The 112,731-nt window shown below is 68.5% G+C and carries 113 protein-coding genes and 1 pseudogene (2 of these 114 only partly in view); 56 read left to right on the forward strand and 58 right to left on the reverse strand.

Annotated features, from left to right (window positions below; translation table 11 throughout):
- Positions 1–438, reverse strand: partial view of an ABC transporter substrate-binding protein gene (locus tag FHU38_RS03105; protein WP_167175437.1) — the 5' end (the start) only. 588 nt of this gene lie to the left of the window's left edge; the window shows 438 of its 1,026 coding nt (coding positions 1–438); its start codon is at positions 436–438; the stop codon falls past the left edge of the window.
- Between the two features lie 567 nt (positions 439–1,005).
- On the opposite strand from FHU38_RS03105, the gene FHU38_RS03110 reads away from it, so the two are divergent.
- From FHU38_RS03110 to FHU38_RS03135, 6 genes are all read left to right on the forward strand, one after another.
- Entirely contained in the window at positions 1,006–3,975 is a 2,970-nt protein-coding gene (locus FHU38_RS03110; RefSeq protein ID WP_313886651.1) for a sensor histidine kinase, read from the forward strand.
- A 3-nt stretch (positions 3,976–3,978) separates the two neighbouring features.
- Positions 3,979–4,437 (forward strand): roadblock/LC7 domain-containing protein, encoded by a 459-nt coding sequence (locus FHU38_RS03115; RefSeq protein ID WP_167166299.1) that lies wholly within the window; start codon positions 3,979–3,981, stop codon positions 4,435–4,437.
- Between the two features lie 75 nt (positions 4,438–4,512).
- Entirely contained in the window at positions 4,513–5,277 is a 765-nt protein-coding gene (locus FHU38_RS03120) for a DUF742 domain-containing protein (RefSeq protein WP_167166301.1), read from the forward strand.
- On the forward strand, positions 5,258–5,866 hold the full coding sequence (locus FHU38_RS03125; protein ID WP_167166303.1) for a GTP-binding protein: 609 nt from the start codon (positions 5,258–5,260) through the stop codon (positions 5,864–5,866). The genes FHU38_RS03120 and FHU38_RS03125 overlap by 20 nt, the downstream gene beginning before the upstream one ends.
- Before the next feature lie 145 nt (positions 5,867–6,011).
- A complete protein-coding gene (locus FHU38_RS03130; protein ID WP_167166305.1) occupies positions 6,012–6,431 on the forward strand; it encodes a roadblock/LC7 domain-containing protein in 420 nt (139 codons plus the stop codon).
- Positions 6,424–6,918, forward strand: coding sequence for a DUF742 domain-containing protein (locus FHU38_RS03135; protein ID WP_167166307.1), 495 nt, complete (start codon positions 6,424–6,426; stop codon positions 6,916–6,918). The genes FHU38_RS03130 and FHU38_RS03135 overlap by 8 nt, the downstream gene beginning before the upstream one ends.
- A gap of 66 nt (positions 6,919–6,984) precedes the next feature.
- Here FHU38_RS03135 and FHU38_RS03140 read toward each other — a convergent pair whose 3' ends face one another.
- Positions 6,985–9,225 (reverse strand): helicase-associated domain-containing protein, encoded by a 2,241-nt coding sequence (locus FHU38_RS03140; protein ID WP_167166310.1) that lies wholly within the window; start codon positions 9,223–9,225, stop codon positions 6,985–6,987.
- A 64-nt stretch (positions 9,226–9,289) separates the two neighbouring features.
- Here FHU38_RS03140 and FHU38_RS03145 point away from each other — a divergent pair, with 64 nt between their 5' ends.
- From FHU38_RS03145 to FHU38_RS03160, 4 genes are all read left to right on the forward strand, one after another.
- The gene (locus FHU38_RS03145) at positions 9,290–9,493 is read left to right on the forward strand and encodes a hypothetical protein (RefSeq protein ID WP_208415903.1); all 204 of its coding nucleotides are present in this window, start codon (positions 9,290–9,292) and stop codon (positions 9,491–9,493) included.
- A gap of 95 nt (positions 9,494–9,588) precedes the next feature.
- Positions 9,589–10,992: an NAD-dependent malic enzyme gene (locus FHU38_RS03150; protein WP_167166314.1), complete on the forward strand. Its 1,404-nt coding sequence runs from the start codon at positions 9,589–9,591 to the stop codon at positions 10,990–10,992.
- Between the two features lie 34 nt (positions 10,993–11,026).
- Positions 11,027–11,506, forward strand: a complete 480-nt coding sequence (gene moaC / locus FHU38_RS03155; protein WP_167175440.1) for a cyclic pyranopterin monophosphate synthase MoaC — start codon at positions 11,027–11,029, stop codon at positions 11,504–11,506.
- Positions 11,503–12,465 carry a molybdenum cofactor biosynthesis protein MoaE gene (locus FHU38_RS03160; protein ID WP_167166316.1) on the forward strand — a complete coding sequence of 321 codons (963 nt, stop codon included), beginning with the start codon at positions 11,503–11,505 and terminating at the stop codon, positions 12,463–12,465. Before moaC ends, FHU38_RS03160 begins: the two co-directional genes overlap by 4 nt.
- 258 nt (positions 12,466–12,723) lie before the next feature.
- Here FHU38_RS03160 and FHU38_RS03165 read toward each other — a convergent pair whose 3' ends face one another.
- The 4 genes from FHU38_RS03165 to moaA all read right to left on the reverse strand — a co-directional run bounded on the left by FHU38_RS03165 (position 12,724) and on the right by moaA (position 16,132).
- On the reverse strand, positions 12,724–13,374 hold the full coding sequence (locus tag FHU38_RS03165) for a LysM peptidoglycan-binding domain-containing protein (protein ID WP_167166319.1): 651 nt from the start codon (positions 13,372–13,374) through the stop codon (positions 12,724–12,726).
- Between the two features lie 416 nt (positions 13,375–13,790).
- Positions 13,791–14,654 carry a phosphatidylinositol-specific phospholipase C/glycerophosphodiester phosphodiesterase family protein gene (locus FHU38_RS03170; RefSeq protein WP_167166321.1) on the reverse strand — a complete coding sequence of 288 codons (864 nt, stop codon included), beginning with the start codon at positions 14,652–14,654 and terminating at the stop codon, positions 13,791–13,793.
- A 105-nt stretch (positions 14,655–14,759) separates the two neighbouring features.
- On the reverse strand, positions 14,760–15,065 hold the full coding sequence (locus FHU38_RS03175; RefSeq protein ID WP_167166323.1) for a MoaD/ThiS family protein: 306 nt from the start codon (positions 15,063–15,065) through the stop codon (positions 14,760–14,762).
- 2 nt (positions 15,066–15,067) lie between these two features.
- Positions 15,068–16,132 carry a GTP 3',8-cyclase MoaA gene (gene moaA, locus FHU38_RS03180; RefSeq protein WP_167166325.1) on the reverse strand — a complete coding sequence of 355 codons (1,065 nt, stop codon included), beginning with the start codon at positions 16,130–16,132 and terminating at the stop codon, positions 15,068–15,070.
- A 105-nt stretch (positions 16,133–16,237) separates the two neighbouring features.
- Here moaA and FHU38_RS03185 point away from each other — a divergent pair, with 105 nt between their 5' ends.
- Genes FHU38_RS03185 through FHU38_RS03210 form a run of 6 tightly spaced genes read left to right on the forward strand, consistent with a single transcriptional unit; the run spans position 16,238 to position 20,959 of the window.
- The gene (locus FHU38_RS03185) at positions 16,238–16,642 is read left to right on the forward strand and encodes a TOBE domain-containing protein (protein WP_167166327.1); all 405 of its coding nucleotides are present in this window, start codon (positions 16,238–16,240) and stop codon (positions 16,640–16,642) included.
- Positions 16,639–17,397, forward strand: a complete 759-nt coding sequence (gene modA / locus FHU38_RS03190) for a molybdate ABC transporter substrate-binding protein (protein WP_167166329.1) — start codon at positions 16,639–16,641, stop codon at positions 17,395–17,397. The genes FHU38_RS03185 and modA overlap by 4 nt, the downstream gene beginning before the upstream one ends.
- A 40-nt stretch (positions 17,398–17,437) precedes the next feature.
- On the forward strand, positions 17,438–18,214 hold the full coding sequence (locus FHU38_RS03195; protein WP_167175443.1) for an ABC transporter permease: 777 nt from the start codon (positions 17,438–17,440) through the stop codon (positions 18,212–18,214).
- Positions 18,211–19,290 carry a sulfate/molybdate ABC transporter ATP-binding protein gene (locus FHU38_RS03200; RefSeq protein ID WP_167166331.1) on the forward strand — a complete coding sequence of 360 codons (1,080 nt, stop codon included), beginning with the start codon at positions 18,211–18,213 and terminating at the stop codon, positions 19,288–19,290. The genes FHU38_RS03195 and FHU38_RS03200 overlap by 4 nt, the downstream gene beginning before the upstream one ends.
- 18 nt (positions 19,291–19,308) lie before the next feature.
- The gene (locus tag FHU38_RS03205) at positions 19,309–20,103 is read left to right on the forward strand and encodes an HAD-IIA family hydrolase (RefSeq protein ID WP_167166333.1); all 795 of its coding nucleotides are present in this window, start codon (positions 19,309–19,311) and stop codon (positions 20,101–20,103) included.
- 22 nt (positions 20,104–20,125) lie between these two features.
- A complete protein-coding gene (locus FHU38_RS03210) occupies positions 20,126–20,959 on the forward strand; it encodes a metallophosphoesterase (RefSeq protein ID WP_167166336.1) in 834 nt (277 codons plus the stop codon).
- Between the two features lie 7 nt (positions 20,960–20,966).
- Here FHU38_RS03210 and FHU38_RS03215 read toward each other — a convergent pair whose 3' ends face one another.
- Entirely contained in the window at positions 20,967–21,344 is a 378-nt protein-coding gene (locus FHU38_RS03215; protein ID WP_167166338.1) for a YccF domain-containing protein, read from the reverse strand.
- A gap of 231 nt (positions 21,345–21,575) precedes the next feature.
- Here FHU38_RS03215 and FHU38_RS03220 point away from each other — a divergent pair, with 231 nt between their 5' ends.
- Complete coding sequence (locus tag FHU38_RS03220) at positions 21,576–23,228, forward strand: AMP-binding protein (protein WP_167166339.1); 1,653 nt, start codon at positions 21,576–21,578, stop codon at positions 23,226–23,228.
- 57 nt (positions 23,229–23,285) lie between these two features.
- Here FHU38_RS03220 and FHU38_RS03225 read toward each other — a convergent pair whose 3' ends face one another.
- The 4 genes from FHU38_RS03225 to FHU38_RS03240 form a co-directional block, all read right to left on the reverse strand.
- Complete coding sequence (locus FHU38_RS03225) at positions 23,286–24,833, reverse strand: alkaline phosphatase D family protein (RefSeq protein WP_167166341.1); 1,548 nt, start codon at positions 24,831–24,833, stop codon at positions 23,286–23,288.
- A 112-nt stretch (positions 24,834–24,945) separates the two neighbouring features.
- The gene (locus tag FHU38_RS03230; protein ID WP_167166343.1) at positions 24,946–25,992 is read right to left on the reverse strand and encodes an NAD-binding protein; all 1,047 of its coding nucleotides are present in this window, start codon (positions 25,990–25,992) and stop codon (positions 24,946–24,948) included.
- Positions 25,993–26,094: 102 nt separating this feature from the next.
- The gene (locus FHU38_RS03235; protein WP_167166345.1) at positions 26,095–27,063 is read right to left on the reverse strand and encodes a R2-like ligand-binding oxidase; all 969 of its coding nucleotides are present in this window, start codon (positions 27,061–27,063) and stop codon (positions 26,095–26,097) included.
- Positions 27,064–27,080: 17 nt separating this feature from the next.
- Entirely contained in the window at positions 27,081–27,677 is a 597-nt protein-coding gene (locus tag FHU38_RS03240) for a TetR/AcrR family transcriptional regulator (protein WP_208415534.1), read from the reverse strand.
- 75 nt (positions 27,678–27,752) lie between these two features.
- Here FHU38_RS03240 and FHU38_RS03245 point away from each other — a divergent pair, with 75 nt between their 5' ends.
- A complete protein-coding gene (locus FHU38_RS03245; RefSeq protein ID WP_167166349.1) occupies positions 27,753–28,382 on the forward strand; it encodes an HAD family hydrolase in 630 nt (209 codons plus the stop codon).
- On the opposite strand, the gene FHU38_RS03250 is transcribed toward FHU38_RS03245, so the two are convergent.
- The gene (locus tag FHU38_RS03250; protein ID WP_167166351.1) at positions 28,348–28,581 is read right to left on the reverse strand and encodes a hypothetical protein; all 234 of its coding nucleotides are present in this window, start codon (positions 28,579–28,581) and stop codon (positions 28,348–28,350) included. The two genes, FHU38_RS03245 and FHU38_RS03250, sit on opposite strands and share 35 nt — an antisense overlap.
- 155 nt (positions 28,582–28,736) lie before the next feature.
- On the opposite strand from FHU38_RS03250, the gene FHU38_RS03255 reads away from it, so the two are divergent.
- Positions 28,737–29,123, forward strand: coding sequence for a cold-shock protein (locus FHU38_RS03255; protein WP_040926747.1), 387 nt, complete (start codon positions 28,737–28,739; stop codon positions 29,121–29,123).
- 20 nt (positions 29,124–29,143) lie between these two features.
- On the opposite strand, the gene FHU38_RS03260 is transcribed toward FHU38_RS03255, so the two are convergent.
- Genes FHU38_RS03260 through FHU38_RS03270 form a run of 3 tightly spaced genes read right to left on the reverse strand, consistent with a single transcriptional unit; the run spans position 29,144 to position 32,252 of the window.
- Positions 29,144–29,647, reverse strand: coding sequence for a DUF2771 family protein (locus FHU38_RS03260; RefSeq protein WP_167166353.1), 504 nt, complete (start codon positions 29,645–29,647; stop codon positions 29,144–29,146).
- Between the two features lie 10 nt (positions 29,648–29,657).
- A complete protein-coding gene (locus FHU38_RS03265; protein WP_167166355.1) occupies positions 29,658–31,385 on the reverse strand; it encodes an MFS transporter in 1,728 nt (575 codons plus the stop codon).
- A 42-nt stretch (positions 31,386–31,427) separates the two neighbouring features.
- Positions 31,428–32,252 carry a glutaminyl-peptide cyclotransferase gene (locus FHU38_RS03270; RefSeq protein ID WP_313886652.1) on the reverse strand — a complete coding sequence of 275 codons (825 nt, stop codon included), beginning with the start codon at positions 32,250–32,252 and terminating at the stop codon, positions 31,428–31,430.
- A gap of 63 nt (positions 32,253–32,315) precedes the next feature.
- On the opposite strand from FHU38_RS03270, the gene FHU38_RS03275 reads away from it, so the two are divergent.
- Together FHU38_RS03275 and FHU38_RS03280 are read left to right on the forward strand one after the other, a co-directional pair.
- Positions 32,316–33,077, forward strand: coding sequence for a DUF3027 domain-containing protein (locus FHU38_RS03275; RefSeq protein ID WP_167166357.1), 762 nt, complete (start codon positions 32,316–32,318; stop codon positions 33,075–33,077).
- A gap of 64 nt (positions 33,078–33,141) precedes the next feature.
- Positions 33,142–35,859: a sacsin N-terminal ATP-binding-like domain-containing protein gene (locus FHU38_RS03280; RefSeq protein ID WP_313886653.1), complete on the forward strand. Its 2,718-nt coding sequence runs from the start codon at positions 33,142–33,144 to the stop codon at positions 35,857–35,859.
- A gap of 11 nt (positions 35,860–35,870) precedes the next feature.
- Here the strand turns inward: FHU38_RS03280 and FHU38_RS03285 are convergent, their stop codons facing one another.
- Positions 35,871–36,143: a DUF2530 domain-containing protein gene (locus FHU38_RS03285; RefSeq protein WP_167166359.1), complete on the reverse strand. Its 273-nt coding sequence runs from the start codon at positions 36,141–36,143 to the stop codon at positions 35,871–35,873.
- Between the two features lie 55 nt (positions 36,144–36,198).
- On the opposite strand from FHU38_RS03285, the gene FHU38_RS03290 reads away from it, so the two are divergent.
- Positions 36,199–37,668 carry an NCS2 family permease gene (locus FHU38_RS03290; RefSeq protein WP_167166361.1) on the forward strand — a complete coding sequence of 490 codons (1,470 nt, stop codon included), beginning with the start codon at positions 36,199–36,201 and terminating at the stop codon, positions 37,666–37,668.
- Between the two features lie 41 nt (positions 37,669–37,709).
- Here the strand turns inward: FHU38_RS03290 and FHU38_RS03295 are convergent, their stop codons facing one another.
- A complete protein-coding gene (locus tag FHU38_RS03295) occupies positions 37,710–38,426 on the reverse strand; it encodes an ArsR/SmtB family transcription factor (RefSeq protein ID WP_167166363.1) in 717 nt (238 codons plus the stop codon).
- A gap of 66 nt (positions 38,427–38,492) precedes the next feature.
- On the opposite strand from FHU38_RS03295, the gene FHU38_RS03300 reads away from it, so the two are divergent.
- Genes FHU38_RS03300 through FHU38_RS03315 form a run of 4 tightly spaced genes read left to right on the forward strand, consistent with a single transcriptional unit; the run spans position 38,493 to position 41,774 of the window.
- Positions 38,493–39,194 (forward strand): hypothetical protein, encoded by a 702-nt coding sequence (locus FHU38_RS03300; RefSeq protein ID WP_167166365.1) that lies wholly within the window; start codon positions 38,493–38,495, stop codon positions 39,192–39,194.
- Complete coding sequence (locus FHU38_RS03305; RefSeq protein ID WP_167166367.1) at positions 39,191–39,979, forward strand: isocitrate lyase/PEP mutase family protein; 789 nt, start codon at positions 39,191–39,193, stop codon at positions 39,977–39,979. The genes FHU38_RS03300 and FHU38_RS03305 overlap by 4 nt, the downstream gene beginning before the upstream one ends.
- Positions 39,980–39,983: 4 nt before the next feature.
- On the forward strand, positions 39,984–40,418 hold the full coding sequence (locus FHU38_RS03310) for a MarR family winged helix-turn-helix transcriptional regulator (RefSeq protein ID WP_167166369.1): 435 nt from the start codon (positions 39,984–39,986) through the stop codon (positions 40,416–40,418).
- A gap of 33 nt (positions 40,419–40,451) precedes the next feature.
- Positions 40,452–41,774 (forward strand): MFS transporter, encoded by a 1,323-nt coding sequence (locus tag FHU38_RS03315; protein WP_167166371.1) that lies wholly within the window; start codon positions 40,452–40,454, stop codon positions 41,772–41,774.
- A 102-nt stretch (positions 41,775–41,876) separates the two neighbouring features.
- Here FHU38_RS03315 and FHU38_RS03320 read toward each other — a convergent pair whose 3' ends face one another.
- The 4 genes from FHU38_RS03320 to FHU38_RS03335 form a co-directional block, all read right to left on the reverse strand.
- Positions 41,877–42,500: a superoxide dismutase gene (locus tag FHU38_RS03320; RefSeq protein ID WP_167166373.1), complete on the reverse strand. Its 624-nt coding sequence runs from the start codon at positions 42,498–42,500 to the stop codon at positions 41,877–41,879.
- A 148-nt stretch (positions 42,501–42,648) separates the two neighbouring features.
- Positions 42,649–43,305, reverse strand: a complete 657-nt coding sequence (locus FHU38_RS03325) for a biliverdin-producing heme oxygenase (RefSeq protein ID WP_167166375.1) — start codon at positions 43,303–43,305, stop codon at positions 42,649–42,651.
- A 69-nt stretch (positions 43,306–43,374) separates the two neighbouring features.
- Positions 43,375–43,983 carry a TetR/AcrR family transcriptional regulator gene (locus tag FHU38_RS03330; protein WP_167166377.1) on the reverse strand — a complete coding sequence of 203 codons (609 nt, stop codon included), beginning with the start codon at positions 43,981–43,983 and terminating at the stop codon, positions 43,375–43,377.
- 28 nt (positions 43,984–44,011) lie between these two features.
- On the reverse strand, positions 44,012–45,508 hold the full coding sequence (locus tag FHU38_RS03335; RefSeq protein WP_167166379.1) for a glutamate-cysteine ligase family protein: 1,497 nt from the start codon (positions 45,506–45,508) through the stop codon (positions 44,012–44,014).
- Between the two features lie 233 nt (positions 45,509–45,741).
- On the opposite strand from FHU38_RS03335, the gene FHU38_RS03340 reads away from it, so the two are divergent.
- The 4 genes from FHU38_RS03340 to FHU38_RS03355 all read left to right on the forward strand — a co-directional run bounded on the left by FHU38_RS03340 (position 45,742) and on the right by FHU38_RS03355 (position 50,642).
- Positions 45,742–46,611 (forward strand): TrmH family RNA methyltransferase, encoded by an 870-nt coding sequence (locus FHU38_RS03340; protein WP_208415535.1) that lies wholly within the window; start codon positions 45,742–45,744, stop codon positions 46,609–46,611.
- On the forward strand, positions 46,589–47,191 hold the full coding sequence (locus FHU38_RS03345) for a DUF2537 domain-containing protein (protein ID WP_208415536.1): 603 nt from the start codon (positions 46,589–46,591) through the stop codon (positions 47,189–47,191). Before FHU38_RS03340 ends, FHU38_RS03345 begins: the two co-directional genes overlap by 23 nt.
- A 260-nt stretch (positions 47,192–47,451) precedes the next feature.
- Positions 47,452–48,399: an NAD-dependent epimerase/dehydratase family protein gene (locus tag FHU38_RS03350; protein WP_167166383.1), complete on the forward strand. Its 948-nt coding sequence runs from the start codon at positions 47,452–47,454 to the stop codon at positions 48,397–48,399.
- Positions 48,396–50,642, forward strand: coding sequence for a glycosyltransferase family 2 protein (locus FHU38_RS03355; RefSeq protein ID WP_167166385.1), 2,247 nt, complete (start codon positions 48,396–48,398; stop codon positions 50,640–50,642). The genes FHU38_RS03350 and FHU38_RS03355 overlap by 4 nt, the downstream gene beginning before the upstream one ends.
- Here the strand turns inward: FHU38_RS03355 and FHU38_RS03360 are convergent.
- On the reverse strand, positions 50,563–51,084 hold the full coding sequence (locus tag FHU38_RS03360; protein ID WP_167166387.1) for a GtrA family protein: 522 nt from the start codon (positions 51,082–51,084) through the stop codon (positions 50,563–50,565). The genes FHU38_RS03355 and FHU38_RS03360 overlap by 80 nt on opposite strands.
- A 145-nt stretch (positions 51,085–51,229) precedes the next feature.
- On the opposite strand from FHU38_RS03360, the gene FHU38_RS03365 reads away from it, so the two are divergent.
- Positions 51,230–52,381, forward strand: a complete 1,152-nt coding sequence (locus FHU38_RS03365; RefSeq protein ID WP_167166389.1) for an NAD-dependent epimerase/dehydratase family protein — start codon at positions 51,230–51,232, stop codon at positions 52,379–52,381.
- Between the two features lie 73 nt (positions 52,382–52,454).
- Here the strand turns inward: FHU38_RS03365 and sepH are convergent, their stop codons facing one another.
- The 3 genes from sepH to FHU38_RS03380 all read right to left on the reverse strand — a co-directional run bounded on the left by sepH (position 52,455) and on the right by FHU38_RS03380 (position 56,040).
- Positions 52,455–53,354 (reverse strand): septation protein SepH, encoded by a 900-nt coding sequence (gene sepH, locus FHU38_RS03370; RefSeq protein WP_167166390.1) that lies wholly within the window; start codon positions 53,352–53,354, stop codon positions 52,455–52,457.
- Positions 53,355–53,547: 193 nt separating this feature from the next.
- Positions 53,548–54,678, reverse strand: coding sequence for a phosphoserine transaminase (gene serC, locus FHU38_RS03375; protein WP_167166392.1), 1,131 nt, complete (start codon positions 54,676–54,678; stop codon positions 53,548–53,550).
- Between the two features lie 12 nt (positions 54,679–54,690).
- On the reverse strand, positions 54,691–56,040 hold the full coding sequence (locus FHU38_RS03380; RefSeq protein ID WP_167166395.1) for a serine hydrolase domain-containing protein: 1,350 nt from the start codon (positions 56,038–56,040) through the stop codon (positions 54,691–54,693).
- A 79-nt stretch (positions 56,041–56,119) separates the two neighbouring features.
- Between FHU38_RS03380 and FHU38_RS03385 the strand changes: the two genes are divergently transcribed.
- Together FHU38_RS03385 and FHU38_RS03390 are read left to right on the forward strand one after the other, a co-directional pair.
- Positions 56,120–57,838, forward strand: a complete 1,719-nt coding sequence (locus tag FHU38_RS03385) for an SDR family oxidoreductase (RefSeq protein WP_167166396.1) — start codon at positions 56,120–56,122, stop codon at positions 57,836–57,838.
- Between the two features lie 20 nt (positions 57,839–57,858).
- Positions 57,859–58,530: a TetR/AcrR family transcriptional regulator gene (locus tag FHU38_RS03390; RefSeq protein ID WP_167175458.1), complete on the forward strand. Its 672-nt coding sequence runs from the start codon at positions 57,859–57,861 to the stop codon at positions 58,528–58,530.
- On the opposite strand, the gene FHU38_RS03395 is transcribed toward FHU38_RS03390, so the two are convergent.
- Positions 58,461–59,603: a citrate synthase 2 gene (locus tag FHU38_RS03395; RefSeq protein ID WP_167175456.1), complete on the reverse strand. Its 1,143-nt coding sequence runs from the start codon at positions 59,601–59,603 to the stop codon at positions 58,461–58,463. The genes FHU38_RS03390 and FHU38_RS03395 overlap by 70 nt on opposite strands.
- 405 nt (positions 59,604–60,008) lie before the next feature.
- On the opposite strand from FHU38_RS03395, the gene pdxH reads away from it, so the two are divergent.
- Genes pdxH through FHU38_RS03410 form a run of 3 tightly spaced genes read left to right on the forward strand, consistent with a single transcriptional unit; the run spans position 60,009 to position 63,042 of the window.
- Positions 60,009–60,710: a pyridoxamine 5'-phosphate oxidase gene (gene pdxH / locus FHU38_RS03400; RefSeq protein ID WP_390623226.1), complete on the forward strand. Its 702-nt coding sequence runs from the start codon at positions 60,009–60,011 to the stop codon at positions 60,708–60,710.
- A gap of 56 nt (positions 60,711–60,766) precedes the next feature.
- A complete protein-coding gene (locus FHU38_RS03405) occupies positions 60,767–62,086 on the forward strand; it encodes an MFS transporter (protein WP_167166399.1) in 1,320 nt (439 codons plus the stop codon).
- A 38-nt stretch (positions 62,087–62,124) separates the two neighbouring features.
- A complete protein-coding gene (locus FHU38_RS03410; protein ID WP_167166401.1) occupies positions 62,125–63,042 on the forward strand; it encodes an aldose 1-epimerase family protein in 918 nt (305 codons plus the stop codon).
- A gap of 36 nt (positions 63,043–63,078) precedes the next feature.
- Here the strand turns inward: FHU38_RS03410 and FHU38_RS03415 are convergent, their stop codons facing one another.
- Positions 63,079–64,230, reverse strand: a complete 1,152-nt coding sequence (locus FHU38_RS03415; RefSeq protein ID WP_167166403.1) for an acyl-CoA dehydrogenase family protein — start codon at positions 64,228–64,230, stop codon at positions 63,079–63,081.
- Between the two features lie 64 nt (positions 64,231–64,294).
- On the opposite strand from FHU38_RS03415, the gene FHU38_RS03420 reads away from it, so the two are divergent.
- The 3 genes from FHU38_RS03420 to FHU38_RS03430 all read left to right on the forward strand — a co-directional run bounded on the left by FHU38_RS03420 (position 64,295) and on the right by FHU38_RS03430 (position 67,296).
- Positions 64,295–64,888, forward strand: a complete 594-nt coding sequence (locus FHU38_RS03420; RefSeq protein ID WP_167166405.1) for a TetR/AcrR family transcriptional regulator — start codon at positions 64,295–64,297, stop codon at positions 64,886–64,888.
- Positions 64,889–64,898: 10 nt separating this feature from the next.
- The gene (locus FHU38_RS03425; RefSeq protein ID WP_167166407.1) at positions 64,899–65,816 is read left to right on the forward strand and encodes a carbohydrate kinase family protein; all 918 of its coding nucleotides are present in this window, start codon (positions 64,899–64,901) and stop codon (positions 65,814–65,816) included.
- A gap of 166 nt (positions 65,817–65,982) precedes the next feature.
- Positions 65,983–67,296: a citrate synthase gene (locus tag FHU38_RS03430; RefSeq protein WP_167166409.1), complete on the forward strand. Its 1,314-nt coding sequence runs from the start codon at positions 65,983–65,985 to the stop codon at positions 67,294–67,296.
- A gap of 75 nt (positions 67,297–67,371) precedes the next feature.
- Here the strand turns inward: FHU38_RS03430 and FHU38_RS03435 are convergent, their stop codons facing one another.
- From FHU38_RS03435 to FHU38_RS03460, 6 genes are all read right to left on the reverse strand, one after another.
- Entirely contained in the window at positions 67,372–67,722 is a 351-nt protein-coding gene (locus tag FHU38_RS03435) for a hypothetical protein (RefSeq protein ID WP_167166411.1), read from the reverse strand.
- Between the two features lie 462 nt (positions 67,723–68,184).
- Positions 68,185–69,066 carry a phosphotransferase family protein gene (locus FHU38_RS03440; protein ID WP_167166413.1) on the reverse strand — a complete coding sequence of 294 codons (882 nt, stop codon included), beginning with the start codon at positions 69,064–69,066 and terminating at the stop codon, positions 68,185–68,187.
- A gap of 447 nt (positions 69,067–69,513) precedes the next feature.
- Positions 69,514–70,707, reverse strand: coding sequence for an ABC transporter permease (locus FHU38_RS03445; protein ID WP_167166415.1), 1,194 nt, complete (start codon positions 70,705–70,707; stop codon positions 69,514–69,516).
- Positions 70,704–71,621 carry an ABC transporter ATP-binding protein gene (locus FHU38_RS03450; RefSeq protein WP_167166417.1) on the reverse strand — a complete coding sequence of 306 codons (918 nt, stop codon included), beginning with the start codon at positions 71,619–71,621 and terminating at the stop codon, positions 70,704–70,706. Before FHU38_RS03450 ends, FHU38_RS03445 begins: the two co-directional genes overlap by 4 nt.
- A gap of 41 nt (positions 71,622–71,662) precedes the next feature.
- Complete coding sequence (locus FHU38_RS03455; RefSeq protein ID WP_167166419.1) at positions 71,663–73,216, reverse strand: glycerol-3-phosphate dehydrogenase/oxidase; 1,554 nt, start codon at positions 73,214–73,216, stop codon at positions 71,663–71,665.
- Positions 73,213–73,854, reverse strand: coding sequence for a TetR/AcrR family transcriptional regulator (locus FHU38_RS03460; RefSeq protein WP_167166420.1), 642 nt, complete (start codon positions 73,852–73,854; stop codon positions 73,213–73,215). The genes FHU38_RS03455 and FHU38_RS03460 overlap by 4 nt, the downstream gene beginning before the upstream one ends.
- Before the next feature lie 16 nt (positions 73,855–73,870).
- On the opposite strand from FHU38_RS03460, the gene FHU38_RS03465 reads away from it, so the two are divergent.
- Entirely contained in the window at positions 73,871–75,484 is a 1,614-nt protein-coding gene (locus FHU38_RS03465; RefSeq protein ID WP_167166422.1) for an FAD-binding oxidoreductase, read from the forward strand.
- Here the strand turns inward: FHU38_RS03465 and FHU38_RS03470 are convergent.
- From FHU38_RS03470 to FHU38_RS03490, 5 genes are all read right to left on the reverse strand, one after another.
- A complete protein-coding gene (locus FHU38_RS03470; protein WP_167166424.1) occupies positions 75,459–76,088 on the reverse strand; it encodes a gamma-glutamylcyclotransferase family protein in 630 nt (209 codons plus the stop codon). The two genes, FHU38_RS03465 and FHU38_RS03470, sit on opposite strands and share 26 nt — an antisense overlap.
- 17 nt (positions 76,089–76,105) lie before the next feature.
- Positions 76,106–77,206 (reverse strand): S-(hydroxymethyl)mycothiol dehydrogenase, encoded by a 1,101-nt coding sequence (locus FHU38_RS03475; RefSeq protein WP_167166426.1) that lies wholly within the window; start codon positions 77,204–77,206, stop codon positions 76,106–76,108.
- 124 nt (positions 77,207–77,330) lie between these two features.
- Positions 77,331–78,362 (reverse strand): peptidase C39 family protein, encoded by a 1,032-nt coding sequence (locus tag FHU38_RS03480; protein WP_313886654.1) that lies wholly within the window; start codon positions 78,360–78,362, stop codon positions 77,331–77,333.
- A gap of 121 nt (positions 78,363–78,483) precedes the next feature.
- Complete coding sequence (locus tag FHU38_RS03485; protein ID WP_167166428.1) at positions 78,484–78,882, reverse strand: PaaI family thioesterase; 399 nt, start codon at positions 78,880–78,882, stop codon at positions 78,484–78,486.
- A 64-nt stretch (positions 78,883–78,946) separates the two neighbouring features.
- A complete protein-coding gene (locus FHU38_RS03490) occupies positions 78,947–80,569 on the reverse strand; it encodes a long-chain fatty acid--CoA ligase (RefSeq protein ID WP_167166430.1) in 1,623 nt (540 codons plus the stop codon).
- A gap of 316 nt (positions 80,570–80,885) precedes the next feature.
- On the opposite strand from FHU38_RS03490, the gene mihF reads away from it, so the two are divergent.
- Positions 80,886–81,197, forward strand: coding sequence for an integration host factor, actinobacterial type (mihF, locus tag FHU38_RS03495; protein WP_009156260.1), 312 nt, complete (start codon positions 80,886–80,888; stop codon positions 81,195–81,197).
- 31 nt (positions 81,198–81,228) lie between these two features.
- Here the strand turns inward: mihF and FHU38_RS03500 are convergent, their stop codons facing one another.
- Positions 81,229–82,410 carry an isochorismate synthase gene (locus tag FHU38_RS03500; RefSeq protein ID WP_313886655.1) on the reverse strand — a complete coding sequence of 394 codons (1,182 nt, stop codon included), beginning with the start codon at positions 82,408–82,410 and terminating at the stop codon, positions 81,229–81,231.
- 52 nt (positions 82,411–82,462) lie between these two features.
- The gene (locus tag FHU38_RS03505) at positions 82,463–83,176 is read right to left on the reverse strand and encodes a 4'-phosphopantetheinyl transferase family protein (protein WP_167166432.1); all 714 of its coding nucleotides are present in this window, start codon (positions 83,174–83,176) and stop codon (positions 82,463–82,465) included.
- A 106-nt stretch (positions 83,177–83,282) separates the two neighbouring features.
- Here FHU38_RS03505 and FHU38_RS03510 point away from each other — a divergent pair, with 106 nt between their 5' ends.
- Positions 83,283–84,452 (forward strand): acyl-CoA dehydrogenase family protein, encoded by a 1,170-nt coding sequence (locus FHU38_RS03510; RefSeq protein ID WP_167166434.1) that lies wholly within the window; start codon positions 83,283–83,285, stop codon positions 84,450–84,452.
- Between the two features lie 96 nt (positions 84,453–84,548).
- Here FHU38_RS03510 and FHU38_RS03515 read toward each other — a convergent pair whose 3' ends face one another.
- Genes FHU38_RS03515 through FHU38_RS03530 form a run of 4 tightly spaced genes read right to left on the reverse strand, consistent with a single transcriptional unit; the run spans position 84,549 to position 87,739 of the window.
- Entirely contained in the window at positions 84,549–84,884 is a 336-nt protein-coding gene (locus FHU38_RS03515) for a hypothetical protein (protein WP_009156256.1), read from the reverse strand.
- Positions 84,877–85,485 (reverse strand): TetR/AcrR family transcriptional regulator, encoded by a 609-nt coding sequence (locus FHU38_RS03520; protein WP_167166436.1) that lies wholly within the window; start codon positions 85,483–85,485, stop codon positions 84,877–84,879. Before FHU38_RS03520 ends, FHU38_RS03515 begins: the two co-directional genes overlap by 8 nt.
- Positions 85,476–86,999: an AMP-binding protein gene (locus tag FHU38_RS03525; RefSeq protein ID WP_167166438.1), complete on the reverse strand. Its 1,524-nt coding sequence runs from the start codon at positions 86,997–86,999 to the stop codon at positions 85,476–85,478. The genes FHU38_RS03520 and FHU38_RS03525 overlap by 10 nt, the downstream gene beginning before the upstream one ends.
- Positions 86,996–87,739 (reverse strand): enoyl-CoA hydratase/isomerase family protein, encoded by a 744-nt coding sequence (locus FHU38_RS03530; RefSeq protein WP_167166440.1) that lies wholly within the window; start codon positions 87,737–87,739, stop codon positions 86,996–86,998. The genes FHU38_RS03525 and FHU38_RS03530 overlap by 4 nt, the downstream gene beginning before the upstream one ends.
- Positions 87,740–87,786: 47 nt before the next feature.
- On the opposite strand from FHU38_RS03530, the gene FHU38_RS03535 reads away from it, so the two are divergent.
- Both FHU38_RS03535 and FHU38_RS03540 read left to right on the forward strand, forming a co-directional pair.
- Entirely contained in the window at positions 87,787–88,218 is a 432-nt protein-coding gene (locus FHU38_RS03535) for a GNAT family N-acetyltransferase (RefSeq protein ID WP_167166443.1), read from the forward strand.
- 74 nt (positions 88,219–88,292) lie between these two features.
- Complete coding sequence (locus FHU38_RS03540) at positions 88,293–88,976, forward strand: metal-dependent transcriptional regulator (RefSeq protein ID WP_167166445.1); 684 nt, start codon at positions 88,293–88,295, stop codon at positions 88,974–88,976.
- 30 nt (positions 88,977–89,006) lie between these two features.
- On the opposite strand, the gene FHU38_RS03545 is transcribed toward FHU38_RS03540, so the two are convergent.
- The 3 genes from FHU38_RS03545 to FHU38_RS03555 all read right to left on the reverse strand — a co-directional run bounded on the left by FHU38_RS03545 (position 89,007) and on the right by FHU38_RS03555 (position 91,048).
- Positions 89,007–89,276 carry a hypothetical protein gene (locus FHU38_RS03545; protein WP_167165463.1) on the reverse strand — a complete coding sequence of 90 codons (270 nt, stop codon included), beginning with the start codon at positions 89,274–89,276 and terminating at the stop codon, positions 89,007–89,009.
- Positions 89,277–89,392: 116 nt separating this feature from the next.
- Complete coding sequence (locus tag FHU38_RS03550) at positions 89,393–90,517, reverse strand: sulfotransferase family protein (protein WP_167166447.1); 1,125 nt, start codon at positions 90,515–90,517, stop codon at positions 89,393–89,395.
- A gap of 60 nt (positions 90,518–90,577) precedes the next feature.
- Positions 90,578–91,048, reverse strand: a complete 471-nt coding sequence (locus tag FHU38_RS03555; RefSeq protein ID WP_167166449.1) for a nuclear transport factor 2 family protein — start codon at positions 91,046–91,048, stop codon at positions 90,578–90,580.
- A gap of 109 nt (positions 91,049–91,157) precedes the next feature.
- Between FHU38_RS03555 and FHU38_RS03560 the strand changes: the two genes are divergently transcribed.
- Complete coding sequence (locus tag FHU38_RS03560) at positions 91,158–91,904, forward strand: 3'(2'),5'-bisphosphate nucleotidase CysQ (RefSeq protein ID WP_167166451.1); 747 nt, start codon at positions 91,158–91,160, stop codon at positions 91,902–91,904.
- 76 nt (positions 91,905–91,980) lie between these two features.
- Here FHU38_RS03560 and FHU38_RS26910 read toward each other — a convergent pair whose 3' ends face one another.
- On the reverse strand, positions 91,981–92,304 hold the full coding sequence (locus FHU38_RS26910) for a hypothetical protein (protein WP_208415538.1): 324 nt from the start codon (positions 92,302–92,304) through the stop codon (positions 91,981–91,983).
- 368 nt (positions 92,305–92,672) lie between these two features.
- Here FHU38_RS26910 and FHU38_RS03570 point away from each other — a divergent pair, with 368 nt between their 5' ends.
- Positions 92,673–93,293 (forward strand): DedA family protein, encoded by a 621-nt coding sequence (locus FHU38_RS03570; RefSeq protein WP_167166453.1) that lies wholly within the window; start codon positions 92,673–92,675, stop codon positions 93,291–93,293.
- Here FHU38_RS03570 and recQ read toward each other — a convergent pair.
- Together recQ and FHU38_RS27115 are read right to left on the reverse strand one after the other, a co-directional pair.
- Positions 93,283–95,112 carry a DNA helicase RecQ gene (recQ, locus tag FHU38_RS03575; RefSeq protein WP_167166455.1) on the reverse strand — a complete coding sequence of 610 codons (1,830 nt, stop codon included), beginning with the start codon at positions 95,110–95,112 and terminating at the stop codon, positions 93,283–93,285. The genes FHU38_RS03570 and recQ overlap by 11 nt on opposite strands.
- A 327-nt stretch (positions 95,113–95,439) precedes the next feature.
- Complete coding sequence (locus FHU38_RS27115) at positions 95,440–95,769, reverse strand: hypothetical protein (protein WP_243852187.1); 330 nt, start codon at positions 95,767–95,769, stop codon at positions 95,440–95,442.
- A 19-nt stretch (positions 95,770–95,788) separates the two neighbouring features.
- On the opposite strand from FHU38_RS27115, the gene FHU38_RS27120 reads away from it, so the two are divergent.
- The 4 genes from FHU38_RS27120 (at position 95,789) to FHU38_RS03595 (ending at position 98,708) form a co-directional block, all read left to right on the forward strand.
- Entirely contained in the window at positions 95,789–96,205 is a 417-nt protein-coding gene (locus FHU38_RS27120) for a hypothetical protein (protein WP_243852188.1), read from the forward strand.
- Between the two features lie 5 nt (positions 96,206–96,210).
- The gene (locus FHU38_RS03585) at positions 96,211–96,819 is read left to right on the forward strand and encodes a class F sortase (protein ID WP_167166457.1); all 609 of its coding nucleotides are present in this window, start codon (positions 96,211–96,213) and stop codon (positions 96,817–96,819) included.
- Positions 96,820–96,933: 114 nt separating this feature from the next.
- Complete coding sequence (locus FHU38_RS03590; RefSeq protein WP_167166459.1) at positions 96,934–97,551, forward strand: TetR/AcrR family transcriptional regulator; 618 nt, start codon at positions 96,934–96,936, stop codon at positions 97,549–97,551.
- Complete coding sequence (locus FHU38_RS03595) at positions 97,548–98,708, forward strand: FAD-dependent oxidoreductase (protein ID WP_167166461.1); 1,161 nt, start codon at positions 97,548–97,550, stop codon at positions 98,706–98,708. Before FHU38_RS03590 ends, FHU38_RS03595 begins: the two co-directional genes overlap by 4 nt.
- 23 nt (positions 98,709–98,731) lie before the next feature.
- Here FHU38_RS03595 and FHU38_RS03600 read toward each other — a convergent pair whose 3' ends face one another.
- Complete coding sequence (locus tag FHU38_RS03600) at positions 98,732–99,553, reverse strand: SAM-dependent methyltransferase (protein ID WP_167166463.1); 822 nt, start codon at positions 99,551–99,553, stop codon at positions 98,732–98,734.
- A gap of 163 nt (positions 99,554–99,716) precedes the next feature.
- On the opposite strand from FHU38_RS03600, the gene FHU38_RS03605 reads away from it, so the two are divergent.
- The 4 genes and pseudogenes from FHU38_RS03605 (at position 99,717) to FHU38_RS03620 (ending at position 102,860) form a co-directional block, all read left to right on the forward strand.
- Positions 99,717–99,998, forward strand: coding sequence for a metal-sensitive transcriptional regulator (locus FHU38_RS03605; protein WP_167166465.1), 282 nt, complete (start codon positions 99,717–99,719; stop codon positions 99,996–99,998).
- A gap of 29 nt (positions 99,999–100,027) precedes the next feature.
- Complete coding sequence (locus FHU38_RS03610) at positions 100,028–100,234, forward strand: heavy-metal-associated domain-containing protein (protein WP_167166467.1); 207 nt, start codon at positions 100,028–100,030, stop codon at positions 100,232–100,234.
- Between the two features lie 17 nt (positions 100,235–100,251).
- A pseudogene (locus FHU38_RS03615) lies at positions 100,252–100,521 on the forward strand (hypothetical protein); the annotation flags it as partial.
- Positions 100,522–100,580: 59 nt separating this feature from the next.
- Positions 100,581–102,860: a heavy metal translocating P-type ATPase gene (locus tag FHU38_RS03620; RefSeq protein ID WP_167166470.1), complete on the forward strand. Its 2,280-nt coding sequence runs from the start codon at positions 100,581–100,583 to the stop codon at positions 102,858–102,860.
- Between the two features lie 61 nt (positions 102,861–102,921).
- On the opposite strand, the gene FHU38_RS03625 is transcribed toward FHU38_RS03620, so the two are convergent.
- Positions 102,922–103,344 carry a hypothetical protein gene (locus FHU38_RS03625; protein WP_167166472.1) on the reverse strand — a complete coding sequence of 141 codons (423 nt, stop codon included), beginning with the start codon at positions 103,342–103,344 and terminating at the stop codon, positions 102,922–102,924.
- Between the two features lie 224 nt (positions 103,345–103,568).
- Here FHU38_RS03625 and FHU38_RS03630 point away from each other — a divergent pair, with 224 nt between their 5' ends.
- Positions 103,569–103,994, forward strand: a complete 426-nt coding sequence (locus tag FHU38_RS03630) for a DUF6292 family protein (RefSeq protein ID WP_167166474.1) — start codon at positions 103,569–103,571, stop codon at positions 103,992–103,994.
- Positions 103,995–104,023: 29 nt separating this feature from the next.
- Here the strand turns inward: FHU38_RS03630 and FHU38_RS03635 are convergent, their stop codons facing one another.
- The 5 genes from FHU38_RS03635 to FHU38_RS03655 form a co-directional block, all read right to left on the reverse strand.
- Entirely contained in the window at positions 104,024–105,133 is a 1,110-nt protein-coding gene (locus tag FHU38_RS03635) for a M23 family metallopeptidase (RefSeq protein ID WP_167166476.1), read from the reverse strand.
- 370 nt (positions 105,134–105,503) lie between these two features.
- A complete protein-coding gene (locus tag FHU38_RS03640) occupies positions 105,504–105,668 on the reverse strand; it encodes a hypothetical protein (RefSeq protein ID WP_167166478.1) in 165 nt (54 codons plus the stop codon).
- Positions 105,669–105,967: 299 nt separating this feature from the next.
- Entirely contained in the window at positions 105,968–108,616 is a 2,649-nt protein-coding gene (locus FHU38_RS03645; RefSeq protein WP_167166480.1) for a multicopper oxidase domain-containing protein, read from the reverse strand.
- The gene (locus FHU38_RS03650) at positions 108,613–109,716 is read right to left on the reverse strand and encodes a hypothetical protein (RefSeq protein ID WP_167166482.1); all 1,104 of its coding nucleotides are present in this window, start codon (positions 109,714–109,716) and stop codon (positions 108,613–108,615) included. Before FHU38_RS03650 ends, FHU38_RS03645 begins: the two co-directional genes overlap by 4 nt.
- Positions 109,709–110,425 carry a helix-turn-helix transcriptional regulator gene (locus FHU38_RS03655; protein ID WP_313886656.1) on the reverse strand — a complete coding sequence of 239 codons (717 nt, stop codon included), beginning with the start codon at positions 110,423–110,425 and terminating at the stop codon, positions 109,709–109,711. Before FHU38_RS03655 ends, FHU38_RS03650 begins: the two co-directional genes overlap by 8 nt.
- 108 nt (positions 110,426–110,533) lie before the next feature.
- Here FHU38_RS03655 and FHU38_RS03660 point away from each other — a divergent pair, with 108 nt between their 5' ends.
- Positions 110,534–111,322, forward strand: coding sequence for a DUF2249 domain-containing protein (locus FHU38_RS03660; RefSeq protein ID WP_167166484.1), 789 nt, complete (start codon positions 110,534–110,536; stop codon positions 111,320–111,322).
- A gap of 217 nt (positions 111,323–111,539) precedes the next feature.
- Here FHU38_RS03660 and FHU38_RS03665 read toward each other — a convergent pair whose 3' ends face one another.
- On the reverse strand, positions 111,540–112,731 hold the 3' portion of the coding sequence (locus tag FHU38_RS03665) for a bifunctional diguanylate cyclase/phosphodiesterase (protein WP_167166486.1). It continues 980 nt past the right edge of the window; 1,192 of the gene's 2,172 nt are visible here — the last part of the coding sequence; its start codon lies beyond the right edge, outside the window — the gene reads right to left on this strand; it ends in the stop codon at positions 111,540–111,542.

A 112,731-nucleotide genomic window follows, 5' to 3' on the forward strand; every position in this document is an offset into this window, starting at 1 on the left:
CATGGTGACGAGCTGGATCGCGTCCGGAGTGGTGGAAACGGCGTCGGCGACGAACTTGATGTCGGCGGCACCCTTGCTCTGCGCCACGAGGAACGGGACGTAGCTGGAGAAGGTGATGTCGGCGTCGCCACCGATCAGTTTCGTCAGCGCGGCCTGGCCACTCGCGGCCTGGTCGATCTTGACGTTGAGGCCCTCTTCCTTGAAATATCCGTTCTTCACGGCCAGGTGCAGTGGTGCGACATCGATGGCTGGCAGTGTCGCGATCGTGATGTTCGACTTCTCTACCGAACCGTTACCTCCGGATTCGGAGGATTCGTCAGAGCCACCGAGCAGTCCGCACCCGCTGACCGAAGCCAGCAGACCGATTGTCGCAACCACCGTGGCCAGCCTCGCGCGTCTGCGCGGTCGTCGTGCGGTGGTGGTGCCGTGTCGAAGCAATGCCACTCCTCAGGTATGAGGCGATGAGCCGGTGTCTTGTGTGGGTAAGGCCAACTGAGCGAAAGACACCCCGACAACTCAGCGAGCCACGGCTACTGTAGAGATCCAGCGCGGTCATCACAATGCGTGCCGGAACCGAGCCGATCGGTACTCTATGGCCCACGATCGGGTGGAACATAGTGTGGCGAAATTAACTGTAGGTTTACTTCTGCCCTGTAGAACGTGCCTTGACGGCGAACTTGTGCACTCAGGTTTGCTGTCAGTTGACCATCGAGGGTTACATCGAACGGTGGTCTTCGCTACCTTCTGTGTCTCCCGCGCGAAACGAACCTCCGAAGTGTGACGAAAGAGTGACTAAGTGTTGGAGTCGACCTCTACGATGTCGACGCTTCGGTGTGAGTCATCCACCAGACGTGGGTTGACCAGTGTGGTGGCCTGACGCGATGCTTCCGCTGCTTGACCTCCAATGGGGTGACAGGGGGCTATGGCGAATGCGCGGAAAGTAACGAAGTGCTCGGCCAGGATGCCGGGGTCGGATCCGGCTCGGAGAACGATGGTGGTAGAGCGGTGCCGAACAGTGAGACCGCGGCCGTAGGTGGGCCGGGTGCTGCCCAGGAACAGGCGGGCTCTAAACAGCCGACGGAACCGGGCGGGTCCCGGTGGAGACTGCGAAACTGGCCGCTGCGGTCGAAGCTGGCCGTCGTGCTGATCATTCCGCTGGTCACGGCCCTGACCTTCGGCGGATTGCGCGCCGTTGGCGAGCTCAACAGCGCGAAGGAGTTCCAGCGAACAGCCGATCAGTTCGACGTGGCCGCCAGGGTTACGGCCGTGGTGCAACAACTCCAGGGCGAGCGCACCCTCGCGGTCGCGAGGATGGCCAACGGGTCGGCGGACCGGGCGGCGCTGGACGCGCAGATCACGAAGGTCGACGCCGCGGTACAGGACCTGCGTGCGGCGGTGACCGACCTGGAGTTTCCCGACGAGGCCACCGAGCAGAACTACGACCAGGCGCTGCAACGCCTCACCGCTCTCGACCCGCTACGCGCCAAGATCAACAATACGGCGTTTCCCGACCTCGCCGCCTTCGTCACCTACACCTCGATCCTGAGCGATCTGCTGCAGCTCGGCCGCGAGGTGAACCTGGCGGTGACCGACAGGGAACTGCTCCGCCGTGGCACGACGGTGCAGGCCCTTGGCGAGGCCAAGGAGTTCGTGGCCAGGCAGAACGCCGCACTGCAGATCGCGGCGGGACGCGACGTCTTTCCCGCGGACCTGCTGGAACGCACGTTCGCCGCGCAGGCGAGCGCGCAGGCCGCCATCGACTCCTTCAACGCCAACGCCACGTTGGACGAGCAGCAGCTCTATGCCGACCGGGTGTCCGGCGCGGAGGTGGACAACCGGGAACGCATCGTCGCCACCGCGTTCGCCCGTGCGTCCTCGAGTGAGGACCTGGACATCGACGTCGGACGGCTCACCGCGGACGGCAGGGCGACCACCGACATGATGCGGCAGGTGGAGAGCACGCTGCTGGACCGGCTGCGTGCGCAGGCGTCCGCGCTGGCCGGTGACGCGACCGACGCCGCCTGGGTGTTCTTCGCGCTCGTCGTCGCCGCGCTCGTCGCCACGGTCGTGCTGATGCTGGTGATCGCTCGCGCCCTCATCAAGCCGCTACGCCAGCTGCGCTCCAGCGCGCTCGAGGTCGCCTACGTGCGGCTGCCGGAGACCGTGCGTCGCATCCTCGCCGACCCGAACCCCATCGAGGCTTCGCGCAACGCGGTGGACCCGGTGCCGGTGAACAGCCGCGAGGAGATCGGCGAGGTCGCGAGGTCGTTCGACGTGGTCCACGAGCGCGCCATCAGGATGGCCGCCGAGCAGGCCCTGCTGCGCGAGAACGTCAACGGTATCTTCGTCAACCTGTCCCGGCGCAGCCAGCGCCTCGTGGAACGCCAGCTCGGAGTGATCGACCGGCTGGAAGCCGACGAGCAGGATCCCGACCAGCTCGCCAGCCTGTTCGAGCTGGACCACCTCGCCACCCGGTTGCGGCGTAACGGTGAGAGCCTGCTCGTGCTTTCCGGCGCGGGACTGACGAAGTCGGTGTCCAAACCAGTGCCGGCGGCCGACGTCATCGGCGCGGCCGTCTCGGAGATCGAGCAGTACGCGCGCGTCGAGGTGGGTTCGGTGCCCGACGTAGCCGTGCAGGGCCGGGCGGTGCACGACCTGGTGCACCTGCTCGCCGAGTTGCTCGACAACGCGACCTACTTCTCCGAACCGGAAACCAAGATCAGCGTGCGCGCGGTGGTTACGAGGCGGCACGCGCTGGCCGTGCAAATCACCGACCGCGGCGTCGGTATGAACGAGGAGCAACTGGACGAGGCCAACGTGCGGCTCGCCGACCCTCCAGACCTCGACGTCTCCGTGACAAGGCGGATGGGCCTCTACGTGGTGGCACGCCTCGCGAAGCGGCACGGGATCGAAGTGCGGCTGCGGGAGAACGAGGACATCGAGGGCGGTGTCATCGCGCGGGTGGTCGTGCCGACCGAGCTGTTGACCAGCGCGCCGCACACGGTGCAGGCGCTGCCGCGAGCATCGGTTCCCGAGCAGCGCTCGGAACTGTCGTCGCCTTCGATCCCGTTCCCCAGCGCGGACCCGGAGGAGACGACGATGCTGCCCCCGACGCCTCCCGCGCCCTCCCCGCCTTCCGCACCCAAGCCCGTGCCCGACGAGAACGGCCTGACGCCGCTGGACAAGCCCATCAGCCTCGACGACTTGGTGGCAGGGCCCGGCAAGGCGGCGGGACCGTTCGTCAGTCATGAGCCTGCGCCGCAACCCCCGCCTTCCCGCACGGACGAACCGCAGTGGCCGTCGGAATCGCCCGATTCCGCGCAGGGCGTGGCCGGTGGTCAGGCGAACCCGCTGCCGAAGCGAGAACCGCACAGCACGCCGATGTCCTCGCAGGCATACCGGCACGAGTCGACCGGCGAGCAAGCCGAGGCCGACGAGGGCAGCGCGCTGGACGACGATGTGCCGACCAGAAGGCTGCCGATCTACCAGTCGGTGCTTTCGCGCTGGTTCAGCGAGGAGGCCGCCGACGACGCGGCCGCGGTGGAATCCGAACAGGACGATCGGGAGGCCGTCGATATCGACCCCGGGTCCGAACAGGACCGGTCGGAGCCGGTGGCAGCGGCGGCCGACAGCGGTTGGCGCAGCGTATCGGACAGCGGTTGGCAAGCAGCGCACGCGCTGCTGGAGTCGAAGGACGAGGAGATGACCCCGGCCGGGCTGCCCAAGCGGGTACCCAACGCATACTTGGTCCCGGGCTCGGTGCTTCCGAGCAGGGGAGACGGGTTCACCGACGCGACGGTGGGCGAACCTGGCCAGGTTGCCATCGCCAGGTCGGCGGAGGCGGCACGCAACCGAATGCGGAGTTTTCAGCGTGGTTACCAAAGCGGGCGTCACGCGCTCAAGGAGCCGTCGGACCAAGGCGAGCAGTTCGACGAGGCGGGGGCAGGCCCCCGTCACAACGGGGCGAAGGAGTAAGAGTTGACACGGGCGGGTTCAGCGCAGTCGGGTGTCCCCAAGCAAGGCAACTCGGCGCAGAAGGGGAGCTTCGCTTGGCTCATCAGCGACTTCGTGCACCGCGTGCCCGGCGCGGCACATGCTGTCGTCGTCTCCGCCGACGGCCTGCTGCTCGCGTCGTCACGCGGGCTGCCGAAGGACAGGGCTGATCAGCTCGCCGCGGTGGCGTCGGGCCTGACAAGCCTGGCCCGCGGCGCGGCACAGGTCTTCGAGGGCGGCACGGTCGCCCAGACCGTGGTGGAGATGGCCAACGGCTTCCTGTTCCTGATGTCGGTGTCCGACGGTTCGTGCCTTGCCGTGCTCGGTGCGCCGGACAGCGACATCGGCCTTGTCGTGTACGAGATGACACTGCTCGTGGACCGGGTGGGCCAGCAGATGACCCCGGAGTTGCGCGCGCAGCTACAGGGCTCGACGCGGCGGTAACCGCACGGCCATGAGTGGACCGATGGAGTTTTCGGCATAGACGCAGTTCGGTGAACAAACACTGAGGAGAACCCCGTGAATTCCGGGCACTCACGTGGTGACCGTCGGCTCGACAGGGACCGCGCGGCCGGGCGAAGGCGTGGCGATCCGAGCGCCACCCCTCGTCGTGGCCGCGACGACAGCGACTGGCGGCTACGGCGGGTGGACGACTCGCTGCCGGGGCGGCGGCTGGACGACTCGGCCGAATGGCTGCGGCCCGCGGACATCGGTTCGCAAGGTCCAGCCGAGTTCGATGTCACGGAATATCGTCAGCAGTTGCTGAGCGGGCCGGGAGCCGAGCTGTACGGCATGGGTGGCGGCGGGATGATCGAACCTCCTCAGGAGGCGGTGGGGTTCTCCCCGTTTCGCGATCCGGCGGTGGACCCTGGGCCCTCCTCTCAGGAGCTCACCCCGTCTCCCGTGCCGAGGCAGGCGGACGTCGAGCCCGAGTCGCCTGCCGAGACGTCAGGACTGGTCCGTCCCTATTTCCGCACGAAGGGCAGGACGAAACCGGACTACGATCTCGCGATCGAGGCGCTGATCTCCACCAGCGAGCGGGGCAGGCGGTTGGAGAAGGTGCGCGTGCCGGAGCACAGGTCCATCTGCGGGCTGTGCCTCGACACGCGGTCGGTCGCGGAGGTGGCCGCGCTGCTTCGGCTGCCGCTCGGTGTAGTCAGGGTCCTTGTCGGTGACGTAGCCGGTCTCGGGCTCGTGCTCATTCATTCCGCGTCGTCCATGGTGGGAGACCGGCCCAGTATCGAGTTCATGGAAAGGGTGCTCAGTGGGCTTCGGAGAATTTGACGCGTCCGCGAACACGCCGGCGACGTCAGGCCCGACTCAGTCGGCGAAGATCGTGGTCGCCGGTGGCTTCGGGGTAGGCAAGACCACGCTGGTGGGCGCGGTATCCGAAATCGATCCGCTGACGACCGAGGCGTCGATGACGGAGGCCAGCGTTTCGGTGGACGACCTTTCGTCGACACCGAACAAGGTCACCACCACCGTCGCGATGGACTTCGGCAGGATCACGCTGGACTCCGACCTGGTGCTGTACATCTTCGGCACGCCGGGGCAGCACCGGTTCTGGTTCATGTGGGATGACCTCGCGCTCGGTGCGATCGGCGCGGTCGTGCTCGTGGACACCCGTAGGTTGGCGGACGCGTTCCCGTCCATCGACTTCTTCGAGAATCGCAAGCTGCCCTACATCGTGGCGATCAACTGCTTCGACCGGTTGCTGCACCATCAGATCGAGGACGTGCGGCACGCGCTGACGATCTCGCCGTCCGTTCCGATCATGGCGTGTGACGCGAGGGAGCGGGAGTCGGCGAAACAGGTGCTGATCTCGGTGGTGCAACACGCGATCTCGCACGATTCGGCATTACAGGTGGGCTGAGCCGCCCAGGTTCCTCGGGTGCGCCGCACCGGCACTCGGAGTGATTCACCCGAGCGAATGAGGCTTGTGCCCTCGACAGGTTTGACCTGGCTAATAGTCTTGCCGCTGGGTGAGGGCGAAACCGGGCGGTAGGCGAGGAGGGACAGTGACAGCTTCGGCGCAGCGCGGCGGTTTCGGCTGGCTGATCACCGATTTCGTGCGAAGGGTGCCGGGTGCCGCGCACGCCGTGGTGGTGTCGGCGGACGGTCTGCTCCTCGCGGGTTCGGATGGGTTGCCGAGGGAGCGGGCGGAGCAACTGTCCGCGGTCGCCTCCGGGCTGGTTTCGCTCACATTGGGTGCTTCGCGGTGCTTCGAGGGCGGTACTGTCCATCAAACCGTTGTCGAGATGGAGCGTGGCTACCTGTTTCTCATGTCGATCAGCGATGGTTCGTGTCTGGCCGTGCTCGCCGCACCGGCGGCGGACATCGGCACGGTCGCGTACGAGATGACGCTGCTTGTCGACCGGGTGGGCCAGCAGTTGACTCCGGAGCTGCGTGCTCAGTTACAGGGCGGTGTTCGTGGATAGAACAGTGGACGAGTGGGAGGCCCTGAATAAGGGAACGGGCCGCGAGTCGTTCGACTCGCCGAGCAGGTTCGACCTCGGCAGCGTCCGGCACGTTGCCCAGTTGACCAAACGCGTCCGCGCGCAACCCCCGCCCCCGCCCAGGTTCACTCACCGGTCGCTGGTTCGGCCCTACGCACGCACCGGCGGGCGAACCCGGCCCGCGAAGGAACTGGCGTTGGAGGCCTTGGTCGCCACCACCGAGCGCGGCCGGTGGTACCACGGGGTCAGCTCACCTGAGCAGCGCTTCATCTGTGACCTGTGTGTGAAGGTGCACTCGATCGCCGAGATCGCCGCCTTCGCGGGACTGCCACTCGGCGTGGTGAAGGTGATCGTGGACGACCTCGCCAATTCTGGGGCCGTGCAGGTCCAGCAGCCGGGCTTCGTGTTGTCCGACGCCTCCTCGCACGACTTCATGACGAGGATTCTGGAAGGTCTGCGCTCGCTGTAACCCGCGAGTCCCCCGCTGTCGTCCGCGAGTTCTGCGTTCCCGACGTATCCGGGGTTGCCTACGGGGTCAGTCCTCCACCAGTGCCGCCGAGGTGATGCGGTGCAGCGGGTAGCGCTCGTTGTCGGAACCTTCGAGAATGCCGCCGCCGACCCGCACCGGCGTGATCACCCGCTGTGCCGCCGTGCCGTGCGAGTCGACGAAGCCGATCCACACCTCCCGCTGTTCGCGCGTGGCCCTGGTCAGCAGGGCCAGCGTCGCCGAGGTGTCCGCCCCACCGCCGCCGGGCAGGCGCACCACCGTGCCCCTGCGGCTGCGTGCCGCCTTGTCTCCCGCCCGGATGTGGGCGATGACGGCGTTCAGTTGCTCCGCGCTGATGCCGGTGGACTCGACGGCGCCGCGTCGCGCGGGTCGAGCCCGTACTGCGGTCCGCCTGCCGCTTGGCCGCAGGTCGACGATCCGGCCGTCCGGTCCTTCGGCCGCGGGCGCGAAGCCCGCCCCACGCAGACCCTCCAGCACCTCCGCGAGCGGGTACGGGCTCACCAGCACCGTGGGAGCGATCTTGCGAAGCTCGTAGTCACCGGCCACGCCGCTGCCGAGAACCTCCGCGATCAGCACCTCGTCGTCACAGCGAAGAAACGAGGCGGCCGCGCCGCCGCGAAGCCTGCCGTGCCTGCGAGCCACGTCGTCGATCAGGTACGAAAGCGATTGCGGCACCGGGGTGGCCGAACGGGTGCGGAAAAGCTCGTGCAGCTCCGCCGCCGTGCGCCCACTGTCCAGTGCCCGCCGCACGGAAGCCTCGCTGACCCGGTACATCGTCGCGTGGCCTGCCGACTCCACGTCGGCGACCGCCGCGATCTCCGTTGCCAGTTCCGGTTCCAGCGGGCCGGGTGCCACCACCGTGAGGTCGGCCTGCACGAGTACGTGATCCACCGGCTTCGGCATCGCCTCCGCCATGGCCGAGGCCGCCGCGTGCTGCTCGCCAGCCAGCAGTTCCGTGGTGGCAGCGGGTATCGAGCCCAGCGCGACCACCCCGATGGCGGTGGCTTCGGCCATAGCCCAGCGCACCATCTCGTCGCGCAGCCTGCCGCCCCACCTGGGAGCCCGCCACGCGAGCAGAGCCACGAGCGCTTCCACGTCGTCGACCCCGGCTCCCTCGGGCAGTTCCGAAAGGGTCTGGAGGACGCGGCGGCGAGCCGTGGGCGCCTGCGGTCGGCGCAACTCCTCCGACAGCGGCGCCAGCGCCTTGCCCCTGGGGTCCCTTGTGCCTGCCAGGCCGGGCAACCGGGGCAGGTCCAGCCAGGCACGAGCGATGGTGAGCCAGCGACCGGCGGGCGGTGCCGCCAACCACGAGTCGGCCAGTGTCGTCGGCAGCCATTCGGCGGTGGCCTCGTCACTCACCGCGGCCAGCCCGGCACCGACGGCCAACTCCACCAACAGCGCGGCCCTGCCCTCGTCAACCTCGAGTTCCTTGGCGACGCGTTTGAGCTCTCGCGTCCCGAGCCCGCCCGCTTTCAGTACGGGCGAGGGCTGCTGTGACCACAGCGTCAGCAGTGACTCCAGGTGGCGAACGAACTCCATCGCCTCACCGGCCGCGGCCCGGTCCACCGTGGAACGCTCGCGCCTGGTGACGGGCAGTCGGGGTGCTTCGAGCTTGCCGTCCTCGATCACCCTGCCGCCGCGCAGCGCGATGCCCACTTCCCTCGGCAACTCGACGGTCGCCTCGTCCCTGCGCAGCAGCAACCCGCGCGCCAGCAGCCGCCGCACCGGGGTGGCGGCCGAGGCACCGGCCGGCTCCTCGGCCGCGTCCCTGGTTCGGCCGATGGGTGGGCCCTTGGCGAGTATGTCGAGCAGCGCTCGCTCGTCCTCGCCAAGTTCCGCGAGCGTGCCGGGCAGGTCCGCTGCGGACAGGTTCAGGCAGGAAGTACCCAGTCCTGCGGGGAACGGACCGAAGACCTCGCGTGCGGCGGGCGGGACACGGAATCCCTCGTCGTCGCCCCAGACGAGCGCGAGCGCGCGCAGCCGGTCGAGCTGAACCGCGATGTCCTGGCCCGCGAGTTCGGCGATGTGGGCGACGTGCACCGGTTCGGTGTCGGCTCCTGCCACCAGCAGTGTTTCCAGCACCGCCAGCGTGGCGGTGTCGAGCCGCTCGCACGCGCGCGCGATCGAGCCCGCCGTGCTCGCGCGGGTGGCGAGCACGGCGGAGTCGGCAGGCGGGGGCGTCGCGAGGTCGCGCCTTGCGCACAGCAGGTTGGTCAGCATGTCGTCGGATGCCGAACACAGCCAGTCCGCGAGAGAGGTGGCGGCCATCGTGACCACGATATCTCCCGTTCGAGGCCATCGGGCACACTGTGCTCAGTGGTTGGTTGAGCGGATGGAGGACGACGTGGCGAAGTTGGATGACCGCAAGCGCAAGCGGATCGACCCCACCTGGCCCGAGGTACCCGTGGGCGAGCACCCGGTTTCCGAGCTCGCCGCCGACCGGCAGGGTGCGCTCTCGCCGTTCGGCGACGTGACTTTTCCGCTGGATTCCGTGCCGTACGAGCACCCGCACACCGAGATCAACAAGTCCGCATAGTTACTGGTCAGTCACCATCCTGGCCGTCGGCCCCTGCACCAGGGGAGCTAGTGTTCTCCCCTATAGCGCAGAGTTTTTGATGCGGGGGTAGTTCCATGCCGGTTCCCGGGCCCGGTTACTCGATCACCGTGCGACTGGAAGCCCCGCCTTCGGCAAGCGCCGCGGGTGATCTGACCAGCGCCGTGGGTCGGGTCGGCGGCGTGCTCACCGCGTTCGACGTCGTCGAGTCGCACTCCGATGTCATCGTGGTGGACATCACGGCCAATGTGTTGTCGGCCGATCACGCTGAGGACATCACCAAGGCGCTCGACACGCTGGCGGGTGTTCGGGTGCGCAAGGTGTCCGACCGCACGTTCCTGATGCACCTCGGCGGCAAGTTGGAGGTGACCCCTAAGGTCGCGCTGCGTAACCGCGACGACCTGTCGCGTGCCTACACGCCCGGCGTCGCGCGGGTGTGCCAGGCGATCGCCGCGAACCCGGACGACGCGCGCAGGCTCACCATCAAACGCAACACGGTCGCCGTGGTCACCGACGGTTCGGCCGTGCTCGGCCTCGGCAACATCGGCCCGGCCGCGGCCTTGCCGGTGATGGAGGGCAAGGCCGCGCTGTTCAAGAAGTTCGCGGGCGTCGACGCCTGGCCGGTGTGCCTGGACACACAGGACCCCGACGAGATCATCCGCATCGTTCGCGCGCTTGCCCCTGTCTACGCGGGAATCAACCTGGAGGACATCGCCGCGCCACGGTGTTTCGAGATCGAGGCACGGCTGCGGGAGCAGTTGGACATCCCGGTGTTCCACGACGATCAGCACGGCACGGCGATCGTGGTGGTGGCAGCTCTGCGCAACGCCCTGCGCGTGATCGGCAAACCGATCGAGAAGTGCCGGATCGTCGTCAGTGGTGTCGGCGCCGCCGGTTCGGCGATCATCCGGCTGTTGTTGCGTAAGTCACCCGCCGACATCGTCGCCGTCGACATCGAAGGGGCCGTGCACGGCGCTAGGCATCACCTCGACGACAACTTGCGCTGGGTGGCCGAGAACACCAACAGGGAAGCCTTCTCAGGCACGCTGCACGAGGCGCTGGTAGGTGCGGATGTGTTCATCGGCGTATCGGCCCCCAACCTGCTCGGTGCCGAGCATGTCGCGACGATGGCCGACGACGCCGTGGTTTTCGCGCTGGCCAACCCCGACCCGGAGATCGACCCGCTTGAAGCGCAGCGGCACGCCGCCGTCGTGGCGACCGGGCGTAGCGACTATCCGAACCAGATCAACAACGTGCTGGCTTTCCCAGGTTTCTTCCGGGGACTGCTCGACGCGCAGGCGCACCAGATCGACGACGAGATGCTGCTGGCGGCGGCCAATGCCATCGCGGACGTCGTCGATGATCGGCTCAACGCGTCCTTCATTGTGCCGAGCGTGTTCGACTCAGCGGTGGCGCCCGCCGTCGCTGAGGCGGTCAGGGCCGCCGCTCGTGGGGAAGAAGAAGTAGCCTCGGCATCGTGAGTGAGCAAGTGAGCATGAATGAGCATGAATGAGCATGAATGAGCTCAGCCACGTCGACGAGACGGGCACAGCCCGCATGGTCGACGTCTCCGGCAAGGACGTGACCGCGCGCACGGCGGTGGCCAGTGGCAGGGTGCGTACCACCACCGAGGTGGTCCGGTTGTTGTCGTCGAACGGGCTGCCCAAGGGTGACGCCCTGGCTACCGCGCGCATCGCGGGAGTGCTCGGCGCCAAACGCACGCCTGAGCTGATCCCGCTGTGTCACCAGATCGCGTTGACCAAGGTGGACGTGGACTTCCAACTCGACACCGACAGCGTGCGCATCGAGGCCACGGCTCGAACCAGCGACCGCACGGGTGTGGAGATGGAGGCGCTGACCGCCGTCGCGGTGGCCGGACTGACGCTGCACGACATGATCAAGGCGGTCGATCCCGCCGCCTCGCTCGACGAGGTGCGGCTGGAGCGCAAGGCCGGCGGCAAGACCGGGACCTGGCATCGGGAGGAGCACCGATGAAGCGCACCGCGAGAGTGATCGTGGCCTCGAATCGCGCAGCCAACGGCGTCTACGCCGACCAGACCGGCCCCATCATCACCAGGTGGCTCGCCGAACGTTCCTACGAGGTGCCCGAGCCGGTCGTGGTGCCCGACGGTGAGCCGGTGGCGCAGGCGCTGAGGGAAAGTCTCTCCGACGAGGTCGACGTCGTGATCACTACGGGTGGCACCGGGATCTCACCGACCGACCGCACTCCCGAGGCAACAGCCCAGTTGCTGGACTACGAGCTTCCCGGGCTTGCCGACGCGGTAAGGGCAGCGGGGCAGGACAAGGTGGCGACCGCGATCCTGTCGCGAGGGATGGCCGGTGTCGCGGGGCGGACGCTGATCGTGAACCTGCCGGGCTCGCGGGGCGGTGTGAATGACGGGCTGGAGGTGCTTGCCGGAGTGCTCGACCATGCTGTCGATCAGATCGCGGGCGGGGACCATCCGAGGACCGGTGCCGGCACTCAACAGGAGAACGGCAACCAGCAGGAGAACGGGCAGCTCACGCCGACGGCTCGGGTAGCGCTCGCGCAGGTGACCGAGTCGGAGCTGTCGGTGGAGGAGCACGCCCAGCTCGTGCGTGAGGTGGGCGCGGGTGCCGTGGTGACCTTCGGCGGTGTTGTTCGCGACCACGACGACGGTCGGTCGGTGACCTCCTTGTACTACGAGGGACACCCGACCGCGGGCGAGGTGCTTGCCAGGGTCGTTTCGGAGGTTGTGGGGCGAAGGAGCGGCCTGCGGGCGGTGGCGGTCAGCCACCGGCTGGGGGCTTTGGAGATCGGCGACGTGGCGCTTGCCTGCGCTGTCGCCGCCGAGCACAGGGCCGAGGCCTTCGCGACCTGTGCCGAGTTGGTGGACGAGGTCAAGGCGCGGCTTCCAGTGTGGAAGCACCAGCACTTCGCCGACGGCACCGACGAATGGGTCAACTCGCCCTGAGCTGTATCTCTGGATGGCCCACCGACGCCGTCGGTCACATGGCCTTTCGGCGGGGCCCGCACTGTCTCGTCGCATGGTGGGTTCGGCCGACGGTTCGCCAAGGCCGCCAATCCGCGCCGAGAGTGGTCTTCTTGTTGTCAAGGGACGGGATGAGGGGTCCCACCGCCCGGGGGACGCGGTGGGACCCCTCCCGCGCCCGCCGATCAGCGATCGGCGGGCATCGGTGCCGTTGTCGACACCCTCAGACCTTCGGGGAGGTCACTTGGTGGCGATCTTCTGGCCGACCACGATGAAGTCGGGGTTGGAGATGAAGCCCTCGTTGAGCTCGACGAGCTTCATGTAGCCACCCGCGACGTTGTGCTCGCTGGCGATCTTCGACAGCGTGTCGCCCGCGACCACGGTGTAGTCGCCGTTGGGGTTCGACTCGGCCACGCTCGGTGCGGGTGCCGGGGCGGGAGCCGGAGCCGGAGCCGGGGCCTGCGGCGCGGGGGCCGCGGTCTCGACCGAGGAGGTGCTTTCGGCACCGCCGGTGTTACTGCTCTCGTAGCTGGCGGTGGAGCCTGCCTTGGCGCCACAGACTGGCCAGGCACCGATGCCCTGGCCCTGCAGGACGTTCTCCGCGACGCGGATCTGCTCCGCACGGGACGCCTCGTGTGGCATGCCGCTGCCGCCGTACGCCTGCCAGGTGCTCAGCTTGAACTGGAGTCCGCCGTAGTAACCGTTACCGGTGTTGATGCTCCAGTCGCCACCGCTCTCGCACTGTGCGATGGCGTCCCAGTTGACGCTATCGGCCTGCGCGGGGGTCGCAGCGATAGCCAGCGGGGCGCCGACAGCGAGGCCCGCAACAGCCACGCGAGCCATGTTTCGGGACGCAGCGGAAGGTTTACGGTGCTTGCCTCGATAAGCCATTTCGACTCGGTCTCATCTTCCGCGCCTGTCGAGTGGCGAGGCAGACCCGAAGGTCTGACCGACCTTGTTGGCCGGTTGACATCGCCGTGCCGGCGGACGTCTCCTCTCGTCCCAGTCCGGAAGTTTTCTTTCGCTCGGGGTTATGGTTCGGGATCCCGCCGGACTGGGCTCGGCGCAACGGAATCCCGTCTTGCTTGGTCGGTCGGGGCCAACCGAGAAGCGACGGTACGTAACGACGAGCTGTATCGGAAATCCTTGGAACCGTGAGCTAAGTCACAGTAACGGCACGCAACCTTCGACGATCATGATGTTTTCGCAGGTAGAAGCCTCGTTATCGAGCCGTATCCGAGTCGAGACTTTTCACTCAAAGTGAGGCATGGGTCACGTCAGTTGTAGCGCCTTTGCTCCGTTCGTGACTACTTCGCGGCCGTCAGAAAAGCCGCGAGACCGGCAAGATCATCCGTGTTGATGTGATCAACACCGGCCGCCAGCAACTCCTCCCACACCGCCGTCCGCGCCGGGGTGTCGTCGTCCGGGGTAGCCCAGAACCGCACCCGCTGCCCGGCCGCGTGCGCCTGCTCGACGAGCTCGCGCAGCCGAGCGCGTTCCTGGGCAGGGAAACGGCCCTCGCCGGTCCAGGAGAACAGCTTGGTCCAGTTGTCCGACACCAGCGGTGTCAGGCCCGCGTCGGAGCCGGGGCCGAGGTCGGTCCGGTCGGCGATGCGGCCGTCGTAGAACGCCAGTCGATGCCGCTGCGCGCTGAGCACCGCCCTGGGCCGGTTGCCGGAAAGCACCACCGTCACGGCGTGTCGGCGCACCTTACCCGCGTCGTAGGAGGTGAACATGAACGAGTACCGGGGATCGCGCAGCCGTCGCTCCAGCGCGGCGTAGGTGGTGATCGCGTCGCTCTTGATGTCCACGAGCAGCTGGAAGTCGATCTTGCGCCGGTACACCTTGCCGTGGTTGTCCACCACCCGCTCGCGCAGCGGTTCCAGGTAGAGCGACTCCAGCGTCCGTTCCGGCGTCAGGTCCTCAGGGTCGTGGCCGACCAGCAACTGGTCGCCGACCAGGTAGACGTCGGCCTCGACGCTGGTGAAGCCCTGGTCGAGCGCGTCGAACAGCGGGCGGGAGTGCTCGTAGTCGTTGTGCGCGTGCGCCTGCGCGAGCGGGCGGACGCTGCGGTCGCCGGGGCGAGCGTGTGCCGCCGCGGGCGCGCTGAGTAGCGTCAACAGGGTCAGGGCCGACAGCGCAGCCGCGAGCATGCGACGGGAGAGCGACATGCGGCTCAGCCTGCGCGGGCCAGTGGGCCGCCAGGTGAACGGCTCTTCTCGGCAGGGTCACGAAATGACGAAAATCACTCGCAACCGCTGCGGATCATCGGCGGGTCAGCCCCCGGCGAAGGGTGGCAGCACGTCCAACTCCGCACCGTCGGGGAGCTGCCGGGTGACATCGCGCACCGCCATGCCGTCGAGCAGGAAGCTCGCGGCATCGAGGATGCGAGAAAGCTCACCCGGATGCATCGCTCGCAACTGATCGACGGCCTCGCCAACCGAAGCGCCAGGTGGTAGCCGCACGAGTTCGGAATCCACCCCGCTTGCCGCCCGTGCGGACGCGAAGTACCGCACGAGCACGGTGGTGGCGTGCTGCTCCCCCTCGTCGAGCGAGGTCGGCCCTGAAGTCGCCGAGCTCACGGTCAGCCTCCGATCGCGCTCATCGGCCGGATCGGCTGCGCGAACCCGGCCTCGTTGATCTCATGACCAGCGAGTTTGCCCCACATGGTGGCTCGCCAGGTGTTGGCGATGTCCTCGTCGCTGGCGCCACCACGCAGCAGCAGCCGCAGGTCGGTCTCGTCGGTACTGAACAGGCAGGAACGGATCGCCCCGTCGGCTGTGAGCCTGGTCCGCTCGCAGGCGGCGCAGAACGGCCTGCTCACCGACGGGATCACGCCCACCTCGTGCGGCCCGCCGTCGACCAGCCAGCGTTCCGCGGGCGCCCCTCCTCGCTCGGCCGGACTCGGGGTCAGCGTGAACTCGGTGCCGAGCAGTTCCAGGATCTCGTCGGCCGTGATCATCTCCTTGCGGTTCCAGCCGTGTTGGGCATCCAGTGGCATCTGCTCGATGAACCGCAGGTGGTAGCCGTTTTCGAGGGCGAACCGCAGTAGCGAGGGCGCCTCGTGTTCGTTGACACCCCGCAGCAACACCGCATTGATCTTCACCGGGTCAAGGCCCGCTTCCCGCGCGGCCGCGAGCGCGTCCAGCACGTGCCGCAGGCGGTCCCTTCTGGTGATGTGTTCGAACGTCTTCGGGTCGATGGAGTCGAGCGAGACGTTGATCCGGTCCAGTCCCGCGTCGGCGAAAGCTTTGGCGCGCTTGGCGAAGCCGATGCCGTTCGTGGTCATGGACAGCCGCGGACGCGGCCGGAGCGCGGCGATCCTCGCCACGAGGTCCTCCAGCCGGGGCCGCAGCAGCGGCTCCCCTCCGGTGAGCCGGATGTCTGTGATGCCGAGGTCGCGCACGGCGATCGTCATCAGCCGGACCAGTTCGTCGTCGCTGAGTACCTGCTCACCGGGCATCCACTCCAGCCCTTCGGCAGGCATGCAGTAGGTACACCGCAGGTTGCACTTGTCGGTGAGGGATACCCGAAGGTCCGTCGCGACGCGCCCGAACGTGTCGATGAGCGCGGGATTGTCCGGTCGTGGCTTGTCCGTCACCTGCTGTGCGCCGGGCACCCTGGGGATGCCGAGGTTTACCTCCGTCACCCAGCCCAGCCTAGTGCGCCGATCCGGCCAGGTGTGAGCTTGCTTTCACGACGATCGGGACCGTAAGCCTGGTTAATCCGCATGTGCGGCGATATATTGCTATGTGTGCCGCAGTTTCGGTTCTCGGAAGCCGCCCGCCTGCTCGGTGTCAGCGACGACACAGTCCGGCGCTGGGTGCGGGCCGGAGAACTCGCCGCGGGCGAGGACGCCGCGAGGCGCAAGGTTGTCGAAGGCGCCGAGCTCGCGGCCTTCGCGCGCAGGCTCGCCGGTGAGACACCGGACCCCACCGGAGTGCGCCGCTCGGCGCGCAACCGCTTCGTCGGGCTGGTCACCGATGTCGTCACCGACAAGGTCATGGCCAAGGTGGAACTGCAATGCGGCCCTAACCGGATCGTGTCGCTGATGAGCACCGAGGCGGCCACCGAACTGGGGCTGCAGCCGGGCGTGCTGGCGGTGGCCGTGGTGAAGGCCACGCAGGTCATCATCGAGACCGTCGGAGGTGACCAGTGAGGAGATCGTCGGGCCGGGGGCTGATCGCGCTGCTCGTCGCCGGGCTCACGGCAGCGGCGTGCACGACGCCCTCGGAGGACGGTTCGGCCACCCTCACCGTGTTCGCGGCGGCCTCGCTCACCGAACCCTTCGCCGCGCTGGAACGCCGCTTCGAAGACACCCACCCCGGCGTGGACGTACTACTGAACCTCGACGGGTCTCCCACGCTGGCTCAGCAGATCATCGAGGGCGCGCCGGTCGACGTGTTCGCCTCCGCCGACGAGGCGACGATGCGACAGGTGGTGAGCGCGGGAGCGGTCGAGGGTCGTCCCGCCACGTTCGCCACCAACACGCTGACGATCGCCGTCGCGCCAGGCAACCCGCACCGCATCCGGGGACTGGCCGACCTCGCCGAGCCCGGCCTCACGGTGGTCGTATGCGCGCCCAGGGTTCCGTGCGGGGCGGCGACAGAGCGGGTGCAGCGAGCGGCAGGGGTCGAACTCACGCCCGCGAGTGAGGAGCAGAACGTGAAAGCGGTGCTCGCGAAGGTCGAGGCGGGTGTCGCCGACGCGGGACTGGTGTACAAGACGGACGTTACCGCGCGGAGGCGGGTGGAGGCCGTGCCCTTTCCCGAGTCGCGGCAGGCGGTCAACACCTATCCCATCGCGACCCTCGCCGGCGCGCCGCGACCAGGACTCGCGCGCGAGTTCACCGAACTCGTGCTCGGCGAGGTCGGCAGCCGCGAGTTGAGTGAGGCGGGCTTTGGCACGCCCTGACCGGGCAGCGCGCGGCCGCGGCCGCTCCCGAACGGCCGGTGTGCCGTTGGTGTTGTGGGTCCCTGCCTCCCTGGCTCTGGCGCTCGTCGTACTGCCGGTCGTCGGGTTGCTCGTGCGTACCGACTACGCCAACCTGCCCGAACTGCTGACGTCGCCGTCGGCCAGCAACGCGTTGCGACTGTCCTTGCTCACCGCCGGACTGTCCACTGTGGCCTGTGTGGTGCTGGGAGTGCCGCTTGCGGTGGTGCTTGCCCGCTACCGCGGGCGCGCGGTACGCGTGCTGCGGGCCGTTGTGCTGTTGCCGCTGGTGCTGCCGCCCGTCGTCGGCGGTCTCGCGCTGCTCTACCTGCTTGGCCGCAACGGCTTTCTCGGCTACCTGCTCGACGTCACCGCGGGCGTGCGGGTGCCACTGACCACCGCCGCCGTGGTCGTCGCGCAGACCTTCGTGGCGATGCCGTTCCTCGTGGTGAGCCTTGAGGGGGCGCTGCGTGGCGCCGGTGATCGCTACGAGCGTGTCGCCGCCACGCTCGGCGCGGGCCCGTGGACGGTGTTTCGCAGGGTCACCGTCCCGCTGTTGCTGCCCGCGCTGGGTTCCGGCGCGGTACTCAGCTTCGCCAGGGCGCTCGGTGAGTTCGGGGCGACGATCACGTTCGCGGGCAGCCTGGAAGGCGTGACCCGCACCCTGCCGCTCGAGGTGTACAACCAGGCGCAGACCGATGTCGACAGTGCCGTGGCACTCGCGCTGCTGCTGGTGGTGGTGGCCGTCGTGGTGATCGTGCTCGCGCGGCCTCGTGCGCTGGAAGGGGTGCGGGCGTGACACTGCACGCCGAGCTGGAGGCCAGCCGGGGCGCGTTCACGCTGTCGGTGGCCTTCGACGTGCCACGCGACTCCGTGCTGGCGGTACTCGGACCCAACGGGTCGGGCAAGTCCACGCTGCTCGGCTGCCTCGCCGGGCTGGTGGTGCCCGATCGCGCCACGGTGACTCTCGGAGAGCGCACTCTCGACGGGCACGGCCACGCGGTGCCGCCGCACCGGCGTGGTGTCGGCCTGCTCGCGCAGGAGGCGCTGCTGTTCCCGCACCTGAGCGTCACCGACAACGTCGCCTTCGCGCCGCGCTCGCGTGGCGCGTCCCGAGCGGACGCACGTGCCACCGCTCACCGCTGGCTGAGCGAGGTGGACGCCGCCGAACTCGCCGACCGCAAACCCCACCAACTCTCCGGGGGGCAGGCTCAGCGGGTGGCCATCGCACGCGCGTTGGCCGGACAACCGGAGTTGTTGCTGCTCGACGAGCCACTCGCGGCGCTCGACGTCGATGCCGCGCCAGCCATCCGCGCTCTGTTGCGGCGAGTGCTGCGCGATCGCGGCCACCGCAGAGCCACCGTGCTCGTGACCCATGACCCGCTCGACGCGCTGACGCTTTCCGACTCCGTCGTGGTGCTCTCGGCCGGGCGGATCGTGGAGCGCGGTCCCACGCGCGAGGTGCTGGCCGCGCCGAGGACGGCGTTCACCGCGCGAATCGCGGGGCTGAATCTCGTGGCGGGCACCGCAACCACAGGCGGTGAGAGCGTGCGCACCTCGGCAGGTCAACTGGTGACCGGCGTGCCGTCGATCGAGGTGGCCACAGGGGAACCCGCCGTCGCGGTGTTCACCCCGGGGTCGGTGGCGGTACACCCCGCTGGTTCGACCGTCAGCGGTAGCCCGAGGAACGTAATCGACGCCGTGATCTCGGCGCTTGAGCCGCACGGCCCGGTGGTGCGGCTGCGCACCACCGAGGGGATCAGCGCGGACCTGACCCCTTCCTCGGTGGCGGAACTGGCATTGGAGCCCGGCCGCGCGGTGCGACTCGTCATCAAGGCCACCGCGGTGACGATCCATCCTGCCATCGGCCGGTAGGGCAATAGGCTGTGCCCCATGAGCGATCAGCAGTGGAGCTACCTCACCGACATGGACGGCGTGCTCGTGCACGAGGAGCATCTCGTTCCGGGCGCCGATGAGTTCCTCGCCGAACTGCGGGCCAGTGGGGCCAAGTTCCTCGTGCTGACCAACAACTCCATCTACACGCCGCGTGACCTGCGGGCCAGGTTGTTGCGGACGGGACTGGACGTGCCGGAGGAGGCGATCTGGACCTCCGCGCTGGCCACCGCCAGATTCCTGCACTCACAGCGGCCGAACGGTTCGGCGTTCGTCATCGGCGAGGCCGGTCTCACCACGGCGCTGCACGAGGTCGGGTACGTGCTCACCGACACCGAACCCGACTACGTGGTGCTCGGCGAGACCCGCACCTACAGCTTCACATCCATCACGAGGGCGATCCGGCTGATCGACGGCGGGGCCCGGTTCATCGCGACCAACCCCGACCCCACCGGGCCGAGCAGGGAGGGCCTGCTACCCGCCACCGGCTCCATAGCGGCACTGATCGAGCGCGCGACCGGCCGCTCGCCCTACTACGTCGGCAAGCCGAACCCGCTCATGATGCGCTCGGCGCTACGCGCTCTTGGCACGCACTCCGAGCACACGTTGATGATCGGCGACCGGATGGACACCGATGTGCACTCCGGCATCGAGGCGGGGCTGAGCACGGTCCTCGTGCTCAGCGGCATCTCGACGCGCGAGTCCGCTGAACGCTACCCGTTCCGGCCGACCCTGGTGATCAACTCGATCGCCGATCTGCTAGGTCGGGTCAAGGACCCGTTCGCCGCTGCTTGACCGGTGGGCATATCGTCGTGGGGTGAATGCCGAGCCCACGTTCGTCGTCGGTGACGTGCACGGCCACCACGACGAGCTGGTCGCCGCGCTCCGTGCGCGCGGGCTGGTCGATGCCCAAGGCGACTGGATCGGTGGTCGGGCCAGGCTGTGGTTCCTAGGCGACTTCGTGGACAGGGGGCCTGACGGGATCGCCGTGATCGACCTGGTGCGAAAGCTCCAGCGGCAGGCGCCCGCTTCCGGCGGTGGTGTCGACAGCCTGCTCGGCAACCACGAGATCCTGTTGCTCGGTGTGCACCGCTTCGGCGACACGCCGGTGCCGTCTGACTTCGGGCCGCGCAGCTTCGCCCGCAGCTGGGAGCTCAACGGCGGGCAGCTTGCCGACCAGGAGCGGCTCACCCCCGAACACATCGAGTGGTTGATCGCCCGCCCCGTCGTCGCCAAAACGGCCGGACACCTGCTGGTGCACTCCGACACCCTGGAGTACCTCGAATGGGGTGACACCGAGGATGCCGTCAACTCGGCGGTGCGGGAGGTGCTCGAAGGCGCCGACATCGAGCAGTGGTGGGAGGTGTGGCGGCGGATGACCACGCGTTACGCCTTCCGTGGGCCGGAAGGTGAACGGATGGCCGACATCCTGCTCGGGCAGTTGGGCGGGCAGCGAGTGGTGCACGGGCACAGCGTCATCGCCGACCAGTTGGGCGTGCCCGCCTCACAGATCGAGGGCCCGTTCCTGTACGCGGGCGGTAAGGCACTCGGCGTGGACGGCGGGCTGTTCGTCGGCGGTCCGTGCCTGGTGGTGGAACTCGCCGATTCCTACGCGCCCTCCGAGGCACACGCCGCGCCCACAGCGGGCTGACGCGGCTTCAGTCCCGTACGGGCACGATCCGCCTGCCAAGTGGCAGCAAAGAGACCGGAATCAGCTTGAAGTTCCCGATACCGAGCGGTATTCCGATGATCGTCAGGCACAGCAGGACCCCGGTCACGATATGGATGACCGCGAGCCAGAACCCCGCGACGACGATCCAGATGATGTTGCCGAGCACCGACGCCGCTCCAGCGTCCTCACGGTCGGTGACGGTGCGGCCGAACGGCCACAGCGCGTAGTTGGCGATGCGGAACGAGGCGATACCGAACGGGATCGTGATGATCAGCACGAAGCTGATGAGCCCGGCTATCGCGTAGCCGAGGGCCAGCCAGAAGCCGGACAACACCAGCCAGATCACGTTCAGTAACGCCCGCATACCGCCATTGTCCCCGGATCGTGGCGTCCGCGCCGCCCCTCCATGTGCAGGTATCCGCGACGCCTCCCGGGTTCCTACACTCGGTGTGCTGGCCCTTCGACGCGGAGGAGGCTTTCGTGAGCCATCCTCGGCAACCCTCGGCTCACGAGGGCCGACCGGGATGGGCCCCCGCTGTGGCAGGTTCTTGGCCCACAGCAGGGGAGGGTGTTCCCGCAAGACACAGGAGGCATCATGCCGGACGCGCCCGCTGTCCCCAGTTACTCCTCGGGCACCTCGGACGTCCCGCTGCTGGGAGACACCATCGGTGACAACTTCGATCGCACGGTGCGGGCGTTCGGAGAACGTGACGCACTCGTGGAGCAGTTCACCGGCAGGACGTGGACCTACGAACAACTCGCCGCCGAGGTGAACGCGCTGGCGCTTGGCTTGGCGAATGCCGGTGTTGGCAAGGGTGACCGGGTCGGGATCTGGGCTCCCAACTGTGCGGAATGGACGATGACCCAGTACGCCACCGCCAAGATCGGCGCGATACTGGTCAACATCAACCCCGCGTACCGCGCCCACGAACTGGAGTACGTGCTCAACCAGTCCGGGATCACCATGCTGGTGGCCGCGGAGAGCTTCAAGACCTCCGACTACGCGGGAATGATCGAGGAGGTACGCCCGCGCTGCGAGGCGCTGCGGCACGTCGTGCTGCTGGGCGACGAGGAGTGGAACGCACTGTTCGAGCACGGCAGGCAGGCCGATCCCGCGCTGCTGGAGCGGCTGCGTGCGACGTTGAGCGCCGACGATCCGATCAACATCCAGTACACCTCAGGCACTACGGGGTTCCCGAAGGGTGCCACGCTGAGCCATCACAACATCCTCAACAACGGCTTCTTCGTAGGTGAACTGTGCGGTTACACCGAAGCCGACCGGATCTGCATCCCGGTGCCCTTCTACCACTGTTTCGGCATGGTGATGGGCAACCTGGCCGCGACAAGTCATGGCGCCTGCATGGTCATCCCCGCGCAGGCGTTCGAGCCCGCGGCCACGCTGCGAGCGGTACAGGCGCAACGATGCACGTCGCTGTACGGCGTCCCGACGATGTTCATCGCGGAACTGGCCGAAGCCGACTTCGACTCCTACGACCTGTCCAGCCTGCGGACCGGGATCATGGCGGGCTCGCCGTGCCCGGTGGAAGTGATGAAGCAGGTCATCGAGCGGATGGGGATGACGGAGGTGACCATCTGCTACGGCATGACGGAGACCTCCCCGGTTTCGACACAGACAAGGGCCGACGACTCGATCGAGCGACGCGTGTCCACTGTGGGCAGGGTGCACCCGCACCTGGAGGTGAAGATCGTTGACCCGGAGACGGGGCTGACGGTGCCACGCGGAACCCCCGGCGAGTTCTGCACCCGGGGCTACTCGGTGATGCTCGGTTACTGGGAGCAGCCGGAGCAGACGGCCGAGGCCATCGACGCCGCGCGGTGGATGCACACCGGAGATCTCGCGGTGATGGACGACGAGGGCTACGTCAACATCACCGGCCGGATCAAGGACATGGTCATCCGGGGCGGGGAGAACATCTACCCGCGTGAGATCGAGGAGTTCCTTTACACCCACCCGGACGTCCTCGACGCGCAGGTGATCGGTGTGCCCGATCGCAGGTACGGCGAGGAGTTGATGGCGTGGGTGCGGATGCGCGAGGGCGCTCCGCCGCTCACCGCCGAGGCGCTGCGCGACTTCTGCCATGGCAGGCTCGCGCATTACAAGATCCCGCGCTACGTGCACGTGGTGGACGAGTTCCCGATGACGGTTACCGGCAAGGTGCGCAAGGTCGAGATGCGGGAGAAGTCGGTCGAACTGCTCGGGCTGGATGAACCGGCCAAGGGATCGTAGGCACGCACCCCTCCAGCACCCGCCCGACACCGTCCACGGAGCCAGCAGCGTCGTGCTTCAGGCTGGTTGGGCGCCGAGCCTGCCGTCCTCGACCACGTAGGAAACATCCCGGCGTACCCGGGACGCCGCATCGCTCGGGTCGTCGACGAACCACAGGTCCGAGGTCCATACGTCGCGGCCCACCTCGCACGAGAGGTAGCCGCGCTCGCGGCCGTTGTAGTAGCGCACCTGCGGGTTGTGGGGCAGCGCGGACTCGAACAACGCGTTGTTGCCCTTGCCGCTGCTGATCGAGCTACCGATGAACTCCGTTGCCACCACCGGTGAGGTGGGATCGTGTTCCAGCGTGATGTCGTTGACCATTGCCGCGTGGACGTCCCCGCTGAGCACGATGGGGTTGCGAGGCTGTTGTCGGTGCAGAAAGCCGGTGATGCGGGAGCGTGCCGCCGGATAGCCGTCCCACTTGTCGGTGTTGTAGGCCTGCCCATCGGCCGTGTCCATGTCGATGGCCGCGAGGTAGACCTGCTGCGCGATCACATTCCACCTCGCGGTCGACGAGGCGAGTCCTTCGAGCAGCCAGCGCTCCTGCTCTGGTCCGGTCAAGGTCCGGTCAGGGTCGTATGCGTCGCTTGGCAGCGGCTGGAAGGTCGGGCCGTCCACCTGTGGGGTGCGGTACTGCCGGGTGTCGAGCAGCCGGATCTCGGCGAGGTCGCCGTAGCTGAACCGACGGTAGAGGCTCATGTCCGGCCCTGACGGCAGAGACGAGCGCCGCAGCGGCATGTGCTCGTAGTAGGCGTGATAGGCGGCGGCCCTGCGACGCGGGAATGTCTCAGGGTCCGCGTTGCCGTTGGCGCCGTAGTCGCCCGCCATGTTGTTGACCACCTCATGGTCGTCGGGCACGCACAGGAAGGCGACGGAGGCGTGCGCGGCCTGCAGGTCGGGGTCGAGCCGGTACTGCGCGTGGCGGATTCGGTAGTCCTCCAGCGATGTGGTGGCCTTGAATGGCAAGTGCCTGCGGTCGGGCCCCGCGCTTGGCTGGGCAGGGCCTCTCCCTTCGTAGATGTAGTCACCGAGGTGCAACACGATGTCGAGATCGCGCTCGGCGATGTGCCGGTAGGCCGCGTAGCGACCGGCAGGCAGCGACTGACACGACACCGCCGCGAGCGCCAGCGATGACACCGGCGCGCCCACCGGCGGCGTGGTACGGGTCCGGCCGACCGGACTCAGCTGGCGCCCGACGCGAAAGCGGTAGTAGTAGACGCGATCGGGCAGTAACCCTTCGACCTCGACGTGAACCGAGTGCGCCCACTCGCTCTTGGCTCGCGCGCTTCCCGCTCGAACGACGTCGGCGAAGTGCTCATCGGTGGCGACCTGCCACAGCACCTGTACGTCGCCCGCGGCCATGCCACCGTCCGGGGCCAGCGGTTGCGGAGCCAGCCGAGTCCACAGCACCACGCCGTCGGGGGCCGGGTCGCCCGAGGCGACGCCGAGTGTGAACGGGTACTCCCGTGGTAGGGCGGCGGTTGCCGCTTTGGCACTCCAGCCGGAGAACGCGGCGGCGCCGAGCGCGGAGCCGCCGAGCAGGGCGGTGCGGCGGGTCAGACTCATGGGCACTCCCGAAGCGAACCGGACTGGTTCGCCTTTTCTAATGGCCCGGGATGAACGCGAGGGGCCGCGCGCATGAATAGGTGAGTGCGGTTCGGGGTCGGCTACGCGGCACTCAGGACCGGTCGGTGCCGTCGGGCCGCAGTGCCTGCTCCACCTGCTCGGAGGTGAGCGGGCTTGAGCTGACGTAATACAGCACGGCGCCGGGGGGCAACTCGTCCCCCCAGCCGGGGTTGACCATGAGCCGCTCGCCGGTGCGGGCCGCGAGCACGGTGACACCGTGTCTGCGGCCGAGTGTGACGCGGCACCGGTCGACCGGCACCGGCCCGAGCGACTCCGGCAGCGTTACCGAGTAGGTGTTGGCCCCGCCGTATGTCAACAGCTCCGCGTACATCTCGGCGATTCCGGGTGAGGTGATTTCCTCGGTGATCATGCGAGGGGTGTGCCACTGCACGCACCGGACGTGCTCGCCGATGTAGCCGAGCAGCGATGCGCGTTCCATGTCGCGCAGCGTCACCACAACGTGGGCATCGGTGATGACGTGGTCGACGGCCAGCGCGACGGCGAGCGCTTCGTTGTCGTCACGGGCGTCCACAAGCACGCTGCGTGCCGTGTGGACCCCGGCCCTGCGCAAGGTCTCCTCGTCGGTGAGGTCACCGCGTACGTAATCGATGAGTTCTTCGGCCATCGGGTGGGTCCCCACCTCGTCCCAGGCGCACAACACCAGGGTCCCGTCGATGCCGTGCAGCAGTTCCCGAGCGATACGTTCGGTGCGCCCCGGGGTATATCCGAGCAGAACCGTGTGCCCGGACGCCTTCACGGTGATCGATCCCTGCATTCGGCGTCCCCTCGCTCCCTCAAGCACCGAGGCCATCTTCGTGAACACCGTCGTGAGCGTGACGATCCCGCCGGTGATCACATACGCGCCGACGACGTGGCCCGCGGCCGACTCGGGGAAGAAGTCACCGTAGCCGACCGTGGCCGCGGTCACGACGAAGTACCACCAGTAGTTTTCCGGCAGCACCAGCGCGCTGCCCTCGGGTTCGGCCAGCGCCATCAGCGGCCAGCTCGTCACGAAGACGAACACGGTGACGGCGATCGGGGTGAACCATGAGGTGAGCAGCGTGAACCTGGCCAGTAGCCGGGACAGGAAGAACGGCACGCGCGTGCTCCGCGTAGGTCATGGACGGGTTCGGCAGCAGACCCTAACGGACCTGGGCCGCCGAACCCCTCACGACTTGCTCACGAGCTGCTTACGACGTGCTCACGACTGGTTCGCGGCTGCCTCGGCGAACGCCTTGGCGTCCTCGGCGCCGAAGGTCTCCTCCAGTTGCTCGGGAGTGTGGTCGATGTCGATGGCCGCCACGTCGGCGCCGCGAGCTGACTCGATCGCACCGAGCCTTCGCTGTGCCCTGTCGGCGGCGTACTGCAGGAACTCCTGGTTGTCGATGCTGAACGGCGGTTCGTCGAACTGGTTGTTCACCCACTCGATCATGCCGAGCGCGTGCGGCAGCAACTCGCCCATCCGCTGCTGCACCACGTCCCACAGCGAGTCGTCGGCGGCGATGTGTCGCCTGCACGTGAAGGTGCCCCACGCCATGTGCCTGCGCTCGTCGTCACCGATACGGCGCACCAGCTCCTGCATACCCGGCAGGATGCCGCGGGAGGTGCACACCTTCTGCCACGCGTAGTACCCGGTCAGCGCGAGGCTGCCCTCGATGACGTGGTTGTAGGTGACGCTGGCGCGCACCTGGTTCACCGGACTCGGGTCCTGCGCCAGGATTCCGAGCGATTCGGGCAGCTCCTCGTAGAACAGCTTGCGGTAGTGCGGGTTCTCGGCCACGTAGGAGTGCAGGTCCTCGGTGAGACCGACGGCGTCCATCCAGCGCCGGAACACCTCCGTGTGCTTGGCTTCCTCGAAGCAGAACTGCGTCAGGTACATCTCGTCGGCGAGCCTGCCCTCAGCCGCCATCGCTTTCATGAACGGCTGGATGTCCTCCGTGACCGCCTCCTCGCCCGCGATGAACTGCGCGCACAGGTAGGTCGCCGAGCGACGCTCCTCGTCGTTGAGCGATTCCCAACCCTCGCGTTCGGCCGAGAAGTCGATGTCGGCGGGGTTCCAGAACTTCTTGTTGCCCTTGACGAAGAGCCGCAACGGGAAGGAATCCCAGTTCAAGCCTCCTCGGCGCAGTGAGTGGAAGCCTTCCCGGTGTGGTGCGACGGTGCCGGTCATGAACGTTTCCCTTCGAGTCACTTCGTTGTGGATGATTCGATGAGCGAGGCGATCACGGCCCTTACCCCGTCGGCGGCCTCTTCGGCAGAGTGGCCGGGCAGCACCAGGTAGCTCATCGTCAACCGCGTCATGGTCTCGGCGACGAACTCGGTGTCACGCAGCTCGGGCAGCCGGTCCCGCAGGTAGGCCATCGAGACCTCGGTGGCGGCCCGCAGGATCGGCTCGCCCCGCGTGGTCAGCAGCGGGAGCAGGTCCTCCGCGACGTCGGTGCCGAGCGCCGCGGCGACAAGCCGGTTCTCCTTGGCGTGTTCGATGGTGTAGACGGTGGCGGAGTGCACTCCGGAGAGCACGTCGGGTGCCGCGTTGAGCCGTTGCTGGATGCCTTCGGTGAACTCGGCGAGCGTGCGTAGCGCGACCGCCTGCACGAGCGCGGCCTTGCTGCCGAACTCGTTGTAGACGGTTTGTCTGCTCACCCCGACTCTCGCGGCGACGTCGGCCATGCGAAGCCGGGCGTATCCGCGTTCCGGCAGCAGTTCGGTGGCCGCGTCAAGCAGCTCCTCCCGCAGCGACGCCCTGGCGCGCTGGGTGAAGCTCGTGACCTGAGACACATTCATATGTTGACAGAGTCTGTTCTGATGTCAAGGGATTGGACCCGTCCGTCAGCCGTGTAAAGGGCTACGGTGGCGCGGGTGGGAAGGTGCGTCGGCTTCGACCTGGACATGACACTGATCGATCCGCGACCCGGCATGGTCGCGGCGATGGAACAACTGGCTCGCGAATCCGGTCTCGACCTCGACGCCGAACTGTTCGCCTCTCGCCTCGGACCACCGCTTGACCACGTGCTGCGGGGGTTCGAGGCGCCGGAGGAGCGCATCCCGGACCTGGTGTCGCGGTTCCGTGAGATCTACCCCGGACTGGTCATCCCGAGCACCGTGGTGCTACCGGGTGCCCGCGCCGCGATCGACGCCGTCCGCGACGCCGGAGGAACCTCGCTCGTGGTCACCGGCAAGTACGAGCGCAACGCCGCGCTCCACCTGGAGGCGCACGGTCCCGAGGTGGATGTGCTTGTCGGTGATCTGTGGGCCACCGGGAAGGCCGCCGCGCTGAAGCGGCACAACGCGTTCGCCTACGTCGGCGACCACGTCGGTGACATCCGGGGCGCACTGGCGGCGGGCGCGATCGCGGTAGGGGTCACGACCGGGCCGTGTACCCGAGCCGAACTGCTCGCCGCGGGCGCCCACGTGGTGCTCGACTCACTCGTGGAGTTCCCAGGCTGGCTGGCGGCTAGCGCTGACGGTGCTCGCGTACCAGAGCGATGAGCCCGAGACCGAGGCCAAACGGGGTGACCACACCCGCGAAAGCGGAAAGCCACACCGGCAGGTCCTGCAAGCCCGCGGCGAAGAGTACGAAAACCGCCACCACCGCGACCATGCCCACGGCGAACAGGATGATCCCTGCCCGCATCAAGCCCGGCTTACCCACGGTGCGCTGTCCCTTGTCCTCAACGGCGGTGTCCATACCGGCATCTTAAGGTCGGCATTCGGCTTCTCCGTACTGTGTGTGGCGAGATAGGCTTGGTGGACACGCGTCCTGGGTACGCCTGGGGCGCGTTCGTCGTGCGGGGACGGTGCCTACCGGACCCGTGGCAGCAGAGCGAAGGAACGGTGAGGGTAGTGCCGACCGGCAAGGTCAAGTGGTACGACGCGGATAAGGGATTCGGCTTCGTCACGCAGGACGGCGGCGAGGACGTCTACATTCGGAAATCCGCGCTACCGCAGGGCGTGGAGGCCCTCAAGGCCGGCCAGCGGTTGGAGTTCGGTGTAGCCGACGGCAGGCGCGGACCGCAGGCTCTCTCTGTCCGGCTGCTGGACCCGCCGCCTTCGGTGGCGGAGGCCCGTCGCCGTCCTGCCGAGGAGTTGCACGGGCTCATCGAGGACATGATCAAGCTGCTGGAGATGCGGGTGCAGCCGGACCTGCGCAGGGGTCGCTACCCCGACCGCAAGCACACCAAGCGCATCGCCGAGGTCATGCGGGCCGTCGCACGCGATCTCGACCCCTGATACGCCGGTGGCGGGGCGCGTCAGCGCCGCCCCGCGGGTTCGATCTGAAGTGACCACACGCCGCGCACGACGAGTTGTGGCTGCCCGTTCTCGTCCACGATCGGGTTGCCCTGCTCGTCGGCCGCGTAGGCGGCTCCCAGTTGCTGGACCTCCACGACGAGCAGTTGGTCGCCGGGCGAGTCGGGGACCACCGTGTATGCGTGTTGCTTGCCGTCGGTGAAGACCTGCTGGCGGACCGGGCGGGGCTTGCCGTCCGCGCCGAGGAACTGCACGTTGAGCGCCCACGGCGTCGACGAGACGTCCGAGGGCAGCGACACCTGCACGGGCTTGCCCTCGCGCACGCGCAGGTTCGCGGGTTCGCCACCGGTCTCGCAGGAGGTCAGCTTGGCGTCGCAGTAGCTGAGTGCTTCTGCCGTCGCGCTCTCGCCGTCGGCGTAGAAGGTGATCTCGGGTGCCGAAGGCGCGGAGCACCCCGCCACTGTGACCGCGCCACCCGCGAGAAGTGCTACTACCAGACGTCGCATAGTGGCGAGACTACGAGCCGTCGGCTACGCGGGTGGGATCGGGTCGCAGCGCACGCCCACGGCCGAACGAGGGCAGCAGCGAAGAACCGTTCCTGACCAACCACGTCTGGGCGAGCCCGAGCGCGAGCAGCAGCGAAACCACGAGGAAACCGATCCAGTAGGTGGGCGGCAGCAGCAGCCCGACAGCCCCGCCGGACACCCAGGCGAGTTGCAGCACGGTCTCCGAACGGCCGAACGCGGAGGCACGCGACTCCTCCGGCATGTCGTGCTGGATGACGGCGTCGAGGCTGTTCTTGGCCAGCGCGCTCGCGGTGGCACCGACAAGTCCCACGACGGCGGCCGTCGCGATGCCGGAGAAGATCGCGGCCAATATCGTCGCGGCCAACGTGCCCGCGAGGGAACCGAGGATGACCTGGTCGTACTTGCCGAAGTGCAGCCTGGAGCCCAGCGCGTTGCCGAGGAAGCCACCAGCGCCCGCCGCGGCTCCGATGATGCCCAGCAGCAGCAGTTGCATGAACGGACTCTGCCCGCTGTCCTCTGTCTGCGCCTTGACCGCGAACGCGGCGAACATCATCAGGAACCCGGTGAGCACCCGGATCGAGCCGTTGCCCCACAGTGCGACGACAACGTGTCGAGCCATCGGTCTGCGTGGCTTGAGCGCGGGCCTTCGCGCGGTGAGCGAAGCGGGCACCTCGCCCTCGGTGACCTCGACCCACGACGGGATACGCATGGCCTGCGCGGCGCCGACGGCGCAGATCAGCGCGGTGAACCACAGCGCGCCCGCGGAACCGAACGCCCAGTTCACCCCACTTGCCAGCGCCCCGAAGACACCCCCGGCCGCCAACCCGAAGACGGCGAGTCTCGCGTTGGTCTTCGACAGGGTGATCTCCGGCGGCAGCACCCTCGGTGTAACGGCGGCCTTGAGCACCATGAACGACTTCGAGAGCACCATCTTGCCGAGCGCGGCCGGGTAGAGCACCCAGCTGTCGAAGTTCAATGCCATCAGCACACACATCAGGGCCTGCCCTGAGGAGGCGACGGACATGGCCAACCTGCGGCCGCGCTGGATGCGGTCCAGTGCGGGGCCGATCACCGGTGCCACCAGCGCGAACGGGGCGATCGTGATCAGCAGGTACAGCGCGACCCTGCCCCTGCTCTCCCCGCTGCTCGCCGCGAAGAACAGCGTGTTCGCCAGCGCTACCGCCATCGCCGCGTCACTGGCGTAGTTCAGCATCACCGCGTAGGTCAGCGACGTCAGCCCGGACTTGTCCGCCCCGTCGGCCGTGGCGGCCTTGCGGAAGGCGGCCACGGCCTGGCCGCTGAGCTGGCGACCGCGCAAAGCCGCCACCCGCGTGACAGTGAGCTTCTTGGGCACCCGTTGGTCGGCCCCGCCCGCGTCGAAGCCGTGCCGCGCTGTCGGCTCCTCCTCGGCGTCCCTGGGTTGACCAGGGGCGTAGCCGCCGGTGTCGTAGTACTCGTAGCCGGGCCGCTCACGCCGGGGCGGCACCGGCCCGCGTGGTGGGGGAGGTGGTGGCGGGTACGGCCGCGCGCCCCTGCTCGGCCTCGCGGGCTGCGTGGGCATCGCCGAAGTGGGTGCCTCGTCGGCGGTCGGCGGTGGTGGGGGATAGCCCCTTGCCGGAGGTGGCGCCGGGTGCTGAGCACGCGTACGGTCGACTGCCGGTTGGCTCGCCCCCGGTTCGGGCGTCCATTTCCGCTTCCCCTTGCGAGCCGAACCCATGTGTCCAATCCTGCCGTACTCAAGCCCTGCCCGTACGGGTGATCACGTGGTCGAGACGAACCGCACCCTGAACATCTTGGGCCAGAGCTTGCCGGTCAGCACGAACTCGTCCGAACCCTCCAGCGCCGCGATGCCGTTGAGCACGTCGGCCTCCGCACGCTCGCCCTCGTCCAGCAGCCCGGATGCGTCGATGCGGGCGGTGACCCTGCCGGTGTCGGGGTCGATGCGCAGGATCTCGTCGCTGTGCCAGACGTTGGCGTACACCGCACCGTCGACGCACTCCAGTTCGTTCAGCTCGTCACGCGGCTCGCCGCCCTCCGTGACCACCACCGAAGACAGTGCGGCGAAGGTCCGCGGGTCACGGAAGGTCAGCTTCGCCGACCCGTCGCTCATCACCAACCGCTGCCGATCCGGTTGGTGGCACAGTCCCCAGCCTTCGCCCTCATAGCGGACCCTGCGCCGCTGCGCAAGGGTGTCGCGGTCGCGTTCGATGGCGATGCCGCTGCGCCAGGTGAGCTGCCACACGCGGGAACCGACCACGGCGATGCCCTCGCCGAACAGTGGCTTCGGCAGCGAGACGACGACCTCGGGCTCAGCTCCGAGCGGTCCCGCCCGCAACGTGGACTCACCGACGAGCCCGGTTCCCTCGTAGAGGGTCCCGTCGTGAATCTCCAGTCCCTGTGTGAACGCCTCACCGTCGTGCGGCAGCACCTTGACTACCTCGACCCGCAGTCGCTCTACCCTCGCAGGCTCGTTCGGCGCAGGCTCACTTGGCGGCGCACCGCATGCGGCCAGCACGATCACCAGTGCCAGCACCGCAACCGCGCCCGGCAGTCGTCGCCCGGCAGTTCCCGCAGCCCTTATCACGGCCACCAGCCTGGCACGAACCCACCGACCGTCGCGCGGCACTGTGCTGCACAATGGAGACTCATGACCCTGCTGCTCACCCTCGACGACGGCACACTGCGCCGGAAGCTGTTCGATGCGGTGGAGTTGGCCCGCGAGTCCGCTGTGCTCGACGCGGGTGCCGAGAACGTGGGCGAGCACGTCGGAGTCGAGGTCGAGGACTCCGTTTCGGCGACCCACCTGTTCGACTCGCGGCTTCCCGGATACCGGGGCTGGCGGTGGTCTGTCACTGTCGCGACGACCGGGCACGACGAGCCGGTGACCGTCAGCGAGGTGGTGCACACCCCGGGTTCCGACGCCATCGTCGCCCCGAAATGGGTGCCGTGGGAGCGGCGGGTGCGGCAAGGCGACCTCGGTATCGGGGACATCTTCCCGACCGCGGCCGACGACCTTCGGCTCGCTCCCGCCTACCTGGCCACCGACGACCCCGAGGTCGAAGAGGTGGCGCGCGAGACCGGACTCGGCAGGGTCAGGGTGATGTCGCGCTACGGCAGGCAGCAGGCGGCGCAGCGGTGGCACCGTGGCGAGTACGGTCCGCGCTCCGACATGGCTCGCAGCGCTCCAGGCACGTGCGGAACGTGCGGCTTCTACCTGCGGCTGGCGGGGTCGTTGCGTGCCGCGTTCGGCGTCTGCGGCAACGAGATCTCACCCGCGGACGGTCATGTCGTGCACGCCGAGTTCGGTTGCGGAGCGCATTCCGAGATCGAGGTCGAGGCCAGCTCCCCGGTTCCGGTCGCGGACCTGTTCTACGACGACTCCCTGCTCGACACCGAGCCCGTCGGCTGACCGGCGTTAGGTCCACACACTGTCCACCATCCCAGACTTCGACTCCCACGACCTGCGCGCGGCGGTGCTGCGGGCCTGGCGGGACTCGCCGACCCGGTTCACCGAGGACACCAACGCCGAGCACGACCTGCGAGTCGGCGGGTACCGCGACCGGCTGTTCGTCGAACTGGCACAGAACGCGGCCGATGCGGCCGCACAGGCCGGAGTCGAGGGCCGCATCAGGGTTCGGGTAATCGACGGTGAGCTGAGGGTCGCCAACACCGGCGCTCCACTGGACGCCGAAGGCGTGGCCTCGCTCGCCTCGCTGCGGGCCTCGGGCAAGCGCGGGGGCACGGTGGGCCGTTTCGGGGTCGGCTTCGCCGCGGTGCTGGCCGTCACCTCGCGCCCGCGAATCGTGTCCCGCAGCGGTGGGGTGTCGTTCTCGCAGACCCGCACCCGGGAAGCGGCTGGGCGGGAGGGTGACGTGCCGATCCTGCGGTTGCCGTGGCCGCTGCCGCCGACCGAGCCCCCGGTGCCGGATGGTTTCGACACCGAGGTCCGCCTGCCGCTGCGCCCTCCGCCGGGCGAGGTGCTCGAGTTGATCCGGTCCGAGGTCGCGGACCTGCTGCTGGCGCTGCCCGCGCTGACCGAGGTCGACGTGGAGGGACAGGTGTGGACCCGCCGCGACGACGGCGAACTCGTCGAGTTGACCTCACCGGACCAGCACCGCACCCGGTGGCTCACGCATCAGGGCGAGAGCTGTGTGTGGGCGGTTCCCGTTTCGGAAACCGGCGCGCCCGTGCCGATCACCGACGACGTGCTGCATGCTCCGACGCCGACCGACGAGCGGGTCAGCCTGCCCGCTCGCCTGCTGGCGTCGGTGGCGGTCGAGCCTTCCCGCCGTCGCGTGCTCGCGGGCGCCGAAAGCAGGCGGGCGTTGGCCGAGGCGGCCCGCGCCTACCCCGGCCTTGTCCGGCGGTTGCCGCCGCGACATCGGCTCGCGCTTGTGCCGCCCGCTGGCTTTCCGGCCTCGGAGGTGGACAGCACGCTGCGCGAGTTGCTCGTCCGGCGGCTGTCAGAGGATGAGTGGTTGCCCGCCGCGGTAGGCGGGGAGCTGGCAGGGGCACGTGCGAGGGTGCTCGGCCCCGACCTGCCCGACCTCGTCGAGTTGCTCGCCGACGTGGTGCCTGGGCTTGTCGCGGCCCCGCTGTGCGGCGGGCAGGCGGCGCGCACGCTCGCCTCGGTAGGCGCGAGCCCCGTTGACACCGCCGCGATCGTCGACGCGGTCACCGGCATCGAGCGCGACCCCGCCTGGTGGCGGCGGCTGTACGAGGTGCTGCTCGACGGGGTGGAGCGACACCAGGTCGCCGCCGACGAGCTCGGCGCGATGCCGGTGCCGCTGACCGACGGCCGCACCGTTGCCGGTCCCAGGACGGCGCTGCTGCTGGACGATGTGGACCTGGCCGGGGATCTGGACCTTGCAGGGCCTCGCGTGGTGCACCCGAGGGCGGCGCACCCGCTGCTCGAACGGCTCGGTGCGGTGCGCGCGGGTGCTGGTGAGCTGCTTCGCGACCCCGCGCTGCGGGAGGCGGTCGAGGGCAGCGTGGAGGATGCGCTGGCGGGTGTGGACGTGCTGCCGCTGGTGCGCACGGTGCTGCGGTTGGCGACGCGCGCCGTCGCCGAAGGGCTCGGCGCGCTTGCGTTGCCCGACCGCACAGGCGGCTGGCGGCGCGCCGACGAACTGGTGCTGCCCGGTTCCCGGCTGCTCGATGTGCTCGACACCGAGGCGATCGGTGCGCAGGCGCCACTGGATGTGCTCGACACCGACCTCGCGGCGCGCTGGCCCGCCGAGGTGTTGACGCAGGTTGGGGTACTCGACGGTTTCAAGGCGCCTGCCGAGGACGACGCCGAGAGCACCGGGGCGGGCGCCGACCCGCCCATCGCCGATCTCGACCTGGTCGCCGACGACGCCTGGCCGGGTGCGGTGCGGCTGCTCGCATCGGACCCGCGAACCAGGCGGGTGCTGGTGGAACCGAGCGGCCGGGTGCGGAGGTGGCTGGCGGACAACGCGCTGCTGGCCGGTCAGCCGCCAGGGCAGTGGCGGCTGCGCGACGCCGAGTCGTTGGCCGGGTTGTTCGATCCGGTTCCGGATGTTGACCTGCCCGGCGACCTGCTCGTGGCGATGGGTGTTCGCTCGGATCTGACTGTTGTGGACGGGCAGGACGCGGAGTGGTTGTGTGCCCGGCTCGCAGAGGAGGCCAGGTCGGTGCCGCCCGGTCTGGTGCTGCGGGCACATTCGGCGCTCTCGCGGGTTTCGCCGGAGGACGTGCGCCCGCCCGCCGCCGTGCGCACGCTCGACGGCTCCGTGACCGACGCCGCCGACGCCGTGGTGCTGGACGCGCCGTGGCTGCTGGGGCTGTGGCCGCACAGCGGGCTCGTCGCCACGCTCGACTTCGCCGAGGCTCCCGCGCTGGCCGACGTGCTCGACCTGCCGCTGGCGAGTGAGGAGACGACCGCGGAAGTGGAAAGCGAAGGCGAGTTCGTCGCCTGGCGGGAGTTACCCGCGATCGCCGAGGTCGCCGACCTGCTCGGTGTCGCCCCGGCGGAGGGCGGGCTGTTCGTGCACGAGACGCTCACCGTCGGCGGGCGCCCGGTTCCGTGGTGGTACGACACGGCACTGCACACCTCCGACACCGCGGAGGGGCTTGCAAGGGCCTTCGCGTGGGCCACCGAGCGCTGGCCACAACGGGCGCTGATCGCGGCGCTGCTCGACGATCCAGGGGCCGCCACGCTGCTCGGCTGAGCTCGCCGCCCCTACAGGCCGTGCGGCGTCGGGCGGGAACCGCGCCTTGCGGTGGCGCGCTGCCACAGCATGATGCCCATGCCCACGATGCCGAGGCCGCCGCCCGCCAGCGTCGTCCACAACCACACGCCCCGCACCCCAGTGATGAGCAGCACGGCGAAGGCGAGAAACCACAACACGGTGCCTAGGATCATCGGCGGCCAGAGGTTGACCAGTGACCTCGGCAGCTGCGGCGTGGGACGGAACCGCCCCTTGGTGCGGGAAGGGTCGCTGGGTACGTCCACGTGGGAAGGCTACCTCCGCCGTGTCGCTGCCGGTCCGAAGCGAGGCAGGTGAGTGATGGCAGAAGCGACCGCGGAGCGGAAGCTGAAGTCGCGACTGGACCGGTTCTTCCGGATCAGCGAGCGTGGCTCCACACCGGGCAGGGAGGTGCGCGGTGGGCTGGTGACGTTCGTGACGATGGCCTACATCATCGTGCTGAACCCGCTCATTCTCGGCAGCTTCTCCGAAGGGCCCGGCGCCAACGCGGACGCGACCGGGGCGATCCTGCCGGTCCCGCAGGTCGCGGCGGTGACGGCGCTGGTGGCGGGTGTGCTGACCATTCTGATGGGAGTGGTGGCGAACTATCCGTTCGCGTTGGCGGCCGGTCTCGGCATCAACGCACTCGTCGCGGTGAACATCGCGCCGCAGATGACCTGGCCTGCCGCCATGGGACTCGTCATGGTCAACGGCATCGTTGTGCTGCTGCTCGTGGTCACTGGGGTGCGCAAGATAGTGTTCAACGCGGTACCCGCGCAGCTCAAGGCGGGCATCGCGGTCGGGATCGGCCTGTTCATCAGCCTCATCGGTCTGGTCGACGCCGGCTTCGTGCGCCGCATCCCCGACGCGGCGGGCACCACGGTTCCGGTGGAGCTGGGCATCGGTGGCTCGATCGCGTCGTGGCCGACGGCGGTGTTCGTGGTGGGCCTCGTGATCATGGGCGTGCTGGTGGCCAGGAACGTCAAGGGCGCCATCCTGATCGGTGTGGTGGCGGCGACGGTGCTGTCGATCATCGTCGAGGCCGTCGCGGGCGTCGGTCCCTCCGGCGGCACGGACCCCAAGGGCTGGAACCTCGGCTATCCGGCGCTGCCGGAGGACGTCATCGGCCTGCCCGACCTGTCGCTGCTCGGCCAGGTGTCCTTCGACGCGTGGGTGCAGGTGCCCGCGCTCACTGCCGCGCTGTTCGTCTTCACCCTGGTGCTCACCGACTTCTTCGACACCATCGGAACGATGACCGGCCTCGGCAGGCAGGCGGGCCTGGTGAACCGCGACGGCCAGTTGCCCAACGTCGGCAAGACCCTGTTCGTCGACTCCCTCGGCGCCATCGCCGGTGGCGCGGCCTCGGCCAGTTCCAACACCGTCTACATCGAGTCGGCCTCCGGTATCGCGGAGGGCGCGAGGACGGGTCTGGCCAATGTGGTCACCGGGTTGCTGTTCATCGCCGCGATGTTCTTCACCCCGCTTTACGAGGTGGTGCCGATCGAGGCCGCCGCGCCCGCGCTGGTGGTTGTCGGCGCGCTGATGATCCGCCAGGTTGCCGACATCGACTTCCGGGACTTCTCGGTCGCGCTTCCCGCGTTTCTGACGATCGTGGTGATGCCGTTCACCTACTCGATCGCCAACGGTATCGGAGCGGGCTTCGTGAGCTACGTGCTCATCCAGGCCGCGACGGGGCACGCCAGGCGGGTCCACCCGCTGATGTGGGTCGTTTCCGCCACGTTCATCGTCTACTTCGGTTTGGGCCCGATCCGCGAGGCGCTCGGCGGCTGACCCGGATCGCCCGCCCAGTCGGCTCAGTCGGCTCAGTCGGCTCAGTCAGCTCTGCCGGCGGCGAGCGAGTCGGTGTCGATGGCAAGCAACTCCTGGAGTGCGGCCACGCCCGAGGGGGTCAGTCGCACGGCGCGGCCGGTGCCGATGCGCTTGACCCAGCCGTTGTCGAACATCCGCAGGCACAGCTTCGCGCCGGCGGCACCAGCCAGGTGCGAGCGGCGCTCTGTGGCGTCAAGGCAGCACTTCACCAGCGGTCTGCGGCCCGCCCGCAGCTCGTCGGGCGCGATCCGCAGCGCGCCGGTGAGCCAGTCCATGCCGTCGCCGGTAAGTGCGCAGCCGTGGGAAAGGTCGAGCAGCCCGCGAGCGGTCATCGCGTCGGTGATGGCCACGCCGAGCCTGCCGGCGAGGTGGTCGTAGCAGGTACGCCCGCTGGCCAGTGCCGAAGACGCCGCCGCCGTGCGCAGCGTGCGATGACGTTCGGCCGTGGGATCGAGGTGTGAGAGGAGCCCTTCGATCAGGTGGGCGGCTCTGTGGTCCGCGAGTCGCACGTAGCGGTGCCTGCCCTGCCTTCGCTCCCCGAGCAGTCCACCGGCGAGGAGCCGGTCGAGGTGTTCGCTCGCGGTCGCGGGTGCCACGCCCGCGAGCGAGGCCAGTTCACCCGCCGTCCAGGCCCTGCCGTCGAGCAGCGCGAGGCAGAACCGCGCGCGCGTGCGGTCGGCGAGCAGGCTTGCCAGCTCGGCGAGTTCGGCAGCGGACACGGCACGATTGTGCACCGGCGATGTTTCGGCGGCGACCGAACCGTCGCGACGCTAGCGTCGTGTCTCATGCTCACCGTCACCGACCCGGCAAGGGTCTACGCCATCCTGACCGATCCCCGCTACACCGTGCCCGCCGTCGCCGACGCGGCAGGATCCGGTGTCGCCTGGCTGCGGGCCAACGTTGCCAGGTTCGCGACACCTCGGCGGCATCGGCGGCTTCGCGCTCTCGCCGAGGCCGAACTCGCGACCGTGGCTCCCGGTGCACTGCGGTCGGCCGCGTGCGCGTGGCGCGGTGGGCGCACAGGGCCCGTGCCGCTGCTCGCCGAGGCGCTCGGTCTCCCGGTGGCCGCGGAGGATGTCGCGGTTGTCGCCCGGCACTACCAGCCACACACCGGGGTGCCGCCCGGTGAGGCCGACAACGCGATGAGTCGGCTCGCCGTGGCATGCCGGGGCGGGTACGGCGATGGTGACGAGCGCACCGCCGCCCGGATAGGGCTGCTCGTCCAGGCCTACGAGCCCACCAACCTCCTCGCCGAACGTGCGGTGCGGCGAGGCGGTTCCGCCCCGGTCGCCGAGGTGCTTGCCGCCGAGGCGCCGGTGCGGGAAACCAGGCGCTTCACGCCCACCGGTGAACCCGTCGTGCTGGATCTCGCCGCCGCCGCGCTGCCGTTTGGCGCGGGCGCGCACGCCTGCCCTGGCTGGGCACACGCGGTAGCCCTCGCGGAGGGCATGGTGGAGGGTACGGCGCAGGAGGGTGAGGGCAGGTGAGCGCACGGGCATTCCACGACCTGCACGCGGCAGCGCAGCCGCTCGTGCTCCCGAACGCGTGGGACTACGTGTCAGCGGCGTTGCTTGTGGACGCCGGGTTCGCGGCCATCGGCACCACCAGCCTCGGTGTCGCCGCCGCGCGCGGCCTTCCCGACGGGCACGGGATTACCAGGCAGGCCACCCTCGAACTCGGCCACCTGCTGGCCTCGTTGCCGTGCCTGGTCAGCGTGGACATCGAGGGCGGCTTCAGCGACGACCCCGGCCAGGTCGCCGACCTTGTCGAGGAACTGGCCTCCTCGGGGGTCGTCGGGGTCAACATCGAGGACGGCAGGGCCGACGGCACCCTGGCCGACCCGACGCGGCAGAGCGGGCTAATCGCTGCGGTCAAGACGCGTGTGCCGGACCTGTTCGTCAACGCACGGGTGGACAACTACTGGCTGAGTGTGGAGGCCGACGTGGGCGCGACGCTGGCGCGTGCCCGACGGTACGTGGACGCGGGTGCGGATGGCGTGTTCGTGCCAGGCAGGCTGGATGCCGCCACGGTCGAAGCGCTCGTGGCCGGGACGGCGGTGCCGCTGAACGTGTTGTACCTGCCGGATGGCCTCGGTACCGGTGAGCTGGCCGGGTTGGGTGTGCGCAGGATCAGCACGGGCTCGCTGCTGTTTCGCACGGCGGTGGCCGCCGCCGTACGGGCGGCGAGGACCGTCCGCGACGGTGGTACACCTTCCGAGAGGGCGCCCGGCTACGCCGACATCCAACGACTCTGCGATCGTAAGGTATGCTAAGGATGTGCCCGACCCCGTTTCCGACCGATCGTTGGCGAGCAGGCTGCGGCTCGCCGTGGTCAGGCTCAATCGCAGGCTGCGGGCACAGCGCACCGGTCAGGACCTTTCGCTGACCCAGATCTCCGCGCTGTCCACCGTGCACAAGTGCGGAGCGATGACGCCGGGTCAGCTCGCGGCGAAGGAAGGGGTCCAGCCGCCCTCGATGACGAGGGTGATCGCCGCGCTTGAGGATGCGGGCTACGTCGAGCGCAGCCCGCACCCCACCGACGGCAGGCAGGCGATCGTGGCGATCACCGAGAAGGGCCTTGACTACGTGCGGGCCATGATCTCGGTGCGCGAGGCGTGGCTGGACGACAGGTTGGGCGAGCTGAGCGGCGAGGAGCGCGAGGTGCTCTCCAAAGCCGCCGAGATCATCGACAGGATGGCGGGCAACGGCTGACGCCACGGACATCGTGGGAGGCGACAACACGGCGTGAGTATCACGGGTAGCGAAGCGAGAACCCAGCAACAACTTTCCGCTACCCGTGAACCGGCCGAACGCCCACCCTCCTCGGTCGGCCGTGGCATGTTCGCCTCGTTGCGCATCCGCAACTACCGGCTGTTCTTCAGCGGCCAGATCGTCTCCAACACCGGCACCTGGATGCAGCGTATCGCGCAGGACTGGCTGGTATTCGAGCTCAGCGGATACGACCCTGTGGCGCTCGGCGTCGCGGTCGCGTTGCAGTTCACCCCGACGCTGCTGCTCTCGCTGTGGGCAGGTGTGTTGGCCGACCGGGTCGACAAGCGCAAGCTGCTCATCGCGATCCAGACGGGCAACTTCGTGGTCGCGGGGGTGCTCGGGGTGCTCGACGTGACCGGCCTGGTGCAGCTGTGGCACGTCTACGCCCTGGCGTTTGGGCTCGGGGCGCTCTCGGCGATGGAGGTGCCGACCCGGCAGTCCTTCGTCGCCGAGATGGTCGGGCCGAGGCAGGTGCCCAACGCGGTGGCGCTGAACTCCTCGGTGTTCAACATGGCCAGGATCGTCGGCCCAGCCATCGCCGGGTTCGCGATCGTGCTGGTCGGCACCGGTTGGTTGTTCATCGCCAATGCGGTGAGCACGCTCGCGGTGATCGCCGGGCTCGCGCTGATGAGGCCCAAGGAGCTGTTCAGTGCGCCGGGCGTGGCACGTGCCAAGGGTCAGCTGCGGGAGGGGCTGCGTTACGTGCGCGGCCACCGTGAGTTGCTGCTGGTGCTGGTGCTGGTGTTCTTCGTCAGCACCTTCGGGATCACATTCTTCACCTCGCTCGCCATCGTCGCGGCCAACGTGTTCGACACCAGGGCCGACGGCTACGGGCTGCTGTCCACCGTGCTCGCCGTCGGCACGTTCACCGGTGCGTTGGCCTCGGCGCGGCGGGGCAGCAGGCGTGCCCCGAGCGTGCGGCTGTTGCTGCTTTCCGCGTTCGCGCTCGGCGCGATCGAGACGATCGCGGCCTTCATGCCGAGCTACGTGGCCTTCGCGGTTGCGCTGGTTCCGCTCGGGTTCGCCACCATCACGTTCCTCAACACCGCCAACGCGCTGGTGCAGACCTCGGTGGCACCGCGGATGCGCGGGCGGGTCATGGGGCTGTACGTGCTGGTGCTGATCGGCGGCAACCCGATCGGCGGCCCGATGACCGGGTGGCTGGCGGGCACGCTCGGCGGACGCTCGCCGTTCTACGTCGGCGGGCTGGCTGCCCTGGTGGCGGTCGTGGTGTGCGCGCTGGTGCTGAGGCGGGCTCGGAAAGCACCTCTTGCCACTGAAGTAAAGTTAGGCTAACCTTATTTGCGCCGCTTCGTGGTGGGAGCGGCGGTCAGTTCGGGAACGAACGAGGCCCTGTCCCGTAACCGCGGGACAGGGCCTCGTTTCTTGCTCAGGCGCTCAGGAAAGCAGCAGACCGTTGCGGCCCGCCTTGGCGTCCTCGAATCGCTTGCCGATCTCGGCCCAGTCGAAGATGTTCCACAGCGCGTTGACGTAGTCGGGCTTCACGTTCTTGTACTGCAGGTAGAACGCGTGCTCCCACACGTCGACCAGCAGGATCGGAACCGTGGGCAGGACGAGGTTGTTGTGGTGGTCGCGAAGCTGCTGGGTGATCAGCGTCTTGCCGATCGGGTCCCACGACAGCGCCCCCCAGCCGTTGCCCTGGATCGTGGTGCACACGGCGTTGAACTGCGCCTTGAACTTGTCGAACGAGCCGAAGGCGTCGTCGATCGCCGCGGCCAGTTCGCCCGTCGGCTTGTCGCCACCGTTGGGCGAAAGGATCTTCCACCACACGACGTGGTTGGCGTGCCCGGCCAGGTTGAACGCCAGGGTGGTCTCGAGGCCCACGATGGAGCCGAAGTCGTTCGCGTCACGGGCCGCGGCGAGCTTCTCCAGCGTCTGGTTCGCGCCGTTGACGTAGGTCTGGTGGTGCTTGGTGTGGTGCAGTTCGTTGATCTCACCCGAGATGTGCGGCTCGAGGGCGCCGTAGTCGTAATCGAGGTCAGGAAGCTCGTACGTGGCCATTGGCCCTCCTTGTAAGCGTTTCGTGCCAAGCCTTCTCAGCTGCCAACCTAGTAGCCGTGGTCGTACTCGGCTAACCGGGGCGTGCGGAGTTGACCTTGCTACGTCGAGCTAGGTCGAGGTCAAGGTGTTGTTAGCGCCGCCACACGACTCATGCCGCACTGTGTGCCGCCGTCGCGGCCGCGAGCTCGGTGAGCACGGAGATGTTCAGTTCGAACGCCAGCAGCGTCTCGTCCACAATGCGCCGCCGCTCGCCCGCGTCCCACCCGGCGTTGTCGAGCAGGTGGCGGTAGCGCTTGCGGAAGGCATGCGGGTTGCCCACCCGGGAGAAGTCGTAGAACCGCGCGCCCGCGCCGCTGATGCCGTAACGGCGCCGCAGCAGCGACCCGACCACCTGGCCGCCAGCCAGGTCGCCGAGGTATCGCGTGTAGTGATGGGCGACGTAGCCGCCAGGCCATTCGAAGGCCACCTCGCGCATCCTGCGCACGTACTTCTCGGTGGCGGGCAACGGGCTGGCCGTGTGCCGCCATTCCGGGCCGGCAAGGAACTCGAGGTCCTCGCTGAGCGCGGGCAGCCGGTACAACTCGTCGAGCACGAAGGGCGCCCCGACCGCGTCGCAGGCCATGGCCTCGCTCGCCTGCTCGAGCGTGCGGTAGATGAAGTAGTACTGCTCCGCCAGCCTCGTGTAGCTGCGAAGCGGAAGCCTGCCGTCCAGCAGGGCGGTCATGAAGGTGGAATGGTGCGCGCGCTCGTGCACCTGCCTTGTGGACTCGCGCAACTGTTGCGAGAACGACTCGGGCACCGTCATCACGCCCTCCCCGGATCTGACAGCCTGTCATAAAGATCGTAGGAGAGAAATCGCGGCAGGGCGAGCCCGTCAGCGGGTGGCGGTACGATCCACCCCGACCGCGCGAAGTACGAACGAGACCGCCGAGGCGATCGCGTCCTCCAGCTGGCCAGGCGGTACGTCCACCACCTGCCTGGCGCCAAGCGCCGCCATGATCATCGGAACGACGATGTCGGGGTCCTGTTGTGGCAGCAGCCCCGAGCGCACGCCGTCGACGAGTGCGGCTCGCAACTGCTCGGTGATGGGGTCGGCGTGGGCGGCCACCCTGCGATAGGTTGCCGGAGCCAGCGCGGACACCAGCGTGCTGCCGGGTGGCAGGTGGTAGTCCGCGAGCGTGCGCAGTTGCAGCCGCACGAACGTGGCCAGCCGCTGCACCGGGTCGGTGGTGGCGGCCAACTCCGCACGCAACCGCTCGACATAGTCGGCGGCCTCGTGCTCGACGAAGGCGACCAGCAGGTGTTCCTTGTCGGGAAAGTGGTTGTACATCGCGGTGCGGCCGACTCCCGCCTCCGCCGCGACGCCCGCGAGGGTGATGGCGTCGAACCCGCGCTCGTAAAGCTGGTTGCGTAGCGCGTCGAACACCTTCGCCCTCACCCGCGCGCGATGCTCCGGCAGCGAGTCACCGATGATCTTGGGCATACGCGCACCTCCCGAGGGCCGGAATCCGTCAGGTTAGCGGCCACTCGTGGACCGGCTCACCCGCCTCGGCCAGTTCGAGGTAGGCGCGCAACATCGTGGCCAGCGCCGTGTCCCGGTCCAAGCCGCGCTCCTGCGCTCTGGCCACGGTCTCGCGCTGCCAGGTGCTGCCACTGCGCCGCGCGATACAGCGCCGCTCGATCACTCCGAGATACCGGTCGGCCACGTCGGTGGAGACATCGGAGTTCCGCAGACCCTGCCTCGCCAGCGGCAGCAGCACCCGCAACACCAGTTCGTCAGGAGGAACCCAGCCGATACCCGGCCAGTACAGCCGTGCGTCGAAGCCGTTGCGGGCACCGGTGTAGAGGTTCTCCTCCGCGGCCTGGAAGGACATCTGCGTCCACACCGGTCTTTCCTGCTCGGCCAGTGCCCGCTGCGTTCCGTAGAAAAACGCGGCGTTGGCCATCATGTCGACCACGGTCGGCCCCGCGGGCAGCACCCGGTTCTCCACGCGCAGGTGCGGCTTGCCGTCCACGACGTCGTACACCGGCCGGTTCCAGCGCCACACCGTGCCGTTGTGCAGCCGCAGCTCGGTCAGATTCGGCACCTCGCCCGATTCCAGCGCCTCCATGGGGTCCTCGTCGTCGGTCTCGGGAAGCAACCCGGGGAAGTAACGGACGTTCTCCTCGAAAAGGTCGAAGATGGAGGTGATCCACCGTTCGCCGAACCACACCCTCGGCCGCACCCCCTGGTTCTTCAGCTCTTCGGGCCGGGTGTCGGTCGCCTGCAGGAAAAGCGGGATGCGCGTCTCGTGCCACAGTGCCTTGCCGAGCAGGAAAGGTGAGTTGGCTCCCAGCGCCACCTGCACGCCCGCAAGGCATTGAGCGGCGTTCCAGTGCGCGGCGAACTCCTCCGGCGCCACCTGCAGATGTAGCTGGACCGACGTGCAGGCCGCCTCGGGCAGGATCGAGTCCGCGAAGCTGCGCAGCCGTTCCGGTGGCCTGCCCGCGAGCCCGGTGCCATCCAGCGAGAGCAGGGTCTGCTCGCCACGGGAGGCGAGGATCTGGTCGTTGAGCAGAGAGTAGCGCGCGCTGTTGGTGAGCCACTTCTGGTCGAAGTGCTCCTGCCGCAGTGTCGGCAGGATGCCGATGGGCGCGATCAACGAACCCGCCTGCCTGGCTTTGGCTCTGGCCTTGTCCAGGTAGGCGTACAGATCCTGCTCCAGCCGCAGCGCGGAGTCGCCGTCCAGCGGCCGGGGCGGCACGTTCAGCTCGATGTTGTGCTGTGAGAGTTCGGTTGTGAACAGCGGGTCGTCGAGCGTGTCGAGAACGGCCGCGTTCGACATCGAAGGCCGCATCGTCTCGTCGACCAGATTCAGCTCCACTTCAAGGCCGATGTGCTTGCGCGGGAACGAGAAGCTGCCGTCGGAGAGCATCCGCGCGAGGGTGTCGAGACAGCGCTGTACCTTGCGGCGATACCGCCCTCGATCCCTGGGATTGAAGGAGCCCGGTGCCACGTCCTTACCCATGAGGGCATCCCTTTTCGTCCTCAGCCTTGGCTCCCCGACCGCCTCGGCGTTTCCCCTGCCAGGCGGCAACGTTGGCACATGCCGGGGGCCAGAGCTAGCGGCCAATCTGGTGCCGTCCGTCAACCGTGCTTCACTTAGCGCAAGCTGGCGCCGTTCGCAGGATCGGGTTACCCAGCATTCGGAGCACTGACCCCTGTACGCGCGGAGGATGCGAAACTCGGCAGGTGGCCCAGATGATCTACGTCAACGAGGCGGCCGATCCCCGACTCGACGACTTCCGTGACCTCACCACCGCCGATCGCAGGCCGGACCGGCCGGGTGGTAGGGGTCTGGTGATCGCCGAGGGGACCGTGGTGGTGCGCAGGCTGCTCGCCTCGCCGTACCGGCCACTCGCCGTACTCGGCGTGCGGCGAAGAGTCGAGGAACTGGCCGACGATCTGGCCGAGTTGACGGTACCCGCCTATGTCACTTCCTCGGAGGTGATGGCCGCGGTCGTTGGGTTCCACCTCAACCGCGGCGTGCTCGCCGTCGCCGACCGGGTGCCGCCGCCGACGGTCGAGAGTGTCGTCGCCGACGCCAGGGTGCTCGCCGTGCTGGAGGGCGTCGGCGACCACGAGAACCTGGGTTCACTTTTTCGCAACGCGGCCGCGTTCGGCGTTGACGGCGTGCTGCTCGGGCCCGGCTGCGCCGACCCGCTGTACCGGCGCAGCGTTCGGGTCTCAATGGGCAACGTGCTTCGGGTGCCGTTCACCGCGCTGCCCGACTGGCCGAGGGCACTGCTGGGGCTGCGCCGGCGCGGGTTCACCGTCGCGGCGCTGACCCCGAGACCCGACGCGGTCGACTTGCGTAGGCTGCCTGACGGCGCGACAGGCAGGGTGGCGGTGTTGCTCGGGTCGGAGGGGCACGGCCTTTCGGAGCAGGCGATCGCGGCGGCGGAGCTGGCCGTGCGCATTCCGATGGCACCGGGTGTCGACTCGCTCAACGTGGCGACGGCGGCCGCGGTCGCCTTCTACGAGCTGACGGCGCTCGCGCACCCGGGTCACCCGGCGATCGCGACGCCTCGACCGCGGCAGCGAACTGATGGGGGAACGGTTGGCCAGTGAGGTGGAGCTGCGAGTCCGCGGCGAGCGGGCGGTGCTCACCGGCACCGGCGGCGGCCGCGAGGCCGATCCGCACCAAGTGGCGCTGGGCGCCGGGCTGGCCGAGGCCCTGCACGAGTGGGCACACGTCGCCGCCGCCGTGCGCCGTAGCGGTAACGGCGCGGGTGGTGAGGTCGTGTCGCGCAGGGGCAGGCAACTCGCGGGCAGGGTGGCCGCCGCGCTCGGGGTGCCGGTGAGCTACCTGGACCCGGTAACCGGGCGAGCGCTGCGGGTGCTACCGCCGCGTCGGCAACCGCCGGTAGCGCCTGCGCGCGGCGACGGATCGACCCCATGGGGCACCGGGCTGACCGTGGCCGCCTTCTTCGCGGTCCTGGCGGTCGTGGCGATTCTCGCGCTGGCACGTGCGCTGGCACACGAGACGGCAGGCTGGGTGGCGGTCGCGGCGACCGCCGTGGTCTCCGCCGGGCTGGCGCCCTCGCTGTGGCTGGCCCGGTCTGTGCCAATCGTTCGCTGGATCGCGCTGGGCGTGGCAACGGGTGTCGGGCTGTCCTGGGCAGGAGTGTTGCTCACCGTGGTCGGCTGAGCCGGAACCCGGCGAGCCGGGCTCGAAAGTGTCGAGACCACAATCACCCGGGTCCCGACGGCCCGACGTTCGAGGTACTCGCGGTAGTCGCTGTCGGAGCCGGTCACCCACTGTCGAGTGGACTCCAAGTGGATTGTCCGAACTGCACTGTTTACTTTGCGTAATGAAATAACGCTGTTGCGGGGCTTTTCGTGAGCCTCGGCCACCCCAACGGCTGGCCGCCGAACGGGTAGTTCTGAGCGGCAGGTAGTTTTGGCCACATGGCTTCGCTGAACAACAATGACGTCCGCAATGTCGTGGTAACTGGGGGCTGTGGCTTCATAGGGCGTGCTGTTGTCGCCGCGTTCAGACGAAAAGGCGCACGCGTCACCATCGTCGACAGGGAACCGGTGACGGTGGCCGACGAGGGTGTCGTCGCCGTCCAAGGCGACCTCGCCGACCCGGAGGTCAGAGAGCGAGCCATCCTGCCGGGTACGGACGGCATCATCCACCTCGCCGCCGTGACGTCGGTGTTGCGCTCGGTGGAGATGCCTGCCAAGACTTACTCGGAGAACGTGGCGATCACCCACGAGCTGCTCGAGCTCGCCAGGATGCACGGGGTGCGCAGGTTCATCCTGGCCTCCACCAACGCCGTGGTCGGCGACGTGGGCGAGGCCACCATCACCGAGGACATGCCGCTGGCGCCACTGACGCCCTACGGGGCGACCAAGGCCGCCTGTGAGATGCTGCTTTCCGGCTACGCGGGCGCGTACGACATGGCTACGTGCGCGCTGCGGTTCACCAACGTCTACGGGCCCGGGATGAGTCACAAGGACAGCTTCGTGCCTCGGCTGATGCGCGCCGCCCTGCGCGACGAAGGCGTGCGCGTCTACGGCGACGGCACGCAGCGCCGCGATCTGGTGTTCATCGACGACATCGTGCGCGCGATCGAACTCGCCTGGGACGCCGAGCACGTCGGCAGGGCCATCGTCGGCGCGGGCAGGTCGGTTTCGGTGCTCGAACTCATCGATACCGTCCGCGAGGTCACCGGTTGCCCGATTCCGGTGCGGCACGTGCCCGCACCCGGTGGCGAGATGCCCGCCGTGGTCGTCGACGTCTCCCGCAGCGCCCAGACCATCGGCTACCAGCCGCGGTACAGCCTGCGCGACGGGCTGGCGGCCACCTGGCAGTACTTCCTCGAGCACGACAGGCAGAAAGTGTTCGAGTGAGCGGGTTGCTCCGTCGCCACTGGCTGCTGCTCGTCCTACTCGCGGGTGGCGTCACGCTGCGTGTGCTGACCTGGCTGGCCTACCAGCCAGCCCTGCTGTATATCGACACGTTCCGCTACCTGAACAACCTCGAACAGTTAAGACCGACCGATCTGAACCCGCTCGGCTACACGGTCGTGCTCAAGGGCTTGTTGCACATCGGTGGGCTGGGTTTCGTAGCGGCCGTACAGCACCTCGTCGGTGTGCTCATGGCGTTGGCGCTGTACCGGCTCACCCTGCGCTACACCGACCGCACCTGGCTGGCGGCGCTGGTAGCCGCGCCGGTACTGCTCGACGGCTATCAGCTCCAGATCGAAGAGCTGATCATGTCGGAGATCTGGTTCCAGGCCCTGCTGGTGGCCGTGCTCTGGGTGTTGCTCTCCAAGGGGGAACCGGGCTGGCAGCGGGCCGGGATCGCCGGCCTGCTGCTCGGAGCCGCCGTGGTCACCCGAACGATCGGGATCACCATGGTGGTGCCGGTGGCGGTGTACCTGGTGCTGGCGGGTGGAGCGTGGCGCAGCAAGGCGGGCTGGAAACGCATCGGCGTTCGTACCCTCGCCGGTGTGCTGGGGCTTGCGATCGTGCTCGGCTCCTACGCGAGCTACTTCCGCTCCCAGTCAGGCCACTGGGGGTTGACCGGTGCACAGGGCAACGTGCTGTACGGGCGTACTGCGGCCATCGCCGACTGTGGCGTGCTCCCGCCTGAGGACAAGACCCTGCAGCGGTTCTGCCCGCCTGAGCCGATGGACGAGCGGCTGTCCATCGACTACTACACACACTTCCGGTACGGCGATCCGGCATGGCCGGGCCCGCTGCCTCCCGGGCGGAGCAAGCGGGAACTCGCCCAGGAGTTCGCGACGACTATCATCCGCGAGCAGCCGGTGGACTTCACCCTTGCCGTGCTCGGCGACTTCGCCAAGAACTTCGACCCGGTCAAGGAAACAGCGCCGGGTGATGTACCAGTGGAACGTTGGCAGTTCCAGACCTCCTACCCGTACTACAACATTGGGACGGCAACCGTGGAGAAGTACAACGCGACGACGCTTGCGTTCGACGGCGTGCTGCCGAGCGTCAACGTCGAGTTCGCGTCCTTCCTGCGCGATTATCAACTGGGCGGTGGCTACACCTGGGGCCCAGCGCTCGCGCTCGCGGCACTGTTCGGAGTGCTCGGTGCGTTGGGGGTGGGCCGGGCCCGCAACTCGGGCCTGCGTTCGGCCGCGTTCCTGGCGACGGGCGGCGGGCTGATCATCCTGCTCGGCTCCGCCGCCTTCGAGTTCTCCTGGCGCTACCAGATCCCCGCGCTGGTGCTTGTGCCGCTGGGTGGGGCGCTCGGGCTGGCGGCGATGCTCGGCTGGGGGCGGACGCGGCCGGGGTCGACCGGGCGGCGACCCAAGATGGCCGACTTCCCCGACGACGTCGACTCAGCGGCTGTCGCGGACTTCAAGCAGCGCTACGGTGACAACCCGCTTACCCCGCTCGTGGTGGTCATCGCCGCCTACAACGAGGAAAAGGGCATCGGGACGGTACTGCGGGAGATGCCGTCGCACTGCGGCGACCTTCCGGTCTCGACACTGGTCGTGGTGGACGGTGCCACCGACAACACCGCCGAGGTCGCCGAGGCAGCGGGGGCCTACGTCTGCGTCGCGTCACAGAACCGGGGTCAGGGCGGTGCGCTGCGGCTCGGCTACCACCTCGCCGCGGACTGTGGGGCGAAGTACGTCGTCACCACCGACGCCGACGGTCAGTACGACAACAACGAGATGCCGTTGCTGGTCAAACCACTGCTGGACGGCTCGGCCGACTTCGTCACGGGGTCGCGCAGGTTGGGTTCCTACGAGCACGACAGCACGGTCCGCTGGCTCGGTGTGCGGGTGTTCGCGGTGCTGGCCTCGATCCTGACGTTGCGTAAGATCACCGACACCTCGTTCGGGTTCAGGGCGATGCCTGCCGAACTGGCGACGTCGGTCACACTACGAGAGCCGCAGTACCAGTCCTCGGAACTGCTGCTCGGGGTGATGGCTCGCGGCGCTCGCGTGCTCGAGGTGCCGATGAGTATGCGGCTGCGCAACAATGGTGCCAGCAAGAAGGGCCGCAGCCTGATGTACGGCGCGAACTACGCCAGGGTCATGACCGGGACGTGGCTGCGCGAGTACGTGCTCCGCCGGCGAACACCAGCCGGTCGAGCAGTGCGAACTTCAGGATGAACACCAGCGAGTAGCTGGCGAGGAAGGCCGCGTCGAGCACGATGATGCGCACGAACCCCGAGATCCGGAGTGGCTCGGTGATCCAGCCCGCCACCGTGGTGAGGCCGACGGAGGCGAGTCCGGCCGCTCCTATCACGGCGAAGTACGGCATCAGTTCGCGTGCGACCTGCGGCTTTCCCTTCCTGCCCCAGGCCCAGCTACGGGCGAGGAAGTAGTTCGGGATGGCCCCCGCCACGAACGCGACGGCGCTGGCCAGCGAGGGGGTCGCGCCCCACCAGAGAAGGCCGATGAGGGTGACCTGGCTGATGGAGGTGGCCACGATGGAGCTGGTCGCCGCACGGAACAGCCGGACGAGCAGCCGAGGCCGGGATGCCGACGGCTGCCCCGGCGGAGGAGCGGCGGCAGTAGCGGTGCTCACACCAGCTATTGTGCACTCCGCCATCGGAGTGGTGTCAGCCGCGTCCCCTTTCGTGACAGTGGGTTGCCCTGCGCCCATCCGTGGTACAAGGTGGACCCGGTCAGGTAACAGGTGCGTCTAGGATCAAATCCGGCGCACGTTCGTGTAACGATCTGGAGGCAGTCGAGTCGTGCGAGTCCTCGTTCTCGGTGGTGACGGATATCTGGGGTGGCCGACAGCCCTGCACCTTTCGGACTGCGGCCACGAAACGGCCGTCCTGGACAACTTCGCCCGCAGAAAGTACGACGAGGAGCTTGGTTCCGGCAGCCTCGTCCCGATCGAGGACCTCGAGGTCCGCGTGCAGGCATGGAAGGAGGTTTCCGGCAAGGAGATGCCCCTGTACGTGGGGGACCTGCTGGACGCCGACTTCGTGTACCGCGTGGTTCGCGAGTTCCGACCGGACACGATCGTCCACTTCGCGGAGCAGCGGGCCGCACCCTATTCGATGATCGACCGTGAGCACGCGGTCTACACCCAGCACAACAACGTCATCGGCAACCTCAACGTGATGTACGCCATCGCCGAGATCAACCCCGAGATCCACCTGGTGAAGCTCGGGACGATGGGCGAGTACGGCACGCCGAACATCGACATCGAGGAAGGCTGGATCGAGATCGAGCACAACGGTCGCAAGGACCGGATGCTCTACCCGAAGAAGCCCGGCTCGTTCTACCACCTCAGCAAGGTGCACGATTCGCACAACATCGAGTTCGGCTGCCGGATCTGGGGCATGCGCGCGACGGACCTGAACCAGGGCGTCGTGTACGGACAGACCACCGCGCAGACGGCGCGTGACTCCCGGCTGGCCACCCGGCTGGACTACGACGCCGTGTTCGGTACGGTGCTGAACCGTTTCATCATCCAGGCCGTCCTCGGTCAGCCGCTCACCGTGTACGGCAAGGGTGGGCAGACCCGAGGGATGCTGGACATCCGCGACACCGTGGAGTGCATCCGCCTGGCCGTGGAGAACCCCGCTGACCGGGGTGAGTTCCGGGTGTTCAACCAGATGACCGAGAGCTTCTCGGTGCAGCAGGTCGCCGAGCTGGTGGCCGAGACGTTCCCCGGGCCGGTGCAGATCGACCACCTGGAAAACCCGAGGTGGGAGCTCGCCGAGCACTACTACAACGTCAAGCACACCGGTCTTGTGGAACTCGGACTGAAGCCGCACCTGCTCTCCGACACGCTGATCGAGTCGCTTTTCCCGATCGTGGAGGAGAACAAGCACCGGGTGAACATGGAAAACATGCTGCCCAAGGTGAAGTGGGCCAGCGCCAAGAACTAGCCCGCACGCAGGACAACGAGAAGGGGCCGCTCATCGTCACACTCGATGAGCGGCCCTTCTCTTTCGGTCTGGCTCAACCGCGCTGGCTTCGTACGCCCAGCAGCACGTCCTCCCACGCGGGCACCGCCGGGTGGTTCTTCTTCCTCGACGACTTCGGCTTCGCCTGTTGCGCGGGCCGCTCCTTCGGTTCGGCCTTTGGTTTGCCCTGGTTCTCGGGCTCCTTGGCCTGCACCTGGGGCAGCTCTGCGGTGTCGTCCTGCTGCGGCTCCCTCGGCTCCTTGATGGGGGCCTCGATCACCTTCGCGCTCGGACGCTCGTCGAGCAGAGGCTGCTCGGCCTCAGCCTGCTCGGCCGAGTCGTCCGTCCTCGCCTCCACTGCCCTTGGCGTGCGGTGCGAGTTCGGGTCCAGCAGCGCCTCGGCCAACTCGTCGAGCGCCGTCACGGTCCCGCCGTGGGCGCCAGGGGAGAACGACCAGTGTGCCCGGTTCTCCGAACGGCCCGCCTTCCAGTGCAGCCCGACGACCCACTTGCCGTCGTCACCACGCCACGAGTCCCACGTGGCCTGCGAGTAGTCCTGCCCGCGCAGCCCGAACGAGTGCGCAACCACTTCGCCGAGCGTCTGCACGTCCGGACCGTCCTCGCGCGTGGGGTGCGCCTGCTGGGCGAGCTGCGCGGTGCGGGAGCGTTCCAGCAGCACCGGATAGGCGAAGCGTTCGACGCGTTGCAGCGGCACACCTGCCACGGCGGCGACCTGCTCGACGGACTCGCCCGCGCGGATACGGGCCTGGATTTCGCGTGGGCGCATCTGGCTCTCCAGCTCGATCTCGATCTGGCCGAGGCGGGTGATGTCACCACGAGCGGCCGCGCGCAGCCGTTCGTCCGCGGGTAGGAGGAACTGCTCACGGCGTGCCGGGTCCTCGCACACGATGGACTTGCCGTCCTCGTGCAACCCGACTACCCGCAGCGTTCGCATTCCCGCCTCCCGAGACTCACCTGGCGTGGGTGTCAACGGTAGATCGGCGCGTCGCCTTGACGGGCGAGGCGCGCCGAACTACCGCGAACATCCGTTGTCGATCGTGCTGGACACGTCCGCGTCGATCATGACCGACGCGCCGCACATCCGCACCCCCGATAAGGGGAATTCTCGTGAGGTCGGTTGCGTGGCTTCAGCCTGCGAGCCGCTCCACAACCCACTCGACGCTGCGGGTCAGCGCGGTGATGTCGTCGGGTTCGATGGCGGGGAACATCCCTACCCGTAGCTGGTTGCGGCCCAGCTTGCGGTACGGCTCGACGTCCACGATGTCGTTGTTGCGCAGCACCTTGGCCACCGTCGCCGCGTCGACGTCGTCGCTGAAGTCGATGGTGCCGACGACCTGCGACCGAAGCGAGGGGTCGGACACGAACGGCGTGGTGTATGCCGTCTTCTCCGCCCACTCGTACAGCCTGTTCGAGGACTCGCGCGTGCGCGCCGTTGTCCACTCCAGGCCGCCGTTGCCCAGCATCCACTCGATCTGGTCGGCCAGCAGGAACAGTGTGGTTACCGCCGGGGTGTTGTAGGTCTGGTTCTTGCGGGAGTTGTCCAGCGCGGTCGGCAGCGACAAGAACTCCGGCACCCACCGCTGCGAGGCGCCGATCTCGCCGACCCGCTCGATCGCCGAGGGCGACATCAGTGCGAGCCACAGCCCACCGTCGGAGGCGAACGACTTCTGCGGCGCGAAGTAGTACACGTCGAAGTCCTCGGCGTTGACAGGCAGCCCACCGGCGCCCGAGGTGGCGTCGATGGTGACCAGCGCGCCGTCGCTGCCGTCCGGCCTGCGTACCGGCACCGCGACACCCGTCGAGGTCTCGTTGTGTGCCCAGGCCACCACGTCGGCGCCCTGCTGGAAGGCGATGTCAGGTGCGCTGCCCGGCTCGGCGCTGACCACGATGGAGTCGGCGAGGAACGGTGCCTTGTCGGTCACTGTCGCGAACTTGCTGGAGAACTCGCCGTAGGTGAAGTGCTGGGCGCGCTCGCGTACCAGACCGAACGCGGCCGCGTCCCAAAACGCCGTTGTCCCACCGTTGCCCAGCACGACCTCGTAGCCGTCGGGGAGTCCGAACAGCTCGGTCAAACCCGTGCGGACCCTGCCCACGAGCGACTTGACCGGCTGCTGCCTGTGGGAGGTGCCGAGGACGCTCGCCCCTTGCTTCGCGAGATGGATGAGCTGCTCGTGCCGGACCTTGGACGGTCCGCAACCGAACCGGCCGTCGGCGGGCTTGAGGTCTGCGGGAAGTGTCAACTCAGCGGCATCGGTCATACGGCTAGTGTTTCACGCCCGCCAGCCTGCCTCGTCCACCCCGCCTGGCACCGGGGCCGACGGGTCGTAGGGGGTGCGCGTGAAGACGAACGTCGCGAGGTCCAGGTGGTGCGGTCTGCCTTCGGTGTCGCGGTGCACCGTGAGGGTTTCGCCCGCGTAGTAGCCGTCCAGTCCCAGCCAGCGGTCCCGGTCGAGCGGCCGGAACCGGGAGGCTCGACCGGGACCTCCCGCGGGTGTGAGGTCGAGCCAGCCGCTGGGCAGTATCCGCAGGTGGTACGGGGAGGGGCCCCAGTGCCACAACCCGGTGAGCTCCAACAGCGCCTGGTCGATCCTTGCGGGTCGCCACTGCTGCGGCAGCGGCGGCTCGTGCTCGTCGGCCAGCGCGATGAGGTCGGCCGCCAGCGAAAGAATGCCCACACCGGAGGTGGTGTTGGTCAGTGCGACCGCGCCGGTCTGGGTCGCGGGGTCGATGAGGGTGCACGCGAGGAAGCCCGGCATCGAGCCGGTGTGGCCAGCCAGCCGCTTGCCGCCGACGCGGGCCAGTTGCAGTCCGAGCCCGTAGCCTGCCGTCCACGGCCCGCTGTCGTCGATGACGGCGGCCTCCCGCATCTCGGCCACCGTGTCGGGGTGCAGCACCTCACCCGTTCGCCCACCCACGAACGCCGTCCAGTGGGCGAGGTCGCGGACGCAGGACCACAGTTGGCCCGCGGGCGCCATCGCGCCGGCGTCGTAGGCCGGTTCCGGTAGCACGACATCGGCGAAGGGGTGCACGGCGAGGCCCCGCGCATACGATCCGCTCGGTTGGTCGGTGGTGCGGGACATTCCGAGCGGGTTGAGCACCTCCGCCCGCACGGCGTCGAGCCAGCTCGCGCCGCGCAGCCGGGCGACGAGTTCGCCGAGCGCGCCGTAGCCGAGGTTGGAGTAGTGGAATCGCCTGCCGGGTCGGTGCTTGAGGTCTTCGCCGGTCAGTTCGGCGCTGAGGTCGGACCAGTCGCCACCCTGGCTGCGTTCCCACCAGGTGCCGGGTGACTCGGACCCGACGCCACCGGCGTGGCTGAGCAGCTGGCCGACGGTCGCCTCGCCGAAGGTGGTGCCGGGTACATGCTTGTCGAGCGGGTCGTTGAGATCGAGTTTGCCCTCGTCGCGCAGCCGCATCACGACGACGGCCACCATGGATTTGGTGATCGATCCGATCCGGTACAGCGTGACCTCGTCGGGTGTGGCGTCGTCGACGAACCCGCGCGCGCCTGACCAGACGATCGCGGCGTCCCTGATCACCGCGGCCACGAGCGAGGGCGCCCTGCCGGTGGCCTGTTCGGTGGCGACGCGCCGGAACAGCGCGAACTCGGTGGTTGGCAGCATGGCGTCATTCTGCCGCCTGCAGGTCGGATGCGCCCCGCGCGACCCACCGCCTTGTTGACAGGTTGTCTAACATGGCGGAATGTCTCGGCAGTGGGTCACGACCAGCGACGGCGTGCGACTTTCCGTGAGAGTCACCGGCCCGCAGCAGGCGCCCACGATCGTCTGCGTGCACGGCTACCCGGACAACTCGTCGCTGTGGGACGGGGTCCGCGCTCAGTTCGGCGACCGTTTCCGCGTGGTCAGCTACGACGTGAGGGGCGCTGGCGAATCGACGAAGCCACGTTCCCGTGGCGCCTACCGGCTTGACCGGCTCGCCGCCGACCTCGCCGAGGTGATCGACGAGGTCGCGCCCGAGGGCAAGGTCCATCTGCTCGGCCACGACTGGGGCGCCATCCAGACCTGGCATGCGGTGACGGGGCGTTGGCTTCGAGGCAGGGTGGCGTCGTTCACCTCGGTCTCCGGGCCCTGCCTCGACCACGCCGGACGGTGGTTCCGAGCGCAACTGCGGCCGAGTCCGCGACGGCTGCGCGCGGCGATACGCCAGCTCGCACATTCCACCTACATCGCGTTCTTCCAGTTGCCTGTGTTGCCGGAGCTGGCCTGGCGCGGCGGGCTGCTGGCGAGGCTGATCAGGCGAGCCGACCCTGACGCCGCCGTGCCGGAACTGTCCGACGGCCTGCACGGGCTGTGGCTGTACCGGGAGAACATGCTGTCGAGGCTGACGCGGCCGGGCCGCAGGCACGCCGACGTGCCCGTGCAGGTCATCGCGCCTGCTGCCGACGCGTTCGTCACCGTGCCGTTGCAGACCCAGATCGAGCGCTGGGTGCCGGACCTGCGGGTACGAACGATCCCGGGCGGGCACTGGGTGGTGCGCGGCGACCCTGGGCGTATCGCGACCGCCACCGCCGAGTTCGTCGAGCACGTACACGGCGGTCCACAGTCGAGGGCGCTTCGGCGCAGCCGCGTCAATCCGGCGCCGAGAGGCCGGTTCGAAGGGCGGCTCGTCGTGGTCACCGGTGCGGGCAGCGGCATCGGAAACGCGACGGCCCGCGCGTTCGCCGCCCAGGGCGCCGACATGGTGCTCGCCGATATCGACGCCGACGCGCTGGGGACGGCGGCCCAGCGGGTGCGCCGCGCGGGAGGGCAGGCCCTGCCCTACCGGGTCGACGTCGGCGACGCGGAAGAGATGGCGGAGTTCGCCGCGGCAGTGCGAGCCGAGCACGGGGTGGCCGACATCGTGGTCAACAACGCGGGCATCGGCGTCGCGGGGCCCTTCCTCGACACCGGGGTGCGGGAGTGGGAGCGGGTCATCGACGTCAACCTCTGGGGTGTGATCCACGGTTGCAGGCTGTTCGGCGCCCAGCTCGCCGAGCGAGGCGAGGGCGGGCACATCGTCAACGTCGCCTCGGTGGCGGCCTACCTGCCGACGAAGGTGCTGCCCGCCTACTCGGCGACGAAGGCCGCGGTACTGATGCTGAGCGAATGCCTGCGTGCCGAACTCGCCGCATACGGCATCGGTGTCAGTGCCATCTGCCCCGGCATGGTGAGCACCAACATCGCGGGCACCACGACCTTCACCGGCGCCGACGAGCGCGAGCAGCACGCGCGAAGGGCCGAAGGAGCCCGGCTGTTCGCGAGGCGCGGTTTCCCTCCGGAACGGGTGGCGGGCGACATTCTGCGTGCCGTGCGGCGCGACTCGGCCGTTGTGGCGTCCACCCCGGAGGCCAGGACCGCGCTCGCGCTGTCCAGGCTCACCCCCGGGCTGCTGCGTGCCGCGGCACGGACCCTGCCGGGGTGAGCGTGGCGAAGCCGAGACGGATGTCGCGGCAGGCCAGAAGGGATGACCTGATCGCGGCCGCGCTCGAGTTGTTCAGCACCCGTGCGCCGGAGGACGTCGGTATCGACGACGTCACCGGGCGCGCAGGAGTGTCACGGCCGCTGTTCTACCGCTACTTCTCCGGCCTCGGCGAACTTCGCGTCGCGGCGCTGCGCACCGTCGTCGACGACCTGCTCGACAGGCTGCGACGACGCGCCAGCGGAACCAGGGAGCAACGGCTTCGTGCGGCCGTGCGGGCACTCGTGGACGTGGCGGCCGAACACCGTTGCGGCTACCTGGCGTTGCTGCGCAGTGGGTCGGTGGTGGAGACCTCGGAGACCAACGCGATCGTGGACGAGGTCAGGGCCCGCGCGGTCGAGGTGGTGCTCGCCGAGTGCGAGATCGCCGAGCCTTCCCCGATACTGCTGGCGACACTGCGCTGCTGGACCGCGGTGGTGGAGGGCACCGTGCTGACCTGGCTGCAGGAGGGTGACTTGCGCAGGGAGCAGCTGGACGGCTGGCTCGTCGATCAGCTCATGGCCATGCTGGAGGTGACGGCACGCCACGACGATGATCGTGGGCGTCGCGGCGGACCGTCAGCCGGTCAGGAGACCTTTACGACCCCGTCCCAGCCCTCCACCTGTTCCGGTCCGCGCGGTCCAGGGCCGACATAGGTCGCCGAGGGGCGAACCAGCCTGCCAGTCCGCTTCTGCTCCAGGATGTGCGCGGCCCAGCCCGCGGTGCGCGCCGAGGTGAACATCGCGGGCATCATCCGTGTCGGCACCTGCGCGAAGTCCAGGATCACCGCTGCCCAGAACTCGACGTTGGTCTCGATGGCCCTGTCGGGGCGGCGCTGTCGAAGTTCGGCGAGCGCCGCCTGCTCCAATGCCTGCGCGACCTCGTAGCGCTGCGCGCCCAGCTCGCGGCAGGTGCGTCGCAGCACGCGCGCCCTCGGGTCCTCGGCGCGGTAGACGCGGTGCCCGAAGCCCATCAGTCGCTCGCCGCGGTCGAGGATGCCCTTCACCACGGCCTCCGCGCTACCGGTGCGCTCGACCTCCTCGATCATCGGTAGCACCCGCGCAGGCGCACCGCCATGCAGTGGGCCGGACATCGCGCCGATAGCGCCCGACATCGCCGCCGCGACGTCGGCTCCGGTGGAGGCGATAACGCGGGCGGTGAAGGTGGAGGCGTTCATGCCGTGCTCGGCCGCCGACACCCAGTAGGCGTCAAGCGCCTTGACGTGTGCCGGATCGGGCTCGCCCCGCCAGCGCACCAGGAACCGCTCCGTGATGGTGGTGGCCTCGTCCACCTTCGACTGCGGTACCGCGGGGACACCGACGCCGCGGGCCGACTGTGCCACGTACGAAAGCGCCATCACCGAAGCCCTTGCGAGTTGCTCGCGGGCCGCCGCGTCGGAGATGTCGAGCAGCGGGTGGAAGTCCCAGATGGGGGCGAGCATGGCGAGCGCGGCCTGCACGTCGACGCGCACGTCGCCGGTGCGCACGGGGATGGGGAACGGTTCGGCGGGCGGCAGCCCCTGCCCGAACCGGCCGTCCACCAGCAGTGCCCACACGTCGCCGAAGCTCACGCGCCCCGCGAGTTCTTCGATGTCCACCCCTCGGTAGCGCAGCGCGCCACCGTCACGGTCCGGTTCGGCGATCTCCGTGCGGAAGGCGACGACGCCCTCCAAGCCGGGCCGGAAGTTGTCGTCAGGCTGCTCGGCTGGGGTGTTGGCCGACTCGATCATGGAAGTCACTTGAGTGGACCTTTCGTGAGGTTCCCCGGCAGGCGTCCACCGTGCGATGCCCCACACGCACGCGCGCCGCTTCGCACGGTTGGAGAAACCATCCTCTTCTTACCGTCCGGTATCAATCGAAAGAAGCGGTGGTTTCGGTCACGATTACGAGAACGATTCAGTCGGTCGCCGCTCGCCGCCGTAAATCCTGCGTCCAGCGCATCGGATGCCGCGAAAGTCGCACGGGTAAACCCCGCCCTCCCGGCCCGCGCGCAGCTGCCTGAGGCGGGCTCGCTTTCGGCAGTGAATCCGTGACTGGTGGTCCCCGTCACCGATCAAGAACTTTCGCCCAGCAGCGGGAGGCTTTAACGTCGGCAGGAAGGGCGGGACGGACCCCCACAAGGGGCGGAGGTTGGCATGCCGGAACTGGACAAAATGGAAGAAGGGGTCGGCGAGGTCGCCGAAGCGTCCGAGGTGACCGTTCGGTTGCCCGGCATGCGAGTCGCCTACAACGGCGAGGCGCTGGAGGAGTCCGGGCTCGCCGCCACTTGGGCCGAACAGCTCCAGTTATGGCTCGATGAGGCGATCTCCGCGGATGTGCCCGAGCCCAACGCCATGGTGCTGGCCACGGCCGACGCCGAGGGGCGGCCGTCGTCGCGCAGCGTGCTCTGCAAGGGGCTCGACGAGCGTGGCGTGGTCTTCTACACCAACTACACCTCGGCCAAGAGTCACGATCTGACGGTCACCAGGTACGCATCGGTGACCTTTCCCTGGTATCCGCTGCACAGGCAGGTCAACGTGCGCGGCGATGTCGAGAAGGTCGGCCTCGCGGAGACGGCCGAGTACTGGGCGTCCCGGCCGCGCGGCTCGCAGCTCGGCGCGTGGGCCTCACCGCAGTCGAGGGCCGTTGCCAGCAGGCGCGATCTGGACACCGCGCTGAACGCGATCGAGCGCCGCTTCGAAGGTGTGAGCGAGATACCGGTCCCTCCGCACTGGGGTGGTTGGCGCATCCGTCCCGACGTCGTCGAGTTCTGGCAGGGCAGGCAGGATCGGCTGCACGACCGGCTGAGGTACGTGCGCAACGAGGACGGTTGGCGCATCGAACGGGTCGCTCCCTGATCGCGCGACAGAACTCACTTCCTACCACTTAGTTAGCGGTTCTAAGCTCTGCTGTCGTGAGTGAACGGACCGCGGCGGGCCCAGGCAGGGGCGTGCGCAGGGCGCTCGCTTCGGTCGTCGCGGACCGCAGGCCGCTGCGCATCCCGGCATTCCGGCGGTTGTGGCTGAGTTCGATCGTGACCGCGATCGGCAGCCAGCTCACCGCGGTGGCGGTGCCGAAGCAGGTTTTCGACCTCACCGGCTCCTCCGGCTACGTCGGGTTGACCGGAGTGTTCGGACTGGTGCCGTTGCTGGTGTTCGGCGTGTGGGGCGGTGCGATCGCGGACACGGTCGACCGCCGCAAGCTGCTGCTGGTGTCCAACGGCGGCATCGCGGGTACGGCCGCGCTGCTGTGGGCGCAGGCGTTCGCCGAACTTGGTTCGGTATGGCTCGTGCTCGGGCTGCTCGGCCTCAACCAGGCGTTCTTCGCTATCAACATGCCGACGCGCAACGCGGTGGTCGCCAGGCTCGTGCCGCAGCACATGTTGCCCTCTGCCGCCGCGCTCACCGGCACGATGACCACCTTCGGAGCGGTCTTCGGCCCGCTGGCCGCCGGTGCGCTGCTGCCTGTGGTCGGCCTCCCCTCGCTCTACCTTGTGGACACCGCCGCACTGCTGGCCGTGCTGTGGGCGGTGTGGCGGCTGCCGCCACTGCCACCACTGAGCGGGCAGGTCCGCAGGGCGGGTCTGCGTGACGTGCTCGACGGCTTCGCCTACCTCGCCACGCAGCGGGTACTGCTTGCCTCGTTCCTCGTCGACATCATCGCGATGGTCGCTGGCATGCCACGCGCGCTGTTTCCCGAGATGGCGGAACGCACGTTCGGCGACCCACCGGGTGGAGGACTCGCGCTGGGCTGGCTGTTCGCCGCCATTCCGATCGGCGCGATGCTGGTCGGGCTCATGTCCGGCTGGGCGAGCCGGGTCCGACGGCAGGGCGTTGCCGTCGTGGTCGCGATCTGTGTGTGGGGCCTCGCCGTGGCGGGGTTCGGGCTCACCTCGTCGCTGTGGCTTGCCGTGGTGTTCCTCGCGATCGCGGGCGCCGCCGACATGGTCAGCGCGATCTACCGGATGGCCATCCTGCAAACGGCGGCGACGGACGAGATGCGTGGTCGCACCCAGGGCGTGTTCACGGTCGTGGTGGCAGGCGGACCAAGGCTTGCGGACGTGACTCACGGCTGGGCGGCCGCGAGTGTCGGTACGGCCGCCGCCGCCACCGGAGGCGGGCTACTCGTGGTGGTGTTGGTGGTACTGGCCGTACTGGCACTGCCCGCGTTCTGGTACTACCGCGCACACACCGCGCCACCCGAGAACCGTGTCGAGCGCGACGCCGGGGAGTGAGGCACGACAGTGCGGGCGTGCGCGATAGGTTCGCGGGCATGGCGAATCCGACGGGGGAACAGTTCGAGCTGACCAGAGGCAACGCTCGCGCCGTGGTCACCGAGATCGGTGCGGGGTTGCGTGCCTTCGAGATCGGCGGGGTGCCCTACCTCGAGACGTTCGCGGCCGAGGAAGAGCCGCCGAAGGCGGCCGGCCAGGTGCTGCTGCCGTGGCCCAACCGCACAAGGGACGCGACGTGGACCTACGACGGCGAGCCGCAGCGACTCGAGGTGACAGAGCAGCGGCGGGGCAACGCCATTCACGGTCTGGTCCGGCGAAAGGTTTGGCAACTGCTCGAACATGCCGAGTCGAGCATCACGTTCGCGGTGGACATCACCGATGAGCCCGGCTGGCCCGTCCCGCTGCACACGCTGATCCACTACGAACTCGCGCCGCGCGAACTGGTGGTGACTCACGAGGTGCGTAACGAGGGTGCCTGCGCCGTCGGGTTCGGAGTCGGCACGCATCCGTACTTCCGGATCGGGGACGTGCCGACCGACGAGTTGACGTTGACGGTGGCCGCTTCGCGAGTGCGACCCTACGTCGAGGACGAGCAGGTGCCCTTCGGTGAGGAAACCGACGTCACCGGCACCGAGCACGACCTCAACCACGGCCGCATCGTCGGAGGTCTGGACCTCGACACGACGTTCGGCGGGCTGCTTGCGGGCGAGGACGGCCGCTACCACCACCTGCTGTCCCACGGCGACACCACGCTCGACGTGTGGGCGGAGCGCGACTTCCGCTGGGTGCAGATCTTCACTCCCGCGGAGCTGACCGGCAGGGGGCGGGCGGTCGCGATCGAGCCGATGACGTGCCCCGCCGACGCGCTCAACTCGGGAACGGATCTGATCACCCTGGAACCCGGTGAGTCCTGGCGGGGCAGTTGGGGTGTGCGCGTGGAACTTCGGCGGCGATAGCCACCACGCCTCCCCGGCCACCACCGGGAACGAGACTCACATCTTGCGCAGTTCGCGGGCGATCACCATGCGTTGGATCTGGTTAGTGCCTTCGAAGATCTGCGGCACCTTTGCCTCACGCAGGTAGCGTTCGACCGGGAAGTCGCGCGTGTACCCGGCGCCACCCAGTACCTGCACGGCATCCGTGGTGACCTTCATCGCGGCGTCGGTCGCGACCAGTTTCGCGATCGAGGACTGCCGCTGGAACGGCATGCCCCTGTCGCGTCGCCGTGCGGCGTCGAGGTAGGTCGCGCGCGCCGATTCCACCGCGGCGGCCATGTCGGCGAGCAGGAACTCCACGCCCTGGAAGTCGATGACGGGCTTGCCGAACTGTACGCGCTGTTTGGCGTAGGCGACGGCTTCGTCCAGCGCTGCCTGCGCAAGGCCCACCGAGCACGCCGCGATGCCCAGCCTGCCTGAGGAGAGCGCAGAGAGTGCGATCTTGAGCCCTTCTCCCTCCGCGCCGATGAGCCGTTCGGCGTCGACGCGGGCGTTGTCGAAGATCAGTTGGGCGGTGGTCGACGCGGTGAGCCCCATCTTGCGCTCGGGTTCGGCGGCCGAAAGCCCTTCCGTTTCGGCGTCGACGAGCAGGCAGCTGATGCCGCTGCCGCCTGCGGACTCGGCGGAGGTGCGCACCATGGTGGTGTAGAAGTCCGCCTTGCCGCCGTGGGTGACCCACGCCTTCGTGCCGTTGACCACGTAGGCGTCGCCGTCCCGGCGTGCCCGGGTCGCCAGCGCGGCGGCGTCGGAGCCCGCCTGCGTTTCGGACAACGCGTAGGCGCCAAGCAGGTCGCCCTCGAGCATGCCGGGCAGCCACCGGTCGCGTTGCTGGTCCGTGCCGTAGTGCGCCAGCGGGAAGCACGACATCGTGTGCACCGAAAGGCCGACTCCGACCGACATCCACGAGGCCGCGATCTCCTCGAGAACCTGCAGGTACACCTCGTAGGGCAACTCCGCGCCGCCCCATCGCCGCGAGTAGGGCAGCCCGAGCAGGCCCGACCTGCCGAGCAGCCGGAATTGTTCACGGGGAAACCGGCAGGCCTCCTCGTACTCGCCCGCGACCGGGGCCAGCTCGTCGCGTGCGATCTCGCGAGTGAGTGCCAGCAGGTCCTCGGCCTCGGTGGTGGGCAGCAGGCGTTGCGCAGGCATGGTCGCCTCCGGGCATTGATACCGTGCACAGTACTGTGGTCTTTTCTAGAGTACTATTCGCGGAGTGCGGCCCACTCACCCCCGTACCCGCCGTCAGCAGGCACTGCTGGCCGATCTCGAGCGGCTGTTCCTCGCGGAGGGATTCGTCGCGTTCACACTTGACGATCTCGCGGCGAAACTGCGCTGCTCGAAATCGACTCTGTACGCGCTGGCGCCGAGCAAGGAACAGTTGGCCGTCAAGGTCGTCGCCCACTTCTTCAAAGGCGCGGCCGAGCGCATCGAACAGCGGATCGAGCACATCGCCGACCCGCGAGAGGTGGTCGAAACCTATCTCGCAGGGGTCGCCGACGAATTGGGCAGGACGTCGGCCGCCTTCATGGTCGACGTCAGCGCGTTCGAACCCGCCAGGGCTGTCTACGAGTTGAACTCCCAGGTCGCCGCCAGGCGGCTTCGCTCGTTCATCGCCGCCGGTGTTGAGCAAGGGGTGTTTCGCGAAGCGCACGCCGACGTGATCGCCGAACTGGCCGCGCTGCTGATCGAGGCAATCCAGACCGGCGTGGTGCGTGCCCGCACCGGAGTACGAGATGCCGAGGCTTTCGCCGCGCTGGCACAACTGCTGCTCGGCGGCGTGCTGCGCGGCGAGGGTGCGCCGGACTAGCATCGGCACCGTGATTGTCTCCGGTGGCGAAGCGCTCGTCGACCTGGTTCCCGCCGGGTCCACTATGGAGCTGCTCGCTCCCCGGCTTGGCGGAGGGCCGTACAACGTCGCACTCGCGGCGGCCAGGTTGGGTGCCCCGACCGCCTTTCTGTCCCGGATCTCGACGGATCGGTTCGGGCAGGCGTTGCTCGACCGGCTTCGCGAGTCCGGTGTGGACACATCGCTGATCCAGCGCGGATCGGAGCCCACGACGCTGGCTGTGGTCGCGCTCGACGGCGCGAACGCGCGGTACTCCTTCTACACCGAAGGCACGGCCGACCGCTTTGTCGTCGACCCAGGCCCGCTCCCGGAAAGCACGACGGTGCTGTCGCTCGGCACTCTCGGGATGGTGCTGCAACCCGGCGCCGAGGTCTACGAGACCGTGCTCCGCCGCGAAGCGGGACGGGGTGTGCTGACCGCCCTCGACCCGAACATCAGGGCGGATCTGATCGTCGAGCCGAACGCCTACCGTGCCCGGTTCTCGTCCTGGCTGCCACATGTGCGGCTGCTCAAGATGTCGTTGCAGGACGCGGAATGGCTCGCGGGCGGAGCCGATGTCACGGCTGCTGTCAGGGGCTGGCTCGACTCGGGCCCGCAGGCCGTCGTGTTGACCAGAGGCGACGAGGGACTGTCCGTACTGACCGCACGCGGCGAAGTCGCCGGCGTACCGACCGTGCTTGTGGACGTCGTTGACACCATCGGTGCGGGGGACACCGTCCAAGGCGCACTGCTCGCGTGGTTGGTCCGGCGAGAAGTGACAGACCTGGCATCACTCGACACAGCGGACTGGCGGGCGGCGCTCGGGTTCGCGGCGCGGGCGGCAGCACACACGGTGTCGCGTAGCGGTGCGGAACCGCCGACGGCCGAGGAGATGTCTCCAGGCGTGTGAACCTGGTCGCAAACGGTTAGCTGTGGGTAACACCACCGCTGCGAAATGGGGGACCTCTGGACTAGCGTAAGGAGGAATTCATACCCCAGCGGGGCGGTGTGCGAAAACGTGTGACCCGCACAACCTGCGGTCACCGCCGGCCCGTGTGACCGTGAGAGGCATTTGCATGTCCGACGCGACTGCGGGGCAGGCCGGGGGCGAGAAGGCCGTACTCCGCCTGCCGAGTGGCGAGCACGAGCTGAACGTTGTTCGTGCCGTCGAGGGCGCACCCGGTATCGAACTCGGGAAGCTGCTCGCACAGACGGGCTACATCACCTACGACCCCGGCTTCGTGAACACGGGGGCTGCTTCCTCGGCCATCACCTATATCGACGGTGAGCAAGGGGTCTTGCGCTATCGTGGCTACCCGATCGAGCAGTTGGCACAGCACTCGACGTTCATCGAAGTCTCCTACCTGCTGATCTACGGCGAGTTGCCGACCAAGGAGCAACTCGAGAACTTCACATCCAAGATCAACAGGCACACCCTGTTGCACGAGGATCTGAAGCGGTTCTTCGACGGCTTCCCAAGGGACGCGCACCCGATGCCGGTGCTGTCCAGCGCCGTGGCCGCACTGTCGACCTTCTACCAGGACTCGCTCAACCCCTTCGACGAGCCCAACGTGGAACTGTCGACGGTTCGGCTGCTGGCGAAGGTGCCGACGATCGCGGCGTACGCCTACAAGAAGTCGATCGGGCAGCCATTCCTTTACCCGGACAACTCGCTCGGCCTGGTGGAGAATTTCCTGCGGATGACCTTCGGGCTGCCCGCCGAGCCGTATGAGATCGACCCGGATGTGGCCAAGGCGCTCGACCTGCTGTTCATCCTGCACGCCGACCACGAGCAGAACTGTTCGACCTCGACCGTGCGGCTGGTCGGTTCGTCGGAGGCCAACCTGTTCGCCAGCATCTCGGCGGGCATCATGGCGCTGTTCGGTCCGCTGCACGGCGGCGCGAACAGTGCGGTGCTGGAGATGCTTTCGAACATCAAGGCCGACGGCGGCGACGTCGACGACTTCGTCAAGCGCGTGAAGAATCGCGAGCAGGGCGTTCGGTTGATGGGCTTCGGGCACCGGGTGTACAAGAACTACGACCCGCGCGCGAAGATCATCAAGAAGACCGCTGACGAGATCCTCGCCAAGATCTCCGGTGGTGACGAACTGCTCGACATCGCCAAGGCGCTGGAGGAGCGCGCGCTTTCCGACGACTATTTCGTCGAGCGCAAGCTTTATCCGAACGTCGATTTCTACACCGGGCTGATCTACCGCGCCCTCGGATTCCCGACGAAGTACTTCACCGTGCTGTTCGCGCTCGGCAGGCTGCCGGGCTGGATCGCGCACTGGCGGGAGATGATCCAGGACCCGGCCACAAAGATCGGCCGTCCTCGCCAGATCTACACCGGCGAGAAGGAGCGAGAGTACAAGCCGCTTTCGCAGCGCTGAGCCACGTCACTGTCGAAGGCCCTGCCACCGCCCGCGCGACCGGGATGGCAGGGCCTTTGTCGTGCCGGGTGGGTGTTATCGGCCGGTGGGTGGATTGCGGATGACGGCTTGTAGGTGGAGGTGGTTGACGGCTCTGCGGTTGACGTCGGCGTGGTTGTAGGTGATGGAGTGCAGGATGCCGTTGTAGACGAGGTCCCAGAGGGCGCGGTTCTTCTGCAGGTAGTAGACCTGGGTGTCGAGTTTGTTCCCGGCTGAGTCGGTGAGTTCGAGGTGGTAGGTGCCGACTCCAGTGGTGACCTTGATCGTGCGTAGCCGGTAGGTGTCGACCCAGCGGTCGCCGAGGCGGAGCCAGTCGGCACCGGCGCTCATCCACAGCTTCTTGCGGTCGAGCAGGAACAGTGAACTGCCCGCGAGCCGATGAGCCACAGCCGCCGCACCCGCATCCAGCCGACCCGCAACGCCAGGTTCCCAGCGCGGCTGCCAGGAAGAACACCACTCCCGCCGCTCCCCCCATGGTGGATTTGGCGTCGGCGAACCATTCGAGTGCCGGACCTCTGCCCGGCGGGGGTTCTTGCGGCCCGAGGTCGGTGGCCTTGTCGAAGGGGCGCCAGCCGGGTTCGACGGGTGCCTGCGGTGGCCGGGGTTCGCCGGTCATGCGGTCCGGCTTGGGCTCGGGCCGGGTAGGTGTGCTCATGTCCATTTCCCAGGCGGCCACGCCATGGCGCGGCCCCCACAAGGGCGCAACGACCGGTGTTTGGTGCGGTTCTACGGGCTCAGTCGCGTATTCGATCGGCGCTCATTCGTGCGTGACAGCGGCAACGCGGGCCCGCTCAGGGCCGCAGGGACGGCGAGGTGACTGCACTGATTGTCGATCGGGGTCAACGGTGGCTATGGGGTTTGGTGTCGCTGAAGGAGTTCTTGCGTCCATGAGGTGTGGCGTCGGCGGAGCTCGGCGGCCGTGAGATCGTGGCGACCAAGGCCACGGTAGTTCGGGACCCACGTTTCCACGGCCTGATGCGAGCGGGCGAGTGTCCACAGGTCCCACAACCATGGCTTGCGAACCCCGGTGCCGCTGGCTTCTTCATACGCCGAGAGGAACACGTCGGCAAGGTGTTCGCCGTAGAGCAGGTAGAGGTCGAATCGGCACCAGCCGATGTCGTACCCGGCTGGCCCGCGGGCGGCGCCTTCCCAGTCGATGACCCCGGTCAAGATGCCGTTGTCCCAGATCACGTTCCCGGATTGGTAGTCGCCGTGGGTCAGCACCATTGGTGCGGGGACGATCTCGTTCGTCCAGGCATCGTCGACGATGCGCGCAGCGGGGCCGGACAGCCGGGCACGGTATCCCCGGCGGTTGAAGACCGTGTCGAGGTTCGCGGCGACGGCCGCGTCGGCGTTGTGGATGCGTGCCAGGGCGCGTCCGAGCTGCGTCGCCCAGGCGTGTGGGTGGTCCGGGATGATGTCCGCTTTACCGGGCAGCCGGCTGATCAGCACCCACGATGGTTCTCCATCGTTGACGGTGCTGCGTGCGAGAAGTCGTGGTGCGAGGCCACCCAGGGTGTCGAGTGCGGTGAGCACCCGTCCCTCGTCCACGGCCGCAGAATCACCGGCTGGGAACTCGCGCAGGACCATCTCGCGTTGCGGGTTGCGGGTTCGGATCAAGTGAGTTGTGGCATGGGAGCCGCCCGCGAGTGGCTGAACGGTGTCCAGGGTTGCGGAAGGCCCGGCCAGCCTGGTCGCGGAAGCGAGCGCAGCGGATGCAGCGGTGGACATATCGGTTAGCGTTTCCTTTTCGTCGGACGGGTGCCGGTCACCGCGGAGGCACGACCAGCATGGTCTCCCGGTGCGCAGCGCATCCAGCCGGTGTCGGTTTGGGGCCAGTCTTGGCGGTGTTCGAGTGGCGATTACCGGTCCTGGTCAACCGAGGTGGGCGGCGATCCAGCCTCGCCAACGTCCCCGCGCTTCGCTTCGGTCAGACTCCCAACGCCGCGATGACGCCCAGCTTGATGGCCTCGTGAGCGTCTTATCCGCCGCGATCTGAGGTGGCGCGGGTTCGCATCAGATGCGACAGACCTGGATGGGGCGCGAGTACAAGAAGTGCTGCGGCGCTGCGGCATTGTGGTGTGAGTATCTCGGTGGGCGTGCGTCGCATGCGCCAGCTCCGGATGCCCACCGATGTGCCTGCCGGTGGACAGCGGCCACATCGGTGGCAGGCAGGCATCAGCCCACTCGCAGCGCGTCCTTGAGGCGAACCCTGGCGCCCGTGCGCAGCACGGCCGCACGGTAGACCCGCCCGCCCAGCCAGGTCAGGGCCGCGATGGTAGCGACCGTCAGCAGCAGCGCCAGTCCGATCTCCACCCCGCTCGCAGTGCCCGTGGCGATGCGGCTGGGCATCAGGATCGGCGACAGCGGCGGGATCAGGGACAGCACAGTGGCCGCGGTGCTGTCCGGTTGCTGGATCACCGTGAAGCCCGAGATGAACCCACCCACCAGCACGATGGTGATGGGCATCAGCACCGTCTGCATGTCCTCCTGCCGCGAAACCAGCGACCCGGCGCCCGCGAACACGGTCGCGTAGAGGAAGAAGCCCAGCACATACCACAGCAAGCCCCACAGCAACGTGCCCGTGGCGATACCGGTGATCGTCAGGGCCCCGGTAACGCTCGCCATCGCCAACCCCGCGACACCGAGCACGGCCAACTGCACCAGCCCCACCAGTCCGAGACCGATCACCTTGCCCAGCAGCAGGTGCCACGGCCGCACCGTGGAAAGCAGGATCTCGACGACCCTGCTGGACTTCTCCTCGACGATGCCTTGCGCGACCATCGTGCCGTAGGTGGTGATGCCCATGTACAGCAAGAACATCAGCACCATGGCCACGACAACTCGCTGCCCGCGTTCGGGGTCGGGCCGTTCGACGGAGGAAACCTCAACCCGCGTGGAGCCGACCTCGCCCAGCACCTGCTGCGGGCTCATGCCCGCCTCGAGTAGCTTGGCCTGCAACACCTGTTGCTGCGAGATGCCATCGAGTAACCCACGAAGCTGTTCGTCCAGATCGGACTTCACGAGCACGCGAAGGTCGGCGACGCTACCGGACACCAGGGCGTCGAGCTCGCCAGCCGACACCTGCGCCCTGCCTTCGGCGCGATCAGCGATCTGCCGCGTCTCGACGTCCATGCCGATGTGGTCCGCGGCCTGTCTCAGCGGTTGCGCGATCGCGGTCGCCTGCCCGGTCAGCCCCACGGTGGTAGTGCTCATCCCGCTGAACACGCTGATCTGCAACAGCAGGTAACCGGCGATGGCGGCCAGGATCACCAACGTGCCGATCAGGAACCCGCGCGTGCGCAGCCGGGTGTTGAGTTCTCGCTGGGCGACGAGCCGGACGGCAGTGGAGGGTCGCAGCGAGTCGCTCATCGGGCCTCCTCCTTCTGGTCGGCGACGACGTTTCTGAACAGCTCGACCAGCGAAGGGTGCGTCTTGGTGAACTCGCGAACCGGCCCGGTCGCCAACGCCGCCTTGAGCACGATCTGATCGTCGGTGCCGGGGGCGAGCTCCACCACGGTGGTCTCGCCTTCCTGCGAAAGCACCTTCACTCCGGAAAGCTCGGCGGCCCAGCCCTGCGGCGCGAGCGGTGCCGTGACGGTGATCCTCGTCCCCGCGCCCTCGGTCAGCTCGGCAACCGCGCCGCAGGCCACGATCCTGCCCGCGCGGATGATCCCGACGCGGTCGCACAGGCGCTCCACCAGGTCGAGCTGGTGGCTTGAGAACACCACGGGCACACCGGCCGCGGCCTTTTCGCGCAGCACCGAGCTCATCACGTCCACGGCGATGGGGTCCAGCCCGGAGAACGGTTCGTCGAGTACGAGCACGGCGGGATCGTGTACCAGTGCCGCTGCGAGCTGTACCCGCTGCTGGTTACCGAGGCTGAGCTTCTGTACCTCGTCACCGCGCCGGTCCGCCAGTCCCAGCCGGGAGATCCACGTCTGTGCGCTCTGGTGAGCGCGATCGGAGGACATGCCGTGCAACCGAGCCAGGTAGACGAGCTGGTCCGAGACCTTCATCTTCGGGTAGAGGCCACGCTCTTCCGGCATGTACCCGATCCGGGTTCTGGTCTCGTGGTTTATCGGGTGGCCGTCGAAGCGAACCTCTCCCGCGTCGGCCTCAAGCACACCGAGCACGATCCGCATCGCGGTGGTCTTGCCCGCTCCGTTGCTGCCGACGAACCCGAACAGCTCGCCGGGCCGCACCTCGAAGCTGACCCCGTCGAGTGCGACCAGGTTGCCGAACCGTTTGCTGACGCTGTCGAGCTCAAGCGCATGATGCTGCACGAACTATCCCCCTGATCGTAGCCGCGCGGCCGATCATACCTTCACCTCGTTTCGCTCAAGCCACGCAGTGCGCGGTCGACAAGCTCGCTCACGCGTGCCCTCGCCGCCTCGGCTTCCCCCGGTACGAGGCCGAGCCGGGTCCTGCGGTGCAGCACATCGTCAGCGTCCAGCGCACCCTCGTGCCGCACCGCCCACACCACCTCGGCCCCCGTCGTCTCGCAGCCGTCGAAAAGCGGTCGCGCGAGTCGTCGATCGACCTCGCCGAGCGCGGCGACGCGCGGTGCCTCCGTGCCGTACTTGGCCACCAGCCGCGGCTCGGCCTCCACTGCGGACAATGCGGCCCGGTCGGCGGCGCCTATCAGTGGAAGCGCTGCCGTGCGAACTTCTCCCGCCCGCAGCCCGGCCGCCGTTACCGCGGCGTCCACGGCGTCCTGTGCCATCCTGCGATAGGTCGTCAGCTTGCCGCCGACAACGGTGATGACACCGGTGGACTCGTCGGTGAGTACCACGTGCTTTCGGGAGAGATCCGCCGTCCTGCCTCCAGGCGTGTCCACCAGTGGGCGCAGTCCCGCGAAACTGCCGAGCACGTCGTCGGAATCCAGCCTGCGCGCGAGCACGGTGGAGGCGGTCCGCAACAAGAAATCCACATCGGACCGAGGTGCCGACGCGACATCGGGTGGCTCGCCCGTCATGGGTTCGTCGGTGAGGCCGAGGTACGCCTTGCCGCCGGGCTGCGGCAGCAGGAATACGAACCGGTTGCGTTCACCGGGAACCGGCACCATGACGGCGGTTTCGCTAAGCCCGGTTCCCCGCGTGTCGAGGACGAGGTGCGAACCGCGGGAGGGCCGCAGCCGCACGGAAGGGACGAGCCTGCCCGCCCACACGCCCGTGGCATTCACCACCTGCCGCGCACGCAGTTCGACCTGCTCGCCGGTCAGTTCGTCGCGGGCGAGCACCCGATCTGCGGTGACCTGGGTGGCCGCGAGCCTCGTCAGTATCCGAGCTCCGTGGGCGGCGGCGGTTCTGGCAAGGGCAATCACCAGCCGGGCGTCGTCGGTGAGCGCGCCGTCGAAGGACAGTAGGCCGCCGCGCAGGCCACTGCGACGCAGTCCGGGTGCGAGGGCAAGCGCTTGCGCGGCCGGGATCGAACGTGGCCGCGGTAGTAGCGAAGCAGGCGTGCCCGCGGCGCGGCGCAGGGCGTCGCCCGCGTGCAGGCCCGCCGCCGTGATCGCCTGCCCAGCCCGCGAGGAGTGCGCGTAGGAAGGGAACAGTTGCGCGAGCGCTCTGGTCAGGTGCGGCGCGGTGCGCCTCAGCAGGATGTCGCGTTCCACGGCGCTCTCCCACGCGAGCGCGACGTCGCCGTGTGCGAGGTAGCGCAGACCGCCGTGGACGAGCTTGCTGGACCAGCGAGAGGTGCCGTACGCCAGGTCGACGGCTTCGACGAGCGCGACCGACAGCCCGCGCGAGGCGGCGTCCAGCGCGATCCCGGCACCGGTGACACCACCACCGAGAACGATGACGTCCACGCGCTCACCCGAGGCCAAGGCGGCCAGTTCCTCGTCGCGCCGCCGGGCGGTCAGCGAGGCCCTGATCATGCCGCGAGCGCCGAATCGAGAATGTGCCGCAGCTCGGAGAGCAGGGCCTGTTCGCCGACGTCCGCGGTGGCGGGCCGCAGTGAAAGCACGAACGACTGCACCACCAGCAGCACCGCGCGCACCTGCACGGCGGGCTCGGTCCTGCGGACGGAGCCGTCGCGATGGCCCTCGGTCACGATCGCCCCGAGCGCCTCTTCGGCGAGCCGTTGCGTGGAACCGAGGCGCTGGGTGATGTAGGGCAGCACCAACTGGGCGTCGACATCGAGCACCGTGCGCATCAGCGGGTTGGCCACCAACGCTCGTACGGCGCCGACGGCGCCGTCCACCAGTCGCTGCCTTGCGGTACTCGCGGGTGGGGTGTCGTCGATCGCCTTGCGCAACAACGCGCTGAACTCACGCGTCATGAGCGCGATCAACATGCTGCGGACGTCGGGAAACCGCCGGTAGAGGGTCATCCTGCTGACACCGGCGGTGCGCGCTATCTCCGCCAGCGTCGTCCTGCGCACGCCCGCGCTGAGCACGCAGGTCTTCGCCGCGTCGAGCAACACATCGTCGGGAACGCGGGTGGCCGACGTGCGACCGCGGGTGTTCGCGAGAGTGCTGCGCGTCCCGACCGAAGTGTGACGTTGCGCTTCCATGTGTCACACTCTAGCGGTGGACGAGACGCTTGACCATCGGATTCGCTCGGCATGGACACCGCAAGCGGCGGGCGCGGTCGAGCTCGCTCCAGGGGCACTGCGCTGGTTGACCCAGCGTATCGGCAGCTTCCGACCTGACAGCGGCAAAACGCCCGATTCGGCTGTTGAGATCCCGCCTTCGCTGTTGCCATCGGCCGCACGAGACGACCTCGCCGCCGTGGTCGGCGCGCCGCAGGTGCTCACCGGCGACAGCGAGCGGCTCGGTCGTACGGGGGGTCTGTCCTACCTCGACTTGCTGCGCCGCAGGAGCGCCGAAGGGCTGGCCGTTCCGGACGCCGTGGTACTGCCCGCTGATCCGGAGCAGGTGCAGCGGGTACTGGAGGTGTGCACGGCCCACGACATCGGCGTCGTGCCTTTCGGCGGTGGCACCTCGGTGGTCGGCGGGGTGACGGCGCTGCGAGGGGGAAAGCCCGCGGTGGTGGTGTTGGACCTGCAACGGCTCGATCGGCTGGTCAGCATCGACCCGGTCTCGCACATCGCGGTGTTGCAGGCTGGGGTGCGTGGGCGGGAAGCCGAGCGCCTGCTCGGTGAGCACGGGCTCACCCTCGGGCACGTGCCGCAGTCTTTCGAGCGCGCCACCATCGGCGGGTTCGCCGCGACCCGCTCCGCGGGCCAGGCCTCTTCCGGATACGGCAGGTTCGAGGACATGGTCACCGGCGTCCGGGTCGCGACCCCGGTGGGTGAGTGGCGCCTCGGCGTCGCACCCGCCTCGGCCGCCGGACCGGACCTGCGCCAGCTGGCCGTCGGCAGCGAGGGCGCACTCGGCGTCCTCACCGAGGTGGCTGTGCGGGTACGCCCGGTCCCAACCGAACAACGGTTCGAGGCGTTCGCGATCGACGGGTGGCAACGCGGCACCGAGGCGGTGCGCGTGCTCGCACAGCAGCGCCTGCTCGCCGACGTCACCAGGCTGTCCGATGTAGACGAAACGGCCGGATCGCTCGCGCTCGCGGGCGGCAAGGCAGCGCTGCTGCGCAGGTACCTTTCGGCTCGTGGGCTGAACCGGCCCTGCCTGCTCATCCTCGGCTGGCACGGCGAGCAGGGGCAGCGGCGCAAGCGGGCGCTGCGTGTGCTGCGCGCCGCGGGTGCCGTCCGGCTCGGGCGTGCACCGGGCGAGGCGTGGCGGCGCGGGAGGTTCGCCGGTCCTCGGCAACGCGACGCGCTGCTGGAACTGGGCGTGTGTGTGGAGACGCTGGAGACCGCGGCGCACTGGTCCGAACTGGGCGCGCTGTACGAGCGGGTCAGGGCGGCGTTGCGGGCCGAGTTGGACCGTCCGCTGGTGATGTGCCACATCTCCCACGCCTACGAGACCGGTGCGTCGCTGTACTTCACGGTGCTTGCCGCCCGCGACCACACCGACCCGCTAGGGCAGTGGGCCCGTGCGAAGCGGGCGGCGTGCGAGGCCATCACCCAGGACGGGCTCGGCACCATCACGCATCACCACGCCGTCGGTACCGACCACGCGCCCTACCTGCGTGCCGAGATCGGTGATGTCGGCATCCGGGTACTGGCCGCTGCCAAGCGCGCGGTCGATCCGAGTGGCATCCTCAACCCGGGCAAGCTGATCGACTGACCGGTTCGACCCGCAATCCGTGTGAGACGGCGGGAACGCCGGTGAGCAGCCGAGCCCGCCGCTGTGGCACGGCGGCCATGCGCACCAGCTCGCCTTCGACGAGCAGCGGCATGCGCTCGGCGGCCGCGCCAACGTAGGCAAGCGCGCCCTCGACCGGCGAGCCGTCTTCGAGCCGCACCGTGCCATCGCGCAACCGGACCCGGTCGTAGCGGGTACCTCGGCCTTCGCAGCGGTCGAGGACCGCCAGCTGGTCGGGCGTCGCGAACCACACCGCGTGCCATTCCTCGACACCCGGGGCGGCGGCGAGCGTGGCGGGTCTGGCCCCGTCGCGTTCGCGAAACCCTGCTGCCCAGACAGCCGCGACGCCGTGGCATCGGACGCGGGCGACGACGACGGCACCGGTCAGCCCCATCGCCTTTCGCAGCCACGTGATCTTCTCAGGGCAGGCGTTGGACCCGTATGCCAGCACCGGGGTCCGCTCGGTGCGCCACCGAGGGGGCGCCGTGCTCAGCGGATGCCCGGCCCCGTCCCGGTGCACGAAAGAACAGCCGGGCCGGGCACCGGGATAGGGTTCGGCGGGAAAATCGCCGTCGACGAACAGCACCTCAGTCGAATACGACTTCAGTCGAACACCACGACGCTGCGCAGCACCTCTCCGTTGTGCATTCGCTCGAACGCCTGCTCGACGTCGGCCACGCCGATGCGTTCGGTGACGAACTTGTCCAACGGCAGCCTGCCCTGCAGGTAGAGGTCCACCAGCATCGGAAAGTCCCTGGACGGCAGGCAGTCGCCGTACCAGGACGACTTCAGCGATCCGCCACGGGCGAAGAAGTCGATCAGTGGCATGTCGTTGAGCTTCATGTCCGGTGTCGGGACCCCGACGAGCACGACCGTGCCCGCGAGATCGCGAGCGTAGAACGCCTGCTTCCAGGTCTGCGGAGTCCCGACGGCGTCGATCACCACGTCGGCACCGAAGGAATCGGTCAGTTCCTGTACCGCTTCCACCATTTCGTCGTGGCTCTTGCCGCGCGCGTTGATGGTGTCGGTGGCACCGAATCCCTTTGCCCACTCCAGCTTCCTGTCGTCGGTGTCGACCGCGACGATCGTGCGTGCCCCGGCCAGGTGGGCGCCCGCGATGGCGGCGTCACCGACACCCCCGCAGCCGATCACCGCCACGGTGTCTCCCCGCGTGACGGCGCCGGTGTTTATGGAGGCCCCGATACCGGCCATCACGCCGCAGCCGAGCAAGCCGGCCACCTCCGGCTCGGCAGCGGGGTTCACCTTCGTGCACTGTCCGCTGTGGACGAGTGTCTTCTCCAGGAAGGCGCCGATGCCGAGCGCGGGACTCAGCTCGGTGCCGTCGGCGAGCGTCATCGGCCTGCTCGCGTTGTGTGTCTGGAAGCAGTACCACGGTTTGCCTCGCTTGCAGGCCCTGCACGTGCCGCACACCGCGCGCCAGTTGAGCACCACGAAATCGCCGGGCCGCAGATCAGTGACGCCCTCACCGACCTGCTCGACGTAGCCCGCCGCCTCGTGCCCGAGCAGGAACGGGAAGTCGTCGTTTATGCCACCCTCTCGGTAGTGCAGGTCGGTGTGGCACACCCCGCATGCCTTGACCGAGACCACCGCCTCGCCGGGACCGGGATCGGGCACCAGCACGGTCTCCAGCGAGACCGGTTGGCCCTTCGCGCGAGCGACCACGCCTTGCACCTCGTACGGCATTGGCTCTCTGTCCTTTCGGCCTCGAAGCTTCAACAGGGCAGCTTGCCACGGCTAATGCGGTCATGGCGACATCCGAATGGATTTGTGCACGCAGGTTGCGTTGACCGGAAAGGGCCTTGCCGCCTCACGGGGTGATGAGGTAGACGATCCCACCGGGCCCCGGTCTGACCCTGCCTACGGCGTCGTGGCGCCTGGTGCGTTGCCATGCGGTCTCGAACTGCGCGCGTGGGTACACCCTGCGCACCGCATCGGTGGTCTCGCACGCCGGATCGTTGACGATCACGTCACCGTCGGCTGTGAACCCGGTTACCACCATCAGGTGCCCCGCGCTGCCGTAGCCCGCGCCGTCCAGTTCGCCACGCCGGAACGACAGCGAGGTGATCACCGGGAATCCTCCTGCGACGTGGCGTCGTAGTTCGGCAAGGCCCGGTAACCGGGTGACCCGTGCCCTGAGACCGTGGGCAGCGGCATAGGCGGTGTTGAAGGGCCAGTTGCCGGTGCCCTGGTAGGCGTAGTCGTAGGTGTGGCGTGCCGCGTGCACCACGCTCGGGTAGGGGCAGTCACTCGGCAGCCACGACAGCTCACGCTTGGACGGCCCTTTGCCCCAGTACTCCACCACCATCTCGGTGGCCGCTGGACTGCACCAGTGCTCGCCACCCCCGCCGTACTCGACGAAGCGGCCCCGGTGCACGTTCTGGGCGAATCGGGGGACCGCGAGTTCGATCCCGCCGTCCAGCTCCGGCTCGTGGGTCGCCACCTCGAACCGCTCGGGCATTCGCGAGGCCATCGCACCCGCAGCCATCAGCGTCGGGGTCGCCTGGCTGCCATCGGGGCGGTGAAGCGTGACCCTGAGTCGGTAGGAGACGAACGTGACGCCGGGCGCGGCCACGAGGGTGTCCACGTCGACGCTCGCGTGAGCGTCACGCTGTCCCGGAACGCTCGCGCGCCGGATGCCGTCGTCCCCGTACGCCCAGTCGGCGAGCACGTACCACCGCGTGTGCTCGCCGTCGCCGGTGCGCGCGGCCACCTCGAAGCGCAACCACGTGCCCTCGGGTGTGCGCGCGTTCCACGACGCGATCAGCTCGGTGGCGCCGAAATCCAGCATGTGCGGCTCGGAGGTCCAGTGCCCGTACTCGTAACCGGTCACCGTGCCCACCGGTTCGTGGATCCTCAGCCCCTCCTCGCCCGCGCGCAGTCCGCGCGGGTTCCCACACCGGAAACCGCGGCAGCCGCGGTTCTCGTGGTAATCGATCGTGTCGGCTGTCCTTGTCTCTCGTTCAGACGACTGCCTGGGTCTGCGTCACCTTCGCCGCCAGCCGCCCGGTGTCGGTATGGATCTCGGTCTCGACCACGATCACCCGCCTGCCCACGTGCAGCGGCCGGGCCGACGCTGTGGCGTGGCCGCTGCCGACGGGGCGAAGGAAGCTCGTCCGTGACTCGATCGTCGTGGTGCGCTGCGCGCCCTCCGGGAGGTTGGAGTACGCCAGCGCCGCGCCGGTGGCGTCGGCGAGCGACATCAGCGCGCCGCCGTGCATGCTCTCGCCGAGCGTGGTCAGCGAATGCTCCCACGCGAGCCGAGTGCGAACGAGGTCCTTGGAATGCTCGAGGACCTCGATGCCCAGCCGCTGCGCGAACGGCATGGCCTGGTGGATGAGCTTCGTGGCTTGTTCGTCCATGGCGACGACCCTGCCTCGGCCGTGAACGCCCGTCGATTACCCGCCGGGTAATGCGGCGGCGGCGTCAGAAGTGGCTTACGTCGAGCTTGCCCTCGGCGTGCGCGGCCCTGAGTCGCTTCTTGTCGAACTTGCCGACGCTGGTCTTGGGAACCTCCTCCACAAAGGTCCAGTGCTCGGGCAACTGCCACTTCGCCACCTTGTCCATGAGGAATTCTCGCAGTTCCTCGGCTGTGACAGTCTGGCCTTGCCTGACGACTACGGCCACCAGCGGTCGCTCGTCCCACTTCTCGTCCGGTACACCCACCACGGCGGCCTCCGCCACCGCGGGATGAGCCATCACGTGGTTCTCAAGGTCCACCGAGGAGATCCACTCACCGCCCGACTTGATGACGTCCTTGGCGCGGTCTGTGAGCGTCAGGTAACCGTCCGGGGTGATCTTGCCGACGTCACCGGTGCGCAGCCAGCCGTCGTGGAACTTGTCCGGGTCCGCGTCGCCGTAGTAGGAGCCCGCGATCCACGGCCCTGCCACCTCGAGTTCGCCGACGCTCTCGCCGTCCCACGGCACCTCGTTGCCGTTGTCGTCGATGAGCCGTGCCCGAACCGACGCGGGAAAACGGCCCTGCGTGTAGCGGTATCGCCAGGCCTGTTCGCCTGTCGCCGTCGAAGGCGGCCGGGCCACGCTGCCGAGTGGAGAGGTCTCCGTCATACCCCAGGCATGCAGGATCGGCACCCCGTAGCGCTCCTCGAACGCGTGCATCATCGCGGGCGGTGCGGCCGAGCCGCCGACCACGACCTCGCGCAGGTGCGAGATGTCCTGCGGGTTGGCGTCGAGTTGTTGCAGCAGGCCCTGCCAGATGGTCGGTACGGCGCCCGCGAATGTCGGTTGCTCCGCCGCGAGCATCGCCGCGATCGGCTCGGGCTGCAGGAAGCGGTCCGGCATGACCATCGAGGCGCCGACCATGAAGGCGGCGTAGGGCATGCCCCACGACATGGCGTGGAACATCGGCACGATCACCAGTGCCTTGTCCGCCTCGCTCAGCCGCATGCTGTCGCTCATGCACACCTGCATCGAGTGCAGCCAGATCGAGCGGTGGGAGTACACGACACCCTTGGGGTCACCGGTCGTACCCGAGGTGTAACACATCGCGGCGGCGGAACGTTCGTCGATGACCGGCCAGTCGAAGGTCTCCGGTTGCCCGGTGAGCAGTTCGTCGTAGGAGTGCACCCGCACCCCGCTAGGCGCCTCCAGCGCGGCCGGATCGCCGTTGGCGACGATCACGTGCTGCACCGTCTTCATGTGCGGCAACTGCTTGGCAAGCAGCGGCACCAGGGTGCCGTCGACGATGATCACGTGGTCCTCGGCGTGGTTGGCCACGAAGACCAGTTGCTCAGGGAACAGCCGGATGTTCAGCGTGTGCAGCACCGCACCCATGGCAGGTATGGCCAGGTAGGCCTCGAGGTGTTCGGCGTTGTTCCACATGAACGTCCCGACGCGCTGGTCGCCGGTGATGCCGAGTCCGCGCAGGGCGTTGGCCAACTGCGCTGCTCGCTTTCCGACCTCGCCGTAGGTCTTGCGCACGCCTTCCGACCCGTTCCAGGTGACCACGGCGCTGTCCGCGTGCAGCTTCGAGCCGTGGCGCAGCAGGTTGGCGATGGAGAGCTGGTCGTCCTGCATCGTGCTCAGCATGGTGGCTCCTGCCGGTGGTTCGTCGGTGAACTCGGGTTAGGCGCGACTCTAGTCCGGTCCTCGGCCGAGCGGCATGTGCTCAATGCACAACGGTTACGCAGCGGGGCTAGGCGATGCGAACCGCGTTACAGGCCGCTGACCAGGTATGGCCCGGTCGGGCGGTCATCGCGTGTCGGCTTCGCGGTGCAGCGGATGTTGGCGTTTACTGGGGCGGTGGTAACAGACGGCCTGGCCAGCGCTTGCTCGGGCAAGCACCCTTCGCACCTGGTTCGTCGCCGCTAGTTACGCGGACACCCGAGAAGAAAGGAACACTACGTTGGCTTTGCCCACGTTGACTCCGCAGCAGCGGGCGGAAGCCCTGGCCAAGGCGGCTGAGGCCCGCAAGGCACGCTCGGAGCTGCTCGCGTCCATCAAGTCCGGAAGGGAAAGCATTGACAAGGTGCTTATGCGGGCCAAGGACGACAAGACCGTCGGAAAGACGAAGGTCACCCAGTTGCTGAAGGCCGTTCCCGGGCTGGGGCAGGTCAAGGTGGCCGCGTTGCTCGAACAGGCGGGTATCGACCCGGATCGGCGCGCGGCGGGCCTGGGGGAGCGCCAGCGCGAGGCGCTCATCAACGCGCTCAAGTGAGCGGTGGCTCGTGAGTGGTTGGTGGAGCGGCCTACAACTCCGCTAACCACTCACGAGGCAGGCCCATCGCCGTCAGCAACGTGGCGAACTTGGCCGACGTCTCTTCCAGCTCGGCCCATGGGTCGGACTCCGGCACGATGCCTCCGCCCGCGTAAAGCCGCAGTGCCGAGTTCCCGATCTCCGCGCACCGGATCGACACAGCCCACTCGCCGTCGCCCTCGGCGTTCACCCAGCCGACGGTGCCCGCGTAGTAGCCGCGTTCGAACGGCTCCAGTTCGGTGACCAGTTCCCTGGCCAACCCGGTCGGGGTGCCGCAGATCGCCGGTGTGGGATGCAGCGCGGCGGCCAGGCGCAGCGCGGTCACGTCACGGTCCACCAGCTCTCCGGTGATCTTGGTGCGCAGGTGCCACATCGTCGGCGTGGACACCAACTCCGGCATCTCAGGCACGTCGAGCTTGCGACAGAACGGCCGCAGGGTCTCCACCACCGCCTCGGCCAGCACGGCGTGCTCGATGTGGTCCTTGCGGGATGACAGCAGCGCCTTGCCGTTCTCGGTGTCGGCCACCGGGTCGGCCGAACGGGGCAGTGACCCGGCATGCGGCAGCGAAACGACCCGGTCTCCTTGCCTGGAGAGCAGCAGTTCCGGGCTCGAGCCCACGAGCGTGCGTCCCCCTGGCAGTCCGGCCGCGAAGGTGTAGCCGCCGGGGTTGTCCTTGACGAGGTTGTGCAGGATCGCCTCCGCCGAGACACCGTCGGTGAACTCGACGTCCAGTGCCCGTGCGAGCACGACCTTACGCAGTCCACGCTCGCGCAGCGCCACGACCGCGCGGGCCACCGCGTCGGCGTGCCGCCGCGGCTCGGGTACGGGATGCGCGTTCGCCGGTGGACTGACCTGCCTACGCGGTAAGGTGTCCACGGCCGGGTGCATGGGTCCTGCCAGCCTCGTTCGCCGTGGCAGCACGATTCGCCCCGGTGTTCCTTCTGCGCTGTCGAACGGCAACGCACCCACGGCGATCGGCGCGAGGCCGTCCTGCAACGCCGTTGCCACCCGCTGCGAAAGCCGGACCTCGTCGGTGTCGGTCAGCGCAGCCGCCACGCCGGAACCGAGCAGGGTGGCGTTCTCGGTAGCGAGGAAGAAGTCGCGTGCCGTGTAGTCCTCGAGCAGTCGGACCGACGCCTCAGCGGTCGTGCCTTCGGCGCTCGAGTCGGCCACGGGTCGCACCTCCAGGTCGGGCGGGCCACGACGGCTCGCCGCGACCCCGCGCCTACCATTGTCCGTCGATAGTGGGGGCGAGGCTCCACCACCGTTCGGTGACCTCGATCTCGTCGGTGGTGAGCACGGCCACAGCCGCTCGGTAGCCGGGACCGGGGTCGAGGTCGGCCATCCGGGTCACGGCGGGGTTCAGCGCGGCGTCGGTGGATTCCAGCAATCGTGGCCGCGTGCCAGGAGCCGACATCGTCAGTCCGCGCAACGGTATGTGCAGGCCCTTTCCCGCCGCCTTCATGGCGGCCTCCTTGCGCGTCCAGTACGTGAAGAACCCGGCGGGCCGATCCGGTTCGGGCAGCTCACGCCAGGTGGCCAGCTCGGAGTCGTTGAGGGCGTACGACACCAGCGCTTCGTCGGCCCTCCTGTCCGTCGATTCCACGTCGAGCCCCACCGCCGGGCCGCCGGTGACCGCTACGCCCACCCGTTCGGCCGCGTGGGAGATGGACAACGCGATACCTGTGCCGGGCAGCCGTGGAGGGCCGTGCTGTTTGCCGCAGGTTGGGCAGGCGGCGTCGAAGCGGATGACCGCCGGGCTGAGTCCCAGTCGTCGCCCCGCCACCGTTTTGGCCAGCACGCGCCCGGTGAGGAACCTCGACCGGTCGGCCTGCTTGCGATAGGCCTCGTAGCGTTCGCGCTCCGGCTCGCTGAGCAGTGCGAGGTGATCAGCCACCTCGCGCAAGGGCGTGGCCCACCACACCTCGCATGTCGTCACGCGTCGAACCTAGACGAACGCCTCTGGAGGCGGGGGCTGCCGCGGCGCACCTTCGTGCGCTACCTTTGCCGCTAAGCATCCGCTTAGTGGCCGAGGGAGCCTGCGCATGGATTTCAGCCTGAGCGTCGAGGAACGCGAGATTCGTGACTGGGTGCGCACGTTCGTGCAGCGGGAACTCATGCCGCTGGAACAGGAAGTGCTGCGCAGAGAACGAGCGGGACAGCCGGGGCTGACCGGCGACGAGCTCACCGAGTTGCAGTTCAAGGCGCGCGAGTCAGGTTTCTGGGGTGTGCAGACCCCGCAGGAGTACGGCGGTATGGGGCTTTCGGCCGTGATGACAGCCCTGCTGGAGGCGGAACTCGGCCGCACGTTCGTGCCGTTCCGGTTCGGTGGCGCCGCGGACAACATCCTGTTCTACGCCAACGACGAGCAGAAGGAGCGTTACCTGCTGCCCACCATCGAGGGCAAGCGCAAGTCCTGCTTCGCGATCACCGAGCCCGGTGCGGGTTCGGACGCGAAGGCGATCCGCACCAGTGCCCGCAAGGACGGCTCCGACTGGATCATCAACGGCGAGAAGACGTTCATCACCGGCGGCAACGAGGCCGACTTCACGATGGTCTTCGCCATCACCGACCCGGACAAGGGTGCGAACGGCGGGGTCACGTGCTTCCTGGTGGACAGGGAGCTGGGGTGGCGTTCCGAGCCGATCGACACGATGGGCGAGTGGGGTCCGGCCTCGCTGGTGTTCGAGGATGTCCGGGTGCCGGAAAGCCAGATCCTCGGCGAACTCGGGCAGGGGTTCAACCTCGCCATGCAGTGGATCGGCAGGGGCAGGTACCTGCTGCCCGCCAGGGCGATCGGCTCCTGTGAGCGGCTGCTGACGATGGCCATCGACCACGCCAACACCAGGCACACTTTCGGCGCACCGATCGCGCAGCGGCAGGCGATTCAATGGATGATCGCCGATTCCGGTGTCGAGATCGAGGCGTTGCGCTGGCTCGTGTTGCACGCGGCCTGGCAGGTGGACTCCGGAATGGACTCCCGGCACGCGCAGTCGATCGCCAAGCTCTACGGCGGGGTCAAGGCCAACGAGATCGTCGACAGGGTGCTACAGATTCACGGCGGCATGGGATACACGCGGGAGCTGCCGATCGAGCGCTGGTACCGCGAGCTGCGACTGCTACGCATCTACGAGGGCACCGACGAGATCCAGCGCCGTACCATCGCGCGCAACCTGCTGAGGGGCCACGCCAGAGTCGGCGGGGTCCTCGGCTAGCTCGCCTCGGCGAGCCGGTGATCGCTTACTTCCTGGTGGTGGGGTCCGACGGCGATTGGGCGCCACCGGACCCCACCACCGACTTCCGGGGTGCTGTCAGGAGCGCACGGTGTCCTTGCGCTCGCGAAGCGCGAGCGGAACGCCCGCGAGGTCCTCCTCGTTGCACAGCAACTTCAGGTCGTAATAGGGGTATCCGTCGCGTTCGTCGTAGTCCAGGTGGACGGCCAGCACGTCCACGGGCTCGCCCAGCCACTGCTGGGCCTGCCTGAGCCAGCCGGCGCAGCGCTCCAACGCGGCCGGGAGATCGTCGTCACGGAACTCCACCGGTCGGTACGGCACGTCCTGGATCCGGTCACGCGAGTTCGAGGGCATTGGTAGCCCCGGCGAGACGCCCGCATCGTTGAGTTCCAGCTGGATGGTTTCCTCACTCACCCCCCGAGCGTCCCTCAGTGCAGCCGTGAGGGCAAGCGCCGAGGCCGCGCAGGGCCAGCTCGGCGAAGTGCGCGCCGAGCTCGTCGAGGGAAAGCTGCCCGCGTGGCGAGTACCACCTGGCCACCCCGTTGCACATTTCCAGCAGCGCGATCCTGGTCACGGCTGGTTGGGTGGTACGGAACACACCCTGGGCCAGTCCATCGGCGATGGCCTGGGTCCACAGCCGTTCGTACTCGTCTCGAAGCGCGATCACCGACCGTTGCGCGTTGGGTGAGAGCACGTGGATCTCGTTGTCGACGATCCGGGTTTCTTCGGGTTGGGTGGCATGGGTACGGACATGCAGCGTGACCAGCCTGATCACTCGTTCGCGTGGATCTTGGACTCCGTCGAGGGTCTCGGTGGCCGCGGTGATCAGGTCGCGCAGGCAGTCGCGCATGATGTCGGCGAGCAGGTCCTCCTTGGTGCCCATGTAGTGATACAGACTCGCCGAGGACAGCTTGGCGGCTCTCGCCAGATCGCGGATGCCCGTGCCGTGGAAACCCCTGGTGGCGAACAGCTTCACCGCCGCACGTCGCACCCGCTGCCCGCTGGCTAGCGCCATGCGCCCTCCACCGTGTCGAACACCCTTGCCCGCGCCGCCTTGGCGCGGAGTTGTCCCTTGGCGACCCGCTCGGAGGCCGTCATCGGCAACTCGTCGTGGAAGGCCCAGTAGCGCGGCACCTTGAAGTAGGCGAGCTTGCCCGCGCAGAAGTCGGCGAGCCCGCATGGGTCCGGTTCGCGGCCCGATTCCACGACGACGTGGGCGATGATCTCCTCGCCGCGCAGCTCGTCGGGCACGCCAAGCACGGCCACCGCACGGACGTGCGGGTGCAGCAGCAGCGCGCCCTCCACCTCCGCGGCGGACACGTTCTCCCCGCTGCGCCGGATCATGTCCTTGGTCCTGCCCGCGTGGAACACCCGGCCTTGCTCGTCCATCGTGGCCAGGTCACCTGTGTGGAACCAGCCGCCGCGGAAGGCTCGCGCCGTGGCGTCGGGGTCGTCGTGGTAACCGTGCATCAACCCGACCCCCCTGATAAGCAGCTCCCCGATCTGCCCGCGCGGCACCGGCCTGCCCCGTTCGTCGGCGATCACGATCTCTCGGTGTGGGGCGGCTCTGCCGATGCAGCCCGTGCCGACTTGCTCGTCGTGGTCTGCCGGGTCCATCCGGATGTCTGCTCCGGTCTCGGTCATGCCGAACGCCTCGAACCAGCCGACACCCCAACGCCGCTCCAGCTCGGCGTGCAGTTCGCGTGGGATGGCCGAAGCGCTGATCGCCCGTACCCGGTGCTGACGGTCCCGCGGTGACGGCGGCATGCGCAGCAGCAGTGTCGGCATCAACCCAAGGCAGTAGAACCAGGTCACGCCGTGCTGGCGCACGCGTTGCCAGAAGGAGGCCGGATGGAACCGGTCCAGCACCACGAGCTTGGCTCCGGAGGCCAACCCCAACACCACGTTCCACTGTGGATCGATGTAATGGAAGGGCTGTGCGGTGAGGATGGTGTCGTCGGCGGTGATGGCCGGATGCCTGGCCATCAGGTCCGCCGCGAGCGCTGTCCAGTAGCGGTGTGGCAGGACGCAGCCCTTGGGTGAGCCTGTCGTGCCGGAGGTGTACTGGATGTTGGTGGGCAGCTCCGGTACCGGCCGGAAGTCGGGCAGTTCACCGTCGAAGGTCAGTTCCGCCACTGTCAGAACCCGTTCAACGCGCGTTCTTGGCGCGATCGAGCCGAGCAGGTCGGTGAACTCCGGCGTCGTCACGGCCAGCCGCGCCCCCGAGCGCGCCAGCACGTGCTCGCCGTCCAGCTCCCGGTAGTTGGTGTTCACCGGCACGAGCACACCGCCGAGCCGCGCAAGAGCCAGCCACAGCAGCGGGAACTCCGGCTGGTTGCGCAGCAGCACGGCGACTCGGTCGCCTGGTCCCACCCCCAGCGCGGCCAGCGCGCGGGCCAGCCGTTCGACGCTGGCCAGGATCTCGGCGAAGGTGAATCGCTCGCCGGTTTCGTCGAACACCCAGGCCTGCGAGTCCGGCCAGTCGCGTGCGGCCCGCTCGAGCAGGCCGAACAGGTGCTGCTCCCTCATCGCGACCTGAACTCCTCGGTGGCGCGCGCGACGTCAGGGGAGTGCTCGGTGAGCAGTGCGTGACTGACTTCCAGCTCCAGCGCGCTGTCCACGCCTGCGTCCACGCCACTGTCGATCGCGCGTTTGGCCAGTGTTACCGCCGCGGCGGGTTTTTCCGCCAGCCGCCGTGCCCATTCCCTGGCGTGTTCCAGCAGTCGCTCGCCGTCGACCACGGCGTTGACCAGCCCCATGGACTCCGCTCTCGCCGCGTCGATCCGCTCGCCGAACAGCAGCAACTCCTTGGCTCGCAACGGCCCGACCAGCAACGGCAGCAGGCGGGAAGCGGCTCCGGTGACGCTGAGGCCCAACCCCACCTCGGGAAAGCGGAACACGGCGTCGTCGGCGGCGAGCACCAGGTCGCAGCCGAGTGCGAACTCGGCCCCGGCGCCGATCGCGTAGCCGTGCACGGCGGCGATCACCGGTTGCGGCAGCGCGCGCAGCGCCCTCGTCACCTGCTGCAACCGCTCCAGCCGGCGGCGCGGGTCGCCCTGCGGTGGCGGCTGCTTCAGATCATGGCCGGCGCAGAACGCGCGACCCCTTCCCGCGAGCACGACTGCGCGGACCCCGCTGTCCGCGGCGAGTCGGTCGAGGGCGGCGAGCAGATCCTCCACAAGGGCTGGCGTGACCGCGTTCAGCCGCGTGGGCCGATCGAGCCACACCTCGGCTGTGCCGTCGGTGACGGTCAGTGTCACGGCCTCCATACCGGGCAGCGTAGCGGAGCCGATCGATCGATCGATAGTGTGTCGGAATGCCGGTACGAGACGCGATCGCCACCGATATCGAGGAAATCTGCTCGCTCATCGAGGAGCACGCGCGCTACGAGGGCAACGAGGAGTTGCGGCTGGACAGGGCGGACATGGCGCGGCACCTGTTCGGTGCCGACCCGAAGGCGTGGGTGCTCGTCGCGGAGACCGACGGCGAGGTGGCTGGAATGGCGCTGTGTTCGTGGATCTTCTCCACCTGGGAAGCCCGGCCCGGCATCTGGCTCGACGACATCTACCTGCGGCCCCGGTTCCGCCGCATGGGACTGGGCAGGGAACTGCTCACGGAGTTGCGTGCCCGCACCGGCGGGCGGATCGAGTGGGACGTGCGCGAGGACAACCACAAGGCATTGGCGTTCTACACGCAACTCGGCGCGGAGCCCGTTCCCGGCTGGGTGCGATACCGCTGGCGCGGGTGAAGTGACAGGCCTCGCCGGGAGCGTGGCCACGCCGCGCGACCGCCTGGTCGGCCGGTCGCCGTATCGTAGGTGACATGTCTGATGGCGCTAACCGTCGATCGGCGTCGATCGAGGACTACGTGCGGGCGATATACGGCCTCGCCGAGCGTGGTGAGCCCGTCACCAACACCTCACTGGCCGGGAGGCTCGAGGTGAGTCCGTCCTCGGCGTCGGGGATGGTCACGAAGCTCGCGCAGCAGGGGCTGGTGGAGCACGTGCCCTACCGCGGCATCGAGTTGACGTCGGAGGGCAGACTGCTCGCGCGGGCCGTGCTGCGCAGACACCGCCTCATCGAGTCCTACCTGGTGTCGGAACTCGGATACACCTGGGACGAGGTGCATTCCGAGGCCGACCAACTGGAACACGTCGTTTCCGACCGCCTCGTCGAGCGGATCGCCAACAAACTCGGCAACCCGGTGCGTGACCCGCACGGCGACCCCATCCCCGCCATCGACGGTTCGATCGAGGAACTGTCAACCAGACTGCTGGAGGAACTGCCCACCGGCGCGGTCGGTGAGATCGTGCGGGTCTGGGACACCGACCCCGACCTGCTGCGATACCTGGCACAGCGTTCGATCAAGTTGGGCGAGCGCATCGAGGTGATGGAACGGCAACCCTTCGGCGGGTCCATCGTGGTCAAGGTCGGCCAGCCACCCGAGGCGGCCACGCACGCCCTCGGCAGGGAAATCGCGCAGGCGCTTTCGGTCGCCGTGCGCTGATTCCCTACGCACCGGGTCGTAGCGGGGGCTTCACGGGATGATCCTGCGCTTGCGGAGGTCGAAGGTGTCGATGCGCATCCGCTCGGTGTCGACGTGTTCGGCGAATCCGAACCCCCAGGCCGGCGTCGGCAATCTCCAGCAGAGCGCGGCGGTGCCGGCGCTCGCGGCCTCCGGGCGCGGGCCCGCACTCGTCCCCGCCAGCATCGTCGCGCCGCACTTCGAGGGCAGGGTGTTACGACCGAGGCCGTCGGTGCGGCGCACACTTGCCGCGTACACGCGGTCGGACCCCGACCCGCTCACCGCCGAGTTCCTGCGTGTGCTGGTTCGGGAGTGCGCTGTTGGCCCGCTACCGTGAGCGCAGAACTCGCGGGCGGGAGCGGGGGACTCGCGGGCGGGAGCGGGGGACTCGCGAGGGCTCAGCTCGTGAAGTGCTCGTTGACCTGCTGTTCGGTGAGGCCGAAGTCGGCGAGGGCGTAGGTGTGCGCAGGCCTGCTCGCGCCGCTGGTGCTCTGCTCGTGCATCGCGCGCATCGCTGCCGTGGCCGTATCGGTCAGGGGCAGGCCGAAATGGGAGTATATCCGTTCGACGGTGCCGATCGGGTCGGCGACGAAGTCGTCGTAGGCCACGTCGTAGAACCGGCTCTGGTCGCGCTTCGCGCGTTCGGCGGTGAATGTCCGCAGCCCGCGAGCCCACAGTTCGAGCTGGTCGCGGCCGACCATCTCGCCCTGGTAGACGGTGGACCACCGCGACGATGCCTGCGCGTTGAGACTGCACACCGACGCGATCGCCACACTTGGCTCCCGGTGGGTCTGGATCACCAGCGCGTCCGGGTACACCGCCAGGAGCGCATCCAGCGCGAACAGGTGGCTGGGGTTCTTGAGCACCCAGCGGCGGTCGCGGTCGGGCAGGCCGATCAACTGGAGGTTGCGCTTGTGCCTGCGGTAGGCGGGGGTCCAGTCCTGCTTGGCGAGCCACTCGGAGTAGGTCGGTAGGTGCGCGAGGCACTCGTAGGAAACCGAGCGCATCGACTGCCGCAGCAACTGCCAACATTCTTCGACCATGTCAGCCGACATGGCGTGCACGCCCATGAACTCGGGGCGCTGCACGTGAAAGCGTTCGTAGCCGGCCTGAATCCGCTGGAACACCGGGTTGTCCGCCCAGGTGTCGCGCGGAGGACGCGGCTGCGGTACCTCCGTCAGCCAAACCTCCAGACCCTGATGTGCCGGGTCGGCCGTCAGCAACCGGTGCAACGCGGTCGTGCCGGTGCGCGGCAGCCCCGTCACGAAGATCGGCCGCTCGATCGGCACCGTCGCGTACTCGGGGTGACTGCGCCACGCCTGCTCGCTGAGCAGCCGGGCCACGAGGGCACCACGCAGGAACGCGCGCTTCATTTTCGCGCCCACCTCGGTAAGCCCCGCCTCGCGCTGGTAGGACTCCAGCAGCACCTCGAGGCCGTCGGTGTAGTCGTCCTCACCGAAGTCGTCCAGCCCGGTGATCTTCGTGGCGGAGGCGTGCAGCTCGCGCACGGTGCCCACACTCATCAGCTGTGCTCCCTGTGGAATGGCCAGGAGGGCCGGTCGGCTCAGATATTAGAACCTGTTCTACTTGTCGGTCAAAGGGGTGGTCAGCCGGAAGCTGGGCAGGTCGTCCAGCGACAGCATCGCCTCGTAGGTGCGCTCGTAACCGGTGTGCTCGATCCGCCACGCGCCGTCGGAGCAGCGCCGGTAGCGGTCCTCGTAGAACGCGGCTCCCGTGATCACCGTGCGGTACTCCGTGGCGATCACGGTGTCCTCGAAACACCACGTGCCGGTGGCGGTGTCGCCGTCGATGTCGATCTCCGGCTGGGAGGCGAAGTGCGTGGTGATGATGGCGGGTCCGAGCTTGTCCCTCAGGAAACCGAGGATGGCGTCGCGCCCGGTGAAACTCAGCGGCTCGCCGTAGGCGGAGGTTCCGTAACAGGCCGTCGCGTCGGTGGTGAGCACGTCGGACAGCTCGTCCCAGCGCTTGAGGTCCACGCAGCGCAGGTAGCGGTACTTGAGTCGCTTGATCTGTTCCAGCGAGGTGAGATCCATGGCCCAAGCTTGGCCGCGCTCGCTTCTCGTTGCAAGAACTTGTTTCAGTTCGCTGACGCGGTGGCGACCCGGGGCCGGGGTCGCTCGCGGGGCTTGCTTTGCTAGGGCGGTGACAACTGACGCACGACTGGCGGCAAGGCTGGCGCAGCAGGCAGGCGAGTTGCTGCGCGAGCTACGTTCGACCTCGGCCGACCTCGGCCCGAAGGAGCTCGGCAAGCGCGGCGACTCGCTTTCGAACGAGCTGCTGTTGCGGCGGCTCGCGCAGGAGCGGCCGGGAGACGCCGTGCTGACCGAGGAGTCGGCCGACTCCTCCGCGCGCCTTCAGGCGGACCGGGTCTGGATCATCGACCCACTCGACGGGACGAGGGAGTTCGGTCTGGGCGAGCGGCCGGACTGGGCGGTGCACGTCGCCTTGTGGGAGGCGGGAAAGGGCATCACCGCCGCGGCGGTCGCTCAGCCGGACCTCGGCCGGGTCTATGCCAGCGACGAGATCGTCGCGCAGAGCCCACGCGTCGGGCGAACGCGGATACTGGTCAGCGACACGCGTCCGCCCGCGTTCGCGGCGGCTGTCGCCGGGGCGGTGGACGCGGAGCTGGTGCCCATGGGTTCCGCCGGAGCGAAGGCGATGGCGGTGCTACGTGGCGAGGCCGATGCCTACCTGCACGCCGGCGGGCAGTACGAGTGGGACTCGGCCGCGCCCGTCGGTGTGGTGCTGGCCGCGGGACTGCACGCCTGTCGCATCGACGGTTCCGCGCTCCGCTACAACTCGCCGGACCCCTACCTTCCCGACCTGCTGATCTGCCGTCCGGAATTGGCCAAGCCGTTGCTCGCCGCACTCGGTGAGCACGCCAGGTAGAAACAGCAGCGCGGGTGGGTGCCGTGATCGGCTCCCACCCGCGCCTTTTCCAGGGAGTGCGAGGTGCTGGGTCGGATCAGTACTCGGTCTGCTGCGCCTCCGCGACACAGGTCTTCTCGGTGATGTTGAAGCCCGCGCTGTTCGCGTCGGGGGAAAGAACTGGGACGCTGACCCCGTTCAGCAGGTCGCCGATCTGCGCGCCGACGTTGTTGTCGCAGATGCCGATGTTGTTGTCGTTGAGCACGTCGTTGACGTTGATGAGGCCGTACTGGGCGGTGTAGGTGTCGTTGCTGTGGTACTCGTTGACCTCGATGTCATCACCTTCCCAGGCGAAGGCGGGGGAGCCGAGCATCAGCAGTCCGGCCGCGGTTGTCGCGACGAATGCGGTCTTTTTGAACACGTTGCTCATTCCTTATCGGCTTGTCTTGACGATCAGGGTGCTGCGGGTTGTTTGAGATCAACCGCAACCGCGCCAGAAACTATAAGGGTGAATCCGGTTCGCACGCGCGGCTGAGTGGACGTGTCGCTTCACCAAAAAGGGTGATCCGGTGGAATAATGGCGGTGTCTGCCGCGCCGAGGTTCGATGACGTTGACCATGGTTTTGCGAGGTGGCTGCGGTCACGATGAGTGATTTCGCCACGATCAAGTTATGCCCGGAAACCGTAATCGGTGTACCGGCCGGATGCTTTCCGTTGCCATTCCTGTTTCTCGGATGCTTCGATGGAGTGAAGGTTCGCCAATTCTCGAGCGTTGAAAGGTCATTCACATTGGTCACCGATCTGCTCGACTGGTTGCGGAGCCTGCCGCAGGCGGGCCTGCTCGCGGCCGCGGGCCTGCTCGTTTTCGGCGAGTGCACGCTCGGCCTCGGCTTCATCGCTCCGGGTGAGACGGCCCTGTTGATCCTCGGTACCACGGTCACGGGCGCACCGTCGTTCCTTCTCATGTGGTCGGTGACGACGGTGTCGGCTGTCGCGGGAGACACGGTGGGATACCTGCTGGGCAGGAGATTCGGGCCGAGGTTGCGCCGTACCAAGGCGGTGCGACGATACGGCGCCGACGCGTGGGACCGAGCCACTTCGGTGCTGCGGCGTAGGGGTGCCCTCGCGGTGCTGTTCGCCATCTTCCTTCCGGTGCTGCGAACGTTGCTGCCCGCCGCGGCAGGCGCTTCGGGATTGCCACCGAGAGGCTTCCTGCCCGCCGTGATCGTGGGGGCATCGGCATGGTGCGCCCTGCACATCAGCCTGGGTTTCGCGGCGGGAACCGCCGTGCGCGAGCTCGAGGACGCCGTCGGGTTCGGTGGCTGGCTCGTGCTCGGCCTGATCGTGGTGGTGACGGTGATCGTCGTGCTGGTGAAGCGCCGCCGCGCCGGGCGGGGTGCTAAGGGTTGACCGCGCGCAGCACCTGCTCGCCGTACCTGGTGAGCTTGCTCTGGCCGACCCCGCTCACGGAGCCGAGTTCGGGCAACGACGCGGGCCGTCGCGTGGCGATCTGCCGTAACGTCGCGTCGTGGAAGATGACGTAGGCGGGCACGCCCTGCTCCTTGGCCGTCGCCGCCCGCCATGCCCGCAGTCGCTCGAACACGGGCGCGTCGTCCTCGCTGAGAACGGTTTCCTTGCCCGCTACCTTGCCCGCTGCTTTGCCCGCACGGTCCCCGCCCGAACGCGCCCGCCGTTCGGGTTCGGCGCGCAGCGGCACGGCCCGGCCGCGGTACAGCACCTCATCGCTGGCCTCCGTGGTGACGAGTGCGCCGTACTCGCCCTCCACCGCTAGCAGGCCCGCCGCGAGCAACTGCCGCACCACCGCGCGCCACTCGGACTCGCCGAGATCAATACCCACGCCGAACACGGAAAGACTGTCATGACCGTGCTGGAGGACCCTGGCCGTCTTCTTGCCACGGAGGATGTCGATGAGCTGGCCGGCGCCGAACTTCTGCCCGCGCTCCCTGCGAAGCCGCACCACGGTGGACAGCAGCTTCTGCGCGGCGACGGTGCCGTCCCACGAGCGCGGAGGGGTGAGGCAGGTGTCGCAGTTGCCGCACCGGTCGCTGTGCTGTCCGAAGTAGGCCAGCAGCCGCGCCCGGCGGCACTCGACCGTCTCGCACAGCGCGAGCATCGCGTCGAGGTGTGTGGCCAGCCTGCGCCGGTGCGCGGCGTCGCCGTCCGACCCGTCGATGAGCTTGCGCTGCTGCACCACGTCCTGCAGTCCATAGGCCAGCCAAGCGGTGGAAGGCAACCCGTCGCGACCGGCCCTTCCGGTTTCCTGGTAGTAACTCTCGATCGACTTGGGCAGGTCCAGATGCGCGACGAAGCGGACGTCCGGTTTGTCGATCCCCATGCCGAAGGCGATCGTGGCGACCATGACGAGTCCGTCCTCGCGTAGGAAGCGAGCCTGGTGCCGCGCGCGAGTGGTGGAGTCCAGTCCGGCGTGGTAGGGCAGCGCCGTGATCGTGTTGCGAGTCAGGAACTCCGCCGTCTCCTCCACCGCCTTGCGAGTGGCGCAGTAGACGATTCCGCAGTCGCCCGAATGCTCGGTGCGAAGCAGTTCGAGCAATTGGGCGCGCGGTTCCCGTTTCGCCACGATGCGGTACTGGATGTTGGGCCGGTCGAAACTGGCTACGAAGTGCTTGGCCGCCTCCAGCCCGAGCCGGGTGGCGATCTCCTCGTGCGTCTGCCTGGTAGCCGTCGCGGTGAGCGCTATGCGCGGTACGCCGGGCCAGCGTTCGTGTAGTTGCGACAGCGCGAGATAGTCAGGGCGGAAATCGTGCCCCCACTGCGAAACGCAGTGCGCTTCGTCGATGGCGAACAGCGAAACCGTTCCGCGGTCGAGTAGCCGGTAGGTGCTCTCCAGCCGTAGCCGCTCAGGTGCCAGGTACAGCAGGTCCAACTCGCCCGCGACGAACTGGGCCTCGACCGTGCGGCGTTGGTCGGGATCCTGGGTGGAGTTGAGGAAGCCTGCGCGCACACCCGCGTGGCGCAACGCGTCGACCTGGTCCTGCATCAGCGCGATCAGTGGTGAGACCACGACCCCGACGCCGTCGCGTACCAGCGCGGGGATCTGGTAGCACAGCGACTTTCCGCCGCCGGTCGGCATCAGCACCAGCGCGTCTGCGCCCGAGCTGACATGGTCGACGATCTCGCGTTGGCCGTCGCGGAACGAGTCGTAACCGAAGACCTCTTTCAGCACCCGCAGCGGATCCGACGAAATCACCCGGCGATCCTAGCCCGCGAGTACCCGCCCCCGGTGAGCGGCAAGGGATGACGAGGAAACGTCTTGGTCGGTTAATGTCCGCCGCGACGAGGATTTCCCGGAATCAATCGCGGTTATTTCGCTGCGGTTTCGTTATGGTAGCTTTATCGCGCGGACGTGTCGGAACGGACATCGTTGCGGTGGCGGTCATTGTTAGCCGATCTCCGGCTGATTCTTTTCACATTCTTTTGGTTTCCATTACCCCGCGTCGTCGGGCAGGATCGCGGAGTCACCCGGTCGTGGTGGCTATCCCGTACTCGATCAGCGAGTACCCCGTGCTTACTGTGCTTACTTTGGGAGTTGAACCTTGCGGTATCCGATGCGCCGGTTGGCGGGCGCGCTACTCGCCAACGCCTTGATCCTCACGGCTGTCGCCTCGCCCGCGATGGCGCAGACCGACGGCGACCCTTCCGACGTGGTCACGACCACCGTGTCGGAGTCGTCGCCGGCACCTTCGGAGTCGCCTGCCTCGCCGTCGAGTCCCGCGTCGGAGTCGTCGCCCTCGGCGTCGCCGTCATCGGAACCGTCCCCTTCTTCGCCGAGCGTTCCGGATTCGGAACCGTCATCGCCTCCTGGCTCGGGCGAGGAGACCACGACCACCACTGCGCCGTCGCCCACGGACGAGCCCGACCCGGGTGTGGAGGAGCCGCCCTACGTCGACGACGTCGCACACGGCATCGACCTAGACCCCGACAACGGCATCGGGCTGCTGATCATCGCGTGTGCCGCGGGCGAGCCGAAGCATCTCGAGTCGCCGGACTTCGAGGTCCTCGAAGGTCCGCATCAGGACGAGGTGGACGGCCGGTACTGGCTGTATCTCGTGCAGCTGCGGGACGGCCTGACCTTCAAGAGCGGCGAGGTCGTCGGCTACTGGGAGTGCGGCGGCGAAACTCCTGGCGGCGGTGAGGCCCCCGGCGGCGGTGCTCCGGTGGCCCCGGTGCCGGGCTCTGACGACGCCGGTGACTGGCAGGAGGAAAACGGCGGTGACGCGCAGGTCGAGTTCGCCCCGCGGGGTGGCGTCGAGACCGGCTTCGGCGGCACGGCACGGGGCTGAACTTGATGGTCCCGCGCTCGAAACGGCACCAGTTGCGGCGGGGTGGCACGGTCGTGGCCGCCCTGCTGCTGGCCCTGACATCGGCCGGGTGCGGGTCTTCGGAGAAGCCCGCGCCCCCTGCCGAGCGGTCGGCCCCGACATCGGTGCCGGTGACCAAGCCCTACGACAAACTCAGGCCTACCAAGGTCAGCATTCCCAAGATCGGGGCGAACTCGTCGCTGCTTGCGGTCGCGGTCAACACCAAGGGCGAGATCGCTGTTCCTCCCGCCGAGAATCCGATGCAGGCCGCCTGGTATCGGCTTTCCCCGGTACCAGGCGAGACCGGCCCGGCGATCGTGCTCGGCCACGTGGACGGTGGCGGCGAGCCCGGCATCTTCAACCGGCTGCACGAACTGGCGGCAGGTGACGAGATTCTTGTGGAACGCAGCGACGGTGAGCGGCTGCGGTTCGTCGTGGACCACTCCTTGCAGGTTCCGAAGGAGGAGTTCCCCACCGAGGCCGTGTACGGCAACACCGACAAGCCGCAACTGCGGCTGATCACCTGCGGTGGCGTGTTCGACCGCGCCGAGCACAGCTATGAGGACAACGTCATCGTGTACGCGAACCTGGCCTGACCCAACCCGTACCGCCCCCGTGCCCGGCCTCGACGGCCGGGTGTGGGGGCGGATTCTTGTGGTAGTCTGAAAACGAACGAACAGATCGTTCACAGAGTCATAGGAGGTGATCGTATGCCCCCGGCGTTCTCGGCGGAGGAGAAGGCGCACATCAGCCAACTGCTGCTCGACTCGGGGCTGCGGGCGTTCACGACTCAGGGCTTGCGCAAGACGTCGATCGAGGACCTGGTGCGTCCAGCCGGGATCGCCAAGAGCAGCTTCTATCTGTTCTTCGACTCCAAGGAAGCGCTGTACCTTGAGCTGCTGCTGCGGCAGTTGAGGCAGGTCAAGAGTCGGGTGGTCGACGGCGCCCTGCTGCGCGGCGCCGACGCGCGCGACAGCCTGCGGTTGTTCCTGCGGGCGACGATCGAGGAACTGTCCAACAACCCGCTCTACCGAAGGCTCATGACTCACCCCGAGGAACTGCGAGCGGTGGCTCGCAAGCTGGACCCGCACCGGATGAGCGCGCTGGAGGACAACCCGGTCACCGCGCTCGACGACTTCGTCGAGCGGCACCGCGCCGAGGGTGCGCTGATCGACGCCGACCCGGCGGTGATCGTCGGCGTGCTACGGGCGGTGTTGCTGTTGCCCGCTCACGCGGACGAACTCGGCAAGCACTACCCCGCTATCACTGACCTGCTGATCGACCTCGTCACGGCAGGTCTGACCCCGAAACAGGAGGAACTGGGATGACTGGCAAGGTGATTGTGGTCGGAGCGGGCATCGCGGGGCTGTCCACCGCGCTGCGGCTGCGCGAGGCGGGCTGGGAGCCGCTGGTTGTCGAACGCTCGCCTTCGTTGCGCGACAGCGGGTATGCGGTGGTGTTCTCGGGAATCGGTTACGACGCGGCCGAACGCATGGGCATCCTTGCCGGCTTGCGCGAGCGTGCCATCCCCGCCACCGACCTCGTCTACGTCAAGCCGGATGGCAGCACGCGGTTCACGATTCCACGCGACACCGTGCGTGCGATGCAGGGCGAGCGGTCGCTGAACATCCTCAGGGGGGACATCGAGCGGGTGCTGTACGAAGCCGTGCGCGAGCGGGTCGAGATTCGCTTCTCCACCACACCGCAGGCCGTGGAGCAGGACGACGATTCGGTGAAGGTGACGTTGAGCGACGGCACGGTGGTCGAGGCCGACCTACTGGTCGGCGCGGACGGTCTGCACTCGGCCACTCGCGAGCTGGTGTTCGGCCGCGAGGAGACGTTCCGGCGCGACCTCGGCCACATGGTGGGCGTGTTCATGATGGAAAGCCTGCCTGGCGGCGTCGCCGAGGACGCCACCTCGTCACTCACCGTCGGGGGTCGAACGTTGGCGATCGTGCACGTCGGCGACGGACGCTGCGCCGCGTTCTTCGGCTACCGCACCGATCGACCCGATGCCGAACTCGCCGACGGCGCGTTGACCGCGTTGCCGAGGGCCTACGCGGACATGCGATGGGCCGCGCCGGAGGTGCTCGGCCAACTGCACAAGGTGGACTCTGTCTACTTCGACGCGATCAGCCAGCGAGTCGTCGACGGGTGGAGCCGGGGCAGGGTGGTGTTGCTCGGTGACGCGGCGTGGTGCGTCACGCTGTTCGCGGGTTTCGGTTCCTCGCTCGCCGTGGCGGGAGCCGACCTGCTCGGTGATGAGCTGGAGCGGTACGGCACCGACGTGCGCGGTGCGCTGTCGTCGTGGGAGGCGCGGTTGCGCCCCGAAGCCGAGCGTAAACAGAAACTCGGCCGCAGGGTGAAGGGTCTGTACGCGCCGGCGGACCCGGTCCGGTTGTGGCTGCGTGACCTACCGTTGCGCATGGCCGCGCTGCCACCGGTGACGCGCCTGCTGGAGCGACGGCTGCAACTGAAGGGCTGAGCCGCTCGTCCGGTGCGGGGTGGTCAGCGGATCTTCCTACCCACCCCGCACAGCAACCTGCTGTGCTCGGGACGGTCGGGTACGGGCGAGTCCGGACGCCACTGCGGCAGCCAAACCAGGCCTGGCTCGACAAGTTCGAAGTCGCCGAAGAACTCGGCGATCTCCTCGCGTGTACGCAACTGGCCCCTGTTGGTCGACTGCGTGGAGTAGTTGCGCGACACTCGCTGCATGGCAGCCATACCGGCCTCGTCCGACGGGTCGACACTGCCGTGGGAGATCACAAGGAGGCTGCCCGGCTGTAACTGGTCGCGAAAGTAGGCCAGCGGTGTCTCGGGGTGCTGATCCGGTGCCATGAAATGCAGTAGTGCGACCGCGAGCAGGCAGGTTGGCTGCTCCGGGTCGAGCAGCCCTTCGGCGAGGACCCGTTTCCACAGCTGCGGGCCGTCGAAGAAGTCGCCGTGGATGGCGTGGTGCCGATCGGGGTCCGCGGTTTCCTCGAGCAGGATGCGCGCATGCGCGTGTGCGATGGGCTCGTTGTCGATGTAGACGACCTTCGCCTGGCCTGGCGCCACCTCGTCGGCCACCTCGTGCACATTGCCCTGTGTCGGCAGGCCGCTGCCGATGTCCACGAACTGCCGGATGCCTTGCTCGGCCGCGTAGCGCACGGCGCGTCCGAGGAAGGCCCGGTTGGCCAGCGCTCCGGTACGGATATCGGGCATCAGTTGCAGTTGCCGCTCGGCGAACTCCCGATCGATCGCGTAGTTGTTCGTGCCCCCGAGCAGGTAGTCGTAGACGCGACCCGCGCTCGGCCGTTCGAGATCGGGAGAAGGTTCCGTGTCGGCCATAGGACAACTGTACGGTCTCGCGATGTGACGCGTGGTGAGCACCGTGGTGCGGGCTGGGGGGCGCGAGCATGGTTTCGGTCACATTCGGGCGGCAAGCGAAGGTTTGACACCCCTACCCCCCAAGGGTATAAATGCGCTGGCTACACAAGTAAGGAGACAAGCCATGCGGGGATACACCGGGGACAAGGATTCCTTCCTCAAGCGGCTGCGTCGCATCGAGGGGCAGGTCCGGGGCCTGCAGCGAATGGTCGAGAACGACGAGTACTGCATCGACGTACTCACCCAGATCTCGGCCGCGACGAAGGCGCTGCAGTCGGTGTCGCTGGGCTTGATGGACGAACACCTCAAGCACTGCGTCGCCCAGGCCATCGCAGAGGGCGGCGAAACCGCCGAGCTGAAGGTTCGTGAGGCCAGCGAGGCGATCGCGAGGCTCGTCCGCTCCTGAGCAGTTCACCAGTTAACGAGGAGGTTTTCGTGGCAGAGGCGACGTACACGGTGACGGGCATGACCTGCGAACACTGTGTCCGGTCGGTCACCGAGGAGGTCGGCGCCATCGAGGGCGTGACCGACGTTTCGGTAGACCTGGAAAGCGGTCGGGTCAAGGTCAGCAGTACCGGCGAGGTCGGCGTGGACGACGTGCGCGCCGCGGTCGAAGAGGCCGGTTACCAGCTCAGCGCGTGAACTCCTGAAGGAGAGAAATGAATACAGCGGGGAGACTCTCCGCCTACGGTGTGGCGCTCGCCCTGGTCGCGGTCGGCGGCTGGGCGATCGGCACCGCTGTCGGTCCCTTCGCCGGTGCTGCCGGCGCGCGCGGTACTGAGGAAGCCGTGCACGGGGACACTCACAGCGGCACCGTCGCGGAGAGCGAACGACCCAACCAGCCCGGCGGATCGGCGTCACCCAGGGGCGGATATCACCTCCCGCCCACCGGCACGACGCCCACCGAGGGCATGACAGCCGAGTTCTCGTTACCGGCCACCGCCGCGCCCGCGCGCGCCACGGGGCCGACGGTGCAAGGAGGCGCTCGATGACATCGGAGACATCGGGGACATCGCGGATCGAGCCGGTGTCAGGTGCGGCCGAGCACGAGATCGAACTGGCCATCAGCGGCATGACGTGCGCTTCCTGCGCCATGCGCATCGAGCGCAAGCTCAACAAGCTCGACGGCGTCAGCGCCACCGTCAACTACGCCACCGAGAAGGCCACTGTCAGCTACCCCGAAGGCACACAACCGAACAGGCTCATCGAGGAGATCGAGGCCGCTGGTTACTCGGCGGAGCTGCCGACGCCCGCCGAGCAGCGGGTCGAGGGCGAGGTTGACACGGGCAGGGGCGAGGACGACGAGCTGCGTTCGTTACGGCAGCGGCTGGTCGGCTCGGTGGTGCTCGCGGTGCCGGTGATCCTGCTGGCGATGATCCCGGCGTTGCAGTTCACCTACTGGCAGTGGATCTCGCTCACGCTGGCGGCGCCCGTCGTGGTGTGGGCGGCATGGCCCTTCCACAAGGCCGCGTGGACGAACCTGCGACACGGCTCGGCCACCATGGACACGCTCATCTCGATGGGCACCCTTTCGGCGTTGTTGTGGTCGCTGTACGCGCTGCTGTTCGGCAGCGCGGGGATGCCCGGCATGACGCACGCCTTCGAACTGACCATCGAGCGGTCCAGCGGCGGGGCCAACATCTATCTCGAGGTGGCCGCCGGGGTGACGATGTTCATCCTCGCCGGGCGCTACTTCGAGGCGAGGTCCAAGCGACGCGCGGGCGCGGCCCTTCGCGCGTTGCTGGAGCTGGGTGCGAAGGACGTCACGCTGCTGCGCGACGGCAGGGAGGAACGTGTCCCCGTCGACCGGCTGGCGGTCGGTGACCGGTTCCTGGTGCGGCCGGGCGAGAAGATCGCCACCGACGGCGTGGTCGAGGAGGGCAGCTCGGCGGTGGACGCGAGCATGCTCACCGGCGAGTCGGTACCGGTTGAGGTGTCCTCCGGCGACCAGGTCGTCGGCGCCACCGTCAACGCAGGTGGGCGCTTGGTGGTGCGTGCCACCAGAATCGGCTCGGACACCCAACTGGCGCAGATGGCCAAGCTGGTCGAACAGGCACAGACGGGCAAGGCCGAGGTACAGCGGCTGGCGGACCGCATCTCCGCGGTCTTCGTGCCGATCGTCATAGCGCTGGCGGTAGGCACGCTGGCGTTCTGGCTGGGTGCCGGGGTCGGGGCATCGGCGGCGTTCACCGCGGCCGTCGCCGTGTTGATCATCGCCTGCCCGTGCGCGCTCGGCCTGGCCACCCCCACGGCACTGCTCGTGGGGACCGGCAGGGGCGCACAGCTCGGCATCCTGATCAAGGGGCCGGAGGTGCTCGAGTCCACCCGGCGCATCGACACCGTCGTGCTCGACAAGACCGGCACCGTCACCACCGGCCGGATGGCGCTGGTCGGGGTGCACGTCGCGGAAGGCACCGACGAGGACACGGCGCTTCGGCTGGCCGGGACGCTGGAGAACGCTTCGGAACACCCCATCGCGAGGGCCATCGCCGACGGCGCAAGGGAGCGGCTCGGTGACCTGGGTGAGGTGGAGGAGTTCAGCAACACCGAAGGGCTCGGTGTGCAGGGCGTTGTCGATGGCCACGCGGTGATCGCGGGCCGGACCGGGCTGCTCGAGCAGTGGAGCCTGCGGCTGCCGAGCGAACTGGCTGAGGCGAAGGCCGAGGAGGAGGCGCGAGGACGCACCGCCGTGGCCGTGGGCTGGGACGGCGCGGCTCGCGCGGTGCTGGCCGTGGCCGACACCGTCAAGCCCACCTCCTCGGAGGCGATCGCGCGGTTGCGCGAACTCGGCCTCACCCCGGTGTTGCTCACCGGCGACAACGAGACCGTAGCCAGGTCGGTCGCTGCCGAGGTCGGGATCTCCGAGGTCGTGGCCGAGGTGCTGCCACAGGACAAGGTCGATGTGATCAAGCGACTGCAGGGCGATGGCAAGGTGGTCGCCATGGTCGGAGACGGCATCAACGACGCGGGCGCGCTCGCACAGGCCGATCTCGGACTGGCCATGGGCACCGGCACCGATGTCGCTATCGAGGCCAGCGACCTGACGCTGGTTCGCGGCGACCTGCGTGCGGCCGCCGACGCCATCCGGCTCGCCCGGCGCACCCTGCGCACGATCAAGGGCAACCTGTTCTGGGCGTTCGCCTACAACGTGGCCGCGCTACCACTGGCGGCCGCGGGCTTGCTCAACCCGATGATCGCGGGGGCCGCCATGGCGTTCTCCTCGGTGTTCGTGGTCAGCAACAGCCTGCGGCTGCGCGGCTTCCGCTGAGCACACGTTCGGCAGGGCCCGTCGAACCGTGATGAGCGGTTCGACGGGCCCTGCCGTCAGTTCACACCCCGACCGAGTCGCGGGTGATGACCCTGGTGAGCGGAGCGCCGTTGCCGTTGCCATTGCCATTGCCGCCGTCGAACGGCGTGAAGTCGAAGCGGACCTCGCCGCGCGCCGAGTCGGCAACGACCGGGGTGAGGATCCCCGCGGTGCCGGATGTGCTGAACCTGGCGAGTACCTGGGCGAGTGCTTCGGGAGCGTGCTTAGGCTCCGCGTCGGCCTGAGCGAGCGTGCGATGCAGGTTCGTCAGATCCCACCCCTCCGAGGAACCGCTGCCCGCGGGCATCCCAAGGGCGGCGGTGAGCAACCACCTACCACGTTTGCCGGATAGGGCGGGCGTGCGGTGGGTACTGATGCCGATAACCTGATCGGCCCGGATCAACCCGTCACCGAGCGTGCGAATCCAGACCCTGTCCAGCGCCATTCTCGCTCACTCCTCCCTGCGCGGGTACCGCAGTGCCTACATTCAACGATCAAGAGTATCTTTAATGTCTTCTTGATTCAATCTTCACTGCGCAATGTAGATATTCTTGGGGCCTTTTGACCCCTTGTGGGTTGCCCCTATCGACGTAACGTACGGGCCGCGTCGGGTGGAACAGGGCAGGAGAGCAGCTCGTACCCGGGGCCGTACAGCGGCGGTGACGAAAGATGGATCTGGAGTTTCACGGGGCTCCCGCGCAAGGGCTGCGACGCTACGTTCGCCTGGTGCGGGAGGCACTCGAGCTGGTCGGCGATTGTTCCTGTGTGCAGCTGGAGCCACCGGCAAACGCGTATCTGGCTGTCGAGGGGAGCCTTCCTCGGTTCCCTGGCAGGGACGTGGCGTTGATCTGGGATGAGGAAAACGGTTGGGCCGTCGCCGTGGAGGCCCATTGCGGAGAAGACCTGCTCGTGCAGGGTTACCTCAGCGCGGACATCCTGCCGGAGCCCGGTGAGGTGGCGAGGTTCGCCAAGCGGGTGATGCAGGGCGAGCGGGTTGGGCTGCTGGACGCGCCCGCACTGCGTGTGGCGGAAGCGCCGGACGATCTGCCGTCGCGGCTGGCGGAGTACGCCATGCCCGTGACCGTCCCGAGCTGACGGCCACGGGCATGACGCCACTCCTCGGCTCAGATGGACACGCCGTGGCTGCGAAGCCAGACGAGCGGGTCGATCTTGTTGCCGTTCTCGTGCACCTCGAAGTGCAGGTGCGGACCGGTGGACTCGCCGCGGTTGCCCATCGTGGCGATCTGCTGACCTGCGCCGACGCGCTGCCCGACTGACACCAGTGACTCGTTGATGTGGCCGTAGACGGTGATGAGTCCGTTGTCGTGCCGCACCCGCACCCACAGGCCGAAGCCACTGGCCGGGCCCGAGGAGATCACCTCACCGGCCATGGTGGAGAGAATTGGCGTGCCGATGCTGTTGGCGATGTCGATGCCGTAGTGCACCGTTCCCCACCGGATCCCGTAGGTGGACGTCAAGGTGCCCTGTGCGGGCAGCACCACACCGGAGGAACCAACCGAGGGCGCGGCGGCGGGTGCGGCCTCAGCGGGCGCGGGCGCAGCGGCCTGCGCGGCCTGCGCCTGCAGCGCGGCCTTCCTGGCGAGTAGCTCGTCGATGGTGCCCTGCGCGTTGTCCTTCTGCGCCACGGCATCACGGTGCGCGGCCTCGGCGTCGGACTTGGCCTGTGCCGCTGCCGCCTCGTTGTCGGTGGCGCGCTGGAGTGCGGCCTGCGCCTCCTTGTCGGCAGCGGCCCGCTCGTTCATCGCCTTTCGCATGCCGTCCAGTACGTCGAGCTGCTCGCTGCCGATCGCGTTCAGCAGCGAGGCCCTCGCCAGCATGTCCGTGGGGCTTGCCGAGCCGAGGTAGGCGGTGACCGAGCCGACGGTGCTGCCCTGCCGATAGCTGGCGGAGGCGAACTCGTCGACCTTGTGCTGTAACTGCTGTACCCGTTGCGCCGCGGCTTCGGACTCCGCGCGGGCGGTGTCCGCCTTGGCCCTTGCGTCGGCGGCGGCCTTGCTCGCTTGCTGCTGTCGCTGTTGCGCCGTGGTGAACTTCTCGTAGGTCCTCGCCAGCTCTGCCTGTGCCGCGCTGAGCTCGGCCTCGGCGGCCGCGATGTCATCAGCGAGGCTGTCCTGGGCACCGGAGGCGAGAGTGTTCCCGAGTGCACCGACGAGAGCGATGATGATCAGCAACGCCACAGGCGCGCCTCGGGACAGCGGAATGCGCACACCCATGTGTGGCTCCAATGACAGTCAGGGGCGCGCGCCGAAGTCGGGGGATGACGCACGCCCGGGTCGGGGGCATGGTGACTATGCGTCAGTGAGCGCGACTAATCCATAGGATTTGAGCTGCACCACAACAATTCGGTCACATTGGTGCCACAATACTGCGCTGCGTGCTTGACCGCATACTGAGCGAAGCGGTTCTGATGCCTGACTTGGTAGGAATTCAGGCGCGCTCCGGCCGGGGTAGCGGCGGGCGCCTTCGGCCTACGTCAGACGTGGGCGACGATGCCGGGATGCCAGCACCGAACCGAGCCAGCTTCGGTAGCGCGGGGTTGCCAACAGGCTCTACCGAACGTGGCGGTCGTCCCCGGACGGCACCTCACTCGCCGTCGCGGCGCTGCTCCTCGGTGTCGCCGTCCGCTTCATTCTGATTCCATTTGCGGCGCATCGTCGCGATCGCCCGATCGTGCAGCTCGGCGATCGCGACGTGCGCCTTCTGCACCTCTTGGTCGAGCCTGTTGAGGAAATCCTTGTCCGACTCCATCGTGCCCCTCTCCCTTCGGCCTGCGACCCCTCCGCCGCTTCCGCTGGCCGGTCGGACCGCTCGTCGGATCAGCGCAGCGCGATCGGTTACTTGGTCCGGTGCACGACGCTCGTTTCGAGAGCAGCCCCCCGAGGTGAGCGTGCCGGAACAGGAGTGGCTGCGCTCGCCGAATCGCGGTTCGTTCACCTGCCCGGGATCGCGCGGTCGGGGTGTGGCCGGGCGTAGTGGCCGGAGTGCGGAACTCGCGGGCGGGAGCGGGGGACTCGCGGGCGGGAGCGGGGGACTCGCGGGCGGGAGGGTCAGCGCTGGCCTTGGTTGACCTGTACCACCCCGTGCGCGCCGCGTTCGGCGTCCACCATCGCGTGCGTGACGAACGGGTAGTGCCCCGCCTCTGGGAAGGTCAGCTCGACGAACCCGCCCTGCGCGGGAGCAAGGTCGAGTACCTGCGCTCCGGTGTCGCCATCCGGCCCGGCGCGTAGCAGGTAGGTGCCTTCCTTCCATACGGTGTCGAACTGACCGCCCACGACGTGGAAGGCGGTGCCACGTTGCGGTCCCGCGGCGAGCACCCACAACCGCACCCGCTCGCCGACCCTCGCCCGGAGCGGATCGTGGTCGTACTGGTTGGCGTAACCGTTGAACACCACGAGGTCAGGCCGCTGCGCGACCAGCTTGTCCGCGTCGGCGACAGCGCCGCGCCGCCCGAGATACATCTCCGACTGCACGAGCACGTATTCCCTGTCAACGGCCGGCAGCCCGGGCGGGTCGATGATGACCGCGCCGAACATCCCGTTGGCGATGTGCAGTGACATCGGCATCGTCGAGCAGTGGTACAGCCAGATCCCCGCCCTGGTGGCGGTGAACCGGTACGTCAGGGACTGCCCGGGCTGGATCGTCCGCATCGGACGGTCGGGAGCGAGCGCGCCCGCATGGAAGTCGATGGAGTGACCCATTGACCCGTCGTTGACGAGGGTGATGTCGAAGACGTCACCGACCTTGCCGCGCAGCGTCGGCCCTGGCGCGGTGCCGTTGAACGTCCACAGCCGCTGCGTGAAACCGGGCGCGACCTCGCGCTCCACTTCGCGTACTCGCAGCGTCAGCTTGTGCACGCCCGCGCCTTGCGAAGGCGGCAGCCTGGGATCACGGGCGGCGAACCCAGGGCCGGGCCCGGCTGCCAGATCCGGCCCTCGTGCCTGGTTCTCTGCGGCGGCTTCGCCGGTGGCGGTGCCGTCGGCGCTGTCGGTAGTTCCGGTAGCGCCGGGGTTGGCGAGGTGTCCCGCGTCGTGATTCGACCGTTCCTCGCCACCGACGACGTTGACGTTCAACACCATGCCCAGTTGCCGGTGTCCAGCGACCGAACACCAGCCCTCGATGTCACGGCCGACCACACCGGCGTCCAGCGTGGCCTGCTCGCCCGGTCCGATTCTCGGCGTGCGGGCGCCGGACTCCAACACGAGGTCATGGGTGTTGTCTCCGGTGTTGCGCAGCACGACCACGAGCCGGTTGCCCGAGGGAACCTCCACCTCACCGGGGACGAACCGCATGCCCTTGATCCGGACCTCGACGGTGGTGGTCTGTCCAGTAGCGGCCACGTCGCCATGGGCTGGTGGACCCTGCGCCACGCCCGCGGCGGCCGGATCGAGGGCCACGCCGCCCGCGGTCGCCAGCATCACCGCCGACAGTCCCATCGCCGCCACCCCGGCCCTTCGCCGCGAGGGCACCCGTGGGGGCGGTCCCGCAGGGCGGACCGGTTCGTCCCGCCTCGCGCGCGCCACCAGTACGGCACGGACGAGCAGCGGAAGGAAGGACGCCATGGCGACGAGTACGACCAACGAGACCAGCACCCGCACCAGGCTCGGTACCGGCAGCACATAAAGCAGCAGGCCCGCGTTTGTGGCCGCCACCCGTGCCGGGCCTGCCGTTTCCAGTGTCGAAGAGCTCGCCCGTACCGTCGTGGGCCCGCCTCCCAGCACCACTGGCACCAGGTAGGTGAGCGCGCCGAGCAGCACCTGCGCGGCGAACCCGGCCAGCAGCGGCGTGGTGAGAGTGTCGACGTGCTCCGCCACGGCTGAGTCGTCGCGCGCCGTGGCGAGCACGGCGGCCAGCCACACCAGCGAGCCCGCCAGCCAGGTAACACCCGCGAGCACGGAGGCCGTGGAGAACTCCACCGGGGCCCTGCGCCGCACCTCCTCGACGTGTGGCACCGCCATCGCCACCAGCCCGGCCAGATAGAGCAGCAGACCGGCGGCGGCGAGCACGCCAGCACCCGCGAGCGCACCGGCCGCGGCGACCACGAGCCCGGCGATCAGTACCCACAGCATCCGGGTGGCCGTTCGCTGCGCTCCTTCGGCGATGCGGGTGCGCAGCATCGTCGGCCACAGCGTGACCAGGGTGCCCATGACGGTGAGTCCGATCCAGCCGAGCAGGTTGAGCACCGCGTGCGCCACGACTACCCGGGCGTGCGCCTCGGCGGTGAACCCGCCGCGTGCCATCAGCACGCCCAGTGTCACACCCACGGGGAGTGCGGCCCCCGCGGCGATGTAGAAGCGCACGGTGGTCCCGAACCTGGACGGCAGCGCCGCGCGCATCCTGCGCAGCAACGCGACCGCGTGCCAGCACGCCACCGCGGCCACGGCGGCGCCACCGGCCAGCACCACCGGCCAGTTGCCCGCGACGACACCGGCCACCACCGCCACGGCGCCCACGTTGAACAGGCTCAGCCGGCTTCCCTGGCCACGCCGCATGACGGTGTCGGGCAGTTTCAGCAGGGCGGTGGCGAAATGCCAGGACCAGATCAGGATGGCGTTTCCCGCTGCACCGAGCCCCAGCAGGTGGACAAGCAGCCAGCCTGACACGGGCAGGGACCGGTGTAGCAGCGCCGCCAACACCACGGCCACCAGCCACGTGGCGACGACCGTCCCCGTGCGCAGGTGCCAGGACATCCGGCTCATGGTTGCCTCACCGTGGCCTGCGCGGCCTTCGTCCTTGGGGTGAGCACCAGTGCGGCCGCCACGACGACGAACAGCAGCAGCGCGACGATGTTGAGCGCGCCGCCCGCCCGCAATGCCCAGCCCTGGCCGCGCAGGTCACCGAGCAGCACGCGAAGCAGCAGCGAGCCGTGCAGCAGGACCGCGGGCAGGTACAGCACGGGCCGGTACGGCAGTGGCCGACGCAGCACCGCGGGAAGGATGACCGGCGCGTGCGCGAACACCATCGACATCACGAAGCCGAGGAACACCGCATGCACCACCGCGTCGTACGTACGGCCGGTCGTCCAGTCCGGTGCGAGCAACCAGATCGCGCCCGCCACAGCCAGCCATGCGTAGCCCGCGAGCAGCCAGCTGGCCGTGAACCGGGGCAGCCCGCTCGCGCGCACGGTATGCCTCGCGACGTCGTGACGCGCCAGCCAGCCCGCGAGGCCGAGCAGCGCCGCGCCGAACAGCGCGTGTCCGGGTCCTGCCCACAGCAGCGAGGCGAGTGCCCCCGCCGCGGCCAGCGCGCACAGCGCGACGACCGTCGCCTCAACGCGGGCGGCACGTACCGCGACCCGTGCCAGTTCCATCCGCTCGCCGACGATGGTGAGCACCAGAAAGCCCGCCAGCCAGGGAAGCAACGCGGGCACCTCGACCCCGCCGAGCCACAGCAGCGCAGCACCGCAGGCCAGCACGGCGCCACCGGCCTGGACCAGCACCGGCAGTGCCAGTTGCCTCGCCCACAGCGGGAGATAGCTGGCGACGAGGACCGCAGTGCCAAGCACCAGCGACCACCCGCCCAACCACAACGGCGCGGGCGAGATCAGCGCGAGTCCGCCCGCGCCGAGGAAAGCGGGGGACAGCAGGCTCCACCACCTCCCGAGCGCGATCGCGCGTTCGAGTGCGACGAGGGTGCCGACGAACGAGAGCACCAGCAACATGCCGTGTACCTCGGCCAATCGGGACCAGCGCAGCGGGGCGGGCAGATCGAGCAGCAGCAGTGCAGCGTCGAGTCCCAGCAGTAGCGCGATCCCGCCGCCGAGTAGCAGCGCGGTCGTAAGCACCCGCGAGTCAGTCACGGGTCATCAGCCGCAATCTGCAGGCGCCGGGTTCGGAGAACGGCAGCAGCGCCGTCCGTTCCTCGTCGCCGCCGAAGACCTCCATCGCGCCTCGCACGATCCCCAGATGCACCTGGCAGACGACCTCGGGGTAGCGCCGTGCCGCGTCGAGCAGCGGGCAGCGCCGCAGCGCGGCCGTGGTCGCTCTCGTGTCGGCCTTCGGGTCGAAGCCCAGTTCGTCGAGCAGGTCCAGCACGCGGCGGCGGCCCCGCGCGGGCGAGGCCGATGACGAGGCCGATGAGCCGGGGTCACCGTCGCGTTCGGTGGCCAGCTCCCTGCCCCACGCCCGCCCTGCTTCCAGCGCGTCCTCAGCGGGTCGAGCGCTGGTGCGCGCGAGGTGCGCTGCCAGCGCGGTGGCCAGTCCCGCGTACTCGCGCACACGGGGGTCGGGCTCCGCCCTGTCGGGCGCGGCGGAATAGGTCCACGCGGGCCTGCCCCTACCGCCACTGTGTGCCCGCTCCCGCACGGCGAGCCCTGCCTCGACGAGGGCGTCGAGGTGCTCGCGCACCGTGTTGGGGTGTACGTGCAGCTCGGCCGCGAGAACCGCGATGGTTGCGGGCTCGGCGCGCCGCTGCAGGTGTTCGAGGACGAAGCCGCGTTGACCGGACATCGGCCTGCCGTCCGGCCGTGCACGAACCGGTGACGGCCCCATCCGCTCCGCTTTTTCCACGGCTATCACTGTAGTTAATCGGGCCGGGAGTCACCACCCCGGTGATTGAATAAACACGGACATGGGTGTAGAAAAGGGGAACGTGCTCCGCAGAGGAAGGATCGTGCCGTGGCAACCACAAGCGATGTCGTCGTGGCTTCGAGCCCGCAGGACGCCGAGGCCGTCGAGGCCGTCGAGCAGCACCACGCGGAGCTCGCCGGGCGACTTGGTGCGCTGACCACAGCCCTTGTCGGTGCGGCCGAGAGCGCCGAGGGTGAGCGGTTCGAGCAGGCACACCGGTCAGCGGTGAGGTTCTGCACCGAGGAACTGCTACCGCACGCCGCCGCGGAGGAGCGCCTGCTGTACCCGGCCGCGAGGTCGCACGAGACGAGACTGGTCGACGGCATGCTCGCCGAACACAAGTCGATCAAGGGGCTGGTCGACGAGCTTTCCTCGGCGGAGCAGCCGGTGCGTGCCGCGGCGGCGATCCGTGCGCTGCGCGTGCTGTTCGAGGTCCACCTGATGAAGGAGAACGAGCTGCTGCTTCCAGTGCTCGCGCAGGACCCCGCGGTTTCACTGTCCACTGTGCTCGAAGGGATGCATGAGCTGCTCGGCGGAGCCGAACACACCGAGAGTGCGCCGTCGGATCACGGACACGGTCACGGCTCTTGCGGGTGTGGCGAGTCCGACAGCGGCACCCCGGAACTAGACGTACGCGCCGTGCCCCACGCCATCAGGCATGCCACCGTGTTCGGGGCGTTCGATGCGATCGGTACCGGCGGCTCGCTGGTGCTCGTCGCGCCGCACGATCCACAGCCACTGCTGCGCCAACTCAACGAACGAGCGGCTGGCCGGATCGACGTCGAGTACCTGGAACGCGGACCGCAGGCGTGGCGGCTGCGGCTCACCCGTACCTGATCCCGCGAGTCCCCCGCTCCTGCCCGCGAGTCCCCCGCTCCTGCCCGCGAGTTCTGCGTTCTCGCCCGCGAGTCCCCCGCTCCTGCCCGCGAGTTCTGCGTTCTCGCCCGCGAGTCCCGTGCTCGCTGCGGTTGACACCGTTGCCGACTCGCGGGCGGGTGCGACTGGCACGGTGCGACTGGCACACTGTCGCGGTGATGGTCGGGAGAGCGGGAACTCAGCACACCGCCGTGGTTTCGGCCACCTGGGCAGTCGCGCTGCGGTAGGTGTCGGGGACCTCGCTGTACAGCGGGCCGAGCGCCACATCGGCGTGAAGCCGGCGCCAGCACTGCGCCTGCCGCGTCGTCCGCACCCCGTCGACGAGCACACTCGCGCCTGCCTGGTGGGCGGCGTCCAGCAACGCGGTGAGGGCTTGCTCGGCCGCCTCATCCGCGGCAGCCTGCTTCGACTCCGGGGGCACCAGCGACGCCGCCACGGTGACCGCACTCAGTGGCAGCTCCCGCAGCAGCGAAAGGTCGGCGAGCGAGCCGAAGCCAAGCAAGGCCGCCCCGACCCCGAGTTCGGCGAGCACCTTGAGGTTTTCCACGGCGTCACCACGCCCGCCGGCCAGCGCGATGGTGGGGAAGCCGAGCCGCAACCCGGCCGCGGAAAGGCCGGTGGCTTCCAGCGTGCCGCGGATTCCGGCGACCAGATCGGGGTCTGTCGCCTGGTGCCGGGTGAGCCGCGCGCTGAGCAGTGGCGCGCGCTCGCCGTACCGGGTGGCCACTTCCTGACAGGCTCGCCGCAACAGCCATTGACCCATGGGAAGCATCAGGCCGGTTTGTTCGGCAAGTTCCACACACCTGTCGTGCGGCAGCGTCCCCAGGCCGGGATGCGCCCAGTTCAACGAGGCTTGGACTCCGAGCGTGGTGCCGTCCGCGAGGTTCACCAGCGGCTGGAAGACCAGGTCCACCTCGCCGGTTTCCCACGCGCCGGGCATCGAGGCCGCGAGGCTGAAGGACTGTCGGTCGCGGGCATCCTGCTGTTCGTCGAGCAACTGCCACTGACCCCGACCGCCGCGCCTGGCACGGCGCAGGGTGCGGTCGGCGGCGCGCATGAGTTCGGTGGGCGCGATCTCCCTCGACGGCCGGTGTACCACACCGATACTGACGGGCGCCGCCAGGCCGTTACTGCCGTCGAGGTACTGCGGCTCGCCGAGTTGTTCCTTGATCCGCTCCACCATGGTCGCCACGTCGGGAGTGACGGGGCTGTTCTCGACCAGAATGCCGAACTCCCCGCAGCCGATCAGGGCCACCATCGCGTTCTCACCCGCCATCGCGGCGGACAGCCGCTCCGCGACGCTGGCCACCAGCCGGTCGGCCACGGTCGAACCCAACCCGTTGGCCACAGCGGGGAAGCTGTCCAATCCG

The organism is Saccharomonospora amisosensis, from assembly GCF_011761185.1.
GTDB lineage: Bacteria > Actinomycetota > Actinomycetes > Mycobacteriales > Pseudonocardiaceae > Saccharomonospora_A > Saccharomonospora_A amisosensis.

Coding starts and splice junctions, on each gene's coding strand:
- FHU38_RS03140 (WP_167166310.1), bottom strand. CDS start 9,225: ATGGCCGCCACCTCTCTCGCGGACTGGCTGTGTTCGGCATCCGACGAC.
- FHU38_RS03145 (WP_208415903.1), top strand. CDS start 9,290: ATGGAGGACGACGTGGCGAAGTTGGATGACCGCAAGCGCAAGCGGATC.
- FHU38_RS03150 (WP_167166314.1), top strand. CDS start 9,589: ATGCCGGTTCCCGGGCCCGGTTACTCGATCACCGTGCGACTGGAAGCC.
- moaC (WP_167175440.1), top strand. CDS start 11,027: ATGAATGAGCTCAGCCACGTCGACGAGACGGGCACAGCCCGCATGGTC.
- FHU38_RS03160 (WP_167166316.1), top strand. CDS start 11,503: ATGAAGCGCACCGCGAGAGTGATCGTGGCCTCGAATCGCGCAGCCAAC.
- FHU38_RS03165 (WP_167166319.1), bottom strand. CDS start 13,374: ATGGCTTATCGAGGCAAGCACCGTAAACCTTCCGCTGCGTCCCGAAAC.
- FHU38_RS03170 (WP_167166321.1), bottom strand. CDS start 14,654: ATGTCGCTCTCCCGTCGCATGCTCGCGGCTGCGCTGTCGGCCCTGACC.
- FHU38_RS03205 (WP_167166333.1), top strand. CDS start 19,309: ATGAGCGATCAGCAGTGGAGCTACCTCACCGACATGGACGGCGTGCTC.
- FHU38_RS03215 (WP_167166338.1), bottom strand. CDS start 21,344: ATGCGGGCGTTACTGAACGTGATCTGGCTGGTGTTGTCCGGCTTCTGG.
- FHU38_RS03220 (WP_167166339.1), top strand. CDS start 21,576: ATGCCGGACGCGCCCGCTGTCCCCAGTTACTCCTCGGGCACCTCGGAC.
- FHU38_RS03225 (WP_167166341.1), bottom strand. CDS start 24,833: ATGAGTCTGACCCGCCGCACCGCCCTGCTCGGCGGCTCCGCGCTCGGC.
- FHU38_RS03235 (WP_167166345.1), bottom strand. CDS start 27,063: ATGACCGGCACCGTCGCACCACACCGGGAAGGCTTCCACTCACTGCGC.
- FHU38_RS03240 (WP_208415534.1), bottom strand. CDS start 27,677: ATGAATGTGTCTCAGGTCACGAGCTTCACCCAGCGCGCCAGGGCGTCG.
- FHU38_RS03250 (WP_167166351.1), bottom strand. CDS start 28,581: ATGGACACCGCCGTTGAGGACAAGGGACAGCGCACCGTGGGTAAGCCG.
- FHU38_RS03260 (WP_167166353.1), bottom strand. CDS start 29,647: ATGCGACGTCTGGTAGTAGCACTTCTCGCGGGTGGCGCGGTCACAGTG.
- FHU38_RS03265 (WP_167166355.1), bottom strand. CDS start 31,385: ATGGGTTCGGCTCGCAAGGGGAAGCGGAAATGGACGCCCGAACCGGGG.
- FHU38_RS03275 (WP_167166357.1), top strand. CDS start 32,316: ATGACCCTGCTGCTCACCCTCGACGACGGCACACTGCGCCGGAAGCTG.
- FHU38_RS03290 (WP_167166361.1), top strand. CDS start 36,199: ATGGCAGAAGCGACCGCGGAGCGGAAGCTGAAGTCGCGACTGGACCGG.
- FHU38_RS03300 (WP_167166365.1), top strand. CDS start 38,493: ATGCTCACCGTCACCGACCCGGCAAGGGTCTACGCCATCCTGACCGAT.
- FHU38_RS03320 (WP_167166373.1), bottom strand. CDS start 42,500: ATGGCCACGTACGAGCTTCCTGACCTCGATTACGACTACGGCGCCCTC.
- FHU38_RS03325 (WP_167166375.1), bottom strand. CDS start 43,305: ATGACGGTGCCCGAGTCGTTCTCGCAACAGTTGCGCGAGTCCACAAGG.
- FHU38_RS03330 (WP_167166377.1), bottom strand. CDS start 43,983: ATGCCCAAGATCATCGGTGACTCGCTGCCGGAGCATCGCGCGCGGGTG.
- FHU38_RS03335 (WP_167166379.1), bottom strand. CDS start 45,508: ATGGGTAAGGACGTGGCACCGGGCTCCTTCAATCCCAGGGATCGAGGG.
- FHU38_RS03340 (WP_208415535.1), top strand. CDS start 45,742: ATGATCTACGTCAACGAGGCGGCCGATCCCCGACTCGACGACTTCCGT.
- FHU38_RS03345 (WP_208415536.1), top strand. CDS start 46,589: ATGGGGGAACGGTTGGCCAGTGAGGTGGAGCTGCGAGTCCGCGGCGAG.
- FHU38_RS03350 (WP_167166383.1), top strand. CDS start 47,452: ATGGCTTCGCTGAACAACAATGACGTCCGCAATGTCGTGGTAACTGGG.
- FHU38_RS03360 (WP_167166387.1), bottom strand. CDS start 51,084: ATGGCGGAGTGCACAATAGCTGGTGTGAGCACCGCTACTGCCGCCGCT.
- sepH (WP_167166390.1), bottom strand. CDS start 53,354: ATGCGAACGCTGCGGGTAGTCGGGTTGCACGAGGACGGCAAGTCCATC.
- serC (WP_167166392.1), bottom strand. CDS start 54,678: ATGACCGATGCCGCTGAGTTGACACTTCCCGCAGACCTCAAGCCCGCC.
- FHU38_RS03380 (WP_167166395.1), bottom strand. CDS start 56,040: ATGCTGCCAACCACCGAGTTCGCGCTGTTCCGGCGCGTCGCCACCGAA.
- FHU38_RS03385 (WP_167166396.1), top strand. CDS start 56,120: ATGTCTCGGCAGTGGGTCACGACCAGCGACGGCGTGCGACTTTCCGTG.
- FHU38_RS03390 (WP_167175458.1), top strand. CDS start 57,859: ATGTCGCGGCAGGCCAGAAGGGATGACCTGATCGCGGCCGCGCTCGAG.
- FHU38_RS03395 (WP_167175456.1), bottom strand. CDS start 59,603: ATGATCGAGTCGGCCAACACCCCAGCCGAGCAGCCTGACGACAACTTC.
- pdxH (WP_390623226.1), top strand. CDS start 60,009: ATGCCGGAACTGGACAAAATGGAAGAAGGGGTCGGCGAGGTCGCCGAA.
- FHU38_RS03410 (WP_167166401.1), top strand. CDS start 62,125: ATGGCGAATCCGACGGGGGAACAGTTCGAGCTGACCAGAGGCAACGCT.
- FHU38_RS03415 (WP_167166403.1), bottom strand. CDS start 64,230: ATGCCTGCGCAACGCCTGCTGCCCACCACCGAGGCCGAGGACCTGCTG.
- FHU38_RS03430 (WP_167166409.1), top strand. CDS start 65,983: ATGTCCGACGCGACTGCGGGGCAGGCCGGGGGCGAGAAGGCCGTACTC.
- FHU38_RS03440 (WP_167166413.1), bottom strand. CDS start 69,066: ATGTCCACCGCTGCATCCGCTGCGCTCGCTTCCGCGACCAGGCTGGCC.
- FHU38_RS03445 (WP_167166415.1), bottom strand. CDS start 70,707: ATGAGCGACTCGCTGCGACCCTCCACTGCCGTCCGGCTCGTCGCCCAG.
- FHU38_RS03455 (WP_167166419.1), bottom strand. CDS start 73,216: ATGATCAGGGCCTCGCTGACCGCCCGGCGGCGCGACGAGGAACTGGCC.
- FHU38_RS03460 (WP_167166420.1), bottom strand. CDS start 73,854: ATGGAAGCGCAACGTCACACTTCGGTCGGGACGCGCAGCACTCTCGCG.
- FHU38_RS03475 (WP_167166426.1), bottom strand. CDS start 77,206: ATGCCGTACGAGGTGCAAGGCGTGGTCGCTCGCGCGAAGGGCCAACCG.
- FHU38_RS03485 (WP_167166428.1), bottom strand. CDS start 78,882: ATGGACGAACAAGCCACGAAGCTCATCCACCAGGCCATGCCGTTCGCG.
- FHU38_RS03490 (WP_167166430.1), bottom strand. CDS start 80,569: ATGCTGAGCACGATGCAGGACGACCAGCTCTCCATCGCCAACCTGCTG.
- FHU38_RS03510 (WP_167166434.1), top strand. CDS start 83,283: ATGGATTTCAGCCTGAGCGTCGAGGAACGCGAGATTCGTGACTGGGTG.
- FHU38_RS03520 (WP_167166436.1), bottom strand. CDS start 85,485: ATGGCGCTAGCCAGCGGGCAGCGGGTGCGACGTGCGGCGGTGAAGCTG.
- FHU38_RS03525 (WP_167166438.1), bottom strand. CDS start 86,999: ATGAGGGAGCAGCACCTGTTCGGCCTGCTCGAGCGGGCCGCACGCGAC.
- FHU38_RS03530 (WP_167166440.1), bottom strand. CDS start 87,739: ATGGAGGCCGTGACACTGACCGTCACCGACGGCACAGCCGAGGTGTGG.
- FHU38_RS03535 (WP_167166443.1), top strand. CDS start 87,787: ATGCCGGTACGAGACGCGATCGCCACCGATATCGAGGAAATCTGCTCG.
- FHU38_RS03540 (WP_167166445.1), top strand. CDS start 88,293: ATGTCTGATGGCGCTAACCGTCGATCGGCGTCGATCGAGGACTACGTG.
- FHU38_RS03550 (WP_167166447.1), bottom strand. CDS start 90,517: ATGAGTGTGGGCACCGTGCGCGAGCTGCACGCCTCCGCCACGAAGATC.
- FHU38_RS03555 (WP_167166449.1), bottom strand. CDS start 91,048: ATGGATCTCACCTCGCTGGAACAGATCAAGCGACTCAAGTACCGCTAC.
- FHU38_RS03585 (WP_167166457.1), top strand. CDS start 96,211: ATGGTCCCGCGCTCGAAACGGCACCAGTTGCGGCGGGGTGGCACGGTC.
- FHU38_RS03590 (WP_167166459.1), top strand. CDS start 96,934: ATGCCCCCGGCGTTCTCGGCGGAGGAGAAGGCGCACATCAGCCAACTG.
- FHU38_RS03595 (WP_167166461.1), top strand. CDS start 97,548: ATGACTGGCAAGGTGATTGTGGTCGGAGCGGGCATCGCGGGGCTGTCC.
- FHU38_RS03600 (WP_167166463.1), bottom strand. CDS start 99,553: ATGGCCGACACGGAACCTTCTCCCGATCTCGAACGGCCGAGCGCGGGT.
- FHU38_RS03605 (WP_167166465.1), top strand. CDS start 99,717: ATGCGGGGATACACCGGGGACAAGGATTCCTTCCTCAAGCGGCTGCGT.
- FHU38_RS03620 (WP_167166470.1), top strand. CDS start 100,581: ATGACATCGGAGACATCGGGGACATCGCGGATCGAGCCGGTGTCAGGT.
- FHU38_RS03625 (WP_167166472.1), bottom strand. CDS start 103,344: ATGGCGCTGGACAGGGTCTGGATTCGCACGCTCGGTGACGGGTTGATC.
- FHU38_RS03630 (WP_167166474.1), top strand. CDS start 103,569: ATGGATCTGGAGTTTCACGGGGCTCCCGCGCAAGGGCTGCGACGCTAC.
- FHU38_RS03635 (WP_167166476.1), bottom strand. CDS start 105,133: ATGGGTGTGCGCATTCCGCTGTCCCGAGGCGCGCCTGTGGCGTTGCTG.
- FHU38_RS03640 (WP_167166478.1), bottom strand. CDS start 105,668: ATGGAGTCGGACAAGGATTTCCTCAACAGGCTCGACCAAGAGGTGCAG.
- FHU38_RS03645 (WP_167166480.1), bottom strand. CDS start 108,616: ATGAGCCGGATGTCCTGGCACCTGCGCACGGGGACGGTCGTCGCCACG.